Source organism: Streptomyces sp. NBC_01275 (genome assembly GCF_026340655.1).
Taxonomy (GTDB): Bacteria; Actinomycetota; Actinomycetes; order Streptomycetales; family Streptomycetaceae; genus Streptomyces.
Genome location: NZ_JAPEOZ010000001.1, coordinates 3,896,094 through 4,011,436, shown reverse-complemented (window position 1 = coordinate 4,011,436; position 115,343 = coordinate 3,896,094). Strand labels below are relative to the sequence as shown.

95 protein-coding genes, 2 tRNA genes, 2 pseudogenes and 1 riboswitch (2 of these 100 cut by a window edge) are annotated in these 115,343 nt (G+C 71.3%); of the genes and pseudogenes, 55 read left to right on the top strand and 44 right to left on the bottom strand.

What is annotated here, in order from left to right; all coding sequences use genetic code 11:
* Nucleotides 1-1,832, top strand: the 3' portion of a protein-coding gene (locus OG562_RS17510) for an MMPL family transporter (protein ID WP_266398658.1). It extends 448 nt beyond the left edge of the window; 1,832 of the gene's 2,280 nt are visible here — the last part of the coding sequence; its start codon lies beyond the left edge, outside the window; its stop codon occupies nt 1,830-1,832.
* A 329-nt stretch (nt 1,833-2,161) separates the two neighbouring features.
* The gene (locus OG562_RS17505) at nt 2,162-2,695 is read left to right on the top strand and encodes a lamin tail domain-containing protein (protein WP_266398655.1); all 534 of its coding nucleotides are present in this window, start codon (nt 2,162-2,164) and stop codon (nt 2,693-2,695) included.
* Nucleotides 2,696-2,810: 115 nt separating this feature from the next.
* On the opposite strand, the gene OG562_RS17500 is transcribed toward OG562_RS17505, so the two are convergent.
* On the bottom strand, nt 2,811-4,778 hold the full coding sequence (locus OG562_RS17500) for a YncE family protein (protein WP_266398653.1): 1,968 nt from the start codon (nt 4,776-4,778) through the stop codon (nt 2,811-2,813).
* A 222-nt stretch (nt 4,779-5,000) separates the two neighbouring features.
* On the opposite strand from OG562_RS17500, the gene OG562_RS17495 reads away from it, so the two are divergent.
* Entirely contained in the window at nt 5,001-5,858 is an 858-nt protein-coding gene (locus OG562_RS17495; RefSeq protein WP_266409346.1) for an EamA family transporter, read from the top strand.
* Between the two features lie 27 nt (nt 5,859-5,885).
* Here the strand turns inward: OG562_RS17495 and OG562_RS17490 are convergent, their stop codons facing one another.
* Entirely contained in the window at nt 5,886-6,272 is a 387-nt protein-coding gene (locus tag OG562_RS17490; RefSeq protein ID WP_266398650.1) for a VOC family protein, read from the bottom strand.
* A 292-nt stretch (nt 6,273-6,564) separates the two neighbouring features.
* Here OG562_RS17490 and OG562_RS17485 point away from each other — a divergent pair, with 292 nt between their 5' ends.
* Together OG562_RS17485 and OG562_RS17480 are read left to right on the top strand one after the other, a co-directional pair.
* Nucleotides 6,565-7,551, top strand: a complete 987-nt coding sequence (locus tag OG562_RS17485; protein ID WP_266398648.1) for an arylamine N-acetyltransferase — start codon at nt 6,565-6,567, stop codon at nt 7,549-7,551.
* Nucleotides 7,552-7,589: 38 nt separating this feature from the next.
* A complete protein-coding gene (locus OG562_RS17480; RefSeq protein ID WP_266398647.1) occupies nt 7,590-7,880 on the top strand; it encodes a DUF1876 domain-containing protein in 291 nt (96 codons plus the stop codon).
* A 24-nt stretch (nt 7,881-7,904) separates the two neighbouring features.
* Here the strand turns inward: OG562_RS17480 and OG562_RS17475 are convergent, their stop codons facing one another.
* The 6 genes from OG562_RS17475 to OG562_RS17450 form a co-directional block, all read right to left on the bottom strand.
* The gene (locus tag OG562_RS17475; RefSeq protein ID WP_266398646.1) at nt 7,905-9,077 is read right to left on the bottom strand and encodes a serine hydrolase domain-containing protein; all 1,173 of its coding nucleotides are present in this window, start codon (nt 9,075-9,077) and stop codon (nt 7,905-7,907) included.
* 36 nt (nt 9,078-9,113) lie between these two features.
* A complete protein-coding gene (locus OG562_RS17470; protein WP_266409343.1) occupies nt 9,114-9,518 on the bottom strand; it encodes an organic hydroperoxide resistance protein in 405 nt (134 codons plus the stop codon).
* Between the two features lie 202 nt (nt 9,519-9,720).
* Nucleotides 9,721-10,191 carry a MarR family winged helix-turn-helix transcriptional regulator gene (locus tag OG562_RS17465; RefSeq protein WP_266409340.1) on the bottom strand — a complete coding sequence of 157 codons (471 nt, stop codon included), beginning with the start codon at nt 10,189-10,191 and terminating at the stop codon, nt 9,721-9,723.
* An 11-nt stretch (nt 10,192-10,202) separates the two neighbouring features.
* Nucleotides 10,203-11,003 carry an energy-coupling factor ABC transporter ATP-binding protein gene (locus OG562_RS17460; RefSeq protein WP_266398643.1) on the bottom strand — a complete coding sequence of 267 codons (801 nt, stop codon included), beginning with the start codon at nt 11,001-11,003 and terminating at the stop codon, nt 10,203-10,205.
* Nucleotides 10,991-11,752, bottom strand: a complete 762-nt coding sequence (gene cbiQ / locus OG562_RS17455) for a cobalt ECF transporter T component CbiQ (RefSeq protein WP_266398641.1) — start codon at nt 11,750-11,752, stop codon at nt 10,991-10,993. Before cbiQ ends, OG562_RS17460 begins: the two co-directional genes overlap by 13 nt.
* A 4-nt stretch (nt 11,753-11,756) precedes the next feature.
* Nucleotides 11,757-12,815 (bottom strand): energy-coupling factor ABC transporter permease, encoded by a 1,059-nt coding sequence (locus OG562_RS17450; protein ID WP_266398626.1) that lies wholly within the window; start codon nt 12,813-12,815, stop codon nt 11,757-11,759.
* A gap of 226 nt (nt 12,816-13,041) precedes the next feature.
* Between OG562_RS17450 and OG562_RS17445 the strand changes: the two genes are divergently transcribed.
* Nucleotides 13,042-13,398 carry an SsgA family sporulation/cell division regulator gene (locus OG562_RS17445; RefSeq protein ID WP_266398622.1) on the top strand — a complete coding sequence of 119 codons (357 nt, stop codon included), beginning with the start codon at nt 13,042-13,044 and terminating at the stop codon, nt 13,396-13,398.
* 81 nt (nt 13,399-13,479) lie between these two features.
* Here OG562_RS17445 and OG562_RS17440 read toward each other — a convergent pair whose 3' ends face one another.
* The 3 genes from OG562_RS17440 to OG562_RS17430 all read right to left on the bottom strand — a co-directional run bounded on the left by OG562_RS17440 (nt 13,480) and on the right by OG562_RS17430 (nt 18,898).
* Nucleotides 13,480-15,159, bottom strand: a complete 1,680-nt coding sequence (locus OG562_RS17440) for a penicillin-binding transpeptidase domain-containing protein (protein ID WP_266398621.1) — start codon at nt 15,157-15,159, stop codon at nt 13,480-13,482.
* Between the two features lie 179 nt (nt 15,160-15,338).
* Nucleotides 15,339-16,976 carry a penicillin-binding transpeptidase domain-containing protein gene (locus OG562_RS17435; RefSeq protein WP_266398618.1) on the bottom strand — a complete coding sequence of 546 codons (1,638 nt, stop codon included), beginning with the start codon at nt 16,974-16,976 and terminating at the stop codon, nt 15,339-15,341.
* 134 nt (nt 16,977-17,110) lie between these two features.
* The gene (locus OG562_RS17430; protein ID WP_266398617.1) at nt 17,111-18,898 is read right to left on the bottom strand and encodes a dolichyl-phosphate-mannose--protein mannosyltransferase; all 1,788 of its coding nucleotides are present in this window, start codon (nt 18,896-18,898) and stop codon (nt 17,111-17,113) included.
* Between the two features lie 62 nt (nt 18,899-18,960).
* On the opposite strand from OG562_RS17430, the gene rsmI reads away from it, so the two are divergent.
* The 13 genes and pseudogenes from rsmI (at nt 18,961) to OG562_RS17365 (ending at nt 36,808) form a co-directional block, all read left to right on the top strand.
* Nucleotides 18,961-19,821 (top strand): 16S rRNA (cytidine(1402)-2'-O)-methyltransferase, encoded by an 861-nt coding sequence (rsmI, locus tag OG562_RS17425; protein WP_266398615.1) that lies wholly within the window; start codon nt 18,961-18,963, stop codon nt 19,819-19,821.
* A gap of 281 nt (nt 19,822-20,102) precedes the next feature.
* Nucleotides 20,103-20,531 carry a hypothetical protein gene (locus OG562_RS17420; protein ID WP_266398612.1) on the top strand — a complete coding sequence of 143 codons (429 nt, stop codon included), beginning with the start codon at nt 20,103-20,105 and terminating at the stop codon, nt 20,529-20,531.
* A gap of 78 nt (nt 20,532-20,609) precedes the next feature.
* Complete coding sequence (locus OG562_RS17415) at nt 20,610-21,554, top strand: TatD family hydrolase (RefSeq protein WP_266398610.1); 945 nt, start codon at nt 20,610-20,612, stop codon at nt 21,552-21,554.
* Nucleotides 21,555-21,861: 307 nt separating this feature from the next.
* Nucleotides 21,862-23,136 (top strand): ubiquitin-like domain-containing protein, encoded by a 1,275-nt coding sequence (locus tag OG562_RS17410; protein ID WP_323187656.1) that lies wholly within the window; start codon nt 21,862-21,864, stop codon nt 23,134-23,136.
* A 107-nt stretch (nt 23,137-23,243) separates the two neighbouring features.
* Nucleotides 23,244-24,101, top strand: a pseudogene (gene rsmA / locus OG562_RS17405) (16S rRNA (adenine(1518)-N(6)/adenine(1519)-N(6))-dimethyltransferase RsmA); the annotation flags it as partial.
* 146 nt (nt 24,102-24,247) lie between these two features.
* Nucleotides 24,248-25,165 carry a 4-(cytidine 5'-diphospho)-2-C-methyl-D-erythritol kinase gene (locus OG562_RS17400; RefSeq protein WP_266398605.1) on the top strand — a complete coding sequence of 306 codons (918 nt, stop codon included), beginning with the start codon at nt 24,248-24,250 and terminating at the stop codon, nt 25,163-25,165.
* Between the two features lie 245 nt (nt 25,166-25,410).
* Nucleotides 25,411-26,190: an MHYT domain-containing protein gene (locus OG562_RS17395; protein ID WP_266398602.1), complete on the top strand. Its 780-nt coding sequence runs from the start codon at nt 25,411-25,413 to the stop codon at nt 26,188-26,190.
* Nucleotides 26,191-26,453: 263 nt separating this feature from the next.
* The gene (locus tag OG562_RS17390; protein WP_266398599.1) at nt 26,454-28,436 is read left to right on the top strand and encodes a nitrate- and nitrite sensing domain-containing protein; all 1,983 of its coding nucleotides are present in this window, start codon (nt 26,454-26,456) and stop codon (nt 28,434-28,436) included.
* 128 nt (nt 28,437-28,564) lie between these two features.
* Nucleotides 28,565-29,692, top strand: a complete 1,128-nt coding sequence (locus OG562_RS17385) for a peptidoglycan recognition family protein (RefSeq protein WP_266398596.1) — start codon at nt 28,565-28,567, stop codon at nt 29,690-29,692.
* A gap of 73 nt (nt 29,693-29,765) precedes the next feature.
* A complete protein-coding gene (locus OG562_RS17380) occupies nt 29,766-31,580 on the top strand; it encodes an ABC-F family ATP-binding cassette domain-containing protein (RefSeq protein ID WP_266398594.1) in 1,815 nt (604 codons plus the stop codon).
* Between the two features lie 291 nt (nt 31,581-31,871).
* Nucleotides 31,872-33,656, top strand: a complete 1,785-nt coding sequence (locus OG562_RS17375) for a PQQ-binding-like beta-propeller repeat protein (protein WP_266398591.1) — start codon at nt 31,872-31,874, stop codon at nt 33,654-33,656.
* 161 nt (nt 33,657-33,817) lie between these two features.
* The gene (locus OG562_RS17370; RefSeq protein ID WP_266398589.1) at nt 33,818-35,881 is read left to right on the top strand and encodes a PQQ-binding-like beta-propeller repeat protein; all 2,064 of its coding nucleotides are present in this window, start codon (nt 33,818-33,820) and stop codon (nt 35,879-35,881) included.
* Nucleotides 35,882-36,115: 234 nt separating this feature from the next.
* A complete protein-coding gene (locus OG562_RS17365) occupies nt 36,116-36,808 on the top strand; it encodes a response regulator transcription factor (RefSeq protein WP_266398588.1) in 693 nt (230 codons plus the stop codon).
* A gap of 246 nt (nt 36,809-37,054) precedes the next feature.
* On the opposite strand, the gene OG562_RS17360 is transcribed toward OG562_RS17365, so the two are convergent.
* From OG562_RS17360 to OG562_RS17350, 3 genes are all read right to left on the bottom strand, one after another.
* Complete coding sequence (locus OG562_RS17360) at nt 37,055-38,041, bottom strand: helix-turn-helix domain-containing protein (RefSeq protein ID WP_266398585.1); 987 nt, start codon at nt 38,039-38,041, stop codon at nt 37,055-37,057.
* Between the two features lie 118 nt (nt 38,042-38,159).
* Nucleotides 38,160-38,534 (bottom strand): hypothetical protein, encoded by a 375-nt coding sequence (locus OG562_RS17355; RefSeq protein ID WP_266398583.1) that lies wholly within the window; start codon nt 38,532-38,534, stop codon nt 38,160-38,162.
* 73 nt (nt 38,535-38,607) lie between these two features.
* Nucleotides 38,608-40,332 (bottom strand): sodium:solute symporter family protein, encoded by a 1,725-nt coding sequence (locus OG562_RS17350; protein WP_266398581.1) that lies wholly within the window; start codon nt 40,330-40,332, stop codon nt 38,608-38,610.
* A 133-nt stretch (nt 40,333-40,465) separates the two neighbouring features.
* Between OG562_RS17350 and galT the strand changes: the two genes are divergently transcribed.
* From galT to galK, 3 genes are read left to right on the top strand one after another with little or no spacing between them, the layout of a single operon-like run.
* On the top strand, nt 40,466-41,536 hold the full coding sequence (gene galT, locus OG562_RS17345) for a galactose-1-phosphate uridylyltransferase (RefSeq protein ID WP_266398579.1): 1,071 nt from the start codon (nt 40,466-40,468) through the stop codon (nt 41,534-41,536).
* Nucleotides 41,533-42,513 carry a UDP-glucose 4-epimerase GalE gene (galE, locus tag OG562_RS17340; protein ID WP_266398577.1) on the top strand — a complete coding sequence of 327 codons (981 nt, stop codon included), beginning with the start codon at nt 41,533-41,535 and terminating at the stop codon, nt 42,511-42,513. Before galT ends, galE begins: the two co-directional genes overlap by 4 nt.
* Nucleotides 42,513-43,667, top strand: a complete 1,155-nt coding sequence (galK, locus tag OG562_RS17335; protein WP_266398575.1) for a galactokinase — start codon at nt 42,513-42,515, stop codon at nt 43,665-43,667. Before galE ends, galK begins: the two co-directional genes overlap by 1 nt.
* Nucleotides 43,668-43,763: 96 nt before the next feature.
* Here the strand turns inward: galK and OG562_RS17330 are convergent, their stop codons facing one another.
* Nucleotides 43,764-44,219 carry an N-acetyltransferase gene (locus OG562_RS17330; RefSeq protein WP_266409335.1) on the bottom strand — a complete coding sequence of 152 codons (456 nt, stop codon included), beginning with the start codon at nt 44,217-44,219 and terminating at the stop codon, nt 43,764-43,766.
* A 263-nt stretch (nt 44,220-44,482) separates the two neighbouring features.
* On the opposite strand from OG562_RS17330, the gene OG562_RS17325 reads away from it, so the two are divergent.
* Nucleotides 44,483-45,256, top strand: coding sequence for a response regulator transcription factor (locus tag OG562_RS17325; RefSeq protein ID WP_266398573.1), 774 nt, complete (start codon nt 44,483-44,485; stop codon nt 45,254-45,256).
* 58 nt (nt 45,257-45,314) lie between these two features.
* Here the strand turns inward: OG562_RS17325 and OG562_RS17320 are convergent, their stop codons facing one another.
* Nucleotides 45,315-45,812, bottom strand: coding sequence for a MarR family winged helix-turn-helix transcriptional regulator (locus tag OG562_RS17320; protein WP_266398571.1), 498 nt, complete (start codon nt 45,810-45,812; stop codon nt 45,315-45,317).
* A gap of 89 nt (nt 45,813-45,901) precedes the next feature.
* Between OG562_RS17320 and OG562_RS17315 the strand changes: the two genes are divergently transcribed.
* Together OG562_RS17315 and OG562_RS17310 are read left to right on the top strand one after the other, a co-directional pair.
* Nucleotides 45,902-46,702: a trans-aconitate 2-methyltransferase gene (locus tag OG562_RS17315; RefSeq protein ID WP_266398569.1), complete on the top strand. Its 801-nt coding sequence runs from the start codon at nt 45,902-45,904 to the stop codon at nt 46,700-46,702.
* A 79-nt stretch (nt 46,703-46,781) separates the two neighbouring features.
* Complete coding sequence (locus OG562_RS17310; protein WP_266398567.1) at nt 46,782-46,955, top strand: CsbD family protein; 174 nt, start codon at nt 46,782-46,784, stop codon at nt 46,953-46,955.
* A gap of 71 nt (nt 46,956-47,026) precedes the next feature.
* Here the strand turns inward: OG562_RS17310 and OG562_RS17305 are convergent, their stop codons facing one another.
* Entirely contained in the window at nt 47,027-47,707 is a 681-nt protein-coding gene (locus tag OG562_RS17305; protein ID WP_266398565.1) for a TetR/AcrR family transcriptional regulator, read from the bottom strand.
* Nucleotides 47,704-48,717 (bottom strand): acyl-CoA desaturase, encoded by a 1,014-nt coding sequence (locus tag OG562_RS17300; protein WP_266398563.1) that lies wholly within the window; start codon nt 48,715-48,717, stop codon nt 47,704-47,706. Before OG562_RS17300 ends, OG562_RS17305 begins: the two co-directional genes overlap by 4 nt.
* A 292-nt stretch (nt 48,718-49,009) precedes the next feature.
* Between OG562_RS17300 and ppc the strand changes: the two genes are divergently transcribed.
* Complete coding sequence (gene ppc, locus OG562_RS17295; RefSeq protein ID WP_266398561.1) at nt 49,010-51,751, top strand: phosphoenolpyruvate carboxylase; 2,742 nt, start codon at nt 49,010-49,012, stop codon at nt 51,749-51,751.
* Between the two features lie 136 nt (nt 51,752-51,887).
* Here the strand turns inward: ppc and OG562_RS17290 are convergent, their stop codons facing one another.
* The 6 genes from OG562_RS17290 to OG562_RS17265 form a co-directional block, all read right to left on the bottom strand.
* Entirely contained in the window at nt 51,888-52,412 is a 525-nt protein-coding gene (locus OG562_RS17290; protein ID WP_266398560.1) for a hypothetical protein, read from the bottom strand.
* Between the two features lie 64 nt (nt 52,413-52,476).
* Complete coding sequence (pth, locus tag OG562_RS17285; protein WP_266398559.1) at nt 52,477-53,073, bottom strand: aminoacyl-tRNA hydrolase; 597 nt, start codon at nt 53,071-53,073, stop codon at nt 52,477-52,479.
* Between the two features lie 134 nt (nt 53,074-53,207).
* Complete coding sequence (locus OG562_RS17280; RefSeq protein WP_266398558.1) at nt 53,208-53,792, bottom strand: 50S ribosomal protein L25/general stress protein Ctc; 585 nt, start codon at nt 53,790-53,792, stop codon at nt 53,208-53,210.
* A gap of 183 nt (nt 53,793-53,975) precedes the next feature.
* The gene (locus OG562_RS17275) at nt 53,976-54,950 is read right to left on the bottom strand and encodes a ribose-phosphate diphosphokinase (RefSeq protein WP_266398555.1); all 975 of its coding nucleotides are present in this window, start codon (nt 54,948-54,950) and stop codon (nt 53,976-53,978) included.
* Nucleotides 54,951-55,093: 143 nt separating this feature from the next.
* Nucleotides 55,094-56,542, bottom strand: a complete 1,449-nt coding sequence (glmU, locus tag OG562_RS17270; protein ID WP_266398554.1) for a bifunctional UDP-N-acetylglucosamine diphosphorylase/glucosamine-1-phosphate N-acetyltransferase GlmU — start codon at nt 56,540-56,542, stop codon at nt 55,094-55,096.
* A 111-nt stretch (nt 56,543-56,653) separates the two neighbouring features.
* Nucleotides 56,654-56,728 (bottom strand) — tRNA-Gln (locus OG562_RS17265).
* Between the two features lie 263 nt (nt 56,729-56,991).
* Here OG562_RS17265 and OG562_RS17260 point away from each other — a divergent pair.
* Entirely contained in the window at nt 56,992-58,284 is a 1,293-nt protein-coding gene (locus tag OG562_RS17260; RefSeq protein WP_266398553.1) for a sensor histidine kinase, read from the top strand.
* 66 nt (nt 58,285-58,350) lie between these two features.
* Here the strand turns inward: OG562_RS17260 and OG562_RS17255 are convergent, their stop codons facing one another.
* Both OG562_RS17255 and OG562_RS17250 read right to left on the bottom strand, forming a co-directional pair.
* Nucleotides 58,351-58,845: an SUKH-3 domain-containing protein gene (locus OG562_RS17255; protein WP_266398551.1), complete on the bottom strand. Its 495-nt coding sequence runs from the start codon at nt 58,843-58,845 to the stop codon at nt 58,351-58,353.
* Between the two features lie 154 nt (nt 58,846-58,999).
* Nucleotides 59,000-59,599, bottom strand: a complete 600-nt coding sequence (locus OG562_RS17250; protein WP_266398549.1) for a YwqJ-related putative deaminase — start codon at nt 59,597-59,599, stop codon at nt 59,000-59,002.
* Between the two features lie 308 nt (nt 59,600-59,907).
* Between OG562_RS17250 and OG562_RS17245 the strand changes: the two genes are divergently transcribed.
* From OG562_RS17245 to OG562_RS17235, 3 genes are all read left to right on the top strand, one after another.
* Complete coding sequence (locus OG562_RS17245; protein WP_266398547.1) at nt 59,908-60,900, top strand: SMI1/KNR4 family protein; 993 nt, start codon at nt 59,908-59,910, stop codon at nt 60,898-60,900.
* 8 nt (nt 60,901-60,908) lie between these two features.
* Nucleotides 60,909-63,773 carry an SUKH-4 family immunity protein gene (locus OG562_RS17240; protein ID WP_266398545.1) on the top strand — a complete coding sequence of 955 codons (2,865 nt, stop codon included), beginning with the start codon at nt 60,909-60,911 and terminating at the stop codon, nt 63,771-63,773.
* A gap of 186 nt (nt 63,774-63,959) precedes the next feature.
* On the top strand, nt 63,960-64,844 hold the full coding sequence (locus OG562_RS17235; protein ID WP_266398543.1) for a cellulose-binding protein: 885 nt from the start codon (nt 63,960-63,962) through the stop codon (nt 64,842-64,844).
* A gap of 112 nt (nt 64,845-64,956) precedes the next feature.
* Here the strand turns inward: OG562_RS17235 and OG562_RS17230 are convergent, their stop codons facing one another.
* Entirely contained in the window at nt 64,957-66,525 is a 1,569-nt protein-coding gene (locus tag OG562_RS17230; protein ID WP_266398541.1) for an MFS transporter, read from the bottom strand.
* Nucleotides 66,526-67,017: 492 nt separating this feature from the next.
* Between OG562_RS17230 and OG562_RS17225 the strand changes: the two genes are divergently transcribed.
* The 3 genes from OG562_RS17225 (at nt 67,018) to mfd (ending at nt 74,189) form a co-directional block, all read left to right on the top strand.
* Entirely contained in the window at nt 67,018-67,806 is a 789-nt protein-coding gene (locus tag OG562_RS17225) for an ABC transporter ATP-binding protein (RefSeq protein WP_266398538.1), read from the top strand.
* On the top strand, nt 67,803-70,382 hold the full coding sequence (locus OG562_RS17220) for an ABC transporter permease (RefSeq protein WP_266398535.1): 2,580 nt from the start codon (nt 67,803-67,805) through the stop codon (nt 70,380-70,382). The genes OG562_RS17225 and OG562_RS17220 overlap by 4 nt, the downstream gene beginning before the upstream one ends.
* Nucleotides 70,383-70,631: 249 nt before the next feature.
* Entirely contained in the window at nt 70,632-74,189 is a 3,558-nt protein-coding gene (gene mfd / locus OG562_RS17215; protein WP_266398532.1) for a transcription-repair coupling factor, read from the top strand.
* A gap of 92 nt (nt 74,190-74,281) precedes the next feature.
* On the opposite strand, the gene OG562_RS17210 is transcribed toward mfd, so the two are convergent.
* The 3 genes from OG562_RS17210 to OG562_RS17200 form a co-directional block, all read right to left on the bottom strand.
* Nucleotides 74,282-74,653 (bottom strand): MerR family transcriptional regulator, encoded by a 372-nt coding sequence (locus OG562_RS17210; protein WP_266409333.1) that lies wholly within the window; start codon nt 74,651-74,653, stop codon nt 74,282-74,284.
* A 116-nt stretch (nt 74,654-74,769) separates the two neighbouring features.
* Nucleotides 74,770-75,549 (bottom strand): SDR family NAD(P)-dependent oxidoreductase, encoded by a 780-nt coding sequence (locus OG562_RS17205; protein WP_266398530.1) that lies wholly within the window; start codon nt 75,547-75,549, stop codon nt 74,770-74,772.
* Between the two features lie 104 nt (nt 75,550-75,653).
* Nucleotides 75,654-76,250, bottom strand: coding sequence for a TetR/AcrR family transcriptional regulator (locus OG562_RS17200; protein ID WP_266398527.1), 597 nt, complete (start codon nt 76,248-76,250; stop codon nt 75,654-75,656).
* Nucleotides 76,251-76,357: 107 nt separating this feature from the next.
* Here OG562_RS17200 and OG562_RS17195 point away from each other — a divergent pair, with 107 nt between their 5' ends.
* A complete protein-coding gene (locus OG562_RS17195) occupies nt 76,358-77,245 on the top strand; it encodes a hypothetical protein (protein WP_266398524.1) in 888 nt (295 codons plus the stop codon).
* Nucleotides 77,246-77,403: 158 nt separating this feature from the next.
* Here OG562_RS17195 and OG562_RS17190 read toward each other — a convergent pair whose 3' ends face one another.
* Nucleotides 77,404-77,583 (bottom strand): antitoxin, encoded by a 180-nt coding sequence (locus OG562_RS17190; RefSeq protein ID WP_266398521.1) that lies wholly within the window; start codon nt 77,581-77,583, stop codon nt 77,404-77,406.
* A 191-nt stretch (nt 77,584-77,774) separates the two neighbouring features.
* On the opposite strand from OG562_RS17190, the gene OG562_RS17185 reads away from it, so the two are divergent.
* Nucleotides 77,775-78,515: an HNH endonuclease family protein gene (locus OG562_RS17185; RefSeq protein ID WP_266398518.1), complete on the top strand. Its 741-nt coding sequence runs from the start codon at nt 77,775-77,777 to the stop codon at nt 78,513-78,515.
* 103 nt (nt 78,516-78,618) lie between these two features.
* On the opposite strand, the gene OG562_RS17180 is transcribed toward OG562_RS17185, so the two are convergent.
* Nucleotides 78,619-79,023, bottom strand: a complete 405-nt coding sequence (locus OG562_RS17180; protein ID WP_266398516.1) for a hypothetical protein — start codon at nt 79,021-79,023, stop codon at nt 78,619-78,621.
* Nucleotides 79,024-79,343: 320 nt separating this feature from the next.
* Between OG562_RS17180 and OG562_RS17175 the strand changes: the two genes are divergently transcribed.
* The 13 genes and pseudogenes from OG562_RS17175 to OG562_RS17115 all read left to right on the top strand — a co-directional run bounded on the left by OG562_RS17175 (nt 79,344) and on the right by OG562_RS17115 (nt 95,568).
* The gene (locus OG562_RS17175; protein WP_266398513.1) at nt 79,344-80,174 is read left to right on the top strand and encodes a glycoside hydrolase domain-containing protein; all 831 of its coding nucleotides are present in this window, start codon (nt 79,344-79,346) and stop codon (nt 80,172-80,174) included.
* Between the two features lie 157 nt (nt 80,175-80,331).
* Nucleotides 80,332-80,979 carry a SurA N-terminal domain-containing protein gene (locus tag OG562_RS17170; protein ID WP_266398510.1) on the top strand — a complete coding sequence of 216 codons (648 nt, stop codon included), beginning with the start codon at nt 80,332-80,334 and terminating at the stop codon, nt 80,977-80,979.
* An 88-nt stretch (nt 80,980-81,067) separates the two neighbouring features.
* Entirely contained in the window at nt 81,068-82,087 is a 1,020-nt protein-coding gene (locus OG562_RS17165; protein ID WP_266398507.1) for a nucleoside triphosphate pyrophosphohydrolase, read from the top strand.
* 42 nt (nt 82,088-82,129) lie between these two features.
* The gene (locus tag OG562_RS17160; protein WP_266398504.1) at nt 82,130-84,409 is read left to right on the top strand and encodes a tetratricopeptide repeat protein; all 2,280 of its coding nucleotides are present in this window, start codon (nt 82,130-82,132) and stop codon (nt 84,407-84,409) included.
* Nucleotides 84,406-85,710, top strand: coding sequence for a cytochrome P450 (locus tag OG562_RS17155; RefSeq protein ID WP_266398502.1), 1,305 nt, complete (start codon nt 84,406-84,408; stop codon nt 85,708-85,710). Before OG562_RS17160 ends, OG562_RS17155 begins: the two co-directional genes overlap by 4 nt.
* Nucleotides 85,711-85,962: 252 nt before the next feature.
* On the top strand, nt 85,963-87,051 hold the full coding sequence (locus OG562_RS17150; protein WP_266398500.1) for a transglycosylase family protein: 1,089 nt from the start codon (nt 85,963-85,965) through the stop codon (nt 87,049-87,051).
* Nucleotides 87,052-87,256: 205 nt separating this feature from the next.
* Nucleotides 87,257-87,476, top strand: a riboswitch (cyclic di-AMP (ydaO/yuaA leader).
* A 3-nt stretch (nt 87,477-87,479) separates the two neighbouring features.
* Nucleotides 87,480-88,196, top strand: a complete 717-nt coding sequence (locus OG562_RS17145) for a transglycosylase family protein (RefSeq protein WP_266398498.1) — start codon at nt 87,480-87,482, stop codon at nt 88,194-88,196.
* Nucleotides 88,197-88,562: 366 nt separating this feature from the next.
* Entirely contained in the window at nt 88,563-89,849 is a 1,287-nt protein-coding gene (gene eno, locus OG562_RS17140; RefSeq protein ID WP_266398495.1) for a phosphopyruvate hydratase, read from the top strand.
* Between the two features lie 134 nt (nt 89,850-89,983).
* Nucleotides 89,984-90,460 (top strand): septum formation initiator family protein, encoded by a 477-nt coding sequence (locus OG562_RS17135; RefSeq protein WP_266398493.1) that lies wholly within the window; start codon nt 89,984-89,986, stop codon nt 90,458-90,460.
* Between the two features lie 118 nt (nt 90,461-90,578).
* Nucleotides 90,579-91,031: pseudogene (locus tag OG562_RS17130) on the top strand (DUF501 domain-containing protein); the annotation flags it as partial.
* A gap of 153 nt (nt 91,032-91,184) precedes the next feature.
* On the top strand, nt 91,185-92,141 hold the full coding sequence (locus OG562_RS17125) for a Ppx/GppA phosphatase family protein (protein WP_266409330.1): 957 nt from the start codon (nt 91,185-91,187) through the stop codon (nt 92,139-92,141).
* 442 nt (nt 92,142-92,583) lie between these two features.
* Nucleotides 92,584-93,975, top strand: coding sequence for an NAD(P)/FAD-dependent oxidoreductase (locus tag OG562_RS17120; protein ID WP_266398490.1), 1,392 nt, complete (start codon nt 92,584-92,586; stop codon nt 93,973-93,975).
* A gap of 243 nt (nt 93,976-94,218) precedes the next feature.
* The gene (locus OG562_RS17115; RefSeq protein WP_266409328.1) at nt 94,219-95,568 is read left to right on the top strand and encodes a class I SAM-dependent methyltransferase; all 1,350 of its coding nucleotides are present in this window, start codon (nt 94,219-94,221) and stop codon (nt 95,566-95,568) included.
* Between the two features lie 61 nt (nt 95,569-95,629).
* On the opposite strand, the gene OG562_RS17110 is transcribed toward OG562_RS17115, so the two are convergent.
* Nucleotides 95,630-98,158 (bottom strand): ABC transporter permease, encoded by a 2,529-nt coding sequence (locus tag OG562_RS17110; RefSeq protein ID WP_266398487.1) that lies wholly within the window; start codon nt 98,156-98,158, stop codon nt 95,630-95,632.
* Nucleotides 98,159-98,194: 36 nt separating this feature from the next.
* On the bottom strand, nt 98,195-98,995 hold the full coding sequence (locus OG562_RS17105; RefSeq protein ID WP_266398485.1) for an ABC transporter ATP-binding protein: 801 nt from the start codon (nt 98,993-98,995) through the stop codon (nt 98,195-98,197).
* Nucleotides 98,996-99,453: 458 nt separating this feature from the next.
* On the opposite strand from OG562_RS17105, the gene OG562_RS17100 reads away from it, so the two are divergent.
* From OG562_RS17100 to OG562_RS17090, 3 genes are all read left to right on the top strand, one after another.
* Nucleotides 99,454-99,536: transfer RNA gene (locus OG562_RS17100), tRNA-Leu, on the top strand.
* Between the two features lie 187 nt (nt 99,537-99,723).
* Nucleotides 99,724-100,908 (top strand): 4-hydroxybenzoate 3-monooxygenase, encoded by a 1,185-nt coding sequence (locus tag OG562_RS17095; RefSeq protein WP_266398482.1) that lies wholly within the window; start codon nt 99,724-99,726, stop codon nt 100,906-100,908.
* A gap of 201 nt (nt 100,909-101,109) precedes the next feature.
* Complete coding sequence (locus OG562_RS17090) at nt 101,110-102,000, top strand: Bax inhibitor-1/YccA family protein (RefSeq protein ID WP_266398481.1); 891 nt, start codon at nt 101,110-101,112, stop codon at nt 101,998-102,000.
* A gap of 138 nt (nt 102,001-102,138) precedes the next feature.
* On the opposite strand, the gene OG562_RS17085 is transcribed toward OG562_RS17090, so the two are convergent.
* Complete coding sequence (locus OG562_RS17085) at nt 102,139-102,366, bottom strand: DUF4287 domain-containing protein (RefSeq protein WP_266398479.1); 228 nt, start codon at nt 102,364-102,366, stop codon at nt 102,139-102,141.
* 134 nt (nt 102,367-102,500) lie between these two features.
* Here OG562_RS17085 and OG562_RS17080 point away from each other — a divergent pair, with 134 nt between their 5' ends.
* The gene (locus OG562_RS17080) at nt 102,501-102,782 is read left to right on the top strand and encodes a hypothetical protein (protein ID WP_266409326.1); all 282 of its coding nucleotides are present in this window, start codon (nt 102,501-102,503) and stop codon (nt 102,780-102,782) included.
* Nucleotides 102,783-102,855: 73 nt separating this feature from the next.
* Here the strand turns inward: OG562_RS17080 and OG562_RS17075 are convergent, their stop codons facing one another.
* From OG562_RS17075 to OG562_RS17065, 3 genes are all read right to left on the bottom strand, one after another.
* A complete protein-coding gene (locus tag OG562_RS17075; RefSeq protein ID WP_266409324.1) occupies nt 102,856-103,665 on the bottom strand; it encodes a hypothetical protein in 810 nt (269 codons plus the stop codon).
* 323 nt (nt 103,666-103,988) lie between these two features.
* Nucleotides 103,989-105,209, bottom strand: a complete 1,221-nt coding sequence (locus OG562_RS17070) for an acetyl-CoA C-acetyltransferase (protein ID WP_266398478.1) — start codon at nt 105,207-105,209, stop codon at nt 103,989-103,991.
* Nucleotides 105,210-105,382: 173 nt separating this feature from the next.
* Nucleotides 105,383-106,432, bottom strand: a complete 1,050-nt coding sequence (locus OG562_RS17065; RefSeq protein WP_266398476.1) for an SGNH/GDSL hydrolase family protein — start codon at nt 106,430-106,432, stop codon at nt 105,383-105,385.
* Nucleotides 106,433-106,582: 150 nt separating this feature from the next.
* On the opposite strand from OG562_RS17065, the gene OG562_RS17060 reads away from it, so the two are divergent.
* A complete protein-coding gene (locus OG562_RS17060) occupies nt 106,583-107,974 on the top strand; it encodes a cystathionine beta-synthase (protein WP_266398474.1) in 1,392 nt (463 codons plus the stop codon).
* 453 nt (nt 107,975-108,427) lie between these two features.
* On the opposite strand, the gene OG562_RS17055 is transcribed toward OG562_RS17060, so the two are convergent.
* The 6 genes from OG562_RS17055 to OG562_RS17030 all read right to left on the bottom strand — a co-directional run bounded on the left by OG562_RS17055 (nt 108,428) and on the right by OG562_RS17030 (nt 113,293).
* Nucleotides 108,428-108,859, bottom strand: a complete 432-nt coding sequence (locus tag OG562_RS17055) for a hypothetical protein (protein ID WP_266409322.1) — start codon at nt 108,857-108,859, stop codon at nt 108,428-108,430.
* Nucleotides 108,860-109,056: 197 nt separating this feature from the next.
* Entirely contained in the window at nt 109,057-109,815 is a 759-nt protein-coding gene (locus OG562_RS17050; protein WP_266398471.1) for a carbonic anhydrase, read from the bottom strand.
* 154 nt (nt 109,816-109,969) lie between these two features.
* Nucleotides 109,970-110,902 (bottom strand): ABC transporter substrate-binding protein, encoded by a 933-nt coding sequence (locus tag OG562_RS17045; RefSeq protein WP_266398469.1) that lies wholly within the window; start codon nt 110,900-110,902, stop codon nt 109,970-109,972.
* A 32-nt stretch (nt 110,903-110,934) separates the two neighbouring features.
* Nucleotides 110,935-111,603: an ABC transporter permease gene (locus OG562_RS17040; protein WP_266398467.1), complete on the bottom strand. Its 669-nt coding sequence runs from the start codon at nt 111,601-111,603 to the stop codon at nt 110,935-110,937.
* The gene (locus OG562_RS17035) at nt 111,603-112,244 is read right to left on the bottom strand and encodes an ABC transporter permease (protein ID WP_266398466.1); all 642 of its coding nucleotides are present in this window, start codon (nt 112,242-112,244) and stop codon (nt 111,603-111,605) included. The genes OG562_RS17040 and OG562_RS17035 overlap by 1 nt, the downstream gene beginning before the upstream one ends.
* Nucleotides 112,241-113,293, bottom strand: a complete 1,053-nt coding sequence (locus tag OG562_RS17030; RefSeq protein WP_266398464.1) for an ABC transporter ATP-binding protein — start codon at nt 113,291-113,293, stop codon at nt 112,241-112,243. Before OG562_RS17030 ends, OG562_RS17035 begins: the two co-directional genes overlap by 4 nt.
* A 142-nt stretch (nt 113,294-113,435) precedes the next feature.
* On the opposite strand from OG562_RS17030, the gene OG562_RS17025 reads away from it, so the two are divergent.
* Both OG562_RS17025 and OG562_RS17020 read left to right on the top strand, forming a co-directional pair.
* Complete coding sequence (locus OG562_RS17025; RefSeq protein WP_266398461.1) at nt 113,436-115,079, top strand: aromatic amino acid ammonia-lyase; 1,644 nt, start codon at nt 113,436-113,438, stop codon at nt 115,077-115,079.
* Nucleotides 115,080-115,183: 104 nt separating this feature from the next.
* Nucleotides 115,184-115,343, top strand: partial view of a MurR/RpiR family transcriptional regulator gene (locus OG562_RS17020; protein ID WP_323187655.1) — the 5' end (the start) only. 689 nt of this gene lie beyond the right edge of the window; only the first 160 of its 849 coding nucleotides appear in the window; the start codon lies at nt 115,184-115,186; the stop codon falls past the right edge of the window.

Genomic DNA, 115,343 nt, shown 5'->3' with positions numbered 1-115,343 from the left:
CCGCGGACGACGCCCGGGCCGACGGCCTGACCGTCGACGTCGGCGGCGACGCGCTGCAGGCCGCCGCCGAACCAGGCGCGGTCGGCGAGGCCGTCGGCCTCGCCATCGCCGCGGTCGTCCTCGTCATCACCCTGGGCTCGCTGGTGGCGGCCGGACTGCCGCTGCTGACCGCGATCATCGGCGTCGGCATCGGCGTCTCCACCATCACCGCCCTCGCCAGCGCGCTCGACCTCGGCGACACCACCTCCACGCTGGCGCTGATGATCGGCCTCGCGGTCGGCATCGACTACGCGTTGTTCATCGTCTCCCGCTACCGCGGCGAGCTGGCCGAGGGCCGCGACCGCGAGGAGGCGGTCGGCCGCGCCACCGGCACCGCCGGCTCGGCGGTGGTCTTCGCGGGCCTCACGGTCGTGATCGCCCTGGCGGGCCTCGCGGTCGTCAACGTGCCCATGCTGACCAAGATGGGCCTCGCGGCGGCGGGCACGGTCGTCGTCGCCGTCCTCATCGCGCTGACCATGATCCCGGCGCTGCTCGGATACGCGGGCAAGAAGGTCAAGCCGGCCGGCGAGAAGAGCACGAAGGCCAAGGCCAGGGCCGAGAACAAGGCCGACGGCAAGGGCAAGGGCAAGGCCAAGGACAAGGCGACCGACGGAACGGGCGAGCCGGTCAAGCCCGGCCTGGGCGTCCGCTGGGCGAGCTTCGTCATCCGCCGGCCGGCCGCCGTGCTGCTGCTCGGCGTGATCGGCCTGGGCACGATCGCGCTCCCGGCCAGCCAGTTGGAACTGGGCCTGCCCGACGACGGCTCGCAGCCGACGTCCACCACCCAGCGCCGGGCGTACGACCTGCTGTCGGAGGGCTTCGGCCCCGGCTTCAACGGCCCCCTGATGATCGTGGTCGACGCCAAGAACAGCGACGACCCCCAGGCGGCGGCCACCGCGGTGACCGACGACGTCAAGGGACTCGAGGACGTCGTCACGGTGACCCCGCCGACGTTCAACAAGGCCGGCGACACCGCGATGATCACCGTGATCCCGAACTCCAAGCCCTCCTCGACGCAGACCGAGGACCTGGTGCACTCCATCCGGGGCGCGGGGGCCGACGTCACGGCCGACACGGACGCGAAGGTGCTGGTCACCGGCACCACCGCGATGAACATCGACTTCTCGCAGAAGCTCAACGACGCGCTGATCCCGTATCTGGGCCTGGTGGTCGGCCTGGCCTTCCTCCTCCTCATCGTGGTCTTCCGCTCGATCCTGGTCCCGCTGAAGGCGGCCCTCGGCTTCCTGCTCAGCGTGCTCGCCGCGCTCGGCGCCGTGGTCGCGGTCTTCCAGTGGGGCTGGCTCGGCGGCCTGATCGGCGTCGAGGAGACCGGCCCGATCATGTCGATGATGCCGATCTTCATGGTGGGCGTGGTCTTCGGACTCGCGATGGACTACGAGGTGTTCCTCGTGACCCGGATGCGGGAGGCGTACGTCCACGGCGAGTCCCCGAGCCAGGCCGTGGTGACCGGCTTCCGGCACAGCGCCCGGGTCGTGGCCGCCGCCGCGATCATCATGATGGCCGTCTTCGGCGGCTTCATCAGCTCCAGCGAGTCGATGATCAAGATGATCGGCTTCGGCCTCGCGATCGCCGTCTTCTTCGACGCGTTCATCGTGCGCATGGCGATCGTGCCGGCGGTGCTGGCGCTGCTCGGCAAGCGGGCCTGGTGGCTGCCGAAGTGGCTGGACCGCGTGCTGCCCAACGTGGACGTCGAGGGCGAGGGCCTGAAGCCCCCGGCCGACACCGCGTCCTCCCGCGACGGCGACGAGGACCGGGAGCTGGCACGGGTGTGACGCACCGGGCCGGCTGAACACCGACCGGCCGAACACCTGAAGGACAGTCGAAGACCGCCGGTGAGGGTTCCGTGGGGACGGGGCGCCCTCACCGGCTTTTTCCTTGTGACCCACTTTCGGGTGAGGCCCGCTGCGGTGAGGGCCGTGCGGGGTCGACGGGACAACGGGTCCGACGCGTTCAGTACATAGATGGATATTGAAGGCTACCGTCACCGGTATATGCACGATTCGTAACGTGATGCCCTATCAGGGCACTTAGGGCGGATTCGGTAGGCAAGTCTTGGGTCTGCGGCCCCCAGGCCGCGACCCGCACCAAGCAAGGAGACCTTGTGTCCGTTTCCTCTGTGTCCGCCCGCCGTCTCGCCGCAGCCGTGCTCGCCGCCGGCGCCGTCGTCGGAGCGGTGGCGCTGCCGGCGTCCGCCGCCGACCACGCGCGTCCGGACCGGCCGAAGGTGGAGATCAGCGACGTCCAGTACGACGCGCCGGGCTGGCGCGACAACTCCCGCCGCTCCCTGAACAAGGAGTGGGTGGAGCTCACCAACACCACCCGCCACACGATCAACCTGGACGAGTGGACCCTCTCGGACGAGCAGGGCGAGACCTACACCTTCAGCGACTACCGTCTGGCGCCCCGCGCCACGGTCCGCGTCCACACCGGCAGGGGCCACGACACCGACACCGACCTGTACCAGGACCGCCGTCGCGAGGTGTGGGACAACCGCTCCGACACCGCCACGCTGCGCAACGACCACGGCCGCCGCGTCGACGAGGTCTCCTGGGGCCACCACCACGGCCACGACCACGGCGGCGACCGCGGCCACGGCGGCGGCCACGACCACGGCCACGGCGGCGACCGCCACTGACGTTCGCCCGGCGACCGACCCGCACTGACGGCGACGCGCCCGACCCTTCCAGGTCGGGCGCGTCGCCGTCGTTACGTGGGTACGTCGGTACCTCAGTCGTCGGTACCTCAGTCGGTCAGTTGGTGAAGTTCAGGTACTTCCAGGCCCCGTGGGTCGTCGAGTTGACGCTGTCGCCGGAGGTGCCGTTGATGTACGACGAGCGGACCCGGGCGCGGATGCCGGACTCGCCCGGGGCGCCCAGGCTCACGGCCGACCTGCCGTCGGTGGCCAGGGCGAAGTACTCGGACCCCGAGTCGTACCAGGAACCCTGGTAGTACACCTGGAGCTGGAGGCGCTGCTTGCGGCCCTGGTAGTAGTTCATGGTCGTGGTCAGCACCGGGGCGGTGTTCTTGTGGAAGTAGTAGTACGTCGTCGAGCCGATCTTCCCCGTCTTGTAGTGCTTGGAGACGGTGGTGGAGACCTTCGCGTGGGCGTACGCGGTCGACTTCGCGGTCTTCTCGGCGGACCGCGCGTCGCCCGCGAAGACGGCGGTGACGGTCGTGTCGCGGGTCATGTCGACGACCGCCGACAGGTTGCCCTTCGAGTTGACCTTGGCGGTCTTGACCAGCTTCTTCGGTTTGTCGGAACCGAACGGGTCCGAGTAGATCGCGACCGTGCGGTTCTTGTACGTCGAGCCGAGGTGCGCGGTGAAGGCGACGTCCTTGCCGTACGCGTACAGCTTGCCGTTGTTGGTGAGGGTGAGCGCGGTCGCCTTGCGGGAGACCGTCACCGCGTCGGAGCCGGAGACGGCCGCGTGGGCGGCGTCGCCCGCGTAGGTCACCTTGTAGACGACCTTGCCGCCGGCGGGCGGGGTGTCCGTGAAGGAGAAGCTGCCGTCGGCCTTCGTGGTGACGGCCGCCAGCGCCTTGCCGCTCGGCGACTCGAGGTCCGTACGGGTCACCTTGAGGCCGGTGCCCGCCGGGAGCGCCGTCTTCGAGGCCAGCTTGCCGGTGACGGTGAGCTTCTTGGCGCGGTCCGCCTTCGCGGGGGCCGTCACCTTGAGCGTCGGCAGCTCCTTCGTCGGGTCGGTCAGCGTCCGCAGGGTGTACGCGCCGCCGTCGTTCACGGAGACCGCGAACACCCGGCTGCTGTCCGGCGCCCAGGCCAGCGCGCCGTCCACCAGGGTGTCGGCGCCGCTGCTGTCGCCGGTGTTGGGGAAGTCGTACTCCCGCACCGGCGTCGGGTCGCCGGGCCGGTGGATGTGGACGTCGGGCTCGTACCAGGAGAAGCTGCCGCCCGCGACGCTGCCGTCGGGCGCGACCTGCACCGCGTTCGGGTACGCGTCGATCGGGTAGCCCGTCTGCTCGGTGAGGTCGGCGGTGGAGTAGGCGCCGATGCCGTAGCCGAAGTCCGGGTCGCCCCACGAGGTGAGGACCTGCTTGCCGTCGGGCGTCAGGTCGATCTGCTTCACGGAGGTGTCCATGTCGCCCTTGGTCCGCAGCACCGCGCCGTCGGCCGAGACGTCGTACACGGCGAGCCCGCCGCCGGTGCCGGCCACCAGGACGCCCGGGGCGGCCGGGTCGGAGCCCAGCAGCGTCGTGCCGCCGAAGAAGTCGACGTCCCCGCGCTGGGCGAGATGCACGACGGGCTCGGCGCCGGAGACGTCGAGCGAACCGAAGTTCGTGCCGTAGCCGAACCAGATCCGGCCGTCCACGACCTCCAGGTCGGTCGGCGCCGCCCCCACCGGGTAGCTCGCGGTCTGGGTGTACGTCCCCGTCTCCACCGAGACGATCCGGTTGCCGCTCTTGACGGCCGCGTACAGCTGCCCGGAGTCGGCGGACAGCGCCAGGCCGCTCACGCCGGACAGCCCGGTCAGGGTCGCCTTGACGGCGCCCGCGTAGTCGGTGACGACGATCTTGCCGCCGGTCGGGTCGGAGACGTAGACCCGCTGGTGGACGCCGTCCACGACGAGGTCGCCGACCGACTTCACCGCAAGGACCTTGGCGGAGTCGGCCACGGCCACTCCCGCCGAACCCGCGGCGATCACCGCGGAGCTGAAGACGACCGCGAGCGTCGTCGCGGCCGAGATGCTGCGCCTGCGCACAGTACTGAACCCCCAGGAAACAAGCCCGGTGTCCGCCGGGCGAGACAAGTGGCCTGCGTCCCCCCTCGCGCCCGCTGCGGGCGCGTGAACGCGGCTGAGCAGCAGCGTATGGCATGCCAGTGACAACCGAGAACGGGATATCGCTAGCGTGCGGTCCATGACGACGACCGGCACGCATCCCCGTTCCCCCGAGGCCCTCGTGGACATGTGCGAGCGCGCCGCGTGACCCCGCTGGTCACCGCGGCCGTCCTGCTCGCCGCGGTCACCCACGCCGGCTGGAACGCCATCGCCCACCAGATCACCGACAAGCTCGTCGGCTTCGCGCTCATCGCCGGCGGCGGCGCCCTCATCGGTCTCGCGCTCGTGGTCCTCGCGCCGATCCCGGCGGCGGCCGCCTGGCCCTATCTGATCGCCTCCGCCTTCATCCACACCGCGTACTTCGTGCTGCTGATGCGGTCGTTCCGGCTCGGCGACTTCGGGCAGGCCTACCCCCTCGCGCGCGGTTCCGCGCCACTCGTCGTCACCGTCCTCGCGGCCGTCTTCGCGCACGAGGTGCCGGACGGCTGGGCGGCCGCCGGCATCGTGCTGTCCTGCACGGGGCTGACCGGCGTCGCCCTGTGGGGGCTGCGCGGACGGCGGCCGAACTGGGCGGCGATCGGGGCCGCGCTGGCGACCGGGCTCACCATCGCCTCGTACACCGTCGTCGACGGACTCGGCGTGCGCGCCTCCGGGGCCACGCTCGGGTCCGCCCTCGGGTACATCGGCTGGCTGCTGGCCGCGGAGGGGGTCGCGATCCCGGTGTTCGCCCTCTACCGCTGGCGCGGCCGGACCCTCGCCGTCGTACGCCCCTTCGTCGGCGTGGGCTTCCTCGGCGCCGTCCTGTCCGTCCTCGCCTACTCCCTCGTCCTGTGGGCCCAGACCCGCGCCGAACTGGCCCCCGTCGCCGCCCTGCGCGAGTCGTCGATCATCGTCGGAGCGGCGATAGGGGCCCTGCTCTTCAAGGAACGCTTCGGCGCGCCCCGCATCGCCGCGGCCGGACTCCTCGTCATCGGCATCGGGCTGATGCTGTACGCCGGTTGAGGACGTACGCGGCCGCGTACCCGGCCGCTACGGTCGAACGTACGGCCGCGTCAGGATCTCCATGTTGTGGCCGTCCGGGTCGGCGAAGTACGCGCCCCGGCCGCCGAACAGGCCGTTGATCCGGCCGGGTTCGGTGTGCCGGGGATCGGCGTAGTAGGTGACCCCGACCGCCTCCAGCCGGGCGATCATGTCGTCGAACTGCTCCTCCGGCACGAGGAACGCGTAGTGCTGGGACTGGATCGGCTCGTCGCGCTTCTCGTAGTAGTCGAGCGTCACGCCGTTGCCGAGGTCGAGGGGGAGGAACGGCCCGAAGGGGGCGCCGACCTCCAGGCCGAGGATCACCGCCAGGAACTCGGCCGAGAGGGACCGGTCGCTCGCGTAGACGGCGTGGTGGTCGAGCAGGGGCATGGCCATATGAGGTGGTTTCTCCGTGTCTGGGGTTTCCGGGGGTGGGGAACTCTGGAAAACGCGGAGAAGTACGGCGGGCCTCTCGCCCGCCCCGGGCTCATGCCGAGGCCGGGAGTCCCACTCGTGAATGGCCCATGGCCGACCCGGCAGTCACGTCACCGACCGTAGCGCCCGGCGTCCCGCCGTCGCAACGAAGATCTCGGCCATCACCGGCCCCGCATCCGCGTCGGGGTTCCTCCCGAAGCCCTACGACCAGCGCCCGACGCGTCCCCGCGGATCAGGCGGTTACGGTGAAGTCATGCCCGAGACCACACAGTTCGGCCCCGACGGCGGCCCCGACGACCTCGCCGCGTACTTCCGGCGGATCGGCTGGGAGGGGGAGCGGCGGGCCGACGCGGCGACGCTGCGGGGCGTGCATCTCGCCCACATCCGCGCCATCCCCTTCGAGAACCTGGACCCCGTACGCGGCACCGCCCCCTCCCTCGCCCCCGCCGACCTGATCGCCAAGCTGGTCCGCAGCCGGCGCGGCGGCTACTGCTACGAGCACAACACGCTGTTCGCGGCCGCCTTGGAGGCGCTCGGGTTCCGGGTGACCCGGCTGACGGCGCGGGTCGTCGTCGGCGCGGAACGGTTCGAGGACCGCCCGCGCACCCACATGACCCTCCTCGTCGAGGCCCCCGACGACCCGCGTCCGCACCAGCAGTACCTCGCCGACGTCGGCTTCGGCGCTCCCGGAGCCCTGCTCGAACCGGTCCCGCTGACGACGGACGGCGAGTTCTGGGGCGCGGGCCGCGCCCACCGCCTGGTCCACGCCCCGCACCGGGGGCCGCTGGAGCTGTGGGTGCTGGAGGCACAGCGGGAGACAGGCCGGGAGACCGGCGGGGAGACAGACACGGAGACCGGCGGGGAGGCAGGCCGGGAGACCGGTGGGGAGACCGGCGGGGAGACCGGCGGGGAGACCGGCGGGGAGGCAGGCCGGGAGACCGGCGGGGAGAGCGCCTGGCAGGCGCAGTACGCCTTCACCCTCGAACCCTTCGAGAAGCCCGACTTCGAGGTGATCAACTGGCACATCGCCACCAACCCCCGCTCCCCGTTCAGCCGCCGCCCCTACGTCCAGCGCGTCACGCCGGACGGCCACCTCCTCCTCGACGGCGACCTCCTCACCGAGACCCACGCCGACGGCACGGTGCGCGAACGCCGGCTCACGGGAGAGGCGGAGGTGCGCAAGGCGCTCGACGAGGAGTTCGACATCGCCGTCCCGGAGGGGTGCGGGCCCACAGTGTGAGGAGCACCCTGGAAGCAGTACTTCCGGAGGTGATCGTCATGATGCACACCACTGCGATGCGTACCACCGTGGGATGGCATGTCGAGCTGGAGTTCGAGGAGGACGAGCGGCACACGCGCGCGGTCGCGCTGGTACGGCTGCCCGACGGGACCGAGATCAAGGCCCACGGACACGCCAGCCGGCACAACGTCGACGCCAATCAGCCACGGGTCGGCGAGGAGATCGCCGGCGCCCGTGCCCTCAACGAGATCGCCATGCAGTTGCTGACCAAGGCCCACCTGGAGATCGACGGCGCGTCCGGGCGGACCTCGCACTCGATCAACGTATGAGCTCGGTCGACGTAGGAGGCTCGATCACCGTACGGCGGCGGCGGCCACCGCCCGCACCAGCGCCTGCGCCCGTGGGTCCGCCGTCACGCTCGTGCGGAAGCCGTTGGTGACATAGCCGAGGGCGATGCCCGACTCGGGGTCGGCGAGGCCGAGGGCGCCGCCGCGGCCCGGGTGGCCGAAGGAGGAGGGCGACAGGAGCGGGGACGCGCCGCCGTGCAGCATGTAGCCGAGGCCGAACCGGGTGTTCACCACGAGCACCCGGTCCGCCCCCGCCGACTGCTCGCCGCGCGCCAGCGCCACCGTCTCCGGCGTGAACAGCCGCACCCCGCCCTCCACCTCGCCGATCAGCGACGCGTAGAAGCGGGCCAGACCGTCCGCCGTCGCGATGCCGTTGGAGGCGGGCAGGGCGGCCGCGCGGTAGTCGGGGTCGTTCTCGTCGGGCAGCGGGGTGATCGCGGCGAAAGCGCGGCGGGTGAGGGAGGAGGGATCGGCGTAGGCGTCGGCGACGGACCGTTTGGGCCGCGTCCGCAGACCCCCGGCCGGGAAGGGCGCGTCGACCTGCCCCACACGCCCCACGCGCGCGCTCTGCGCCTGCGGCAGCCCTAGCCACAGATCGGCGCCGACCGGCCCGGCGATCTCGTGCGCGATCCACTCCCCGATCGGCCGCCCGGTGACCCGCCGCACCAGCTCGCCCGTCAGCCAGCTGTACGTCTGCGCGTGGTAGCCGTGGTCCGTGCCCGGCTCCCACACCGGCGCCTGCGCCGCGACCGCCGCCGCGCCCCGCTCGGGGTCGGCGGCCTCGGCGGGCGTCAGCGGCCGGTCCAGCACGGGCACGCCCGCGCGATGCGCGAGCAGCTGCCGCACGAGCGTCCGCTCCTTGCCCGCCGCCTTGTACTCCGGCCAGTACGCCCCCACCGGCGCGTCCAGATCCAGCGCCCCGCGCTGATGCAGCAGCAGGAGTACGGCGGCGGCGACGCCCTTGGTCGCGGACCGCACGATCTGCGCGGTGCCGCGCTCCCAGGGAGCCCCGCCGACCCCGCCGTCCACGTCTCGCGTGCCGCCCCACAGGTCGACGACCTTGCGCCCGTCCCGGTAGACGGCCACGGCCGCGCCCCGGTCCCCGAGCGCCTCGAAGTTCCCTGCGAACGCTTCCCGGACCGGCTCGAAGCCTTCGGCGACCGTGCCGTTCACTTCCACGTCCCTGCTCCTCGTCTCGCTGCCGGGGTCTCCCTTTCAGCCAAGCAGGATCGTGACGTCGATGTTCCCGCGGGTCGCGTTCGAGTACGGGCACACCTGGTGCGCCGCGTCCACCAGCTTCGCGGCGAGGTCGGCGTCGAGGACGGGGAGCGAGACGCTGAGGGCGACGGCCAGGCCGTAGCCCTTGCTCCTGTTCGGGCCGATGCCGACCTTCGCGGCCACCGTCGACCCGGTCAGGTCGAACCCGGCGCGGTTGCCGACGAGAATCAGCGCGTTGTGGAAGCAGGAGCTGTAGCCGGCCGCGAAGAGCTGCTCCGGGTTGGTGCCGTTGCCGTCGCCGCCCAACTCCGGCGGCATCGCCACCTTCAGCTCGATCTGCCCGTCCTGGCTGGTCACGTACCCGTCGCGGCCGCCGTGCGCGGTCGCCTCGGCGACGTACATGATCTTCGTCGGACGGCTGTCGGCGCTGTCGGCGCTGTCGGCGATGTCAGCGGTGTCGGCGGCGTCGACGGTGGTGCCTTCAGTCACGGCGGGACCTCCCCCAGATCTTCACGCGGAGCGCTCGGTTCCCTCACGCTCCATTGCATCGTGCACAAGGTACCCACCGGTAGGTATCCGCTTGTCCACGGGGGGGTGGGAAACGTCAGTGGGCGCGGTCCGTCGCGCCGTGCGCCGCCCGCTCCGCGAGATCCCACAGCTCCTCGCGCAGCCGCGTGACCTCCGCCATCTCCAGGCCCGTCGTCGTGAGCAGCGCGCCGGGGACGCGCGCCGCGCGCCCCTTCAGCTCCTCGCCGCGCCCGGTGCACGCGACCAGCACCGAGCGCTCGTCGCGCGCCGAGCGCTCCCGGCGCACCAGACCCGCCGCCTCCAGCCGTTTCAGCAGCGGCGACATGGTGCCGTAGTCCAGCCGCAGGGCCGACGCCAGCTCCTTGACCGTGGTCTCGCCGCGCTCCCACAGGACCAGCAGGACCAGGTACTGCGGGTAGGTGAGGCCCAGCTCGTCCAGGAGCGGCCGGTACGCGGCCGTCACCGCGCGCTGGGCCGCGTACAGGGCGAAGCACAGCTGCTCCTCCAGCAGGAGCGAGCGATCGCCCGCACGGGTCTCGTTCGTCACGCGCGCATTCGTCACGCGCCCATTGTCACGGAACGCGGGTCGAACCCGAAGGGCAGCTCCAGGCGATGGGCCCGCATGAGGGTGTCGTCGGCGAGCAGATCGGCGGTCCGCCCGTCCGCGGCGATCACGCCCTCGCTCAGGATCAGGGCGCGCGGGCACAGTTCGAGGGCGTACGGCAGGTCGTGCGTGACCATCAGGACGGTGACGTCCAACGACCGCAGGATGTCGGCGAGTTCGCGGCGCGAGGCGGGGTCGAGATTGGACGACGGCTCGTCCAGGACCAGGATCTCCGGCTCCATCGCGAGGACCGTCGCGACGGCGACCCGCCGCCGCTGGCCGAAGGAGAGGTGGTGCGGCGGGCGGTTCTTGAACTCGGCCATGCCGACCTGCGCGAGCGCGTGGTCGACGCGCTCCTCCAGCTGCGCGCCCTTCAGTCCGGCGGCCGCCGGCCCGAACGCCACGTCCTCCCGGACCGTCGGCATGAACAGCTGGTCGTCCGGGTCCTGGAAGACGATGCCGACCTTGCGCCGGATCTCGGCCATGTGCCGCTTGCCGACGGGCAGTCCGGCCACCGTCACCGCGCCCGCGCCGCCGCTCAGGATGCCGTTGAGATGCAGCACGAGGGTGGTCTTGCCGGCGCCGTTCGGCCCGAGCAGCGCAACCCGCTCCCCGCGCCCGATGGAGAAGTCCACGCCGAACAGGGCCTGATGGCCGTCGGGGTAGGCGAAGGCGAGGCCCGAGACCTCCAGGGAGGCGGTCACGTCAGCGGTCGCGGAGGCAGCATTCACAGGGGCAGCGGTCACAGGGCCCATCCCAACACGCAGACGACGAGGGCGGCGAACGGCAGGGTCAGCGCGTACGTCCACTGGGCCCGGGACGCGGTCGCCTCGTCGATCACCGGCATCGAACCTGCGTACCCCCGGCTGACCATGGCCAGGTGCACGCGCTCCCCGCGTTCGTAGGAGCGGATGAACAGGGCGCCCGCGGACTTCGCGAGCACCCCCCAGTGCCGTACGCCCCGCGCCTCGAAGCCGCGCGACTCCCGGGCGATCCGCATGCGCCGCATCTCGTCCGTGATGACGTCGCCGTAGCGGATCATGAAGGAGGCGATCTGCACGAGCAGCGGGGGCAGCTTCAGGCGTTGCAGGCCCAGGAGCAGTTCGCGCAGTTCGGTGGTGGAGGCGAGGAGCACGGAGGCGGCCACGCCGAGGGTGCCCTTGGCCAGTACGTTCCACGCGCCCCACAGGCCGTTGACGCTGAGCGACAGGCCCAGGACGTCCACCCGCTCGCCCTCCGCCACGAACGGCATGAGCACGGCGAACGCGACGAACGGCACCTCGATCAGCAGCCGCTTCAGCAGGAAGCCGGCCGGCACGCGCGCGCGGTACGCGACGAAGGCGAGCAGCACGGCGTACAGGCCGAACGCCCACATCGCCTCCCGCGGCGTCGACACCACGACCACCACGAAGGCGAAGACGGCGGCGAGCTTGGTGTGCGGCGGCAGACCGTGCACGGGCGAGTGCCCGTGCCGGTACAGCCGATGCGCGTGCCCCGCGCCCACGCCGTCAGGCGCTCTCTACGGCGGACGGCGACCCGTCGGTCGTACGGCGTCGGCGCACCGCCCAGAACACGGCGCTGCCCGCGACGACGGTCGTGCCGACGCCGATGACGCCCGCGAGGCCGCCGGAGAGGCGGGCGTTCTCCACGTCCTCGACGCCGTAGTCGGCGAGCGGGGAGTCGGCGTTCGCGTGCTTCTCGGCCTTCGCGTCGATGCCCTGGTCCGCGGCGACCTTCTCCAGGCCGTCGGGGTTCGCGGAGGCGTAGAAGCTGACGAAGCCCGCGAGGACCAGGGAGGCGACCAGACCGGTCACCCACAGCGTGCGGCGCGAGGTGCGCGCCGCCACGGGCGTCGTGCGCGCCCCCTCGGCCGCGGGCGCGTCCACGAGCACGCCGTTCACCCGCAACTGGAGCTTCTGCTCCAGCCCGCGCGCGCCGTGGACGAGGTCCGGGCGTACGGCGATCACGGCGCCGACCGTCAGTGCGGTGATCGCGGCCTCGCCGACGCCGATCAGCACATGCACGCCGATCATCGCGGTGGCGACCTTGCCGATCGCCACGTCGGTGGTGCCGCCGATCCAGTACAGGAGCGTGAACGTCACGGCCGCGGCCGGGACGGACAGCACGGCGGCGACGAAGGAGGCGGCCGTGATCGAGCGGCGGCCGCGCGGCAGCACCTTCACCAGACCGCGGAAGACCGCGTACGCCACGACCGTCGTCACGATGGCCATGTCGGTGACGTTCACGCCGAGGGCGGTCAGCCCGCCGTCGGCGAAGAGGATGCCCTGCATCAGCAGGACCACGGACACGCACAGGATCCCTGTGCAGGGACCCACGAGTATCGCGGCGAGCGCGCCGCCGAGCAGGTGTCCGCTGGTCCCCGCGGCGACGGGGAAGTTCAGCATCTGCACGGCGAAGATGAACGCCGCCACCAGACCGGCCAGCGGCGCCGTCTTCTCGTCGAGCTCGCGGCGCGCGCCGCGCAGGCTCACGGCGATGGCGCCGGCGGCGACCGCTCCGGTCACGGCGGAGGTCGGGGCGTTGATGAATCCGTCGGGTACGTGCACCCGTCGATGATAGTGGCTTAATGCGAATGGTTCGCAAGAGCGAGTGGCTTGTCTTCGGCGCTCGCCCTCGACGCCGGTCCTCGATCCTGGTCCTCGCGCGCGGCGCGTGTATCGCACATGTGAGATACGCCTGCACAGGGGAGCGCATTCCGGAAAATATGCGACATTGGGAGGGGAGCGGATGCACAGCTTCCGCACAGGTCACGCTGCGTGAGAGGGCCGGTCGATGTCTGTAGTCGAGCAGTACGCGCGAGCCCACATCGTCACGGACGAGGACCTGGTCGAGGAGGAACGCGCGGCCGTCCCCGTCGTCCTGCGCTACGACCCCGAGGACGATCCCCGCTCGGTCATGGTCGGGCTGCCCGGCCGGCACGAGTGGACGTTCGACCGCACCCTGCTGGAACAGGGCCTGCGCGCCCCCACCGGCACCGGGGAGGTGCGCGTGTGGCCCTGCGGGCGCGTGCAGGCCGTGGTCGAGTTCCACTCCACGCACGGCGTCTCGGTCGTGCAGTTCGAGTCCAAGACGCTGCTGCGCTTCCTACGCCGCACGTACACGGCGACGGGGCAGCCGGTCGGCCGATAGCCGGTCGGCCGGTGGCGGTCCGTCCCAGGGCTGCGTTGGGGCCGTGCTGGGGCCGTGCTGGGGCTCCCGGGCCGCTTCGGGTCAGCCGCCGCCCAGGCGCAGCAGCGACGCCACGATCGGGCCCGCCGTGTCGCCGCCGTGGCCGCCCGCCTGGACGACGCCGGCCGCCGCGAGATCGCCGCGGTAGGCGGTGAACCAGCCGTTGGGCTTGTCCTGGTTGTCGACCTCCGCGGAGCCCGTCTTGGCGCCGTAGTCGGGGCCGAGGCCCGCCATCGCCTCGGCGGCGGTGCCGGCCGCGGCGGTGTAGTTCATCAGCTCCCGCAGCTGCGACAGCGTGCCCGAGGACATCGTGCGCGAGGCGGTGGCCACCGTGCGGTCGTCGACGGACGGGGCGACCAGGTACGGCTGGTGGAAGGAGCCCGCCTTCACCGTCGAGGCGACCGACGCCATGTTCAGCGGGTTCATCCGCACCCCGCCCTGGCCGATCAGCGAGGCCGCCATCTGGGCGGCGGACTGCACCGGCACCTGCCCGTCGAAGGACGGGACGCCGATGGCCCAGTTGTTCATCGACAGGCCGAAGACCTGCTGCGCCTGCTTGGTCAGGCTGTCGTCGTCCAGGTCGGGGGCCTGGCTGATGAAGGCGGTGTTGCAGGAGCGCGCGAAGCTCGCCTTGAAGGTGCCGCCGGTGATCTGGAAGTCGTCGTCGTTGTGGAACTTCCAGCCGCCGTAGGTGAACGTCTTCGGGCACGGATGCACCTTGTCAGCCGACGCCAGCCCCTTCTCGATGAGCAGCGACGACGTGATGACCTTCATCGTGGAGCCGGGCGCGAGCGAGCCGTTGAAGGCGGTGTTGAAGCCGTGGCCGGTGTTGGCCACCGCGAGGATCTCGCCGGTCGAGGGGCGCATGACGACGACCGACGCGCGCGCGGTCTTCGCCACCTGCTGTTCGGCGGCCGCCTGGAGGGTCGGGCTCAGCGTGGTCTTCACGGTGCCCGGGGTGCCCTTGCTGAGCGCCAGCAGGGTCTTGTCGGAGGCCTTCTTCGCCTTCGCCGCCTTGCCGCGGACCACCTGGAGCTCGACGCCGGCCTTGCCGCCCGCCTTCTTGCCGTACTTCTCCCGCAGCCCGTCCAGGACCGGCTCCAGGGAGGGGTACTTCGCGGCCGTCAGCTCGCCGCCGTCCCGGTCGACGGCCTTCACCGGCGGGGTGCCGGCCTCGCCGGTGACGAGCGTGTCGCCGTCCTGGAGGTCGGGGTGGACGACGGCGGCGTGCCAGTCGATCTGCGCCTTGCCGTTCTTGCTGTTGCGTACGACGGTGAGCGCGCTGGAGTAAGTGAGCGGCTTGCTCACGCCCTTGTACTTCACCGTGCCCTGCACGGAGAACGGGACCTTGGCGCCGCCGGCCTTGCCCGCGGTGAGGGTGACGTCCGTGATGTGGGCGTCCTTGGTGTAGCCGGTCAGGAGGGCGGTGGCGGCGGCGGAGTCGCTGGTGGAGGCGGCCGCCTGGGCCACCTTTCCCTGCTGCCAGGCCGTCAGGAACCGTGTAGCCATGGTCTTCGTCTCGGCCGCCGACGGTGGATCGGCCCGGACCCGCGGGGCCTTCTGGCCGGCGGCCGCCGAGGTCGAGCCGTCGTCGGCCGCAGCCCCGCCGCCGTAGAGCGCGTAGACGCCGAACCCGGCGCCGCCGACGACGACGGCGATCATGCCGCCGACGACGGCGGGCCGCTTCTTGCGTCGCTCTTCGACGCGCCTTCTCTTGCCCACTGTCGCGATCCCTCCGGATCCCCAGGGGCTCCCCAAGCCCCGCTGCCCTCGTTGCCCTCACTCACCCCAACGACGGCTACCACCCTAGAGTCCCGTCCTGTGGGGGGGACGTCATATGTGACGTCAACCACCCCCACGAGTCCGTCCGTTCCCGGCGAGTCCGTCCGTGCCCGGTGGGGTCAGCCTCCCGCCCGCAGGACGGCCGCGACGATCGGGCCGGCCGCGTCCACGCCGTGGCCGCCGTCCTGGGTCATCGCGGCGGCGGCGACGTCGTTGCGGTAGCCGGCGAACCAGCTGTTGGACTTGGCCTGGCCGTCGACCTCGGCGGAGCCGGTCTTCGCGCCGATGCTGCCGCTCAGCCCGGACATCACACCGGCCGCGGTGCCGCTGGTCGCGGTGCGGTTCATCATGGCGCGCAGCTGCTGCACGGTGCTCGACGGCAGTCCACGCGCGCGTGCCGGCTCCCGGTCGTCGAGGCCGAGCGGCACGATCACCGGCTGCCGGAAGGCGCCCGTCATCGCGGTCGCCGTCACCGACGCCATGTTCAGCGGGTTCAGCTGGACCTGGCCCTGTCCGATCAGGTTGGCCGCGGTGTCCGGGCCGCCGGACGCCGGGACGGAGCCGTCGAAGGACGGGATGCCGGTCTTCCAGTCGTCGCGGCCGAGCCCGAAGCGGTCCTGGGCCTCCTTGGTCAGCGAGTCGACCTTCACCTCGTCCGCGAACTTCACGAACGCCGTGTTGCAGGAGCGGGCGAAGCTCTCGGAGAGGGTCGCGTTCTCGTTCGGCTTCATGCCCTTGAGGTTCTGGAAGGTCTGGCTCTCCGAGACGGCCGAGGGCGGACAGGGCGCGGGGCCGTTCGCGGTGGTGAGTCCGTTGTCGATGAGGGTGGCCGCGCTGACGATCTTCATGGTGGAGCCGGGCGCGACCTGGCCCAGGAACGCCGCGTTGAAGGCGTCGGCGCGGTGGTTGGCGACCGCCAGCACCTGCCCGGTGCTGGGCTGCACAGCCACCACCGACGACTCCGCGTACTTCTGCGCGGCCTTCTCGGCGGCCGCCTGCACGCCCGCGCTGAGCGTGGTGGTCAGCCGGCCCGCCTTGCCCTTGGCGAGGGTCAGCAGCGGGGTGTCGGCGGTGCCGGGGGCCGCGTGACGGACCGCCAGCTCGACGCCGGCCGTGCCGCCCGCCTTGTCGCCGTACTTGGCGCGCAGCTCGTCCAGGATCGGGCCGAGCGAGGGGTACTTCTCCTTCGTCAGCACCTTGCCGTCGCGGTCCACGGCCTCGATCGCCGGCGCCGACGACTCGCCGGTGACCAGGGTGTCGTCCATGTCCTTCAGGTCCGGATGGACGACTGACGGCTCCCAGTCCACCAGCGCTTTCCCCGTCGTCACCCCGCGCACGACCGTCAGCTCGCTCTTGTAGACGAGCGGCTTGGACTTCCCTTCGTAGGACACCGTCGCCTTCACCGAGAACGGCACGCTGTCCCCGACGGCCGCGCCGGGTGTGATCTTCACACCGGTGATGTGCGCGGACCCGCTGTACGAGGTCAGCAGCGGCTCCGCCTTCTGGGCGTTGTTGGTGAGCGCGGCCGCCGCAGCGGCCTGGCCCTTCGCCCAGGCCGCGAAGAACGCGGCGCTGGTGTCCTTCACCTCGGAACCGCTCGGCGGCCCCGTCTTCTTCACGGCGGCCGCCCCGCCCGACCCCGTGCCCTCGCCGCTCTCGTTCAACGCGTTGATCACGTTGAACGCGCCGTAGCCGGCCCCGCCCACCATCACGGCGAACACCGAGCCGACTATGGCCGCCTTGGCCCCCTTGCGCATCGACGCACCCTCCCCGTTGGTCCTGCCTACCCCGTTGACGCCCTCGCGGGCATTTCTGAACGCGTTCAGAAAGCTCTGCTCAGGCTCACAGTAAGCGGAAAGGGAGGCCCAAGGGGCGGCAGTTTCCGGAATCGTTAGACCCAGGTATCCAGCCACATACGTGAACGCCAGCTGTCGATGGGGATCGCCGTCCCCGTGTACAGGGGCCAGAAATAGATGAAGTTCCACGCGATCAGCAGCACCAGCACGCCCGCGCCCGTCGCCCCCGCCACGCGTCGGGTGTCGCTCGACCCCGGTGGGCCGACGATCGCGCCGATCATCATGGCCACCGCCAGGCACAGGAACGGCAGGAAGACGACCGCGTAGAAGAGGAAGATCGTGCGCTCCTGGTACAGGAACCAGGGCAGGTAGCCGGCGGCGATGCCGCAGGCGATCGCGCCCGCGCGCCAGTCGCGGCGGAAGAGCCAGCGCCACAGGACGTAGGCGACGGCGAAGCAGGCCGCCCACCACAGCAGCGGGGTGCCGATCGCCAGGACCTCGCGCGCGCACTTCTCGCCCGCGTCCGTCGGGCAGCCGTCGGCGCCGGGTGCGGGGGACTCGTAGAAGAACGACACCGGGCGGCCCAGGACCAGCCAGCTCCACGGGTTCGACTGGTAGGTGTGCGGCGACGTCAGGTGCGTGTGGAAGACGTACACCTCGTGCTCGTAGTGCCACAGGCTGAGCCACCAGTCCGGGAACAGCCACGACCAGCTGCTGGTCCGGCCGCTCGCAGTCGCCCAGTCGCGGTAGTAGCCGCCCGAGCCGTCGGTGGCGGAGAGGATCCAGCCCGTCCACGACACCACGTACGTGACCAGTGCGACCGGGACCGTGGCCAGGAACGCCAGGCCCGTGTCGCGCCTCAGCACCGCCCGGTAGGGGTGGCGGGCGCCGGCCACCTTGCGCGAACCGGCGTCCCACAGGACCGCCATCAGACAGAACGCGACCAGGATGTAGAGGCCGTTCCACTTCGTGCCGATGGCCAGGCCCAGCATCAGGCCCGCCCCCCAGCGCCAGGGACGCCACCCCAGGCGCGTGGTCTCGGCGATGTGCGCGTCCGGGCGGTAGCGGCCGTCCACGTCCGGCTCGAGCGCGGCGGCGAGTTTCTCGCGCGCCTTGTCGCGGTCGACGACCAGACAGCCGAACGCGGCCAGCACGAAGAACATCAGCACCCCGTCGAGCAGCGAGGTGCGGCTCATCACGAAGGCCAGCCCGTCCACGGCCATCAGCGCGCCCGCCAGACAGCCCAGGAAGGTCGAGCGGAAGATCCGGCGGCCGATCCGGCACAGGAGGAGCACCGACAGCGTGCCCAGCACGGCCGTCATGAAGCGCCAGCCGAACGGGTCGAACCCGAAGAGCAGTTCGCCCAGCCCGATCACGTACTTGCCGACCGGCGGATGCACGACGTACGCCGCGTCCGACGGGATCGTGACATGACCGCCCGAGGAGAGGATGAGGTCGTTGGCGCTCTTGTCCCAGTTGACCTCGAAACCGCGGTGGACCAGCGCCCACGCGTCCTTGGCGTAGTACGTCTCGTCGAATATCACCGCCTTGGGGCTGCCCAGGTTCCAGAACCGCAGCACGCCCGCCAGCAGCGTGACCAGCAGCGGACCGCCCCAGCCCGACCAGCGCGCGATCCGCTCCGCCCACCGGTGCGGAACGCCGAGCGCCTGCCACAGCCGAGGGCCGGGCTGCGCGTACGGCGGCGACAGCCGCTTCCGGACGTCGCCGGCGGGCTCCGCCTCCGCCCGGTAGCCGAATCGGCGCAGCCGCTGCTGCCACGACGACGGCCGCTGGTCGTGCGGTGCGTGCGGAGCGTGCGGCGTCTGGCCGGGCCGGTGGTCAGTGGAGCCCGTGGAGTCCGTGGAGGACGCGGTACTGGTCACCGCGCCATCGTAGGGAACAGGTCTGTGTGAGTCCCGTGGACGGGTCCTGCGAGGATGGAAACGTGACAGCTACGCCCGGAATCCTCGTCCTCGCCGGCACGCCCATCGGCGACCTCTCCGACGCCCCGCCCCGGCTCGCCGAGGAGCTGGCCGGCGCCGACGTCATCGCCGCCGAGGACACCCGCAGGCTGCGTCGGCTGACCCAGGCGCTGGGCGTGACGCCCAAGGGGCGCGTCGTGTCGTACTTCGAGGGCAACGAGACGGCCCGTACGCCCGAGCTGGTCGAGGCGCTGCTCGGCGGCGCGCGCGTGCTGCTGGTGACGGACGCGGGCATGCCGTCCGTGTCCGACCCCGGGTACCGGCTGGTCGCCGCGGCCGTCGAGCGGGACCTGAAGGTCACCGCCGTCCCCGGCCCGTCCGCGGTGCTCACCGCGCTCGCCCTGTCCGGGCTGCCCGTCGACCGCTTCTGCTTCGAGGGATTCCTGCCGAGGAAGGCGGGGGAGCGGCTGTCCCGGCTGCGGGAGGTCGCGCAGGAACGGCGCACCCTCGTCTACTTCGAGGCCCCGCACCGGCTCGACGACACCCTCGCCGCGATGGCCGAGGTCCTCGGCTCCGACCGGCGGGCGGCCGTCTGCCGTGAGCTGACCAAGACGTACGAGGAGATCAAGCGCGGTCCGCTCGGCGAGCTGGCCGAGTGGGCCGCGCTGGGCGTGCGCGGCGAGATCACGGTCGTCGTCTCCGGCGCCCCCGAGCGCGGGCCCGAGGAGCTCGACGCGGCGGAGCTGGTCCGGCGGGTGCGGGTGCGCGAGGAGGCCGGCGAGCGCCGCAAGGAGGCGATCGCGGCGGTGGCGGCGGAGGCCGGTCTGCCCAAGCGCACGGTGTTCGACGCGGTGGTCGCGGTCAAGAAAGCCGGGGGTCTGTGACGCCGGGAGGGCTGTGGAACGAGGGGGCCGTGAAGGGGCTCGCACCGGGCTGGAACCCCCTCTGAGCAGGGCGCATGTCGGATGAGCGTGCGCCCCATGGGCGGGCAAAGGGCGAGGGGGAAAGGCAAAGCGAAACCCCCGCTGTCGAGGCCGGTATGGCAAGGAAAGTCCAAATCGGATCCAACAGTCGACAGGGCTGATGCATTAGCTCCGCCGGAAGCGTCCACTGGGTGACGGGACACGCACACGCGTCCCTCGTCCAGCGGACAAGAGGAGCTGGCATGAGTGAGATCACAGGGCAGAGCGCCCCGCGCGCCACGGCGACGACGCCGATCGTGCACGAGTCGTACGCCTTCGCCTGCATGCGCTGCGGCCACGGCTGGGAGCAGTCGTACGCGATAGAGCACCACGTCGACGCCGACGGCCACGAGTTCGTCCAGTACGTCGCGGACGGCCGTGTCGTGCCGTCCCCGCTGAGCCGCCCCGCGTGCCAGAACTGCGACGGACACGTGCTGCGCATCATGCGCGCCGGACAGGTCTCGTCGGTGCTGAGCGCGGCCCGGCAGCAGCGCCCGGCGCGACCGGCGTCGCGGACCGCGTCGGCGGACGGGCCGACGGACGGGCCCGAGGCGCAGGCGCAGGCCGGGGAGCCGCACCACCACTGGCATCTGTCCGATCTCCTGCACCCCTTCCAGCGCAAGGCGAGTTGAGCGGGCCGCTCCAGCGCAAGGCGAGGTTGAGCGGACCGCGGGCGACGGCGGGGCGTGCCCCTTTCGTAGGATCGGGGCATGCCTTCCTCCAGCCGCTCCGCCAGCCGTTCCGCCGGCTCTCCCGCCGGTGAGAAGAACGCGGCGCCGCCGCTCCCGGAGCCCCTCCGGGTGCCCGTCGCCGACTCCCACACCCACCTCGACATGCAGTCGGGCACGGTGGCGGAGGGTCTCGCGAAGGCCGCGTCGGTCGGGGTGACCACGGTCGTCCAGGTCGGCTGCGACCTCAAGGGCTCGCGGTGGGCCGCCGAGACGGCCGCCGCGTACGAGAACGTCCACGCGACGGTCGCCCTGCACCCCAACGAAGCGCCGCGCATCGTCCACGGAGACCCTGGGGTCACCTCCCAGCCCCCTGGGGCTGGGGGAGGCTGGTCCCGGCAGGGGGCCCGCGTGCCGGGGGGCGCGGAGGCGCTCGACGAGGCGCTCGCCGAGATCGACCGCCTGGCCGCGCTCGCGCACGTCAAAGGCGTCGGCGAGACGGGCCTGGACTACTTCCGCACCGGCCCCGAGGGCAAGGAGGCGCAGGAGCGCTCCTTCCGCGCCCACATCGAGATCGCCAAGCGGCACGGCAAGGCCCTGGTCATCCACGACCGCGACGCCCACGCCGACGTGCTGCGCGTGCTGAAGGAGGAGGGCGCTCCCGAGCGCACCGTCTTCCACTGCTACTCCGGCGACGCCGAGATGGCGGAGATCTGCGCCCGCGCCGGATACTTCATGTCCTTCGCCGGCAACGTCACCTTCAAGAACGCACAGAACCTGCGCGACGCCGTGGCGGTGGCCCCTCTGGAGCTCCTTCTGGTGGAGACGGACGCCCCGTTCCTGACCCCGGCCCCGTACCGCGGACGGCCCAACGCCCCCTATCTCATTCCGGTCACGGTGCGCGCCCTGGCCGCCGTGCGGGACCTCGACGAGGACACCCTGGCGACCGCCCTCGCGGCGAACACGGCCCGCGCGTTCGCCTACTGACGCCCGCCCGCCGCCCCGCTCGAACGTGACTCCGGGTAGCCGTGCCGCTTTGGAGAGTGACGGTCGCTCCGCTAGGTTCTGGGGGCCCGATCCAGACCCCTTCGGACTCTCAGGACCCCTGGAGCGTGTCGGCGTGAGCAACTCCCCCTATCCACAGAACACGCAGTACGCACAGAACCCCGAGTACACCGAGTACGAGAACGGCGGGCACGGCGAATACGGCGGGCACGGCGGGCACGGCGGGCACGGCGGGCACGGCGGGCACGGCGGCTCTTCCGAGTACGGCGATGTGCACAGCGCGCCGACGCTGGCGTACGGGGTGTACGCGGCCCCCGAGGCGTACGGCACGTACCCGGCGCACGAGGCGTACGAGGACCCGTACCGGCCCGCCTACGAGGCGCCGGAAGCGGTGCTTCCGCGTCAGGCGGCCGGGGTCGAGGCCGGGCGGCGGGCCGCGCGTCGGCGCAGGGCGCGCTACGCCGAGCGCCCGGACTCCGCGATGCGCCGCCTGCTGCCGCAGGCGCTCGTCGTCGCCTTCCTCGCCGGCGGCACCACCGCCTTCGTCGCCGAGGACAAGGCCGTCGAGCTGACCGTCGACGGCAAGCCGCGCACCCTGCACACCTTCGCCGACGACGTGACCGAGCTGCTGGCGGAGGAGGGCGTGCGGGTCGGGGCGCACGACGTGGTCGCGCCCGCCCCCGGCACGGCCCTCGCCAGCGGCGACGAGGTGGCCGTCCACTACGGGCGTCCCGTACGGCTCACGCTGGACGGACAGCCGCACGAGGTGTGGACGACGGCGCAGACGGTGCAAGGGGCGCTCGAACAGCTCGGGGTGCGCGCCGAGGGCGCGTATCTGTCCGTCGCGCGCACCCAGCGCATCGGGCGCGCCGGGCTCGCGCTGGACGTGCGCACCGAGCGCTCCCTCACGGTCATGGCCGACGGCCGGGCCCGCACCATCCGCACCAACGCGGCGACCGTGCGCGAGGCGGTCGAGGAGGCCGGGATCACCCTGCGCGGCCAGGACACCACCTCCGTCGCGCCCGCCAGCTTCCCGCGCGACGGCCAGACGGTCACCGTGCTGCGGATCACCGGCAGCAAAGAGGTGCGGGAGGAGCCGATCCCGTTCGGGGTGCGGCGCACCGACGACCCCTCGCTGTTCAAGGGCACGGAGGTCGTGGAGCAGGCCGGGCAGCAGGGGCTGCGCCGGGTCACGTACACCCTGCGGACCGTCAACGGCGTACGGCAGAGGCCGAAGCTGGTCAGGTCCGAGGTGGTGCGCGCGCCGCGCGCCCAGGTCGTGAAGGTCGGGACGAAGCCGCTGCCGACGTCCGTGCACGGCGCCGAGGGCCTGGACTGGCAGAGTCTCGCGGTCTGCGAGTCCGGCGGGCGGCCGAACGCGGTGGACCCGTCGGGGACGTACGGCGGGCTGTACCAGTTCGACACGCGCACGTGGCAGGCGCTGGGCGGCAGCGGGCGACCGCAGGACGCGCCGGCCGCGGAGCAGACGCTCCGGGCGAAGAAGCTGTACGTACGGCGCGGCGCGAGCCCCTGGCCGCACTGCGGGGCGCGCCTGCACGGGTGACGGCCGCGCGGTGGCGCGGTGGCGGTGGCGCGATGACGGTGACGGTGGCGCCGGTGGCCTGCCTGACGGGGGCAGTGGGTGTCGGTGGACCCCCGTACCCTTGTCCCGTGAGTACCAGCCCCGCCTCCGACGCCCTCCTGGGCCCCGCCGACATCCGTGAGCTGGCGGCGGTCCTCGGCGTGCGGCCCACCAAGCAGCGCGGTCAGAACTTCGTGATCGACGCCAACACGGTCCGCCGTATCGTCCGTACCGCGGGCGTCCGGCCCGACGACGTGGTCGTGGAGGTCGGCCCGGGGCTCGGCTCCCTCACCCTCGCGCTGCTGGAGGTCGCCGACCGGGTCACGGCCGTCGAGATCGACGACGTCCTGGCCTCCGCCCTCCCCGCGACGATCACGGCGCGCATGCCGCGGCGCGCGGAGCGCTTCGCGCTGGTGCACTCCGACGCGATGCAGGTGACCGAGCTGCCGGGCCCCGCCCCGACCGCGCTGGTCGCGAACCTGCCGTACAACGTGGCGGTGCCCGTGCTGCTGCACATGCTGGAGACCTTCCCCAGCATCGAGCGCACGCTGGTGATGGTCCAGTCGGAGGTCGCCGACCGGCTCGCCGCCGGGCCCGGCTCCAAGGTGTACGGCGTGCCGTCCGTCAAGGCCAACTGGTACGCCGAGGTCAAGCGCGCCGGCGCCATCGGGCGCAACGTGTTCTGGCCCGCGCCGAACGTCGACAGCGGGCTGGTGTCGTTGGTGCGGCGGGCCGAGCCGATCAGGACCACGGCGTCACGGCGCGAGGTCTTCGCCGTCGTCGACGCGGCGTTCGCCCAGCGCCGCAAGACCCTGCGGGCCGCGCTCGCCGGCTGGGCGGGCTCCCCGGCCCGGGCCGAGGCGGCCCTCGTGGCGGCCGGCGTCTCCCCGCAGGCGCGCGGAGAGGCCATCACGGTCGAGGAGTTCGCGCGTATCGCCGAGCACAAGCAGACCTCCGACAAGGAGACCTCCGACAAGCAGACCTCCGACAAGGAGACCTCCGACAAGCAGACCTCCGACAAGGAGACCTCCGACAAGCAGACCTCCGACAAGGAGACCTCCGGCGAGGAGTCTGCCGACAAGGAGTCCGGCGAGTGAGCGTCACCGTGCGTGTGCCCGCCAAGGTCAACGTGCAGCTCGCGGTGGGCGCCGCCCGCCCGGACGGCTTCCACGACCTGGCGAACGTCTTCCTGGCGGTCGGCCTGTACGACGAGGTCACCGTGACCCCGGCCGACGAGCTCCGCGTCACCTGCGAGGGCCCGGACGCCGACCAGGTCCCCCTCGACCGCACCAACCTCGCCGCGCGGGCCGCGATCGCGCTCGCCGAGCGGTACGGCCGTACGGCCGACGTCCATGTCCACATCGCCAAGGACATTCCCGTCGCCGGCGGCATGGCGGGCGGCAGCGCGGACGGCGCGGGCGCGCTGCTGGCCTGCGACGCGTTGTGGGGCACGCGCGCGTCCCGTGGGGAACTCCTCGACATCTGCGCCGAGTTGGGCAGCGATGTGCCCTTCAGCCTGGTCGGCGGGGTTGCGCTCGGCACCGGGCGGGGCGAGAAGCTGACCGCGCTGGAGGTCGGCGGCTCCTTCCACTGGGTGTTCGCGAGGGCCGGGCGCGGGCTGTCGACGCCGGCCGTGTTCCGGGAGTTCGACCGGCTCGGCGAGGGCCTCGACATCCCCGAGCCCGTCGCCTCCGAGGCACTCCTCGCCGCCCTCGCCAAGGGCGATGCGGAGGCGCTCGCGGCGACCGTCTCCAACGACCTCCAGCCCGCCGCCCTCTCCCTCTTCCCCGAGCTGGCCGACACCCTCGCCGCGGGCCGTGCGGCCGGGGCGCTCGCCGCCCTCGTCTCGGGCTCGGGCCCCACCACCGCGTTCCTCGCCCGCGACCCCGCCTCCGCCACGAAGATCGCGGACGCCCTGCGCGCCTCGGGTCTCTGTCGCGACGCCCGCACGGCGTCGGGACCGGCGCCGGGGGCGACAGTGGTCTCAGATGGCCGGATCCGCTCGGTGTGAAGGAACGGCGATCGTGGTGTGCGGATCTTCGCGCATCGGTGAAGACCCTGTCTGACCTGCATAGATATACGGATCAGCTGTTACTCACGTCACGATGACTTAATGTTCAACAATGGGATTCGTGGTCCCTTTCGCGCCGTCTGCGTCTCAGATCGGGGTGGCATGATCAGCCAACCCCGGTCGTCTGTTACCGGCGGTACCACGTGTGCGCGCCCTGCTCGCGCCACGGTCGAGAGGAAGTCCCCATGGGTCACATGGATCACTTCAGCGCCGGATGGGTCACCCCCGTCCTGTCCTTTGCGATGGCCTGCGTCGGATCGGCGCTAGGACTGCGCTGCACCGTCCGGGCGCTCGAGGCGGACGGCGCGTCCAAACGCAACTGGCTGCTGCTGGCCTCCCTGGCCATCGGCTCCGGCATCTGGACCATGCACTTCGTCGCCATGCTGGGCTTCAGCGTCGAGGGCACCCCGATCCGCTACGACATCCCGCTGACCGTCCTCAGCCTGCTGATGGCCGTCGGCGTGGTCGCGGCGGGCGTCTTCACCGCCGGGTACGGGCGCTCGCGGGTGACCTCGGTCGTCCTCGGCGGTCTCGGCGCCGGCCTCGGCGTCGCCGCCATGCACTACACCGGCATGGCCGCCCTCAACCTGCACGGCGACATCACCTACGACCCGACCCTCGTCCTCGCCTCCATCGCGATCGCCGTCGTCGCCGCGACCGCCGCGCTCACCCTCACCCTGGTGGTGCGCGGACCGGTGCTGGCCGCCGTCGCCGCGCTCGTCATGGGGCTCGCGGTCAGCAGCATGCACTACACCGCGATGTGGGCCGTGGGCATCTCCCTCACCCCCAGCAGCGCCTCCCTGCCCGGCGCCACCGCCACGGAGTTCATCTTCCCGCTGGCCGTTCTGCTCGGCTCCTTCCTCTTCCTGACCTCCGCGTACGTCGCCCTGTCCCCGACCGGCAAGCGCCACGAGGCGGCTGCCGCCGCGGAGTTGCTGCGCGAGGTCGAACTCACCACGGCCTGAGGCCGGCCGGGGGCGATCACGCGCCTGACGGCCGTAGGTGACCGACGGCCGTAGGTGACCGACGGCCGTATGCCCCGTGGATGCGAAGTCTCATGAGACCGGCGTGCGGGGGCGGTCACGCGCCGGGGCGGCGTGAAGGACCCGCTCACGCGCTGTATCCGGCCCGCGCACGCCTCCGCAGAGCGTCCCTCCGCACCCCTCGCACGCCCCCTCGCCGTCGCACGCCCCCCGTCGCACGCCCTTCCCTCCCCAACGAGGCCTCCATGCGCATACTTCGCACCCCCGCCCGCCTGCGCCCCAGATCGGTGCGGGCGAAGATCGTCGCCCTGCTCATGCTGCCCATCGTGTCGCTCATGGCCCTGTGGGGCTTCGCGGCCGTGACGACCGCGTCCAGCATCGGGGACACCGAGCGGGCCAAGAACGTCAACGCCGAACTGCTCACGCCGGTCGGCGAGTTCGTCACCGCGCTGCAGACCGAGCGCAGCGCCGCCGTGCGGTACGCGGACGAGCCCGACGCCTTCGCCAAGGCCGGCGCGGTCACGGACGAGGCCGCCGCCGCGCTGCTGGAGGGCATCAACTCCTCCAGCTCGGACGCCGCGCTCCTGGACACCGGACTCCCCGAGCGCCTGGCCGCCCTGAAGGCCGACGCCGAAGGACTCACGGAGCTGCGCGCGGCGGCGACCGCGAAGGACGCCAAGCCCTCCGTGGCGTACACCCGGTACTCGGCGGTCGTGCAGCACGGCTTCTCGGCGACCGGGGCGCTCACCGGCGACGAGAGCACCGACGCGGCGTCCGAGGCGCGCGTGGTGCTCGAACTGGGCCGGGCGCGCGAGGCCGTGGCGCGGGAGCAGGCGCTGCTGGCCGCGGCGAAGGAGCGCGGAACGCTCACGCGGGAGCAGTACGCGCAGTTCGTCGGCGCCGTCGCCACGCAGCGCGAGCTGCTCGCGCCGGGCGTCGCCGACCTCAAGGCCGCGCACCGGACGGCGTACCGGAAGGTGCTGGACGGGGACGCGTACGCGCGCGTGCAGAGCGTCGAGGACCGGGTGCGCGGCGAAGGCCCCGGCGCGCAGGCCGTGTCGGCGGCCGCGCTGGCGGGCTGGGACACGGCCGTCTCCGGCGTCATCGAGGGGCTCACGGCGGCCGAGACCGGCGCGGGCACGGGGGCGACGGCGAAGGCCGACCCGTTCGGCTGGGGCACGCTGGGCGCGTCCGGGGTCGCCGTGGCGCTGGGCCTCGTCGGCGTGCTGTTGTCGCTGCTGGTCTCCGTGCTCGTCGGCCGCGGACTGATCCTCGAACTCCTCGACCTGCGCAACTCCGCGCTGGAGGTGGCCGGCCGCCGGCTGCCCCAGGCCATGCGCAGACTGCACGCAGGACAGGGCGTCGACATCGACGCCGAGGCCCCCATGCGCCGCCTCGCCGGCGACGAGCTCGCCCAGGTGGGCACCGCCCTCACCGCCGTCCAGCGGGCCGCGCTGAAGGCCGCGTCCGAGCGCGCCGAGCTGCTCAGCGGCATCTCCGGGGTGTACGTCAGCCTGGCCCGCCGCAGCCAGGTGCTGCTCCACCGCCAACTGGACCTGCTGGACACCATGGAGCGCCGCCAGCACGACCCGGCCGAGCTGAACGACCTCTACCGCGTCGACTACCTCGCCACCCGGATGCGCCGCCACTCCGAGAGCCTGCTGATCCTCTCCGGCATCGCGCCCGGCCGCGGCTGGCGCGACCCGATCCCGCTGGCGGACGTGGCGCGGGCCGCGGTGGCCGAGATCGAGAGCGCCGCGCGCGTGCAGATCTGGGCGACGCCCCGGGTGTCGCTGGCGGGCGGCTCGGTGGCCGACGTGATTCATCTGCTCGCCGAACTCGTCGAGAACGCGGTGTCGTTCTCGCCGCCCAGCACCAAGGTCCAGCTGCGGGCCGCCCGGCTGCGCGAGGGCGTGCTCGTCGAGGTCGAGGACAGCGGCTTCGGCATGAACGAGGAGGCCCTCGCCGAGGCCAACGCCAAGATCCGGTCCGACCGCGTCGATCTGCTCGACGCCAAGCAGATCGGCCTGTTCGTGGTGAACCGGCTGCGTGAACGGCAGGGCCTGCGCGTGGAGTTGCGGCAGTCCCCCGGCGGCGGCGTCACCGCGGCCGTCCTCATCCCCGAGGCCCTGATGCGCGACGACATGCCCATGGGGGAGCAGACCGGCCACGACCGGGGCCTGGCCCCCGCCTCGGCCCTGATCCCGCGTCAGCCGGACGGTTACTGACCGGTCGGCCTCTGCACGGGATCTCCTCATCGAATTACTACGATCGCAGTACGGGTGGGGCGGCTGGGGTCGCTAGTGTCGCTTGAGGTTTCAAGCGATATGTGCGCACACATGGAAGGGGCACTCACGTGTCCGAACCCCCCACCTCCAGTCCCGCCCCCAGTCCCGCCCCCGCCCATCGCAGAAAGCGGTCCCTGTCGCGCCGTGGCGTCATCGGGACCGCGGGCGCCGTCGCCGCGGGAGCCGCCCTGACGCCGGTGGTCTTCGCGGCGACCGACTCCGCGGAAGGCGCCGCCGACACCGCTGCCGGCGCCTCCGGTACGACGCCGGAGACCTTCCCGGCCACCCGTACCGCCGCCGCCACCGGCGCAGGCTCGGCCACGACCGCGTTCGCCGCCTCCTACGTCGGCGTCCGCTGGAGCGGGGCGCAGGACGGTGCGAGGATCCGGCTCGCCGACGGCGCCTGGCAGCAGCTGAGCGGCGGCTGCGCGACCGTCGACGACGGCGGCACGGCCCTGGTGGCGGCCGACGCGGCGACGTCGTACGAGGTCCAGGCGCCTCAGGGGGCGACGGGCGTGCGCTCGCTCGCGATCGACACCACTGGCGGCCCCGACCGCACCTTCCACGTCCCGAAGGAGCCGACACGCGTGCGTGGCGTGCGGTATCTCTCCCGTCCGGCGTGGGGCGCGGACGAGTCCAAGCGGTACAAGGACGGCAAGGTCAACTCGCCCGAGGTGTACTACCCGTTGCAGGCCGTCACGGTGCACCACACCGACACCCCCAACGACGACCCGGACCCGGCCGCGACCGTACGGGGCATCTACGAGTACCACGCGGTCACCCTGGACTGGGGCGACATCGGCTACCACTTCCTCATCGACGAGGCCGGCGTCGTCTACGAGGGCCGCTACTCCGGCGAGGACCCCGTCCCCGCCTTCGACGCCGACGGCAAGGTGGTCACCGCCTTCCACACCGGCGGCTTCAACTCCGGCAACCTCGGCATCGCCCTCCTCGGCACCCTCACCGACCAGGGCCCCACGCCCGCGGCCAAGGCGTCCCTGACCCGCCTGATCAAGGTGATCACCCGCTTCAAGGGCCTGGACCCCCAGGCGAAGATCACCTACGTCAACCCGGTGAACGGCGTCACCAAGGACGTGACGACGGTCGGCGGCCACCGCGACTGGCTCCAGACCGAGTGCCCCGGACAGACGATGTACGACCTCCTGACCGAGGTCCGTGCGGCGGCAGCGCGCTGACCTGCGAGGATCGGTCGGCCTCCCGGCGCACATTAGGCTGGGACGCTGACCGATCCCCCCGGGCAGGAGAAAAATGGCCGTCAATCTGGTCAATGTCGAGAACGTCAGCAAGGTGTACGGCACCCGTACCCTCCTCGACGGCATCTCGCTCGGCGTGTCCGAAGGGGACCGGATCGGTGTCGTCGGCCGCAACGGCGACGGGAAGACCACGCTGATCCGCATGCTCGCCAAGCTGGAGGAGGCCGACTCCGGCCGGGTCACGCACTCCGGCGGGGTGCGCCTGGGCGTGCTCACGCAGCACGACTCCCTCGACCCCGCCGCGACCGTCCGGCACGAGGTCATCCGGGACATGGCCGACCACGAGTGGGCCGGCAACGCGAAGATCAGGGACGTGCTGACCGGGCTGTTCGGCGGCCTGGACCTGCCGGGCTTCCCGCAGGGCCTGGACACCGTCATCGGCCCGCTCTCCGGCGGCGAGCGCCGCCGCATCGCGCTCGCCAAGCTGCTCATCGACGACCAGGACCTGGTCGTCCTCGACGAGCCGACCAACCACCTCGACGTCGAGGGCATCTCCTGGCTCGCCCGGCATCTGCGCGAGCGCCGCTCCGCGCTCGTCTGCGTCACCCACGACCGCTGGTTCCTCGACCAGGTCTGCACGCGCATGTGGGACGTGCAGCGCGGCGACGTGCACGAGTACGAGGGCGGCTACTCCGACTACGTCTTCGCGCGCGCCGAGCGCGAACGCATCGCCGCGACCGAGGAGGTCAAGCGGCAGAACCTGGTCCGCAAGGAGCTGGCCTGGCTGCGCCGCGGCGCTCCCGCGCGCACGTCCAAGCCGCGTTTCCGGATCGAGGCCGCCAACGAGCTGATCGCGGACGTGCCGCCGCCGCGCGACAGCAGCGAGCTGATGAAGTTCGCCTCCTCACGGCTCGGCAGGACCGTCTTCGACCTCGAGGACGTCACCGTGCAGGCAGGCCCCAAGGTGCTGCTCAAGCACATCACCTGGCACCTCGGCCCCGGCGACCGCATCGGCCTCGTCGGCGTCAACGGCGCGGGGAAGACGTCCCTTCTGCGGGCGATGGCCGAGGCCTTGCGCAGCGAGGGCGAGACGCAGCCGGTGGGCGGGCGGGTCGTCGTAGGCAAGACCGTCAAGCTCGCCTACCTCTCCCAGGAGGTCGGCGAACTCGACCCCTCCCTTCGGGTCCTGGAGGCCGTCCAGCAGGTGCGCGAGCGCGTCGACCTCGGCAAGGGGCGCGAGCTGACCGCCGGGCAGCTGTGCGAGACGTTCGGCTTCAACAAGGACAAGCAGTGGACGCCGGTCGGCGACCTCTCCGGCGGTGAGCGCCGCCGTCTGCAGATCCTGCGCCTGCTCATGGACGAGCCCAACGTCCTCTTCCTCGACGAGCCCACCAACGACCTCGACATCGAGACCCTCACCCAGCTGGAGGACCTCCTCGACGGCTGGCCCGGCTCGATGATCGTCATCTCCCACGACCGCTTCTTCGTCGAGCGCACCACCGACCGGGTGTACGCCCTCCTCGGCGACGCCAGTCTGCGGATGCTCCCGCGCGGCATCGACGAGTACCTGGAGCGCAGGCAGCGCATGGAGGAGGCGGCGGCCGCCTCCGCACCGGCGGCCGTGCAGAGGGCCGCGACCGACAAGCCCGAGAAGAGCGCCGCCGACCAGCGCGCCGCCAAGAAGGAACTCCAGAAGATCGAACGGCAGTTGGACAAGCTCTCCGCGAAGGAGTCCAAGCTGCACGCCCAGATCGCCGACCACGCCACCGACTTCGCGAAGGTCGCCACACTCGACGCCGAGCTGCGGGAGTTGACCGGGGAGCGGGAGGAACTGGAGATGCAGTGGCTGGAGTTGGCGGAGGACGCGTAGCCGGGGCGTAGGCCGCGCGTCTGCGACGCGTAGGCGAAAACCGTCCGGTCCCCCCGGCGCGCGACGGCGGCGCGCGACGACGGCGCGTGCGTCGCGTGAAGGGGGCGTGAAGGCGCATAACGACGACGTCACGGGCCGGTCCTCCCTTGGGTACAGGGGCGGATCCGGCCCCCTGTGCTGTCGGTGGCGAGTGATAGAAAGGGCCGCCTGAGAACTTTTTCAAGAACGCTCCCGGGTCCGTCACGAACCTCGGAGCGTGGCTAAAAATCAGTGACTAGGGGGAACACGCTGATGGCTCAGCCGCCTGATCAGCCGCCGCAGCAGGGCGGTTTCGGACCACCGCAGGACCCGCCGCCGCAAGGCGCCTTCGGCGCACCCCGGATGCCGCCCCAGGCACCCCAGACGCCGCCTCAGGCACCGCCCCAGCCCGGCTACGGCTATCCGCAGCAGCCGGGCCCCTACGGTCAACCGGGCCCGTACGCCCAGCAGCCGAGCGCCCCTTACGGGCAGCCGAACGCGCCCTACGGCCAGCCCGGTCCGGCCGGCCCCTACGGACAGCAGCCCGGCTACGGCTATCCGCAGCCGCCCCAGTTCCCCGGCGCGCCCGGCGTCCCCGGCGCCCCGCCGCCCGGCTCCGGTTCGCGCAACCCCTTCAAGGGGCGGCCCGCGCTGGTCGTGGGAGCGGCCGTGGCGGCCCTGTTGGTGATCGGCGGGACGGTGTTCGCGGTCACGAACGGCGGCGACGCCAAGGACGACAAGAAGCCGGTCGCCGGGCCGAGCGACGACGACAAGCCGACGGCGAGCGAGGACCCGGTCAACCCCGGGGACGGCAGCGGCGACGGCGCCGAGGACACGACGGACTTCAACGAGGGCCGCAAGTCGGGCGAGGCGAAGGTGCTCTGGTACAAGGAGGCGCCCGACGCCCCCGCCTCCGGCGCCGACGCCCCCGGCATGTGGATCACGTCCAAGACGGCGGTGAAGGCCGCGTACAAGCAGATCGTCGGTTACGACATCGGTGACGGCAAGCCGGCCTGGGACACCGTCACGCTCCCGCAGAAGGTCTGCGCGGTCACTCCGCAGAAGACGGCGGACGACAAGGTCGTCGTGGCGTACATGAGCGGCACCAGCGACCGCGCCAAGTGCAACCAGCTTCAGCAGATCGACCTGAACACCGGCGCCAAGGGCTGGACCGGGGTGGTCGCGGACGGCGCGCTGTTCGACAGCGCGATCACGATCGACCTCTCGCTCACGGGCGACACGCTGATGGTGGGCCGCTCGATGTCCGGGACGGCGTACGACGTCCGCACCGGGAAGAAGCTGTACGACAAGCAGAAGTACGGCGACGCGTGCTTCCCGTCGGCGTTCGCGGGCGGGACCCGGCTGATCGCGGTGTCGTCCTGCGACGCGAGCGGGGCCGACGAGCACGACGAGATCCAGGAGCTGGACCCGGCGACCGGCAAGGTCAAGTGGACCCAGAAGTTCGACAAGGGGTGGACGGTCGCGCGGACGTACTCCGTCGACCCGCTGGTCGTCTACGGCACCAACGAGGACAAGAACTCCTGGAACATCTCGACGTTCAAGGCGGACGGCTCGTTCCGTTCGCAGGTCGCCGTGGACGAGAAGTTCGCGCCGGAGTGCGACTGGGCCGTCCTGCAGCGCGCGCTCACGGGCTGCCTGGGCACGGCCGCCGACGCCGACACCCTCTATCTGCCGACCGACGCGACCAGCGGTTCCAACGAGATCGTCGCGATCGACCTGGCCACCGGCAAGGAGAAGTGGCGCGTGAAGTCCCCGGCGGACCAGGCGATGCTGCCGGTGAAGGTCGAGGGCGGCAAGCTCGTCGCGTACGCCGAGCCGTCGAGCGACGCGGCCGGCCAGGTGCTGTCGATCCCGACGACCGGCTCCGCCCCCAAGGCGACGAAGCTGCTACAGCTGCCCGCGAGCACGATCGACCTCGAGTACGGCTTCTCCTCCCGTGACTTCGACTGGGTCGACGGCCGCTTCTACCTCTCCTCCACCCAGCTGTCCGGCCAGGGCGACGCGAAGGAGAAGTTGATGCTCGCCTACGGCAGTTGAGGCAGCACACCGCTCCCCCCGCCGCGCCGCGCGCCAGGCCCCGCCGTCGTGCCGGCTCCGTCTCCGGCTGTCTCCGGCTTCGTCTCCGACTCCGGCCCCGGCTCGGTCTCCCCGAGCATTTCCCCGAGCACTTCCCCGAGCTTTCCCGAGGTACCCACACCATGACCCAGCCGCCGCCCCCGCCGCCGAACCAGCCCCCGCAGCCCCCGCAGCAGGGCGGCTTCGGCCCGCCCCAGCCCCCGCAGGACGCGACGCCCCAGGACGCCGTACCCCAGGACACCCCGCCCCAGGGCGCTTTCGGCGCACCGAACCTCGCCAAGCCCCCGCAGCCGGGCTACGGCTATCCCCAGGCGCCCCAGGCGCCGCAATCGCCTCAGGGCGGCCAGGCGCCGCAGCCTTCCCAGACGCCCCCGCCTCCGGCCGCGGCTCCGTCCGGTCCGCCGCAGCCCCCGCCGGGCTACGGCTACCCGCAGGCGGCCCAGCCGGGACAGCCGACCCCGCCTCCGCCGCCCCCTACGGGAACCCCCGGCTACGGCTACCCCGGCCAGGCACCCCAGGCACCCCAGGCACCTCAGCCGGCCGCCTCTCCGTACGGTCAGCAGCCTCCGGCGGGCCCCTACGGCCAGCAGCCCCCGTACGGTCAGCCGCAGCCGGGCTACGGCTACCCGGGTCAGCCTCAGCCGCCCGCCGCGTACGGCCAGCAGCCGGGCTACGGCTATCCCGGCCAGCCGCCCACCATGCCGATGCACCCCCAGCCCGGCGCGCCCGGCGGGTCCGGTCCGGGCCGGAAGATCAACGCGCAGGTGGCGATCATCGTCGCCGCCGTCGTGGCGATCGCGCTGATCATCGGCGGCGGCGTCTGGTACTCGAAGTCCGGCGACAGCGGCAAGAAGGACGAGGCGAGCTCCGGCGGCACGACCGGCGGGGGCGACAAGGACAAGGGCGGCACCGGAGGCACGGCCTCCGGCGGCACCGAGAAGGCGCCCGCCGACCCGGCCTCCAAGCTCCTCTTCCAGCTCCCGATGCCGAAGATCAAGAAGGACGACAGCGTCGCCGTACGGGGCTCCTGGCTGACCGACAAGGCGTATGTGAAGACCGGGGTCAACGAGATCGTCGGCTACGACCCCGACAAGGGCACGAAGCTGTGGACGGTCACGCTGCCGGGACCGGTCTGCGAGGCCAGCAAGTTCGCGACCGAGGACTACCGCACGGCGGTCCTGTTCCAGGCGAGCGCCGCCGACACGGCCGCCTGCGACCAGATCGCGGCGATCGACCTCTCCGCGGGCAAGCAGCTGTGGACGAAGACGGTCTCGTCGGGCGACTACCCGATCGGCTTCGACAACATCACCGTCAGCGCGAACACCGTCGCCCTGGGCAGCTCGGACGGCGGCGCGGCCTTCGACATCGCCTCCGGCAAGGTGCTGTGGTCGCCGAAGGCCTCCGACACCTGCTACGACGCGGGCTACGGCGGCGGCCCGAAGCTGGTGGCGGTACGCAAGTGCGGCGACTACGACAACCCGACGCTGCACATCCAGACCATCGACCCGGTCTCCGGGAAGGTGCTCTCCGAGTACAAGATGACCACGGGCATCGAGTACGCGTCCGTCGTGTCGACCGACCCGCTGGTCGTGGCCGCGGACGTCGGCGACAGCGCCGGCGACGGCAGCGGCATCTCGGACTTCTTCTCCGTCGACAACAAGACGGGGAAGCTGCGCACCAGGATCTCCGTGCCGGGCGACGACTACATGGCCGACTGCGAAGGCATCACCAAGATCGAGGCCTGCACGGGCCTGGCCGTCGGCAACGACCGGATCTACGTGCCCACCGAGGAGCACGACGGCACCGGCGACTCCTACAGCCAGACCAACGAGATCGTCGCCTTCGACCTGGGCACCGGCAAGCAGACCGGCCAGCGCGCCGACGCGGGCGACGACTACACGATCTACCCGTTGCGCATGGACGGCTCCAATCTGATCGCGTACAAGCGTCCGCCGTACGACAAGGGCGGTCAGATCGTCAGCATCGACGGCGGTTCGTTCAAGGTGACCAAGCTGATGGAGAACCCGGCCACGGAGTCGGTGCGGGACGCGGAGAGCGGGATGTCCCCGGAGTACTCCGAGGTCATCTACGCCAAGGGTCGCCTGTATCTGTCCGAGGTGTACGCCGACGAGTCGACGGCGAGCGACCCGGAGTACCTGGCGTTGGCCTTCGGCACCAGCGGCTGATCATTTCTTCATACCGGCCCTGTGAATCGCCCCGCCCCTGCTCAGGGGCGGGGCGATTCACTTACCGCTCATCACCCTCGAATGTGAGGAATTTCGGCGATCCGGGGCACTTCTCACGAGTAGGGGGAGCGCGACGTCGAACAAGCGTGTAGCTTCCGGGGGCATGAAGAGCGGGGTGCCGGGGGGCACCCTTTGTTTGTCTTGTCGGCCGGTGGGGGACTGGGGGGTTGCTCGATGGGAGTGCGGCTGATGGTGGTCGACGACCACCGACTGCTCGCGGAGGCGCTGGCGTCGGCGCTCAAACTGCGGGGGCACCGGGTGCTCGCCGCGGCGGCGCCGGCCGCGGGCGCGGCGGAACTGGTCATCACCAGGGCGCCCGAGGTGTGCCTGCTGGGCACGGCGACCCCGGCCGAGCCGGGCATCTTCGACCCGGTGGTCCGCATCAAGCGGGAACGCCCGCAGGTCGCCGTCCTGGTCCTCGGCCCGGTCCCGAGCCCGCGCGGCATCGCCGCCGCGTTCGCCGCCGGCGCGTCCGGGTACGTCCGCCACGACGAGCGCATAGAGGGCGTCGAGCGCGCCATCATGAAGGCGAGGGCGGGCGAGGCGGCGGTGGCCCCGCAGCTGCTCCAGGGGGCCTTCAGCGAGTTGCTCAACCCCGCGGCCCAGCCCGACGACGAGGGCCAGCGCCTCCTCCAGCTCCTCACCCCACGCGAGGTCGAGGTCCTGGTCCGCGTGGCCGACGGCGAGGACACCCGCCTCATCGCCGCCGGCATGAACATCGCCCCCTCCACCGCCCGCACCCACGTCCAACGCGTCCTGATGAAACTGGGCGTGGGCTCCCGCCTGGAGGCGGCGGCGCTGGCCGCGCGGACGGGACTGCTGGACCGGGCGGGGGCGTTGCCCCACTTCCGAGCACCGGAGATCTAGCGGTCCCCACTCCGACGTATGCCTGCCAGGAGACGGGCGAGCGCGGAGGGGGTGGTCGTGAGGACCGTCGCCGGAGGTCAACCTGGAATTCTCACCAGAGGGTGTTTCGCGCGCACTGTCCATGGCGGCTCGGATGCGTCACTCGGAGTCAATGCGCGGATGAGGGTGAATGGCGTCGACGCGTGGTGGTCGTCCTGACGGCTGCCTGTCGCCGGCCCTGATATCTAGACCGGGCAGGACCGAGGGCTACGCCCTCTCGGACGGTTTCTGGAATCTGTATTCCTTGGGGGAGAGCCCGTAGGCGGCGCGGAAGGCCCGGGTGAATTCGGGGGCGCGGGGAAAGCCCCAGCGGGCGGCGATGAAATGGATCGGCGTGGTGTGCAGCGAGGGGTTCGCCAGGTCGCAGCGGGCGCCCTCCAGCCGTCGGTTGCGTATCCAGGCCGCGACCGATTCGCCCTGTGACTGTTGCGAGAAGATCCGGTACAGGTAGCTGAGGGATATGTGGTGCGCGGCGGCGATCGCGGACGGCGTCAGCTCCGGGTCGTGCAGGTTCTGCCGGATGAACGCATGGACGCGTCGCGCCATGGCCCGCTGGCGGGTCTCCGGCGGCAGGGCGGCCTCGACGTCCAGCGCCTGGGCCAGATAGGCCGATACCAGGTCGAGTACGACTGTGCCCAGGCGCGGCGCGTCGGACGGCTGGAGGGCGTCGGCCTGCCGGTCCAACCCGATGAGGAACTCCGTCAGCAGCGCGCCGACGCCCTCCTGCCTCGGCAGCCCTCGGCCCAGCAACTCCTTGACCCGGTGCGCCGGCAGGGGCAGCAGCGCCTTGGGGAAGTCCACGCCCACTCCCTTGACGACACGGCGTTCACGGTCGTCCGTCGGCCGGAAGTCGTAGGGGCGGGAGCTGTCGGCCAGGTGCAGGTCATGTGGGCCGAACGCGCTGGTCCGCCCGGCGTGGTCGAGACCCATCTCTCCGTCGAGCAGCAGGGTCAGGTGATACAGCTCCGCGTCGGACTGGCGCACCATCTTCGGACTCCGGCGGAAACGCGTCGGCAGGAACGACGCCTGCATCACGGTCACCGGCTCCAGCTCCAGCAGCCGCAGCTCTCCCCAGAATTCGGCGGAATGGGCGCTGATGAAATCGTTCGAGCGCGTTCGGCTGATCAGTTCCCGCCAGTAGTCGAATCTGTCCGCCGCCGGCACGTCGTCGCTCCGGAACACGGTCCCGATCATCTGCTTCCCATCCCCCATGTTCCGGATATGCCCCCTCATATCCCCTGCCGGTGCTCCCACCAGCATCATTACACGAGGGAAACTGGTGGCGGCCGGTGGATACGGCTGCTGAAGGCTCCTACTCGGGCGCCCCCTCTTCCGCCTCCTCCGGCAGTCGCGGCGCAGGCGGAGGCACCGGCCGCAGCCACAGCCAGACCAGGAAGAACACCCCCAGTGCCAGCATCCCCAACCCCGTCCACAGGTTGATGTTGATGCCCTGGGCCTTGTCGATCTCGGCGTCGCCGTCGGTCAGGCCGGTGATCGTGATGATGACGCCGTAGAGGACGAACAGGCCGCCGATGATGCGGCGCAGGTCGAAGATGCGGGCCGCCGTCGCGGACTTTCCCTCCAGATCGGTTACCTCGCGCTGGACGTCCTTCTCCGAATAGTCGGAGTGGCCGGAGTGGCCGGACCGGCCGGAGCCGCCGGAGTCGCTGCTGAAGTGCTCGGACATGGTTTCTCGATCCTCCCTCTTCCCTCGGGTTCCCTCTGTCCTCTGTGTTCTGTCCTCTGTGCTCTGTCCTCGCTCAGAACGAGAACGGGATGTAGCAGAGCGCCGCCAGGATCACCGCGCTCCAGCCGAGCAGGGCCGGGCGTCGGTACCACGCGTCGTCGCCCGCGGCCGGGGGTTCCGCCATGCCGGGGGAGACCGTGCCGTAGACCAGGCCCTGGAGTTCCTCGGCCGGCTTGGGGGCGGTGAACAGGGACACCGCGGCCATCACCACCGCGCCCGCCACGAAGCCGGCGATCGCCGAGACGAAGTTCGCGCCCTGGTCGGTGGGGATGCCGACGACGTCCTGCTTGTAGAGGACGAAGTAGTTGACCATCGCCGCCGTCGTGCCTGCCAGCAGGCCCCAGAAGCCCGATTTCTTCGACGCCCGCTTCCAGAACATGCCGACGATGAAGACGACGAACATCGGCACGTTGAAGAAGGAGAACAGCGTCTGCAAGTAGCTCATGATGTTCGAGAAGGAGGACGCCAGGAACGCCGTTCCCACCGATGCGGCCACGCCGATCGCCGTGATGAGGCGGCCGAAGCGGACGTAGTACGCGTCCTCCTGTCCCCGCACCACGTACTTCGCCCAGATGTCCGTCGTGAACACCGTGTTGAAGGACGAGATGTTCGCCGCCATGCCCGCCATGAAGGCCGCCAGCAGGCCGGTGACGGCGATGCCGAGGACGCCGTTCGGCAGCAGCTCGGACATCAGGTACGGGATCGCGTCGTTGTACTGGAGGTCCGAGCCGCTGGTGCCGATCTTCGGGACCAGGACGGCCGCCACCAGCCCGGGGATCATCACCAGGAACACGATGAAGATCTTCGGGAACGCGGCGATCAGGGGCGTGCGCTGGGCTGCCGAGAGGTTCTTCGCCGAGAGGGCGCGCTGCACCTCCGCGAAGTTCGTCGTCCAGTAGCCGAAGGAGAGGACGAAGCCCAGGCCCAGCACGATCGTCAGCCAGTTCGCGCCGAGCGGGTTCGGGCTGCCGATGCCCGTGCCGCCCCAGGCCGTCACGAAGTCGTCGCCGTGGGTCGCCGTCAGCTTGTCCGTGAGGCCGTCCCAGCCGCCGACCTTCTTCAGGCCCAGGACGGAGAGGGGGATGAGGGCGGCGAGGATCACGAAGAACTGCAGCACCTCGTTGTAGATCGCCGAGGAGAGGCCGCCCAGAGTGATGTACGCCAGGACGAAGAAGCCCGCCACCACGATCGCGACCCATTGGGGCCAGCCCAGCAGCGCCTCGACGACGATCGCCAGCGCGTACAGGTTCACGCCCGCGATCAGGATCGCCGCGAAGGCGAAGAGGATCGAGCTCAGCAGGTGCGCGCCCTTGTCGAAGCGCAGGAGCAGGAACTCCGGCACCGAGCGGACCTTGCTGCCGTAATAGAACGGCATCATCACCAGGCCCAGGAACACCATCGCCGGGATGGCCCCGATCCAGTACCAGTGCACGGTGTACGCACCGTACTGCGCGCTGTTCGCGGCCATGCCCAGGATCTCGGTGGCGGCCAGGTTGGCCGACACGAACGCGAGGCCCGTGATCCAGGCGGGCAGGGAGCGGCCGGAGAGGAAGAAGTCGAGGGTGGTCTTCACCGAGCGGCGGGCGGCGAAACCGATGCCCAGGACGACGACGAAGTAGATGGCGAGGATCGTGTAGTCGAGCGCGTTCGTGGGGAGTCGCAGCTCGGCCGCCAGCTGTTCGGACGCCAGATATGCGGAGTGTGCGGAGCTTGTGGGGGAATGCGTGGGGGTTTGCATCCAGAGCTCACCTTGTCTGGTGGTCTTTGTTCGGTTGTGACGGTGACTGTCGTGGGGGTTTGTGGTTTGATGTGTTCGGTTCTGTTTGAAGCGTTGCTTGGTACTGCTGCTTGTGCAGAGATGGAGAGTCGCGGTGAAGAAGACCTCGACCCGGCTGGCCGACGGTCGTGAGCTGATCTACTACGACCAGCGGGACGACTCGGTGCGCGACGCGGTGGATCGGCGTCCACTGGAACGCACGGTCACCACTTCGGAGGTACGCCGGGACCCGTTGCTCGGCGACTCGATCGCCGTCGCCTCGCACCGGCAGGGGCGCACCTACCATCCGCCGGCCGACGAGTGCCCGCTGTGCCCGTCCCAGGGCGACCGGCTGAGCGAGATCCCGGACTCGTCGTACGACGTCGTCGTGTTCGAGAATCGTTTCCCCTCGCTGGCCGGCGACTCCGGGCGCTGTGAGGTGGTCTGCTTCACCTCCGACCACGACACGTCCTTCGCCGGGCTCACCGAGGAGCAGGCGCGACTGGTCCTCGACGCGTGGACGGACCGGACGTCCGAGCTGTCGCATCTGCCCTCCGTGGAACAGGTGTTCTGCTTCGAGAACCGCGGCGCCGAGATCGGGGTGACCCTGGGTCACCCGCACGGGCAGATCTACGCCTACCCGTTCACCACCCCCCGCACCGCCCTGATGCTGCGTTCGGTCGCCGCGCACAAGGAGGCCACCGGCGGGGAGAACCTCTTCGACGCCGTCCTGGAGCGTGAACTCGCCGACGAGCGGGTCGTCCTGGAGGGTGAACACTGGGTCGCCTTCGTGCCGTACGCCGCCCACTGGCCCTACGAGGTGCACCTGTACCCGAAGCGGCGCGTGCCCGATCTGCTCGGGCTCGACGAGGACGCGCGCACAGAGTTCCCCAAGGTCTACCTGGAACTCTTGAGGCGCTTCGACCGTATTTTCGGTGAGGGTGAACCGCCGACGCCGTACATCGCCGCCTGGCACCAGGCGCCGTTCGGCCTGATGGAGGAATTCGATGAGCCCACAGCCGTCAACCGGGACGACTTCGCGCTCCACCTCGAGCTTTTCACCATCCGCCGCACTTCCGGCAAGCTGAAGTTCCTCGCGGGCTCCGAGTCCGGCATGAACGTGTTCATCAACGACGTGCCACCGGAGCGCGCGGCCGAGCGACTGCGAGAGGTAGCGAGTTCATGAGCAGCGGCAAGAGTGGGAAGTACCTGGTCACCGGTGGTGCCGGGTACGTCGGCAGCGTGGTCGCCCAGCATCTGCTGGAGGCGGGACACGAGGTCGTCGTCCTCGACAACCTCGCCACCGGTTTCCGCGAGGGCGTCCCGGCGGGCGCCGCGTTCATCGAGGGCGACATCCGCGACGCCGCCAAGCACCTCGACCCCTCCTTCGACGGCGTGCTGCACTTCGCCGCGTTCTCGCAGGTCGGCGAGTCGGTCGTCAAGCCGGAGAAGTACTGGGACAACAACGTCGGCGGCACCATGGCGCTGCTCGGCGCGATGCGCGAGGCCGGCGTGCGCAGGCTCGTCTTCTCCTCCACCGCCGCGACCTACGGCGAGCCGGAGGAGGTCCCGATCGTGGAGACCGCCCCGACGAAGCCGACCAACCCCTACGGCGCCTCCAAGCTCGCCGTCGACCACATGATCACCGGCGAGGCGGCGGCCCACGGCCTCGGCGCCGTCTCCCTGCGCTACTTCAACGTGGCCGGCGCGTACGGCGCGCAGGGCGAGCGCCACGACCCCGAGTCGCACCTCATCCCGCTCGTCCTCCAGGTCGCGCAGGGCCGCCGGGACGCCGTCTCCGTCTTCGGCGACGACTACCCGACGCCCGACGGCACCTGCATCCGCGACTACATCCACGTCGCCGACCTCGCCGAGGCCCACCTGCTGGCCGTCGCCGCGGCCAAGCCCGGCGAGCACCTCATCTGCAACCTCGGCAACGGCAACGGGTTCTCCGTCCGCGAGGTCATCGAGACCGTCCGCGAGGTCACCGGCCACCCGATTCCCGAGGTCATGGCCCCCCGTCGGGCCGGCGACCCGGCCGCCCTGGTCGCCTCGGCGGCCACCGCCCGCGAACAGCTGGGCTGGAACCCGTCCCGCGCGGACCTCGCGGGCATCGTCGCGGACGCGTGGGAGTTCGCACAGCAGATCGCAAGGGAGCAGTAGTGGCGGCACAGCAGGTGCGGGACGGTTTCGTCGAGCTGTACGCGGCCGAGCCCGACGGCGTCTGGGCGGCGCCCGGCCGCGTCAACCTCATCGGCGAGCACACCGACTACAACGACGGCTTCGTGATGCCCTTCGCGCTGCCGCACACCGCGCTCGCCGCGGTCTCCCGGCGCACGGACGGCGTACTGCGCCTGCACTCGGCGGACGTCGAGGGCGGCGCCGTCGAGCTGCGGCTGGACGAGCTGACCCCCGCATCCGACGACGCCTGGACGGCGTACCCGGCGGGCGTCGTCTGGGCGCTGCGCGAGGCCGGTCACCCGGTCACCGGCGCCGACGTCCATCTGACCTCGACGGTCCCCTCCGGCGCGGGCCTGTCCTCGTCGGCGGCGCTCGAAGTCGTCGTGGCCCTCGCGCTCAACGACCTCTTCGACCTGGGCCTGGCCCGCTGGCAGCTGGCCCGCCTGTGCCAGCGCGCGGAGAACGTCTACGTCGGCGCCCCCACCGGGATCATGGACCAGACGGCGTCGGCGTGCTGCGAGGCCGGCCACGCGCTGTTCCTCGACACCCGCGACCTCTCCCAGAAGCAGATCCCCTTCGACCTGGCCGCCGAGGGCATGCGGCTGCTCGTGGTGGACACCCAGGTCAAGCACGCCCACAGCGGCGGCGAGTACGGCAAGCGGCGGGCCGGCTGCGAGAAGGGCGCGGCCCTGCTGGGCGTCGACGCCCTGCGGGACGTCCCGTACGCCGACCTCGACGCGGCGCTCGCCCGCCTCGGCGACGACGAGGAGGTCCGCCGGCTGGTCCGGCACGTGGTGACCGAGGACGCGCGCGTCGAACGCGTCGTCTCCCTCCTGGAGTCGGGCGACACCCGCGCCATCGGCCCGGTCCTCACCGAGGGCCACGCCTCGCTGCGCGACGACTTCCGTGTGTCCTGCCCCGAGCTGGACCTCGTCGTCGAGACGGCCGTCGCGGCCGGCGCCCTCGGCGCCCGGATGACCGGCGGCGGCTTCGGCGGCTCCGCGATCGTCCTGGCGAACGCCACCGACGTCGACACCCTCACCAAGGCGATCGAGGAGGCCTTCGCCGCCGCCGACTTCACCGCGCCCCGCGTGTTCGAGGCGGTGCCCTCGGCGGGGGCGCGACGCCTGAGCTGAGCCCTGCTCCGACGAACCGGGCCCCGTACGTGTTCGATCACGTACGGGGCCCGGTTCGTCGTTCGGGGCGCGCCGACCCCGCTCGTCACCTCCCGCTCACCCCAATCGCTTGGTCAGCGTGAACTCCGTGATCCCCGGCGGGTAGTCCTCGATCACGCACACCACCTCGTATCCGCGCCCCTGGTAGAACTCCGGGGCCTGGAAGTCCCAGGTCTCCAGGCGGGCGCGACGGCAGCCGCGTTCCGTGGAGGCGATGCGTTCCGCCTCGGCGAGCAGGAGGGTGCCCAGACCGGTGCCGCGGTGGCGGGCGTCCACCCAGAGATAGGTGATGTGCAGCCAGGTCGTCCAGGTGTGGCCGACCAGGCCGCCGACCAGGTCACCGGCGCCGTCCGACGCCCAGACGTGCAGCGGGGCCTCGCGTTCGGCGGGGGTGCCGCGCAGGGCGCGCAGGGTCGGGGAGGCCGCGGTGTTGGTGTCGTAGAGCCGGGAGCGGAGCAGATCGCGCCGAGTCCTGTCGACTTCTGTCTCAAGACGAAACATGCGGCACACCATAAACGCGCTGGCCAATCAGTTCTGCAATTTGCCTTCCGCTGTCCGCCCACGGCCCTACGCTGTGAAACAGCACCGGTGGGGGCCGGTGCTGATCAGGGGGCGAGACAGTCGGGTACGGCGCCCGCAGTGGGGGTAGCAGTCTCTGCACGGCGGCGGCCGTGCGGTAGCGGCATTCCCTTCGGGCGTCGTACCCGCGCCGGTCGTCACTTTTCCGGACCTGGGGTATCCCCTGCTCTGTCAAGGAGCTTGGGGAAGGGGGTTTCGTGGTTCGCATCCGAGTTCTGGTCGTCGACGACCACCGTATCTTCGCCGAGTCGCTCGCCGCGGCTCTGGCCGCCGAGCCCGATGTCGACGTGTCCGCGGCCGGCAGCGGCCCGGCGGCGCTGCGCAGCATAGAGCGCGCCGCCTCCGAAGGCCGTCGGTACGACGTGCTGCTCGTCGACGCCGACCTGGGCGCCGCGCTGCCGGGCATACGGCCCGCCGTGCCCGTGCCGGAGGTGGGGGAGGACGGGCTGGTCGACGGGATCTCGCTGGTCGTGGGCGTGCGTTCCGCGCAGCCGCACGTCCGTGTCGTCGTCCTCGCCGAGAAGGACGATCCGCGTCGCGCGGCCCTCGCCCTGCAGGCCGGGGCGTCCGGCTGGGTGGCGAAGGACTGCTCGCTGTCGCGGCTGCTGACCGTCATCCGGGGGGTGCTGCGCGAGGAGACCCATCTCCCGCCCGCCCTGCTCACCGGCGTCCTGCGGGAGTTGACGGCCGCGCGCAAACACCGCACCGAGAGCGAACGGCTGGTCGAGTCCCTCACGCCGAGGGAGCGGGAGGTGCTGCGCTGCATGGTCGCGGGCCTGGGGCGCAAGGCCGTCGCCGAGCGCCTGTTCCTCTCCCCGCACACCGTCCGCACCCATATGCAGAACGTCCTCGGCAAACTGGGCGTCCACTCCACCCTCGCGGCCGTCGCACTGGCGCGCCGCGCAGGGGTGGGGCCGGTCGACCTAGGGCCTGCCGGGCAGATCAGGCTGGAGCAGACCAACAGCGCCTGATCGGCTGGGGTGCGCGTGCCACGCCCCGCGTCTCCGGCCTGATCTGCCCGGCAGGCCCTCAGCCCGGGATGTTGTCGAACGGGGCGGTCAGCTGACGTAGGAGTCCGGCAAGGTCGGCGCGTTGGGCGTGGGAGAGTTCGGACAGGATCGCCCTCTCCTGTGCGAGCAGTCCGGCCAGGGCCTGGTCGGCGCGGTCCTTGCCGTCGTCCGTGAGGCGCACCAGCACACCGCGCCGGTCGCTCGGATCCGGCAGCCGCTCCACCAGGCCCTTCTTGGTCAGCCGGTCGATGCGGTTCGTCATCGTGCCCGACGTCACCAGGGTCTGCGTCAGCAGCTGCCCCGGCGAGAGCTGATACGGGGCGCCCGCGCGCCGCAGCGCCGTCAGGACGTCGAACTCCCAGGGCTCCAGCTGGTGTTCGGAGAACGCCAGTCGGCGTGCCCGGTCCAGGTGCCGGGCCAGTCTGCTCACCCGGCTGAGTACTTCCAGCGGCTCCACGTCGAGGTCCGGGCGCTCCCGGCGCCACGCTGCGACCAGCCGATCGACCTCGTCCTCCATGACGATCAGTGTAGTGGTTGTGTCGACATGAAGTCTCTTGATATCGAGTCTCTTGACATCAAGATAAGTCGGGGGGGACAGTACGAGGCATGACGACGACCAACCCCACCTGGGACCCCGCCCAGTACCTGCGTCACGCCGGCCACCGGGCCCGCCCCTTCGCCGACCTCCTCGCCCGCGTCCCCGACCTGCCCGGCGACCCGCCCCGCATCGCCGACCTCGGCTGCGGCCCCGGCAACGTCACCGCCGTCCTCGCCGACCGCTGGCCCGCCGCCCGCATCACCGGCTACGACAACTCGCCCCAGATGCTCGCCGACGCGGCAGCGCACGCCGGCGCGCGGCTCGACTTCGCCCACGCCGACCTCGCCACCTGGACGCCGACGGAGACGTACGACCTGATCGTGTCGAACGCGGCCCTGCACTGGGTCCCCGGGCACCTCGACTCCTTCGCCGGCTGGCTGGACGGCCTCGCGCCCGGCGGGACCTTCGCCTTCCAGGTCCCGCACAACATCGACGCGCCCCTGCACGCCCTCATGCGCGAGCTCGGGAACACGCCCCGCTGGAAAGCCCGGCTCGGCGAGGTGCTGCGCCCCGTGGACTCCGTCCACGCGCCCGGCGTCTACCTCGACCGGCTCGCCCGCCTCGGCTGCGCGACCGACGTCTGGACGACCACGTACCACCACGTCCTGCAGGGCGAGGACCCCGTCCTCGACTGGGTCAGGGGCACCGGCCTGCGCCCCGTCCTCACCACCCTCGCCGACGACCCCGAGGCTCGCGACGCCTTCGTCACCGACTACCGCGCCCTGCTCCGCGAGGCCTACCCGACGACGTCCTACGGCACCGTCCTGCCGTTCCGGCGGCTGTTCGCGGTGGCCACGAAGGGGGAGTGAGGCGCAGCGGGCGTTTGAGCGGCGGGCTGAGGGATACCTGGGGTGACACCCGAGTCGAACCCGCTGGGAGTGATCCAAGGTGGCACGAGAACAGAAGGCCAGGGCGAAGAAGGAACAGGCCAAGGGCAAGGCCAAGGAGACCGTCGGCCGCGCCGTGGGCAACGAGCGGATGGAGGCCGAGGGCCGCGCCGGGCAGGCGAAGGGCGACGCGCGCCAGGCGAAGGAGAAGATGAAGGACGTCTTCAAGCACTGAGCGGGAGCGATGCGAAGAGCCGGCGACCAGGACGGGCCCCGTCCTGGTCGCCGGCTCTTCGCATCGCCCTGCTAAGCCTTCCGTCGCCCTATCAGGTGAGGCTTCTGCTCCAAGCCGTCCAGCCCGTGCCACGACAGGTTCACCAGATGGGCCGCGACCTCCGCCTTCTTCGGGCGGCGCACGTCCAGCCACCACTGGCCGGTCAGGGCGACCATGCCGACCAGGGCCTGGGCGTAGAGGGGGGCCAGTTTGGGGTCGAAGCCTCGGCTCTTGAACTCGCGGCCCAGGATGTCCTCCACCTGGGTGGCGATGTCGGAGATGAGCGAGGCGAAGGAGCCCGTGGACTGGGGGATGGGGGAGTCGCGGACCAGGATGCGGAACCCGTCCGTGTACTCCTCGATGTAGTCGAGGAGGGCGAAGGCCGCCTGTTCCAGGAGCTCGCGGGGGTGACCGGCGGTGAGCGAGCTCGTCACCCCGTCCAGCAGGCGTCGCATCTCACGGTCCACGACGACCGCGTACAAGCCCTCCTTGCCGCCGAAGTGCTCGTACACCACCGGCTTGGAGACCCCGGCCTTCGCCGCGATCTCCTCCACCGACGTGCCCTCGAAGCCCTTCGCCGCGAACAGGGTGCGACCGATCTCCAGCAACTGCTGCCGGCGCTCCGCCCCCGTCATACGGGTGCGACGGGCGCGCCTCGGCTTCGCTTCGTTGCTGGGGGTACCGCTGGGATCGATCGCCACGCCGTCCATCATGCCGCGTCGGCGGTCGCCTTCCCGCGTCGGAAGCGGTCCTCGTCCGTGTTACGGCGCGAATCGATACGTGAGCGTGACGGCCAGCGCACGTCGTAGGCCCAGCCGAGCATCTCGAACCAGCGGATGAACCGCGCCGAGGAGTCCAGCTGACCCCGCTCCACCCCGTGCCGCGCCGACGTCGGGTCGGCGTGGTGCAGGTTGTGCCAGGACTCGCCGCAGGACAGCACCGCCAGCCACCACACGTTGCCCGAGCGGTCCCGCGACTTGAAGGGGCGCTTGCCCACCGCGTGGCAGATGGAGTTGATCGACCAGGTGACGTGGTGCAGGAGCGCCACGCGTACCAGCGAGCCCCAGAAGAACGCCGTGAACGCGCCCCACCAGGACATCGTCACCAGCCCGCCGACCAGCGGCGGCAGCGCCAGCGACAGCATCGTCCAGAAGATGAACTGACGCGAGATCGCCCGGATCGCCGGGTCCTTGATCAGGTCGGGCGCGTACTTCTCCTGCGGGGTCTGCTCCTCGTCGAACATCCATGCGATGTGCGCCCACCACAGGCCCTTCACCAGCGCCGGGACCGTCTCCCCGAACCGCCACGGCGAATGCGGGTCGCCCTCCGCGTCGGAGAACTTGTGGTGCTTGCGATGGTCCGCCACCCAGCGCACCAGCGGCCCCTCCACCGCCATCGACCCCATGATCGCCAGCGCGATCCGGAGCGGCCGCTTCGCCTTGAAGGAGCCGTGGGTGAAGTAGCGGTGGAAGCCGATGGTGATGCCATGGCAGCCGAGGTAGTACATGAAGACCAGCAGACCGAGGTCCAGCCAGCTCACCCCCCAGCCCCACGCCAGCGGCACGGCCGCCAGCAGCGCGAGGAACGGGACGGTGATGAAGAGCAGCAGCGTGATCTGCTCGATCGAACGCTTCTGCTCGCCACCCAGCGTGGCGGAGGGGGCGGGGGTGTCGTCGGGCGCCTTCGAAGGGTCTTCGATCACGTTGGAGGAGCCTGTGGTCATGCGTGTCCCCTGGGGGGTCTTGGAATGAGGGAGGTGCCGCACCGGCCGGAGAACCGCCTACCACTTCCTACGGTTCCGTAACCTACGGCATCGTAAGTATGGCAGTGCGCCGCCCGACGGCAAGAGCCCGCCGACCTGCGCGTCCCCGCGGACACCTATCCTTGGAGACGGTCGGACAGCGCGGTCCGCTCTGTTTCTTCCCGGATGTCCGCCCCGTATGCGGCCCCCGCCGCCAGGACGGTCACCGGGTCCCCTCCCGGACGAGCTTCAAACACTGCAAGGAGCCGCACCTGTGAGCAGTGCCGACGACCTTGGCCAGGCCACCACGACGACCAGCACGGAGCTGCGCGCCGACATCCGCCGACTGGGTGACCTCCTCGGGGAGACCCTCGTCCGGCAGGAGGGCCCCGAGCTCCTCGACCTGGTCGAGAAGGTCCGCCGCCTCACCCGCGAGGACGGCGAAGCCGCAGCCGACCTGCTGCGCGGCATCGAACTGGAGACCGCGGCCAAGCTGGTCCGCGCCTTCTCCACGTACTTCCACCTCGCCAACGTCACCGAGCAGGTGCACCGCGGCCGCGAACTGCGCGAGCGCCGCGCCGCCGAAGGCGGCCTGCTGGCCCGCACCGCCGACCGGCTCAAGGACGCCGACCCCGACCACGTCCGCGAGACCGTCCGCAACCTCAATGTTCGCCCCGTGTTCACGGCGCACCCCACCGAGGCCGCGCGCCGGTCGGTGCTCAACAAGCTCCGGCGCATCGCCGCGCTCCTGGAGACCCCCGTCATCGAGGCCGACCGCCGCCGCTACGACACCCGGCTGGCCGAGAACATCGACCTCGTCTGGCAGACGGACGAGCTGCGCGTCGTACGCCCCGAACCCGCCGACGAGGCCCGCAACGCCATCTACTACCTCGACGAGCTCCACGCGGGAGCGGTGGGCGACGTCCTGGAAGACCTCACGGCCGAGCTGGAGCGGGTCGGCGTCAAGCTCCCCGAGGACACCCGCCCCCTCACCTTCGGCACCTGGATCGGCGGCGACCGCGACGGCAACCCCAACGTCACCCCCCAGGTCACCTGGGACGTCCTGATCCTCCAGCACGAGCACGGCATCAACGACGCCCTGGAGATGATCGACGAACTGCGCGGGTTCCTCTCCAACTCCATCCGCTACACCGGCGCCACCGAGGAACTCCTGGAATCCCTCCAGGGCGACCTGGAGCGGCTCCCCGAGATCAGCCCCCGCTACAAGCGCCTCAACGCCGAGGAGCCCTACCGGCTCAAGGCCACCTGCATCCGGCAGAAGCTGGAGAACACCAAGCAGCGCCTCGCCAAGGGCACCCCCCACGATCCGGGCCACGACTACCTCGGCACCGACGAACTCCTCGCCGACCTCACCCTCATCCAGACCTCGCTGCGCGAACACCGCGGCGGCCTCTTCGCCGACGGCCGGATGAACCGCACCATCCGCACGCTGGCCGCCTTCGGCCTCCAGCTCGCCACCATGGACGTCCGCGAGCACGCCGACGCCCACCACCACGCCCTCGGCCAGCTCTTCGACCGCCTCGGCGAGGAGTCCTGGCGCTACACCGACATGCCCCGCGACTACCGTACGAAGCTCCTCGCCAAGGAGCTGCGCTCGCGCCGCCCGCTCGCCCCCACCCCGGCGCCCGTCGACGCGGCCGGCGAGAAGACCCTCGGCGTCTTCCTCACCGTCAAGCGCGCCCTGGAGGTCTTCGGACCCAAGGTCGTCGAGTCGTACATCATCTCCATGTGCCAGGGCGCCGACGACGTCTTCGCCGCCGCCGTCCTCGCCCGCGAGGCCGGCCTCGTCGACCTGCACGCCGGCTGGGCCAAGATCGGCATCGTGCCCCTGCTGGAGACCACCGACGAGCTCAAGGCCGCCGACACCATCCTCGAGGACATGCTCTCCGACCCCTCCTACCGGCGCCTCGTCGCGCTGCGCGGAGACGTCCAGGAGGTCATGCTCGGCTACTCCGACTCCTCCAAGTTCGGCGGCATCACCACCAGCCAGTGGGAGATCCACCGCGCCCAGCGCCGTCTGCGCGACGTCGCCCACCGCTACGGCGTCCGCCTGCGCCTCTTCCACGGCCGCGGCGGCACCGTCGGCCGCGGCGGCGGCCCCTCCCACGACGCCATCCTCGCCCAGCCCTGGGGCACCCTGGAGGGCGAGATCAAGGTCACCGAACAGGGCGAGGTCATCTCCGACAAGTACCTCATCCCGTCGCTGGCCCGCGAGAACCTGGAACTGACGGTCGCCGCGACCCTCCAGGCCTCCGCCCTGCACACCTCGCCCCGCCAGTCCGACGAGGCCCTCGCCCGCTGGGACGCCGCCATGGACGTCGTCTCCGACGCCGCGCACTCCGCGTACCGCACCCTCGTCGAGGACCCCGACCTCCCCGCCTACTTCTTCGCCTCCACCCCCGTCGACCAGCTCGCCGACCTGCACCTCGGCTCCCGGCCCTCCCGCCGCCCCGACTCCGGCGCCGGCCTCGACGGCCTGCGCGCCATCCCGTGGGTCTTCGGCTGGACCCAGTCCCGCCAGATCGTCCCCGGCTGGTACGGGGTGGGGTCGGGGCTGAAGGCCCTGCGCGAGGCGGGCCTCGACACCGTCCTGGACGAGATGCACGGACAGTGGCACTTCTTCCAGAACTTCGTCTCCAACGTCGAGATGACCCTCGCCAAGACCGACCTGCGCATCGCCCAGCACTACGTCGACACCCTCGTCCCCGACCACCTCAAGCCCGTCTTCGACCGCATCAAGGCCGAACACGCGCTCACCGTCGCCGAGGTCCTGAAGATCACCGGCGAGCGGGAACTGCTGGCCGCCACCCCCGTCCTCAAGCAGACCTTCACCATCCGCGACGCCTACCTCGACCCCATCTCCTACCTCCAGGTCACCCTCCTCAAGCGCCAGCGCGACGCGGCCGCCGCCGGCGCCGAACCCGACCCCCTCCTCGCCCGTGCCCTCCTCCTCACCGTCAACGGCGTGGCGGCGGGCCTGCGCAACACCGGCTGACCCGACGCACACAGAAGAAGGGGCGCCCTCGCCTTCGTACGCATGCACATGTCGTACGAACGTGAGGGCGCCCCCTTTTTTGCAGGCCGCCCGGTGTTCCTCCAGCGCGCCCGGTGTCGGGCCGCCCGGTGTCGGGTCACACGGCCAGGAAAGCCGCCGTCAGCAGCGCCACGCCCGTCCCCGCCAACGCCCAGCCCACCCGTGCCCGGCCCAGACCGCCGGCCACCACCACCGACGCGAGCAGCAGCGCTCCGCCCATCGGCACCCACGCGAACAGGACCCCGGCCGGACCCGAGCGCACCACCTCGTCGGTGTCCGGCTTCACGACGACCGTGTACGTCCGCCCCTTCTGCACCGCCACCGACTTCTCGATCACCACGCGCGCGCGTGCCGTCGACCCCGCCGACGACGGCGTGTACGGACCCGTGCAGGTCTCCGTACCGCACCGGGTCACCTCGACCGTGCCCCGCTCCCGGCCCTTGGTCAGCATCACGTGCTGCGCGGTTCCCCAGGAACCCCACACCCCCGCGATCAGGATCAGCACGGCCACCGCGCCCATCGCCGCCAGCCGCCCGAACCGCAGCGCGGTCGCCGACCCTTTACGGGAAGATCGCTTACGGCGGTGGGACGAGGCTGCGGTGGCAGGCATGGCGGGGATCATTGGCCATACCCCCGCGAACGGTCAACTCACCGGGGCGAAAGGGAGGGGGCGAACAGGGGACAAGTCAGGAGTTGTACGTGCTTTGCGCCCGCTCCAGACCCTCCAGCACCAGCGCCTCCGCCGCGTCCGCCGCCCGGTCGACGAAGTAGTCCAGCTCCTTGCGCTCCGCGGAGGCGAAGTCCTTCAGCACGAAGTCCGCCACCTGCATCCGCCCCGGCGGCCGCCCGATCCCGAACCGCACCCGGTGGTACTCCGCGCCCATCGCCTTCGTCATCGACTTCAGACCGTTGTGCCCGTTGTCCCCGCCGCCCAGCTTCAGCCGCAGCACGCCGTAGTCGATGTCCAGCTCGTCGTGCACGGCGATGACGTTCGTCAACGGCACCTTGTAGAAGTCCCGCAGCGCGTTCACCGGACCGCCCGACAGGTTCATGAACGACATCGGCTTCGCCAGGATCACCCGACGGCCGGCCGGCCCCGGCGGCCCGGTCCGCCCCTCGACGACCTGAGCCTGCGCCTTGCCCGCCCGCTTGAACCTCCCCCCGATCCGCTCGGCCAGCAGATCGGCCACCATGAAACCCACGTTGTGCCGGTTCATGGCGTACTCGGGTCCGGGATTGCCGAGGCCCACGATCAGCCAGGGGGCGTTGGCGGGGGTGGTCACGTCCGTTTCTCCTTACGCGCCAGCCGCCGTTCCCCGAGGAGAACGGCGGCTGATGTCTCGTACTGCGGTGGGTGCAGCCTGCAGCGTCGGGTGCCCGGCGGACGGGCGTGACGACGACTGCCGCTGAACGCCGGTCAGGCCTCGGTGGTCTCGGCCTCGGCGTCCGCCGGGGCCTCCTCCGCCTGGGCGGCCAGGACCTGGAGGACGACCGCGTCCTCGTCGGTCGCCAGCGTGGTGCCCTCGGGCAGCGGGATGTCCTTGGCGAGGATGGCCGCGCCGGCCTCGAGGCCCGCGATGGAGACGGTGACCGACTCGGGGATGTGCGTGGCCTCGGCCTCGACGTTCAGCGTGCTCAGCACGTGCTCGAGCAGGTAGGCGCCCGGGGCCAGCTCGCCCTCGGTGTGCACGTAGACCTCGACGTTGACCTTCTCGCCGCGCTTCACGAGGAGCAGGTCGACGTGGTCCAGGAAGCCCTTGATCGCGTCGCGCTGCACGGCCTTCGGGATGGCCAGCTGGGTCTTGCCCTCGATGTCCAGGCTGAGCAGGACGTTCGGGGTGCGCAGGGCGAGCTGCAGCTCGTGGCCCGGCAGCGTGATGTGGACCGGGTCGGCGCCGTGGCCGTACACCACGGCGGGAACCTTGCTGGCGCGGCGGATACGGCGGGCGGCGCCCTTGCCGAACTCGGTGCGGGTCTCGGCGGCGAGCTTGACCTCGGCCATGTTCACTCCTCGTAGAACTCTGGGGAAAGGTGGTCACCCGGCCAAACCATCGGCCTGCTACGAAGAGCGCGTCGATAACGGACCGCCGCACCCATGGGTACGGCCTCCCTCGCCGAGCAACTGGTGCAGTCTACTCGGCCAGGGAGGCCGCAGGAAAATCGATCATGCGCCTCGGTCAGCGGCTCACTGCTCGTCGAACAGGCTCGTCACCGAACCGTCCTCGAACACCTCGCGCACCGCACTCGCGATCGTCGGCGCGATGGAGAGCACCGTGATCTTGTCCAGCTCCAGCTCGCCCGGGGTGGGCAGGGTGTTGGTGAACACGAACTCGCTCACCTTGGAGTTCTTCAGACGGTCCGCCGCCGGACCCGACAGCACGCCGTGCGTCGCCGTCACGATGACGTCCTCCGCACCGTGCGCGAACAGCGCGTCCGCGGCCGCGCAGATCGTGCCGCCCGTGTCGATCATGTCGTCGACCAGCACGCACACCCGGCCCTCGACCTCGCCGACGACCTCGTGGACGGTCACCTGGTTGGCCACGTCCTTGTCGCGCCGCTTGTGCACGATCGCCAGCGGCGCACCGAGCCGGTCGCACCAGCGGTCGGCGACCCGCACCCGGCCGGCGTCCGGCGAGACCACGGTCAGCTTGGCGCGGTCCACCTTCTGGCCGACGTAGTCCGCGAGCAGCGGCAGCGCGAAGAGATGATCCACGGGACCGTCGAAGAAGCCCTGGATCTGATCCGTGTGCAGATCCACGGTCAGGATGCGGTCGGCGCCCGCCGTCTTCATCATGTCCGCGACGAGACGGGCCGAGATCGGCTCGCGGCCGCGGTGCTTCTTGTCCTGGCGCGCATAACCGTAGAACGGCACGATCACCGTGATGGAGCGCGCCGAGGCACGCTTCAGCGCGTCGATCATGATCAACTGCTCCATGATCCACTTGTTGATCGGAGCCGTGTGGCTCTGGATCAGAAAGCAGTCCGCACCACGCGCCGACTCCTGATACCGGACGTAGATCTCGCCGTTGGCGAAATCGAAGGCCTTCGTCGGGACGACCCCGACTTCCAGCTGACGGGCGATCTCCTCGGCAAGCTCGGGGTGGGCGCGGCCGGAGAAGAACATCATCTTCTTCTCGCCGGTCGTCTTGATCCCGGTCACAGCACTGTCTCCTCAGAGGTTCTCAGCTGGCATGTCGAGCGACCTCTCAACCGCTCTGGGCTGGGCACGAGAGGCCGTTTCAGCTGGTGGGGTGCGGGTGTGCACTTATCACGGTACGCCGTGTTCGACGCGCCTGTTTCCGGTCAGCTTTCGCTTTCCTCCTGGCGAGAGGCCGTCTCCGCGGCCTTCGCCGCCGCGCTGCCCGGGCGCTTGCGAGCCACCCAGCCCTCGATATTCCGCTGCTGACCACGGGCCACGGCCAGCGAACCGGGCGGCACATCCTTCGTGATCACGGACCCGGCGGCGGTGTACGCGCCGTCCCCGACCGTGACAGGAGCCACAAACATGTTGTCCGAACCCGTACGACAGTGCGAGCCGACCGTCGTGTGGTGTTTGTCCTGTCCGTCGTAGTTCACGAACACGCTCGCCGCGCCGATGTTCGTGTACTCGCCGATCGTCGCGTCGCCGACGTAGGAGAGATGCGGGATCTTCGACCCCTCCCCGATCGACGCGTTCTTCGTCTCGACGTACGTGCCGATCTTGCCCTTCGCCCCGAGCCGGGTGCCGGGACGGAGGTAGGCGAAGGGACCGACGATCGCGTGCGCGCCGATGCGGGAGCTGTCGGACACCGTGTTGTCCACCCGGGCCCCCGCGCCGACGACCGTGTCCTTCAGCCGGCTGTTGGGGCCCACCTCCGCGCCCTCGCCCAGATGGGTCGCCCCGTGCAGCTGCGTGCCCGGGTGGACGACGGCGTCCTGCTCGAAGGTCACCGTCACATCGACCCAGGTGGTCGCCGGGTCGACGACGGTCACCCCGGAGAGCATCGCGGCGGTCAGCAGCCGGTCGTTGAGGATCCGCCGGGCCTCGCTCAGCTGGACGCGGTTGTTGATCCCGGCGATCTCGTGGTGATCGGCCGCGACCGACGCGCCGACGCGGTGACCGGCCTCGCGCAGGATCCCCAGGACGTCCGTCAGATACTCCTCGCCCTGGCTGTTGTCCGTACGGACCTTCTTCAGCGCGTCCACCAGCAGCGCCCCGTCGAACGCGAACACCCCGGAGTTGATCTCACGGATCGCCCGCTCGGCGTCGGTGGCGTCCTTGTGCTCGACGATCCCGGTGACCGCGCCGGTGGCCTCGTCCCGCACGATCCGGCCGTAACCGGTCGCGTCCGGGACCTCGGCGGTCAGCACGGTCACGGCGTTGCCGTCGGCGTGATGGGTGGCGGTGAGCCGGGCGAGCGTCGCGCCGGTGAGGAGGGGGGTGTCGCCGCAGACGACCACGACCGTCCCGTCGACGCTGCCGCCGAGCTCCTCCAGCCCGATGCGCACGGCGTGCCCGGTGCCGTTCTGCTCCGCCTGCACGGCGGTCCGTACGTGCGGGTCGACGTCGCCCAGATGCGCGATGACCTTCTCCCGTGCGTGCCCGACCACTACGACCAGGTTCTCGGGGTCCAACGCACGGGCGGCGGCCAGCACATGGCCCACCAGGGAGCGGCCGCAGATCTCGTGCAGGACCTTCGGTGTGGCCGACTTCATACGGGTGCCCTCACCCGCTGCGAGTACGACGACGGCTGCCGGGCGAATGGCGCTCACGGAGTTGCCCTTCGGCTGTGGATGAGGTGGGGACATCCGAAGGATACCGGGGCGTTTCTTGGGGGACATGAGAGTGGGCCCCGACAGTGCTGTCAGGGCCCGAACCGAGCATGGCTCCCCCGCCAGGACTCGAACCCGGACATATGGCACCAAAAGCCACAGTGCTGCCAATTACACCACAGGGGAACAATTCGGCTAAACCGGACTTTCGGTCAGGTCGCCGAGTGGCGGTTCCTACTATGCCGTACCACCGGCCTTCGATGCGACGGTGTAGATCGACGGTCGGGCGGCGGTCGGGCGGCGGTCGGTCGACGGCCGGGCTCCGGGGCCTGGTTCGGCAGTTCGAGGGATATCGGTGGGTTTCGATGGTGTTCGGTTACGGAGTGTGGTGTAGGCCAGTCGGTGAAACTCGCCGGAAAAGGCGGGGTCCGCGCCCGTAGGCTGGAGGCATGACCACGACGGGGGAAGAGCACGCCGGGGCCCTGGGAGGGCCTTGGTGGTGGACCAGGTGGCGTAGCGCGGCGTTCGATGCGGGGCTGGCGTTCGTGTCCGCGCTGGAGTGCGCGGCGGAGGGGATCCGGTTCGCGCGGGATGCGGGGATCCCGACGGCGGCGGGGATCGTGTTCGGGCTGGTGGCCGGCTCCGCGTTGCTGGTGCGGCGGAAGTGGCCGATCGCCGTGGTGCTGGTGTCGATCGCCATCACGCCGGCCCAGATGGGCTATCTGATGGGCATCGTCGGCCTGTACACGCTGGCCGCCTCGGAGTTGCCGCGCCGGATCATCGCGTCACTGGCGGGGATGTCGCTGGTGGGGATGCTGATCGTGATGTTCGTGCGGGTGCGGCAGGACATGGCGCAGGGGGATCTGGACCTGGGGGACTGGTTCGTTCCGTTCGCCTCGATCACCACCGCCGTGGGGATGACCGCCCCGCCGTTGCTGCTCGGGCTGTATGTGGGGGCTCGGCGGCGGCTGATGGAGAGCCTGCGGGAGCGGGCGGACAGCCTGGAGCGGGAGTTGATGCTGCTCGCGGAGCGGGCGGAGGAGCGGGCCGAGTGGGCGCGCAACGAGGAGCGGACGCGGATCGCGCGGGAGATGCACGACGTGGTCGCGCATCGGGTGAGCCTGATGGTGGTGCACGCGGCCGCGTTGCAGGCGGTGGCGCGGAAGGACCCCGAGAAGGCGGTGCGGAACGCGGCGCTGGTGGGAGACATGGGGCGGCAGGCGTTGACCGAGTTGCGGGAGATGCTCGGGGTGTTGCGCAGCGGCGGGGCGGAGCGGACGTCGGCGCCGCTGGCGGCGGTGGGGGTGGCCGCGGCGATGGTCGTCTCGCGGGTGGTGGAGGAGGGGGAGGGGCCGTGCCTGGAGGAGCTGGACGAGCTGGTGGGGCAGTCGGCGGCCGCGGGGATGGTGGTCGATCTGTCGGTGGAGGGGGACACGCGGTCGTATGCGCCGGAGATCGAGCAGACGGCGTATCGGGTGGTGCAGGAGGCGCTGACGAACGTGCACAAGCATGCGGCGGGCGCGAAGACGCATGTGCGGCTGGCGCATCGGGCGGCGGAGATCGCGATGCAGGTGGAGAACGAGCCCCCGCCGGAGTTGGGGTCGTCGTCGGCGGGGTTGCCGTCGGGGGGCAATGGGCTGGTGGGGATGAAGGAGCGGGTGGTGGCGCTGGGCGGGGTGTTCGTGTCCGGGCCGACGGAGGCGGGGGGTTTCCGGGTGTCGGCGGTGATTCCGGCGGCGTAGGCCCGGCGGGGCGGGGCGGGGCAGGCCCGGCGGTCCGGGGGCTGGGCGGTGCGATGCGGTGCGGGGTCAGTCCGCGGTGAGGCGTACGGGTTCTATGCCGGAGACGAGGGTGCCGAGGGCCTGGTCGATGTCGGGGCCGAGGTACCAGTCGCCGGTGTGGTCGAGGGCGTAGACACGGCCTTCGGCGTCGATGGCGAGCAGGGCGTGGGTGTCGGTCTCGGTGCCGAGGGGGCTGACGTCGGTGTCGAGGGCGCGGCCGAGGTCGGCGAGGGTGCGGGCCATGTGGAGGCCGTGCAGGGGGTCGAGATGGAGGGCGCAGGGGGCGACCTGGCGGCCTGGGCCGGTGGGTTTGACGGCGAGGCCGCCGAATTCGGCCCAGGCTTCGACGGCGGCGGGGAAGACGGCGTGGCGGTGGCCGGCGGGCGAGGTGTGTTCGCGCAGGGCGTCGGCCCAGGTCTCGGCTTGTTTGATGTCCCAGCGTCCGGGTTGCCAGCCGGCGGCGCGCAGGGCGGCGTCGACGGGTACGGGGAAGCGCGTGGTGGAGGTGCGGTCGGGGTGCATCTGCCCTTCGTTCGTCGAGATCGTGGTGCGTGGCCCGGGCGGGGCCGTCTTGCCGGTGTCCGGTGTCTGGTGTCCGGTGTCTTGCGTCCCGGTGTCCGGTGTCTGGTGTCTGGTGTGGTGACTGTTGCTGGTGGTGCCTGCGGTGGGGCCGGGGTCAGTCGTCGCTGGTTGCGGGGTCGACGATGCGGACGCCGAAGTGGGCGCTGAGGGCGGCGCAGGCGCGGCAGGGGGCGGCGAAGGCGCCGTGGAGGGGGTCGCCGTCCTCGCGGATGCGGCGGGCGGTGAGTTTGGCCTGTTTGAGTGCCCTGCGGGCCTCGCCGTTGGTCATCGGTCTGCGCGCGGCGCGTCTGCTGCGGGCGGTGTCGGCGGCGGCGATCTGGCGGGAGATGAGGAGCGCTTCGGCGCAGCGGCCGGTGAAGCGGTCGCGTTGGGCGCTGGTGAGGGTGTCCAGGAAGTCCTGGACGAGGGGGTGCAGGGGCGGGGGCTGGTCGCCGCGGGCGGCGGTGCCGGTGAGGGTGGCGCCGCGGACGGAGAGGGCGGCGGCGACGGTGGGGAGTATGCCGTCGCGGCGGTGGAGGAGGACGGGGGCGTGCGGGCTCTCGGTGGCGGACCAGCCGATGCGGGGATCGCCGGACGCGGCCCCCCTCGGGCCGTCATGCGGTCCTGTGCGAGACCCTGTCTGCAGCCCTGTCCGTGCCCCCGCGTGGGGGCCCGCTTGTGGCCCCGTCTGCGGCCCTGTCTGCGTCGTGCTCATGATCGTCTTCCCCTCCTGAGCATCCCCCCGGACGTCACAGGGTGCCAAATGGCGTGGCGGGTGCGGTAGCTGGGGCGTTGCGACACGCCCGGTTTGGGCGGGCTGTCACGAGGCTGTGACGGCTGGTCACCGAAGTGGAGGCCCGGTGACCGGTGTCGTCGTACCGCATAGGCTGTCGGCACCGTGATGCGCGCGGTCGGCGCGCGTTGGAGACCGTTGGAGACAGTCGATACGGGGCGTGGCGGGTCGGGTCCGGAAGCGGAACCGGCCGCTGCGGGCCGTACAGAATGCCGCAGGGGGCAACCGCCATGACGACAGGTCGGCTCGGGCACGCCGCGCCGCCGAACGCGGCCTATGCCGGGCAGGTCGTGCACTTCCCGGACCCGGTCCGGGCCGCACGCCACCCGCGTGGGGTCCGGATGGACGAGCGGGGCTACCCGGTGTTCTCGCCCTATGCCCGGGCGATCGCGGAGATCGCGGAGCCGCCGGAGGGTTTCGGCGTCGACGAGTTGCGGCTGACGGACTACGTGTCGGCGAACGCGGCGCTGGCGGCGTCGGGACACGCGTTGTGGGACACGGTCGCGAACGTGGCGACTCCGCACGGTTGGACGTGGCATCACGTGGTGGGCTCGCGGCGGCTGGAGTTGGTTCCGGTCGAGGTGAAGGCGCTGCTGCGGCACCACGGCGGGGTGGCGACGGCGCTGGTGGACCACGGCAAGCGCGGGACGCGGCCGTTGCAGGAGACGCGTCCGGCGCACTTCGGGCTGCCGAAGTCGGGCGGTGCGGTGACGGAGCAGCAGGTGCAGGGGGTCGAGGAGGACCTCGGGTATCGGCTGCCGGGCGCGTACCGGTCGTTCCTGAAGGCGGCCGGCGGCTGTGCTCCGGTCGGGGCGGCGCTGGACGCGGAGTTGGGGCTGCTGGTGGACCAGCCGTTCTTCACGGTGCGGGACGAGGCGGCCGTCAACGACCTGGTCTATGTGAACAAGTGTCTGCGCGATCACCTGACGAAGGACTTCCTGGGCGTCGCCTTCGTGCAGGGCGGGCTGCTGGCCGTGAAGGTGAAGGGCGAGCGGACCGGCTCGGTGTGGTTCTGCGCCTACGACGATGCGCGGGACGTGGATCCGGCGTGGTCGCCCGCGGAGCGCATGGGGCGGCTGCTGCTGCCGTGCGGTGAGGACTTCGACGTGTTCCTGTCGCGGCTGGCCGGCAATCCGCCGGAGTTGGAGACGGTGGCGAATCTGATGGTGGACGGCGGGTTCGCGCGTGCGGTGCCGGTGGCGTCCGTCGGCGCGGGGGAGTGAGCGGGACGATGGTGACGTTCGCGCAGGCGCAGGAGCGTGCGGAAGAGTGGATCAACGGGGACGTTCCGGCGTACCAGCATCGTGAGGTGCGGGTACGGGAGTTCGAACTCGGGTTCGTGGTGTGGGCCGAGGACCGGGCGGAGGGTCCGCGCTCGGACGGGGGCGCGCAGCGCCTGGTGATCGCCCGCGACAGCGGCGAGGCCACGCTGTGGCCCGCGCTGCCGGTGGGCGAGGTCGTCCGCCGCTACGAGGAGGAGTACGGCCGTCCCGACGCCCCCGCGGACGCGCCCCCGGCGCCTGCGGCCCGGGTCGACCTGAACCAGACGTCGTTCCTGCTGTCGCCGCCGGAGTGGTTGCAGGAGGCGGCGGACAAGCTGGGGATCCCGGATCGGCGGGGGAACGGGGGTGCCGACTCCGGTGCTGCCGCCTCCGGCGTGGGTGCGGGTTCTGGTGCGGGTGCGGGTGCTGGTGTCCGGGGTGGGTTCGCCGTCGATCCCTCGCTTCCGCAGACGCAGGCCGGGGTGCCGACGGGGCCCGCTCCGAGCGCGCCCGCCGTTCCCGTCGGGGCGACGCCCTGGACGGGGACGGACACCAACGCCGACGTCGGCGACGACCGTTCCGTGCCGCTGCCCGCGACCGTGTTCGCCCCGCCGCTGAGCGGTGCCGACGACTTCGACGTCCCGGCGGCCTCCGCGGGCGACAAGACGGAGCTGATCTCGGGCGGCAGCCAGCTCCCGCCGACGGCGATCGCACCGGCGTTCGGCGGCACGCCGGGAACGCCTCGGGCGCCTGGGACGCCTGGTGGTCCGGGCGGACCAGGGGGGCAGGGCGGTCCGGGTGGTCCGGGCGGTCCGGGTGCGCCGGGGAGCACGCCTCCGCCGGGCGGTCCGGCTCCTTCGTCGTACGGCTATCCGCAGGGGCAGCAGGGGCAGCAGGGGCAGCAGGGGCAGCAGGGGCACCGACAGGGTCCGGGCGGTCCCGGCACGCCTCCGCCCCCGCCCCCCGTTCCGTCCCCGTCGCAGGGCACGCCTCCGCCGGGCGCTTCCTACGGCTATCCGCAGGGTGCGGGCGCGCCGCAGCCTCCGTCCGGTTCGTCCGGGCCGGGGCGGCCGCTCGCGCCGAACGCCGGTGACATCGCCGACGCCGCGACCAGCAAGGCGGCGCCGCCTCCGCGTCGGGCGGCGCGTGGTGGTGGATCGACGCCGCCGCCTCCGCCGGGCGCTCCGGGTACGCCGGGCGCGCGGCCGGGCGGTACGCCGCCGCCTCCGCCGCCCGCGCCTTCGGCTCCGGGCGCGCCCGGCGCTTCGGCGGGCGGGTACGTGCCCACACGGATGGTGTCGGCCCTCGACTCCGACGGTCCGGCGGGTCCGGGCGGGCCCGGTGCTCCGGGTGCTCCGGGTGCTCCGGGTGCACCGAGTGCTCCGGGTGCGCCCAACGCGCCCGGCGCGCAGGGTGGTCCGGGCGCTCCCGCCGGCCCGAATCCGCCCGACGGTACGCCGCCCGGCGGGGTGCACCACGCCGCCACGATGCTCGCCGGCCCCGGTCGGATGGGGCCGGGCGGACCTGGCGGTCCGGGTGGGCCTGGCGCAGGAGGCGCGCCGCAGCCTCCGAACGCCCCGGGCATGCCCCCAAGCGCCCCCGGCGTCCCGGGCGCACCGCAGGCTCCCGGCTCCGCAGGAGGCGCGCAGGGTGCGGTGCACCACGCGCAGACCATGCTGGCCGGACCCGCGGCGGGCGGTCCCGGCGCGCCTCCGCCGCCGTACGTCCCCGGCGCCCCCGGTGCTCCCGGCGCCCCCGGGTTTCCGGGCGCTCCCGGTATGCCGCCGGGTGCGATGCCGCCGCCGGGCGGCCCGGTGCCGGGGCAGCCTCCGGCGTACGGGTATCCGCAGCAGCCGGGGCTGCCGACGGTGGGCCCGGGCTATCAGGCCGTGTTGCGCTATCGCGCGCAGGACGGTTCGGAGCAGCAGCTGATCCGGCGCTCCGCGCCGGGGACCCCGCACCCGGAGTGGCAGATCTTCCACGAGCTGCGGGCGATGAACGTGCCCCCGGACCAGGTGCTGGAGCTGCACACCGAGCTGGAGTCGTGCGAGCTGCCGGGCGCGTACTGCGCGCGGATGATCCGGGAGCAGTGGCCGCAGGCGCGCATCACGAGCATCGCGCCGTACGGCACGGATCACGCGAGCCGGCAGCAGGGCATGCAGCAGCTGCTGGTGCACCAGGGCGAGTTGCATCAGGTGGCCGACGGTCCCGCGCGGCCGGGGCCGGTGCGGGCGCCGTTGCCGCCGGTGCAGCCGGCGCCGCCGATTCCGCCGGAGGGGATCGGGCAGGAGCTGGCGGCCGCGTTCGGGCCGGGGGTGTTCCGGTTCGAGCAGGCCGCGGTGTCCCGGCAGGGCGTCCCGCCGGTCGTGGCGCACACGCTGGTGGTGGCGGGTCTGCCGGCGGACATGGGTCCGTTCTTCTGGGCGCAGGCCCAGCCGGGGCGGCCGGTGCCGACGCTGGCGGAGCTGGCGGCGGAGCGCGGTGTGCAGCCGGCCTCGGACGCGGGGTCGTACCTCGTCATGGGCAGCGACTTCGGCAAGGCGATCTGCGTGCAGTACGGGACGGCGAACATCGTCGCCGTGCCCGTGGAGGCGGGGCCGGGCGGTGCGCCCGTACCGCCGCAGTTCGTGAACACCGGGCTGCCGGAGTTCGCGCGCTGTCTGGCGTTGCTCGGGCGGATGTGGCGGCTGCGGTTCGGGCTGAACCAGGAGCAGGCGGGCCGCTGGACCGTCGACTTCCAGGCGCAGTTGGCCTCGCTGGACCCGGCGGCGCTCGGTTCGCCGGAGAGCTGGTGGTCGGTGCTGCTGGAGCAGATGTGGGACGGGCTGCTGTGACGCGTTTGTCCCGCTGACGCGTGTGTGGAGGGCCGGGCCTGGTCGTGTGACCGGGCCCGGCCCTTTTGTGTACGGAATTGCTTGTGACCTATGCGCGGAGTGTCGCGTTATGAACGCTTACGCCCGACACATCAAGATATGCGGGAAATCATTATTTCGCGTCGTCTGGTGGAGAGGGGCTACAGAATGAGCAGCACAAGGGTGTCACCGCCGGGGTTCGTGACCGTTCGTGGGCGCGGCTACTGGCCCAAACAGGTCGAGGCGTACACCGCTGCGCTCTCCGCCGAACGCAACGCCGCCTGGGAGCGGGTCGCCCGGCTCACCGTGTTCGCCAAGGAGATGGTGGTGGAGGCCGAGCGGTTGCGTGAGGCCGTGGCGCGGATCGGGCCGCAGGCGTACGACAGCCTCGGGGAGCGCGCACGGCGCGTTTTCGAGCTCGTCCAGGAAGAGGCGGCGGACGTACGCGAACGTGCCCGGCGCGAAGCGGAGGAGCAGGTCGCGCAGGCCGAGGCGCGCGCTGCCAGCGTGCGCCGGGCGGCGCAGGAAGAGGCGGACGCGATCCGCGCGGAGGCCAGGGAGCACACCCGTCGGCGGATGCAAGCCATGCGCGCCGAGGCGCACGGGATCCGAGTCAGTGCCCGGCACAAGGTGAAGGAGTTCCGCAGCGAGGCGCTCGCGGCCCTGCGCGAGGTACGGCAGGGCACCGCCGGCCTGCTCGTCGAGCCGAAGAAGGAGCAGGCCGAGCGGTGGGCGGCGGCGGAGCGCGAGGCCGTCGAACGGGCCGCAGCCCTCGACGCGCACCATGCCCGGGCGGTGGCCCGTGCCGAGGAGACCCTGGCCGAGGCGCAGCGGGAGTTCGCCGCGGCCGAGGAGTCCTCACGTCAGCGCCAGGAGGAGGCACGCGCGCTGGCCGCCCAGATCCTCGCCGAGGCCCGCCTCAAGGAGGACCGCATCGCCCGGGAGACGGAACGGGTGCTGCGCAAACACAGCGAACGCTGGGATGACGTACAGGCGCACATGGACCAGGTGCAGGACAGCCTGAGAGCGCTCACGGGGGGCACGGTGAAGTGACCGTCGGCTCCGGAAGGTGAACGCGGCGGCGCAGAAGGCGCTCTGTGCGCCTTGTGTGCTCTGTGCGCCCTGCGCGACCTTGTGCGCCGGGCGTGCGGGCGTGCGGGCTGTGTCAGTCGCCGGTTTCCGTGTTCTGCAGCACCGGGAACCGGCGCGGCGCCACGCACAGCAGCACCAGGAAGGCGCACGCGGCGGCGCACGCGGCTCCGAGGTAGACGGCGTGCACGGCGCTCGCGATGGCGTGCCGGGTGGCCTCGGGGGCGGTGCCGGCGTCGAGGGCGCGGGTGACGGAGTCCAGGTCGCTCGCGCCGCCGAGGCGTGCGGCCAGCACGCCGTTGGCGATCGCTCCGAAGACGGCCGCGCCGATCGTCTGCCCGGTCTGCCGGCAGAAGAGGACGGACGCGGTCGTCGTACCGCGTTCCGCCCATCCCACCGTCGACTGCACGCCCACGATGAGCGGCAGCTGGAACAGCCCCAGCGCGCCGCCCAGCAGCAGCATCAGCAGCGTCGGCTGCCAGGCCTGTCCCGGATACGGCAGGAACGGGAACGCCAGCAGGATCAGCGCCGCCGCCCCGATCCCGATCAGCGCCGTGTTGCGGAAACCGATCCGCCGGTACACGTGCTGGCTCAGCGCCGCCGACACCGGCCAGCTCAACGTCCAGACGGACAGCACGAATCCGGCGGCCACGGGAGCCAGCCCCAGCACCGACTGGGCGTACGTCGGCAGGAACACCGTGGGGGCCACCATCAGCAGGCCCAGCGCGCCCAGCGCGAGGTTGACCGCGGCGATCGTACGGCGACGCCAGACCCAGCCGGGGATGATCGGCTCCGCGGCCCGGCGCTCGATGACGACGACGAGACCGGCCAGCGCCAGCCCCGTGCCGAACAGGGCGAGCGAGGGCCCCGACAGCCACGGCCAGGCCACCCCGCCCTGCACCAGCGCCGCCAGCAGCACCCCGCCGCACGCGAACACGGCGAGCGCGCCCGCCCAGTCGACACGCGCGCGTGGCGTCGAATCCCGGGCCGTCGAATCCCGGGCCGTCGAATCCCGGGCCGTCGAGTCGCCTGCCGTCGAGTCGCGGGCGGGCTCGTGCAGATGACGGACGATCAGCCACAGCGCTGCGGCCCCTATGGGCAGGTTGACCAGGAAGATCCACCGCCAGTCCGCGTACGCCGCCAGGACCCCGCCGAGCCCCGGGCCCGCGACCGCCGACACCGCCCACACCGTGGACAACTTCGCCTGGATCTTGGGGCGTTCCTCCAGTGGATACAGGTCGGCGGCGAGCGTCTGCACCGTGCCCTGCAGCGCCCCGCCGCCCAGCCCCTGCACGACGCGGAACGCGATCAGCGCCGCCATGTTCCAGGCGAGCGCGCACAGCAGCGAGCCGAGCAGGAAGACGGCCGCGCCGGTGACCAGCACCGGCTTGCGGCCGAAGGTGTCGGAGAGCTTGCCGTAGACGGGCAGGGTGACCGTCACGGCGAGCAGATAGCCGGAGAACAGCCAGGAGAAGACGGAGAACCCGCCGAGGTCGCCGACGATCTGCGGGACGGCCGTGGAGACGATCGTGGAGTCCAGCGCCGCGAGCGCCATCGCGAGCATGAGGGCCGCGACGACCGCGCCCCGCCCGCGGGTCGCGGTGCGCCGTGCGGCGCCCCGTGCCGCCGATTTCGTACCGCCCACCGGAAGTCCTCCCCCGCGCCCCGTTGCCCCTTGCACCTATCTGCCGGACGACAGCTTCCCACTTGACCTTCACGCCACGGGAGGGCGCAGCCTCGGCAGACCGGAGAACGGACTGGGGAGAGGGCCGGAGAGCGGGCCGGAGGAGGCCGGGGCGTGGGCCGGAGGGTGGAGGCGCCCCCGAGAGACGCTCCACCCGTCGGTGGACAGCCCCTAAGGGTCCCTCCGCACTACGGATCGGGGGGACCTGGTACCCCCGGAGGAGGAGAAGGGGCCGCTCCCGTCCTTAACCTGGCTTTATGCCGACGGGGGCGGCTTCCCCGCCGGAGGGGGGTGGGGTTAACCCCCTGCGAAGAGGGGCCCGAGCACCAGCGCGCCGGACCCCCTCCCGCCGACAGACTCATCGACGTAGCGCAACTCGCTGACTCACCGCACCGAACCACACCGAAACGCAGCTCATTGCTGCTCCTTCATTTCCGACATAGGAGACTTACCGTGACATCGGCTGTGACCATTCCCAGGCACGGGGGCACTGGAGGGCGTACGGCCGTTGCCGCGCGGGCGCGGCAGGTCGTCAAGGCGTACGGGTCCGGGGAGACCCGGGTCGTCGCGCTCGACCACGTCGACGTGGACATCGCCCGCGGTCAGTTCACCGCGATCATGGGCCCCTCGGGGTCCGGCAAGTCCACGCTGATGCACTGCCTCGCCGGTCTCGACACCGTCACGTCGGGGGAGATCTACCTGGACGAGACCGAGATCACCGGGCTGAAGGACAAGAAGCTCACCAAGCTGCGCCGGGACCGGATCGGGTTCATCTTCCAGGCGTTCAACCTGCTGCCGACGCTGAACGCGATAGAGAACATCACGCTGCCCATGGACATCGCCGGCCGCAAGCCGGACAAGGCGTGGCTGAGCCAGGTCGTGGAGACCGTCGGGCTCGCCGACCGCCTCAGGCACCGTCCCACCCAGCTCTCCGGCGGTCAGCAGCAGCGCGTGGCCGTGGCCCGCGCCCTCGCCGCCCGCCCCGAGATCATCTTCGGCGACGAGCCGACCGGAAACCTCGACTCGCGCGCGGGCGCCGAGGTCCTGGGCTTCCTGCGCCGCTCCGTCGACGAGCTGGGCCAGACCATCGTGATGGTCACGCACGACCCGGTGGCGGCCTCCTACGCGGACCGGGTGCTGTACCTCGCCGACGGCCGGATCGTCGACGAGATGTTCAAGCCGACCGCCGACACCGTCCTCGACCGCATGAAGGACTTCGACGCGCGGGGGCGTACGTCATGACCGTCATGAAGACCTCGATGCGCAACTTCTTCGCGCACAAGGGACGCATGGCCCTGTCGGCCGTGGCGGTCCTGCTGTCGGTCGCGTTCGTCTGCGGGACGCTCGTCTTCACCGACACGATGAACACCACCTTCGACAAGCTGTTCGCCGCCACCTCCTCCGATGTGACGGTGAGCGCGAAGAGCGCCTCGGACACCGGCGAGACCATCTCCGGCAACGGAAAGCCGCCGGTCATGCCGGCCTCCGTGCTCGGCGAGGTCCGCAAGGCGCCAGGGGTGAAGTCGGCGGAGGGGACCGTCTTCTCGAGTTCCGTGACCGTCGTCGACGCCGACAAGGACAACCTGTCGCCGTCCAGCGGCGCGCCGACCATCGTCGGCAGCTGGAACGCCAACGAAGCCCGCACTATGAAGATCACCTCCGGCGCGGCCCCCCGGGGCTCCGGCGAGATCATGATCGACGCGGACACCGCCGACAAGCACCGCCTGAAGCTCGGCGACGAGATCGGCGTGATCAGCGCGGTCGGCACGCACACCGCGAAGATCACCGGCATCGCCGCCTTCACCGTCACCAACCCCGGCGCGGCGATCTTCTACCTGGACACGAAGACCGCCCAGCAGACGCTCGTAGGCGAGTCGGACGTGTACACGAACGTCAACGTCACGGCCGCGGCCGGAGTGAGCGACGCGCAGCTGAAGAAGAACGTGGCGGCCGAGATCGGCGCCGCCTACAAGGTGCAGACCGCCAAGGAGACCGCCGACGCCAACCGCGCGGACGTGGGCGACTTCCTGAACGTGATGAAGTACGCGATGCTCGGCTTCGCCGGGATCGCCTTCCTGGTCGGCATCTTCCTGATCATCAACACCTTCTCGATGCTGGTCGCCCAGCGCACCCGGGAGATCGGCCTGATGCGCGCCATCGGGTCGTCGCGCAAGCAGGTCAACCGCTCGGTCCTGGCCGAGGCGCTGCTCCTGGGCGTGGTCGGCTCGGTCCTCGGCGTCGGCGCGGGCGTCGGCATCGCGGTCGGCCTGATGAGGCTCATGAGCCTGACCGGCATGAACCTGTCCACCGACGATCTGACCGTGGCCTGGACGACCCCGGTGATCGGCATGGTCCTCGGCATAGTCGTCACGGTGCTGGCCGCGTACCTCCCGGCCCGCCGCGCCGGCAAGGTCTCCCCGATGGCCGCCCTGCGCGACGCAGGCGCCCCGGCCGACGCCAAGGCCGGCGCCGTACGGGCCGTGCTCGGCCTGCTCCTCACCGGCGGCGGAGGCCTCGGCCTCTACCTCGCCTCCACCGCCGACAAGGCGACCGAGGGCTCGCTCTGGCTGGGCCTGGGCGTGGTGCTGAGCCTGATCGGCTTCGTGGTGATCGGCCCGCTGCTGGCGAGCGGCGTGGTCCGCGTCCTCGGCGCGGTCCTGCTGCGGGCCTTCGGCCCGGTAGGGCGCATGGCCGAGCGCAACGCACTGCGCAACCCGCGCCGTACGGGCGCCACGGGCGCTGCCCTGATGATCGGCCTGGCCCTGGTCGCCTGCCTGTCGGTGGTCGGCTCCTCGATGGTCGCCTCGGCCACCGATGAGCTGGACAAGACCGTGGGCACCGACTTCATCATCCAGAACGACGGCGGGCAGCTGATCACCCCGCAGGCCGTGCAGGCGGTGAAGAAGACGCCTGGTCTGGAGCGGGTCACCGAGTACAAGGCCCTCGAGGCCGACTACACCACCCCCGACGGCAAGACGCTCAAGGACACCGACATCACGGCGGCCGACCCGACGTACGCGACGGACCTGCACAAGAAGACCGTCGCGGGCGACCTCAAGGACGCCTACCTGCCGGACTCCATGTCCGTCCACGAGAAGTTCGCGAAGGACCACGGCATCAGGCTGGGCTCGAAGATCACGGTCGACTTCGAGGACGGCGGTACGGCCCACCTGACGGTCCGCGCGATCACCACCAGCGACGACGTCGTCGACTCGGGCGCCAAGTACATCTCCATCGCGACGCTCGCGAAGTACGTGCCCGCCGACAAGATGCCTCTGGACGCGATGGTCTTCGCCACGGCGAAGGACGGTCAGCAGGACGCCGCCTACACGTCCCTCAAGTCCGCCCTGCACGACTATCCGCAGTACACCGTCCGCGACCAGACCGACTACAAGCAGGCCCTGAAGGACCAGATCGGCCAGCTCCTGAACCTGATCTACGGCCTCCTGGCCCTCGCGATCGTGGTAGCGGTCCTCGGCGTCGTCAACACCCTCGCCCTGTCGGTGGTGGAGCGCACCCGGGAGATCGGCCTGATGCGCGCGATCGGCCTCTCCCGCCGCCAACTGCGCCGCATGATCCGCATGGAGTCGGTCGTCATCGCCCTCTTCGGCGCACTGCTCGGCCTCGGCCTGGGCATGGGCTGGGGCGCCACCGCCCAGCAACTCCTCGCCCTGGAGGGCCTGAACGTCCTCGAGATCCCCTGGCCGACCATCATCGGCGTCTTCGTCGCCTCCGCGTTCGTGGGCCTGTTCGCCGCCCTGATCCCGGCGTTCCGGGCGGGCCGGATGAACGTCCTGAACGCGATCGCCACGGAGTAGCCACAAACCACGGGGGAACGCGGCCGGGGTCGAGAAGTCACGGGGGACTTCTCGACCCCGGCCGCTGTCGTCGTCTTCGGCCTCTGGCGGCGGGGGCGAAAACCCCTCCGCTCGTTCCTCCGCTCACCCCACCGCCCCCGAGGTTGTCCACAGCCCCCGGCGAACAACCCCGCCCCGTCGTACTCTGGACACCCCCGGCCCGTGACACGCGTCGGGCCCTTCGCGTTGCCCACCCAGGAAGCCCCCTCCATGAGCCTGCACGGTCTGCTCGACGCCGTCGTCAAGGACACCGCCCTCGCGGAAGCGATCCCCGCGGCCGCAGACGGCAACCGCATGCACGTCGACCTGGTCGGCCCCCCGGCGGCCCGCCCCTTCGCGATCGCCGCCCTCGCCCGGGACACCGCCCGCACAGTCCTCGCGGTCACCGCGACCGGCCGTGAGGCCGAGGACCTGGCCGCCGCCCTGCGCTCGCTGCTCCCCCCGGACACGGTCGTGGAGTACCCCTCCTGGGAGACGCTCCCGCACGAGCGCCTCAGCCCGCGCAGCGACACCGTGGGCCGCCGTCTCGCCGTCCTGCGCCGGCTGTCCCACCCCCGTCTCGACGACCCGGAGACCGGCCCGGTCTCGGTCGTCGTGGCACCGGTCCGCTCGGTGCTCCAACCGCAGGTCAAGGGCCTGGGCGACCTGGAGCCCGTGGCCCTGCGCACCGGTCAGAGCGCCGACCTGAACGAGATCGTCGAGGCCCTCGCCGCCGCCGCGTACGCGCGCGTGGAGCTCGTCGAGAAGCGCGGCGAGTTCGCCGTACGAGGCGGCATCCTGGACGTGTTCCCGCCCACTGAGGAACACCCCCTGCGCGTGGAGTTCTGGGGCGACGACGTCGAGGAGATCCGCTACTTCAAGGTCGCCGACCAGCGCTCCCTCGAAGTCGCCGACCATGGCCTGTGGGCTCCGCCCTGCCGCGAATTGCTCCTGACGGACGAGGTGCGCACGCGTGCGGGCGCCCTCGCCGAAGAGCACCCCGAGCTGGGCGAGCTGCTCGGCAGGATCGCCGAGGGGATCGCCGTAGAGGGCATGGAGTCGCTGGCCCCGGTGCTGGTCGACGACATGGAGCTGCTGATCGACGTCCTGCCCAAGGGCGCGATGGCCGTCGTCTGCGACCCCGAGCGGGTACGCACGCGTGCCGCCGATCTCGTGGCGACCTCCCAGGAGTTCCTCCAGGCGTCCTGGGCGGCCACGGCCGGCGGCGGAGAGGCGCCCATCGACGTCGACGCGGCCTCCCTGTGGTCCATCGCGGACGTCCGCGACCGCGCGCGCGAGCTGGACATGATGTGGTGGTCGGTGTCGCCGTTCGCGGCGGACGGCGAGCTCACGGAGACGGTCGCCGCCGATGCGGCGGGCGACACGCTGAAGCTCGGCATGCACGCCCCCGAGACCTACCGCGGCGACACCGCGAAGGCGCTCGCCGACACCAAGGGCTGGCTCGCCGACGGCTGGCGCGTCGTCTTCGTCACCGAGGCCCACGGCCCGGCGGCCCGCACGGTCGAGGTCCTCGGCGGCGAGGGCGTCGCGGCCCGCCTGGAGGCCGAACTCGGGAAGATCGCCCCGTCCGTCGTCCACGTCTCCTGCGGCTCGATCGACTACGGCTTCGTCGACCCCGTACTGAAGCTCGCCGTGCTGACGGAGACCGACCTGACCGGCCAGAAGGCGGCCGGCAAAGACGGCGCCCGGATGCCCGCGCGCCGCAGGAAGACCATCGACCCGCTCACCCTGGAGACGGGCGACTACATCGTCCACGAGCAGCACGGCGTGGGCCGCTACATCGAGATGGTGCAGCGCACGGTCCAGGGCGCCACGCGCGAGTACCTGGTCGTGGAGTACGCCCCCGCCAAGCGCGGCCAGCCCGGCGACCGCCTCTACATCCCCACCGACCAGCTGGAACAGATCACCAAGTACGTCGGCGGCGAGGCCCCCACCCTGCACCGGCTGGGCGGCGCGGACTGGACCAAGACCAAGGCGCGCGCCAAGAAGGCCGTCAAGGAGATCGCGGCCGACCTCATCAAGCTCTACAGCGCGCGCATGGCGGCCCCCGGCCACGCCTTCGGCGCGGACACCCCCTGGCAGCGCGAGCTGGAGGACGCCTTCCCCTACGCGGAGACGCCCGACCAGCTGACCACCATCGCCGAGGTCAAGGACGACATGGAGAAGACGGTCCCGATGGACCGTCTGATCTGCGGCGACGTCGGCTACGGCAAGACGGAGATCGCGGTCCGCGCGGCCTTCAAGGCCGTCCAGGACGGCAAGCAGGTGGCGGTCCTGGTGCCGACGACACTGCTCGTACAGCAGCACTTCGGGACGTTCAGCGAGCGGTACGCGCAGTTCCCGGTGAAGGTCCGCGCCCTGTCCCGCTTCCAGACCGACACCGAGGCGAAGGCGACCCTGGAGGGCCTGCGCGAGGGCTCCGTGGACATCGTCATCGGCACCCACCGCCTGTTCTCCTCCGAGACGAAGTTCAAGGACCTCGGCCTGGTCATCGTCGACGAGGAGCAGCGCTTCGGCGTCGAGCACAAGGAGCAGCTGAAGAAGCTCCGCGCGAACGTCGACGTCCTGACGATGTCCGCGACCCCCATCCCGCGCACCCTGGAGATGGCGGTCACCGGCATCCGCGAGATGTCCACGATCACCACGCCCCCCGAGGAGCGCCACCCGGTCCTCACCTTCGTCGGCCCGTACGAGGAGAAGCAGATCGGCGCCGCCATCCGCCGCGAACTGCTGCGCGAGGGCCAGGTCTTCTACATCCACAACCGGGTCGAGTCGATCGACCGAGCCGCCGCCCGGCTGCGCGAGATCGTCCCCGAGGCGCGCATCGCGACCGCCCACGGCCAGATGTCGGAGCAGGCGCTGGAACAGGTCGTCGTCGACTTCTGGGAGAAGAAGTTCGACGTGCTCGTCTCGACCACGATCGTCGAGTCCGGCATCGACATCTCCAACGCCAACACCCTGATCGTCGAACGAGGCGACACCTTCGGCCTGTCGCAACTGCACCAGCTGCGCGGCCGCGTGGGCCGAGGCCGCGAGCGCGGCTACTCCTACTTCCTCTACCCCCCGGAGAAGCCCCTCACGGAGACCGCCCACGAGCGCCTCGCCACCATCGCCCAGCACACGGAGATGGGCGCGGGCATGTACGTGGCGATGAAGGACCTGGAGATCCGCGGCGCGGGCAACCTGCTCGGCGGCGAGCAGTCCGGCCACATCGCGGGCGTCGGCTTCGACCTGTACGTCCGGATGGTCGGCGAGGCCGTCGCGGACTACCGGCGGCAGTTGGAGACCGGCGGGATCGAGGAGGAGCCGCCGCTCGAGGTCAAGATCGAGCTGCCCGTCGACGCCCACGTCCCGCACGACTACGCGCCCGGCGAGCGGCTGCGCCTGCAGGCCTACCGGTCCATCGCCTCCGCCAACTCGGAGGCGGACGTCAAGGCCGTCCGCGAGGAACTCGTCGACCGCTACGGCAAGTTGCCCGAGCCGGTGGAGAACCTGCTGCTGGTGGCGGGCCTGCGGATGCTGGCCCGCGCGTGCGGCGTCGGCGAGATCGTCCTGCAGGGCGTCAACATCCGATTCGCGCCGGTGGAGTTGCGCGAGTCGCAGGAGCTGCGCCTCAAGCGGCTGTACCCCGGGTCCGTCATCAAACCGGCTGCGCACCAGATCCTCGTACCCCGCCCGAAGACCGCGAGGGTCGGCGGCAAGCCGCTCGTCGGACGCGAACTGCTGGCCTGGGTGGGGGAGTTCCTGGCGTCGATTCTGGGGTCGTAGCAGCTGGATTCGTAGCCGCTCGGGTTGTAGTTGCCGGGGGCGTAGCCGCTGGGGTCGTGAACTCGCCTTCGGGGGAGGGCGGTTCGCGGTTCTCAGGCCACCGGTCGGATCCGTCCGCCGGTGGCCGCGTCCAGCGCCGCCGCGAGCCGGTCGCGGACCGCGACCTGGGCCGCGATCCGCTCGTCCATGACCGTCAGCCGCCGCAGCGCCACCTCCAGCGTCCGCCCGGTCGGCGGCCCCGCGGTCACGTCCCGGTCCAGACACGGCAGGAAGACGTGTACGTCGTCCAGGGTGAGCCCCGCGGCCACGAGCCGGCGGATGTTGTCGACCCGGACGACGACGCCGGGGTCGTAGAGCCGGTAGCCGTTGGCGGCGCGCTCGGAGCCGATCAGGCCCGCCTGCTCGTAGTGGCGCAGGGCGCGTGGGGAGGCGCCGGTGGCCGCGGCGAGCTCGCCGATGCGCAGCCGGGGTCGTTCCGTGCACGTCGGCTCGGCGCCCGCCGGTTCCCCGCCCGTCCGCCTCATGCCCGTCTGCCTCATGCCTGTCGGTGTAGTGCTCGTCAGCGTCGTGCCCGCCAGTCTCATGCGACGACCGCTCCACCGTCCACCGGGAGGATCACGCCGGTGACGAACGAGGCCTGGGGCGAAGCGAGTTGGACGATCGCCCAGGCGACTTCCTCCGGGCGGCCCAGCCGGTCGAGCGGGGTGTGGGCCAGCTGCCACGCACGGATCGCGGCGCGCTGCTCGGGGGTGTAGCCGGAGTGGTCGGCGATCGGCGTCTCGATCGCGCCGGGCGCCACCGCGACGACCCGGATCCCGAACGGCGCCAGCTCGACGGCCCAGCCGCGCGTGAGCACTTCCAGGGCCGCCTTCCCGGCCGCGTACAGGGAGTTGCCGGGCCAGGCGCGCTGTCCGACGGACGTCGTCACGTTCACGACGACGCCCCGGCTCTCCTCCAGCGCCGGCAGCGCGGCCTGGGTCAGCAGGACCGGCGCGAGGAGGTTCGTCGCGAGCTGGGGCTGCACGGACGCGCGCGTGTAGGTGCGCAGGGACTCGGTGTTGACGACCGCCGCGTTGTTGACCAGCACGTCGATCCGCCCGCCGCACCGCTTCAGCGCCGTACGGACGACGGTGGCGGGGCCGTCCTCGCCCGTGATGTCCACGGCGAGCGGGACGATGCGGTCCTGGTCGTACGCGGCGGTCTCGGCGAGGGGCGCCGAGCGCCGGCCCACGGCTATCACGCGCGCTCCCTGCGCGGCGAAGGCATGGGCCGTGGCCCGGCCGATGCCCGTACCTGCGCCGGTGACGACGACGGTGCGGGGGCTGGTCGTTTCGCTGGTGTCTTCGGTGAGGCGGCTCATGAGGGAATCGTCGGACCCTGACGCCGGTGTCAAGGTCAAGCGCCTGTTCCACGGGGTCATGAGGAGCGCGGAGTCATGAGGGGCACGGGGTCGTGACCACGGGGTCATGAGGACCGGAACAGCATGCCCGCCAGGGTCCGGAACACCTCCTCGGGGTCGCGGTCGCCCACCGCGCCGTCGAGGTTGTGGCTGAGGAGCAGGGTGGCGAACCCGTGGGCCAGGGACCAGGCGGCGACACCGGCGAGGCGGGCGTCGGCGTCGCCGTTGTCGTTGTCGGGGCGGACAGGGGAGACGGCTGAGACCGCTGAGGCGGCGGAGACGGCTGTGCGCAGGGCGTCGGTGGCCAGGGCGCGGGCCGTGGTGAGTTCGAGGTCGTCGGCGCGCAGGAGCTCCGGCGCGAACATCACCTGGAAGTGGGCGGGATGCTCGCGGGCGAAGCGTACGTAGCGCACGCCCGCGTCCTTCAGGTCGGCGGCCTCCTTGGTCGCGGCCGCGAGCAGGCCGAACCCCTCCGCCGCGATCGCCGTCAGCAGGCCCGTGCGGTCGCGGAAGTGGTGGGCCGGGGCCGCGTGCGAGACGCCGGCGCGGCGGGCGAGGTCGCGCAGGCTCAGCCCGGAGGGGCCCTCGGCGGCGATGACGTCGAGGGCGGCGCCGAGGATGGCGCGGCGCAGGTCGCCGTGGTGGTAGGGGCGGTGGTTCATGGACAGCAGCGTACGCCGCATCTAGGCATTGACAAGTTCGCGGGCTTCGGGCAATCTAGTCAGTGTCAAGTTATGGCGCATGCCGAACAGGACGAGGGGGAGACGTCATGTCCGAGAATCAGGTGGACCGCCAGGTGGAACCGGCCCAGGCGCGCAGGCTCTGGCACCTGCTGGAGCCGCTGCACGCGGTGCTGTACTACGCGCCGGAGGTCTTCGAGGAGGCCGGCGCGCTCGGGTACTCGGCCGAGGACCGCTGGGCGAGCTACTTCCCGTTCCGTGCGGCGCCGTTGGGCCCGGTGGGCAGCCAGGCGGTGGCCTCCGCCTTCTACGGCTTCCGGCCCGCGATGGTCGCGCGGTACTTCGACGACGCCTGGAAGGCCACCGGTCCCGAGGTCGCGCTGGCGGCGAGACTGCGGGGCATCGACCGCGCGTACCGCACGCTGTTCGGCGACCTGATCGACCGCCCCGAGCTGGCGGAGGCCGCCGCCCTCGCCCGGAGCGCGGCCGAGGCCGCGGACACCGCGGGCCGCCCGCTCGCCGCGGCCAACGCCGCGCTGGAGTGGCCGGCCGAACCCCACCTCCAGCTCTGGCAGGCGGCGACGATCCTGCGCGAGCATCGCGGCGACGGCCATCTGGCCGCCCTGCTGCTCGCCGGCCTCGACCCCGTCGAGTCGCTGGTGTCCTTCGCCGCGATAGGCGCCGCGTCCGTGGAGCGCTTCGAGAGCCGTGGCTGGACGCCCGAGGAATGGGCGGCGGCCCGGGACCGGCTGGCCGCCCGAGGACTGATCGAAGCGGACGGCACGGCGACGGAGGCGGGCCGAGACCTGCGCCGCCGCATCGAACAGGACACCGACCGGCTCGCCCTGGGCCCCTGGCGGGCCCTGGGCTCCGAGGGCGCCGAGCGCCTCGCCGCGCTCCTCGGCGACTACTGGGTCGCGGTGATCGGCTCCGGCCTGCTCCCGTCGGAGTCGACGCTGGGCATCGGCAAGGTCTGACCCCGGACTCGCCGGCCTCCCCCGTGGGAAAGCCGCCCGCGGCCGCTGGGGCTCCGCGGGCGGCTTCCCGTCTCGCAGGGGTTACGGAAGGGTGCTGAGGGGTGCTGAGGGCACGGGGGCCCGGCGGCCGGGCCCGATGTTCTCGGTGGGTCTTCGGGCTACGGCTGTTCGCGCCGGTCCTCGTTGATGCCGAGCCGCTCGTTCATCTGCTGTTGCGCGGTGTCGACCTGGGACTCGTACTTGTTGCCCGTCTTCTCGTTGGCTTTCTTCTCCGCGACGTCGGACGTGTCCCTGGCCTTGTGTCGCGCCTGGCTCTTGAACCTGTCGAAGATGCCCATCCAGAGCTCCTTTGGGAGGTGACTCATCACCGACGATATTCCCGACATGCGCGATATGCCCACTCGGGGCGGGTGTGGTCTGGACCTCCCGGCTGCCTCCAAGCGCCCCCTCGTTACGGTGTGTGCCAGCGTCCGCCAGGGGAAACCGCCCTGTGCGGGGTGGGAGCGGGACAGCAAGGGGAGGGGCGCACGTGACGCGTCTGAGGGGTGGGGCGGCGACCGCCGTCGTACTGATATGCACCGCGGCCGTGGCGGGCTGCGACCCGACCACGGAATCGGGGTCCGCGGGACCGGAGCGGACGGCGAGCGCGGGAGCGGGCGGCGGCGGAGCCGCCCTCAAGGCGGCCGAGTCGCTGACGGTGAAGGGGCGCGCGCCCAAGACCGGGTACGAGCGAGGCAAGTTCGGCACGGCCTGGGCGGACACGGACTCCAACGGCTGCGACACCCGGGACGACATACTCAAACGCGACCTGGAGGAGGTGAAGTTCACCGGCGGGACCTGCAAGGTGTCCTACGGCGTGCTGGAGTCGGATCCGTACTCCGGCAAGGACGTGACCTACCGGCGCGGCCGCAGCCTGGTGGACATCGACCATGTCGTCGCCCTCTCGGACGCCTGGCAGAAGGGCGCCAAGTACTGGGACGCGAGCAAGCGGATAGCCCTCGCCAACGACCCCCTCAACCTCCTGGCCGTCGACGCGAGCACCAACCGTTCCAAGGGGGACGGCGACACGGCGACCTGGGTGCCGCCCAACAAGGCCTACCGGTGCACGTACGTGGCGGCGCAGGTGGCCGTGAAGAAGAAGTACGGGCTGTGGGTCACCGCGGCGGAGAAGTCCGCGATGGAGAAGGTCCTCTCGACCTGCCCCGCCCAGAAACTCCCCACGGGCGGCAACCCGACGAAGGCCCCGGAACGCTTCCACGCGGCGGCCTGAGCGGAGGGCTTGAGCGTCCGTGGATCCCTGCGGCGGCAGGGCCGTTGAGCGGACGGAGACGCAGATGCAGGGCGGGGCGGGGCGGGGCGGGGGCGGGGGCGGCCTATCGCCCGTACGGGGAGCCCTGCTGATACGTCGGCTGGCCGTACGGATTCGGGGCGCCCGCTCCGTACGCCGGCGCGGGCGCCGGGCGGGTCCGCGCGTCGAACAGGGCGAACAGCAGCAGTCCCGTCGCCATCAGCATGGTCACGACCACCACGACCCCCAGGATGGCGTCGCCGTCGCCTTCCTCCGTGACGAGCGACCACGGCAGGATCACGCACTCGTACAGCGTGAACGAGGCGAAGGCGCCCCAGTCCGAGGGGCGTCCGCGGCGGATCGCCACATAGAGGAAGGGCACCCACACCAGGAAGCCCAAGGAGACCCACACCAGGGCCGCCCAGGCCAGCCGCTGGAACCAGCCGGCCTCCAGCCGTCTTTCCGCACCGGTCGCCGTCGATATCGTCATCACGCCCCCCAAGTCACCAGGGGGCAAGGGTAGGGCACGGATCGGCCCCGGCAGAGGGACTCGCTTTTTTACTGTGACATGAGGGAATCTTGTGGCTAAGAGGAACCTGTGTTTTCCGATCACAGGCGCGCCGCAGGTTACGGTGCGATGCGCTTCGGATGCCGGGCGACAGGGGGACAGAGGGCCAGGGGGGCCGTACAGCCGTACCGCCGTCCCGCTGTACCGCCGCACCGAAGCCGGACGACTTCAGGGGACGCCCGCGTGCACACTCGTGCACGCGCGGGCGTGCGCGCACACGAACGAACGACGTTAGGGCGGGGATGGCCGAGCACAAGCAGTCCAGGAAGCGCAGATACATCACGTGGGGCGTGGCCGGCGCAGCCGTCGTCGCGGGCGCCGGGATCGCCGCGCAGACCTCGATGGCGGCCACCACCTGGCCCGCGCAGAAGACCTACACCGGCCGTGCCTTCGACGCCTGCACCGCGCCCTCCCTGGCCGCGATGAAGGCCTGGAAGGCCGACGCCTTCTACGGCGGCGCCGCCGTCTACGTGGGCGGCAAGAACCGCGGCTGCGCCCAGCCCAACCTCACCGCGTCCTGGGTGAAGTCGGTCAACTCGATCGGCTGGAAGCTCATACCGCTCTACGTCGGCGCGCAGCCGTCCTGCCAGACCGGCTCCAGCCCCGAGAAGCTCACCGCCGCCACGGCCGCCTCCCTCGGCACGACCGACGGCGCGGACGCCGTCGCCAAGGCCGCCGCGCTCGGCATGAAGGCCGGCAGCCCGATCTACCTCGACATGGAGCCGTACGACATCACGAACAAGGCGTGCAACGACGCCGTGCTGACGTATGTGCGCTCCTTCACCAAGGCGCTGCGCGCCAAGACGTACCGGGCCGGCTACTACGGCTTCAGCAGCTCCAGCGCCAAGGCCATCGCCACCGCGACGGACAAGACCGACCTGCCGGGCAACCTCTGGTACGCGCTGTGGGACAAGAAGAACACCACCACCACGGACTGGCCGTGGGGCGCCACGCAGTACACCGACCACAGCCGCGGCCACCAGTACATGGTCAACAGCAAGGAGACCCGCGGCGGATACACGATCACCGTGGACCGCGACGCGTGGGACGCCCCGGTCGCCCTCGTCGGCTGAGCCACGGGCGCAGCGCAGGAGGAGTGGAGCGGGCGCGGCGGTGCCCGAAGTCCTGGTGAATCGTTGGTCCAATGGGTTGGCCCCAGCCGGACCACTGCCTACCATCGATCACCGCAAGACTTTGTGCACCGCCGCACAATCTCCTCGGGAGGCTTCCTTGCACCGCCGACGTCGTCGCACCGCGCTCTTGCTGTCCGCCGCGATCGTGGCGGCCCCTCTCCTCACCGCCTGCGGGAGCGACGCGCATCCCGGCGCGGCTGCCGTCGTCGGCGGCCAGCGGATCACCGTCGCCCAGCTGGAGAGCCGGGTGAAGGAGGTACGCGCGGCCCAGCGCGCGGCGGTCGCCGACGACGCGCAGTACGCGCAGGCCATCGCCCAGACCGGCACCCTCGCCCGCGACACCCTGCACGGCATGGTCCTCGACCGGGTGCTGCACCGCGCCGCCCAGGACGCGGACATCACCGTCAGCCGCCGGGAGGTCCAGGAGATGCGGACCGGCCTGGAGCAGCAGGCGGGCGGCGCGAAGGGCCTGGAGACGGCGTGGCTCCAGCAGTACGGCATCCCGCCGGAGCGCCTCGACGAGAACCTCCACCTCCAGCTGGAGGCCCAGAAACTCGCCTCCCAGCTCGGCACCGACACCAGCCAGCCCGCCTTCTGGAACGCCCTGTCCAAGGCGTCCAAGGAACTCGACGTCGACCTCAACCCCCGCTACGGCAGCTGGGACGCGCAGAAGGTCAGCCGCGTCGACGCGAAGACGCCGTGGGTACGGGAGATCACCACGGCGGAGACCCAGCAGACGACGTGACGGGCCTGACGACCGGCCGGTATGAATGATCCACCCGGCCTGTGGATAACTCGCGAGGCTGTCGGCGGGCGTGGGTTACGTTCGAGGTGTGAACGCATCCAGCTCCGCCGCGGCGGCCCCCGACAGCGCGCCCGAAGACGCTGCCCCCGGCCGCGTCGTCCTGCTCACCACCAGCCACCGCGTCGCCCCCGGCCTGCTGTCCTGGCCCGCCTGGCAGGCGCTGCGCACGGCCGACCGCGTGCTGTGCGCCGACGGCACGCACCCGCAGCTGCCCTATCTGCGGGAGGCGGGCATAACCGTCGACGAGTCCTCCCCGACCGCCGAGGACCTGCTCACCGCCTGCGCCGGCGGCCGCACGGTGGTGGTCGTGGCGACCGGCGAGGGCGAACCGGCCCTCACCGACGGCCTCTCCCGCCTCGCCGGCTCCGGCCGCGTCGCCATGCCGGAGCTGGAGCTCCTCCCCGCCTCCTACGACCTCCCCGGAGCCCGCCTCCTCGACCTCGTCCAGGTCATGGACCGCATCCGGCTCGAGTGTCCGTGGTCGTCCCAGCAGACCCACAAGGGCCTGGCCAAGTACGGCATCGAGGAGGCGTACGAGCTCGTCGAGGCGATCGAGGACGGCGACCGCGACGAGCTCCGCGAGGAACTGGGCGACGTCCTGCTCCAGGTCGTCTTCCACGCCCGTATCGCGGAGGAAGGCCGTCCTGAGGACGGAGCTGAGCCGTTCTCCATCGACGACGTCGCCGGCGGCATCGTCACCAAGCTCATCCACCGCCACCCGCACGTCTTCGGCGACGAGACGGCCACCACCCCGGAGGAGGTCAAGGCGCACTGGCTGCGCACCAAGGCCGTGGAGAAGCGCCGGGAGTCGGTCACGGACGGCGTCCCCCTCGGCCAGCCCGGCCTCGCCCTGGCGACGAAGCTGGCCTCCCGGGTGCGCACGGCCGGCCTGGAGGTGCCGCTCCCGGCCGCCGAGGGCATCGGCTACGAGCTGCTGGCGATGGCGGCGCGGGCGGAGGCGGAGGGCGTGGATCCGGAGGCCGCGCTGCGGGCGGCGGCCCGGGCCTATCGGGACGCGATTAGGGGTGTCGAGGGGGTGGGGGATTAGTACGGTGGGCTCCTGAGCTGGTTGCGGGGTGCGGGGGCCTGTATGGAGCGGCGGGAGCTGGAGGAGCTGGCGGCCTGGAGCGAGGAGGTGTTTCGGGTCGGGCTGCGGTCGCAGAAGCGGGATGAGATCCACGAGGCGTTCAGCGGGTGGTTCGAACGGCACGTGAACAGTCGGCCGGGTGAACCGATCGTCGAGTTCCGCGAGGTCGGAAGCAGCTTCCCGGCCAGCTACTTCGTGGCCGTGTTGGAGATCTCGAATCGCACGGCGGTCGAGGAGTTCCGGCAGCTGATCGCCCTCTTCTCGTCGTACGTGCTTCCCGCCCCGGCCCCTGGTCCCACTCCGGGCGACCACGTCGACTTCCGTCACGGTGTCTACAACGGACCCGTCGTGGGCCACCAGACCAACAACACCTACGCTTCCCTCCCCGCCGGCGTCCTCCTGACCGACCCCGACCGTTGGCCCACGGTCGGGGAGGCCGACCTCGTCAACCTCGGCGTCCGGCCCACTCGGCGACGTTCCACCGACCTCGGGCTGCCGCCGTACGTCCCGCGTGACGTCGACGAGAGTCTGCGGGGCTGGGTCGGGCGGGACGGGCTGCGGGTGATCACCGGTGGACCGTTCACCGGAAAGTCGAGGACGGCCTGGGCCGCCGTGCTCCGGGACGTCGACCCCCAGGCCCGCGTGTACGCGCCGACCCCCGGCGCGGACCTCCGCGGACTTCCGGCGCTGCTGCGCGACCGGGACGAGGCGTATGTGCTGTGGCTGGACGACTTGGAGGACCACCTCGGTGAGCACGGGCTGACCCGGGGCCTGCTGGCCGAGCTGACCGGGCTGGGCGTCCCGGTGGTGGGCACGATGAGCGACAAGGCGTACGACGCGCACCGCTTCGGGGGCGGGCCCGCGTCCCGTCTGCTGACCCTGGCACGGTCGGAGCGGGTGAGTTCCCGGTGGAGCGAGCAGGAGCTGGGCAGGCTGGCCGACCTGCACGATCCCCTGCTCGACGAGGCGCGGGAGTGGTGCGGCGACACCGGCGTCACGCAGTACCTGGGTATCGGCGCGGAGCTCTGGGAGCGGTGGTTCCGCGCCGGTCTCTCCAACAGCCGTCACCCGCACGGACATCTGGTGGTCCGGGCCGCGACGGACCTCGCTCGCTGTGGGGTCACCGGGGACGTCCCCCGGCAGCTGCTGGAGGAGGTGTGCCGGTGTTACGAGTCTCCGGGGCCGGCGCGGCAGCCGGAGCGGGAGTCGTTCCAGGAGGCGCTCGACTGGGCCGCCGAACGGCGGCACGGGGTGACCGGGATGCTGGTGCCCGGGGCGGTGCGTCGGGTGGGGGAGAGCGAGGAGACCTGGCGGCCGTACGGCTCGCTGGTCGTCGACGCGGGGCGGGAGCGTCCGAAGGCGGTCCCGTTCTCCGTCTGGCGCTGTGCGTTGGAGGGGACGCGGTACGACACCGGGGTCCGCCTCAATGTCCGGGCGACCGCCCACACCGTCTTCTCGGCCAGGGCGGAGGACGGCGACGCCGAGGCGATGCACATGCTGAGCCTGCTCTCCGAGAACGAGGGCACGGCGCTGGACTGGCTGCGCAAGGCCGTCGACGCCGGGAAGGCGGAGCTGGCCGAACAGGTGGGCGAGCAGCTCCTGGGGCGGGGCGCGGCGGAGGAGGCGCTGCCGTATCTGCGGGCGGCGGCGGCGCGGAGACCGGACGGTCCCGCGACGAGGCTGGTCGGCGAGGCGCATCAGGCGCTGGCCGAGCAGTGGCTGCGCTGGGCCGCGAGCGGCGGTGACCCGGCGGCGGCACACCAGCTGGGCGACCTGCTGCTCGGGCGGGGCGATCTGAGCGAGGCGTCGCGTTATTACATGGGCGCGGAGATGCAGGGGCACGCCCCGATCGCCCGGAGTGCCGCCGTGTACTTCCTGCTGCGCAACGAGGAGGAGATCGCCGAGGTCCTGCTGATCCGGGCCGCCGCCGCGGGCGACAAGCGGGCCGCTCGCCTGCTGGCCGACAGCCGGGCGCCGCGTCAGACCCTGGACGACGCGGCCGACTACTACCAGAGCGACGACGGCCCGCTGGACGCCACGCACCTCGCCGTCGTATTGGAGAAGACGGGGCTCCTGGAGGAGGCCCGCAAGGAGTATGAGAAGGGCCACGCCCAAGGAGACTCCTACGCCCCCTACCGCCTTGCCCTCCTCCTCGACAAGCAGAACAACCCCGCCGAAGCCGCCCTCTGGTATCGCAAAGCCGCCGACATGGGGCACCCCGCCGCCAAGAAGGCCCTGGCCGAGAAGGGCCTCGGGGAGAACCCGGCTACCGTCGACGAGTGACCAACCAGCCTCACCCCCCGACCGACACCCCGCCCGCCCCCACCCTCTTCACCTGGGACTTCGCCACCGACCCCTACCCCGCCTACGCCTGGCTCCGTGAGCACGCGCCCGTGCACCGCACCACGCTGCCCAGCGGGGTGGAGGCCTGGCTGGTCACGCGGTACGCGGACGCCAAGCAGGCGCTCGCCGACCAGCGGCTCAGCAAGAACCCCGCGCATCACGACGAGCCCGCCCACGCCAAGGGCAAGACCGGCATCCCGGGTGAGCGCAAGGCCGAGTTGACGACGCATCTGCTGAACATCGACCCGCCGGACCACACCCGCCTGCGACGGCTCGTCAGCAAGGCGTTCACGCCTCGCCGCGTGGCCGAGTTCGCGCCCCGGGTACAGGAGCTCACCGACCACCTCATCGACCAGTTCGCGGCGAAGGGCGAGGCCGACCTCATCCACGACTTCGCCTTCCCTCTTCCCATCTACGCGATCTGCGACCTCCTCGGCGTCCCGCGCGAGGACCAGGACGACTTCCGCGACTGGGCGGGGATGATGATCCGGCACGGCGGCGGCCCGCGCGGCGGTGTCGCGCGGTCGGTGAAGAAGATGCGCGGCTATCTCCTGGAGCTCATCCACCGCAAGCGCGCGGAGCTGCCCGCCGACCCCGCCCCCGGCGAGGACCTCATCTCCGGTCTGATCCGCGCCTCCGACCACGGCGAGCACCTCACCGAGAACGAGGCCGCCGCCATGGCCTTCATCCTGCTGTTCGCCGGCTTCGAGACGACCGTGAACCTGATCGGCAACGGCACCTACGCCCTCCTCGCCCACCCCGAGCAGCGCGACCGCCTCCAGCGCTCCCTCATCGAGGACGCCGGCGACCGCACCCTCCTGGAGACCGGCGTCGAGGAGCTGCTGCGCTACGACGGTCCCGTCGAGCTGGCCACCTGGCGGTTCGCCACCGAGCCGCTCAGCGTCGGCGGTCAGGACATCGCGCCCGGCGACCCCGTCCTCGTCGTCCTCGCCGCCGCCGACCGGGACCCCGCCCGTTTCGCCGACCCGGACACCCTCGACCTCTCCCGCCGGGACAACCAGCACCTCGGCTACGGCCACGGCATCCACTACTGCCTGGGCGCGCCCCTGGCCCGGCTGGAGGGCCAGACCGCCCTGGCCACCCTGCTCACCCGCCTGCCGGATCTCCGACTCGCCGTGGACCCGGCCGACTTGAGATGGCGCGGCGGGCTCATCATGCGGGGACTGCGCACCCTGCCCGTGGAGTTCACTCCGGTCCGTGACCGACCGCTGCCCGACTGAGCGACCGACCTGCCCGGCCAGGCGACCGACCGTTGTCCGATCGGGCGTCGGCCGGAGTATGACCGTGTGTCAGCCGGAGTGTGACCGTTCGGCGGAGTAAAGGTGACCGACCCTCAAGTCTGTGATCTTCACGTGATCTGCGCGGCATTAACTTGTGACAAGTGATCGTCTGCCGATACGTTCACTCGTCAAGCGCGGACCCTCAGCCTCACCCCCCGCGCCGGTCACTGCTGTCCAGAGAAAGGCCCTCGCATGCTCTCCGGGAACGGTCGTCACCGTCGCCCCCGTCAGGCCCCGGCCCTCCTCGTGGCGGCCGGAGTGACCGGCACCGCCATCGCCATCCCGCTGCTCGCCGCCTCCGGCGCGAGCGCCGCCGACGGCACGGTGTGGGACAAGGTGGCCCAGTGCGAGACCGGGGGTTCCTGGAGCGCAGACAAGGGCGACGGCTACTTCGGCGGCCTGCATCTCTCCCAGGACGACTGGGAGACGTACGGCGGACTCGACTACGCGTCGAGCCCCGACCTCGCCAGCCGTAACCAGCAGATCGCCGTGGCGCAGAAGCTGCTCGCGGACGAGGGCGTCGGCGCGTGGCCCACCTGTGGGCTGACGACCGGGCTCACCAAGGAGTCCGGCGCGCTGAACGTGGACACCGGGGTGGCGGGCGACTCGTCCGACTCCTCTTCGTCTTCTGGATTGTCCGACCTGTCCAGGGGGTTGTCCGGCTCGTCCGGTTCTTCCGGTTCATCGAGTTCCTCGGGCTCCTCCGACGCCGACAGCGGTTCGACGGGTTCGACGGATTCATCCGACTCATCCGACTCGTCCGGTGATTCATCGAGTTCGTCCTCTTCGTCCTCTTCGTCCCCTTCCTCCTCCGCTTCGGACGACTCCACCGGCTCCGACGCTTCCGGCGGGCAGGGCGACTCGCAGGACTCCGGCAGTTCGTCCACAAAGACCCCCGAGGCGGGCGACTCGGACGACTCGGACAAGTCGGCGCAGGATGCGGGCTCTTGGAGTCTCGTCGACACCGGCACGCTCGACGTCGGCACTCTCGGCGCCGACACTCTCGACACCGGCTCCGGTCGCCATCGCGGCGACACCGCCGACGAGAGCGCGGCCGGAGACGCGACGGCGGGCGTCTCCGACGGTCCCGCGACCGCCTCCACCGGTCGGCACGCCGCCGCGACCTATGTCGTCCAGGAGGGCGACTCCCTCGCCTCCATCGCCGACTCCCTTGACCTCGACGGCGGGTGGCGTGCGCTGTACGCCGAGAACCGGGATCGCATCGGCGCCGACCCGAGCGACATCGTCGCCGGTCAGACCCTTGACACAGGGGTTGAATAGGGTAGAAATCCCTAGAAAAACAGCGGGAGTTCACGTCACGCTTCGCGCCGAATGTCCGGTTTGGTGAAAGTGTGGGATGAGTCTCAGAAGCCCTGATCGTCTTTGATATTCCGTCGATCGCGTGTCTACGGTCAGGACCGCTCGGCAACCCGAGCCCCGGCCGTCGCAACGCCGAATCCTGCCAGCGGCCATCCGGGAACAGTCGTCGCGTCAAGCGCCGTAGGCAGGAGCGGGGGACCCAAGGTAAGCGCCGGGTCCGGCGGTTGAGGCCCTTCGGGGAACCGACTGCCGGAGTCGGCTAGGGGTGGAGCCACGCCTCCCATGGACTGCAGGACTGCCACGCAGGACTGCCATGGAGGAGTGGCCGGGCAACTCACACGGCCCGAACCCGACAGCTCACCTCGCAGGCGTCGGTGAGGGGATCCACCATGCTGTTTTCCGCCAAGGGCAAGCACCGCCGTCCCTCCAGGGCCACCCGTGTCGCCGCGCTCGCCGGCGTCACCGGCGTCGCCATCGCCGCCCCGCTGATGGCGGCCGGCAGCGCCTCCGCCGCCACCGCCTCCGAGTGGGACGCCGTCGCCCAGTGCGAGTCCGGCGGCAACTGGTCCATCAACACCGGCAACGGCTACTACGGCGGCCTGCAGTTCTCCGCCTCCACCTGGGCCGCGTACGGCGGCACCCAGTACGCCGCCCAGGCCAACCAGGCCAGCAAGTCCCAGCAGATAGCCATCGGCGAGAAGGTCCTCGCGGGCCAGGGCAAGGGCGCCTGGCCGGTCTGCGGCACCGGCCTGTCCGGCGCCGCCTACAACGGCAGCAGCTCCTCGGGCTCGTCGAGCAGCGGCACCGGCTCCAGCTCCTCCGGCTCCAGCTCCTCGGGCAGCTCCACCACCACCCGCTCCACCGAGCAGCCGAGCACCTCCCGCTCGACCGACCGCCCGGCCGCGTCCAAGACGGTCAGCACGCCGACCGGCAAGAAGGTCAAGAAGGGCGACGGCGAGTACAAGGTCGTCAAGGGCGACACCCTCAGCTCCATCGCCGAGAAGCACAAGGTCAAGGGCGGCTGGCAGAAGCTGTTCCAGCTGAACAAGGACATCGTCGAGGACGCCGACCTCATCTACCCGGGCCAGCAGCTGCACCTGAAGTGACCTCTGGCCGGTGACCTCTGGCCGGCGACCTGGCCCCAGGTGACACCTGGCTCCCAGTGAGACCACAGCACCCTCACAGCCGAGGTCGACACACTGAAGACCTCGTGAGGGTCACCCCCCCGTCCCCACGGGCTCCCCGCTCCGGTGCGCATTCCCCCGTACGCACCGGAGCGGGGTTTTCTTTGCCTGTTCGTCGCTCCCCCTTTGTTCCGGCCGGAAACAATAGGTACGGTCTGACGTAGTCCACGGGGCGGTCGGTCGGTGGTCGATGCCCCCGAGGCGGTTAGGCTCTAGTCGCAAGGCATCAGCAAGGGCTCATCACGGCCTGCGCGCCCCGCACTCTCAGCGTCACATCCCAAGAAGGAGATGCTCGTGCCGTCCATCGACGTCGTCGTAGCCCGGGAAATCCTGGACTCCCGAGGCAACCCCACGGTCGAGGTCGAGGTCGGCCTCGACGACGGCAGCACGGGTCGTGCCGCCGTTCCGTCCGGCGCCTCCACGGGCGCCTTCGAGGCCATCGAGCTGCGCGACGGTGACCCCAACCGTTACGGCGGCAAGGGTGTCGAGAAGGCCGTCCTCGCCGTCATCGAGCAGATCGGCCCGGAGCTCGTCGGCTACGACGCCACCGAGCAGCGTCTGATTGACCAGGCCATGTTCGACCTGGACGCCACCGACAACAAGGGCTCCCTCGGCGCCAACGCCATCCTCGGCGTCTCGCTCGCCGTGGCCCACGCCGCCTCCGAGGCCAGCGACCTGCCCCTCTTCCGCTACCTCGGCGGTCCGAACGCGCACCTGCTGCCCGTTCCGATGATGAACATCCTGAACGGCGGCTCGCACGCCGACTCCAACGTGGACATCCAGGAGTTCATGATCGCCCCGATCGGCGCGGAGTCCTTCTCCGAGGCCCTGCGCTGGGGCGCCGAGGTCTACCACACCCTCAAGAAGGTGCTGAAGACCAAGGGCCTGTCCACCGGCCTGGGCGACGAGGGCGGCTTCGCCCCGAACCTGGAGTCCAACCGCGCCGCCCTCGACCTCATCGTCGAGGCCATCAAGCAGGCCGGCTACATCCCCGGCGAGCAGATCGCGCTCGCGCTCGACGTCGCCGCGTCCGAGTTCTACAAGGACGGCAAGTACGAGTTCGAGGGCAAGTCCCGCTCGGCCGCCGAGATGACGGAGTACTACGAGGAGCTCGTCTCCGCGTACCCGCTCGTCTCCATCGAGGACCCGCTGTACGAGGACGACTGGGCCGGCTGGAAGGTCATCACCGACCGCATCGGCGACAAGGTCCAGATCGTCGGCGACGACCTCTTCGTCACCAACCCCGAGCGCCTGGCCCGCGGCATCGAGGAGGGCTCCGCGAACGCCCTGCTCGTCAAGGTCAACCAGATCGGCTCGCTGACCGAGACCCTGGACGCCGTCGAGATGGCCCAGCGCAACGGCTTCAAGTGCATGATGTCCCACCGCTCCGGCGAGACCGAGGACGTCACCATCGCCGACCTCGCCGTCGCGGTGAACTGCGGTCAGATCAAGACCGGCGCCCCGGCCCGCTCGGACCGCGTCGCCAAGTACAACCAGCTGCTGCGCATCGAGGAGATCCTCGACGACGCCGCGGTGTACGCCGGCCGCAGCGCGTTCCCCCGCTTCAAGGCCTGAGCCAAGGCCTGAGCCAAGGCCTGAGCCTGCGCCTCACCGCCGTATAGCCCGCGTAGGCAGCGTCGTACGTACGTCCTCGTACTCGGTCCCGTACCGTGTGCGGGGACGTACGCGCGTGAACGGGAGGCGGGGACATGGCCGTGAAGGACCGGGACCGGTTCTCCACCGCGACGAGGATCAAGCTGCTCGGGGAGCAGACCGCGGCCCGCGTCTACCGCTCCCAGACCAAGCGTCAGGCCCGCCGCTCCCGGCTCACCGGCCGCGCGGCGCTGCTGGCCCTCGTCGTGTGCACGCTCATCGTGGCGCTGGCCTACCCCATGCGCCAGTACGTCTCCCAGCGCGCCGAGATCGCTGCTCTGGAGCGCGAGAAGCAGCAGGCCAGCGATCGCGTCGAGCAGCTGCGCGACCTCAAGGCGCGCTGGCAGGACGACGCGTACGCCGAGCAGCAGATCCGCCAGCGGCTGCACTATGTGATGCCGGGGGAGACGGGCTACGTCGTGATCGACCCGGACGCGGCCAAGCAGGCCCGCGCCGATCTCGGAGCGGCCGACCGCCCCTGGTACGCGAACGTCTGGGACGGAGTCGACAAGTCCGACGCCTCCGGCCGCTGATCCGCCCAGCGGCCCGATCGGCGCCCGGCCCAGCGCCCCGGCCCAGCGCCTTCTCCAGTGCCCCAACTTGTGCCCCGATCAGTGAACTGACCGACAGAAAGACAGTCTGAACACAGCCATGGAAACGCCTCCGCCGCCCACTCCGCGCACCGAGCCCACCGACGCCGACGTCGAGGCCTTCAAGCAGCAGCTCGGACGTCCGCCGCGCGGGCTGCGCGCGATCGCCCACCGCTGCCCGTGCGGTCAGCCGGACGTCGTGGAGACCGCGCCGAGGCTGCCCGACGGCACGCCCTTCCCGACGACGTACTACCTGACGTGCCCGCGCGCCGCCTCGGCGATCGGCACCCTCGAGGCGAACGGCGTCATGAAGGAGATGACGGAGCGGCTGCAGACCGACCCGGAGCTGGCCGCGGCCTACCGCGCCGCGCACGAGGACTACCTCGCGCGCCGTGACGCGATCGAGGTGCTCGAGGGCTTCCCGAGCGCGGGCGGCATGCCGGACCGGGTGAAGTGCCTGCACGTGCTGGTGGGCCACTCGCTGGCCGCGGGACCGGGCGTCAACCCGCTGGGCGACGAGGCGCTCGCGATGCTGCCGGAGTGGTGGCGCAAGGGTCCGTGCGTGCAGCGGCTGGAGGCGCCCGACCCGGCGGACGGGCTGCCCGTCGAGGAGGACACGGTCTCCGATCCCACCGCGATCCGCAGCACCTTCGTCTCGTACGTCCCTCTGCTCGAGCCCGGCTTCAGCCGCGTCGCCGCCGTCGACTGCGGTACGAACTCCATCCGGCTGCTCGTCGCCGACGTGAACCCGGCCACGGGCGAGCTGCGCGAACTCGACCGGCGTATGACGATCGTGCGGCTCGGCCAGGACGTGGACCGGACCGGCCGGCTGGCCCCCGAGGCGCTGGAGCGGACGTTCGCCGCGTGCCGGGAGTACGCGGAGGCGATCCGGGAACTGCGCGTCGAGAAGGTGCGGTTCGTGGCCACGTCGGCCTCCCGGGACGCCGAGAACCGGGACGAGTTCGTGCGCGGGGTGCTGGACATCCTGGGCGTGGAGCCCGAGGTCATCACCGGCGAGGAGGAGGCCGCGTTCTCCTTCACGGGCGCGACCAAGGAGCTCAAGGGCCGCGAGGACCTGGTGAAGCCCTACCTGGTGGTCGACATCGGCGGCGGCTCGACGGAGTTCGTCGTCGGCGACGAGCAGGTGCGGGCCGCCCGCTCGGTCGACGTCGGCTGTGTGCGGATGACCGAACGGCACCTGGTCGTGGACGGGAAGGTCGCCGACCCGCCCGCCGCGGAGCAGATCGCGGCGATGCGCGCCGACATCGAGGCGGCCCTCCACCTGGCGGAGCAGACGGTCCCGCTGGGCGAGGCGCGCACGCTGGTCGGGCTGGCCGGTTCCGTCACCACGGTGTCGGCCATCGCGCAGGAGCTTCCCGAGTACGACACGGAGGCCATCCATCACTCCCGCGTCTCCCTCGAACAGGTTCGCGAGATCACCGAACGGCTGCTGCGCTCCACCCACGCCGAGCGCGCGGCGATCCCGTCGATGCACCCGGGCCGGGTGGACGTGATCGCGGCGGGCGCGCTGGTCCTTCTCTCGATCATGGAACGGATCGGCGCGGACGAGGTCGTCGTGAGCGAGCACGACATCCTCGACGGCATCGCGTGGTCGGTGGCCTAGGCCCCGGAACCGGCGCGTCCGCACTCTGCTGAGCAGGCCGGATGCGCGTTTGAGCACACTGGAGGGGCCTTCGCGGGCCCCTCCGCGACACTCCGTCGGGAAACTTCGTGAAGTTCTTCACAAGGATTTCGGCCCTGTCGGATGACACAGACCCTCCCGTTGGCCCTTCCGGGGGTCCAACACCCCTGTGAACGTGTTCAAAAGAGACGCGGGCGGACGTTGCGCGGGGGTGGTGCGAGGAGGTGTTTCCAGGGGCTCACGGAGGCGCTTTCAGCCCGGAGAGGCAGCTCACGCGGCATTGACAACGCCCCGCCCGACACCCTGGTTCCCGCTCTGGATCATGATGTGGATCACGCGAGCCGCGGAGAATAGCACACCCCCTCAAGAAGCTTGTGAAGGGGCGCACGAGCGACCCCCCTGAGGCGGGTGGATACTCGATCCCATGAGCACCACGGAGCGTCCCAGGATCCTCGTAGTAGGCGGTGGGTACGTAGGCCTGTACGCAGCTCGGCGCATTCTCAAGAAGATGCGCTACGGCGAGGCGACCGTCACGGTCGTCGACCCCCGGTCGTACATGACCTACCAGCCCTTCCTCCCCGAAACCGCCGCCGGCAACATCTCCCCGCGCCATGTCGTCGTCCCGCTGCGACGCGTGCTGCCCAAGGCGGAGGTCCTCACCGGCCGGGTCACCACCATCGATCAGGACCGCAAGGTCGCCACGATCGCCCCGCTGGTCGGCGAGGCGTACGAGCTGCCCTTCGACTACCTGGTCATCGCGCTCGGCGCGGTCTCCCGCACCTTCCCGATCCCCGGCCTCGCCGAGCAGGGCATCGGCATGAAGGGCGTCGAGGAGGCCATCGGCCTGCGCAACCACGTTCTCGAGCAGCTCGACAAGGCCGACTCCACCACCGACGAGGAGATCCGCCGCAAGGCGCTCACCTTCGTCTTCGTCGGCGGCGGCTTCGCCGGCGCGGAGACCATCGGCGAGGTCGAGGACATGGCCCGCGACGCGGCCAAGTACTACAAGACGGTGTCCCGCGAGGACATGCGCTTCATCCTGGTCGACGCCGCTGACAAGATCCTTCCCGAGGTCGGCCCCAAGCTCGGCCAGTACGGCAAGGAGCACCTGGAGAGCCGCGGCGTGGAGATCTACCTCTCCACCTCGATGGACTCCTGCGTCGACGGCCACGTGGTGCTGAAGAACGGACTCGAGGTCGACTCCAGCACGATCGTCTGGACGGCCGGCGTCAAGCCGAACCCGGTCCTGGCCCGCTACGGCCTCCCGCTCGGCCCCCGCGGCCACGTGGACGCCCAGCCGACCCTCCAGGTCACCGGCACCGACTACATCTGGGCCGCCGGCGACAACGCCCAGGTCCCCGACGTCGCCGCCCGCAAGGCCGGCGTCGAGAACGCCTGGTGCCCGCCGAACGCCCAGCACGCGCTGCGTCAGGCCAAGGTCCTCGGCGACAACGTGATCTCCGGTATGCGCGGTTTCCCGCAGCAGCCGTACTCGCACGCCAACAAGGGTGCGGTGGCGGGCCTCGGCCTGCACAAGGGCGTCGCGATGATCGTCATGGGCAAGATGAAGATCAAGGTCAAGGGCCGCCTGGCGTGGTACATGCACCGCGGCTACCACGGCATGGCGATGCCGACCTGGAACCGCAAGATCCGCGTCGTCGCCGACTGGACCCTCGGCATGTTCCTCAAGCGCGAGGTCGTCGCCCTCGGCGCGCTGGAGTCCCCGCGCGAGGAGTTCTACGAGGCCGCGAAGCCGGCCCCGGCTCCGGCCGCGACCGCGGTCAAGCCGGAGGGCGAGAAGGCCAAGGCCTCCTGAACCCCGGTCACCCGACCTCCGGTCGCCCGACCCTCGGTCACCCGACCTCCGGTCACTGAAACACCCCCGAAGGGGCCGTCCGCCATCCGTGGTGCGGGCGGCCTCTTCGGTCGTGTGACCTCGGCGGGGACCGCCGAGCGGGGTTTGCCCAGATGTAACGTGTGTGGGGGACTGTGGTGCGGCCCGTCAGGTGTTTACGTGGTGTCAGGACATTCCGGGATCACCGTCACGGAGGTGTGCACCATGGTCGACGCCGCGCCGCGGCTCCATGCCCTTGCCGAACAGTTGCTGGGATCCTCCCTCCCCGTGCGCGTCCGCGCCTGGGACGGTTCGCAGGCAGGCCCGCCCGACGCGCCCATCCTGGTCGTACGCAACCGCAGAGGCCTGCGCCGTCTGCTGTTCAAGCCCGGGGAGCTGGGCCTGGCCCGTGCCTGGGTGGCCGGCGACCTGGAGATCGAGGGCGACCTCTACACCGCGCTCGACCTGCTCTCCGGCCTCGTCTGGGAGCGCGGGGAGGACGCCCGTACCCTCGCCCAGGCCCTGCGCGACCCCCAGTTCCGCGAGGCCGCCCGCGGGCTGCTGAGGCTCGCCGGACCCCCGCTGCCGCCCGCCCCGCCCCGCGAGGAGACCCGCCGCACCGGCCACCTCCACACCCGCCGCAGCGACCGCCGCGCCATCAGCCACCACTACGACGTGGGGAACGACTTCTACGAGATCGTCCTCGGCCCGTCCATGGTCTACTCCTGCGCCTACTGGCCGGACCTCGACGCCGCCTCGGACACCACCTCCGACGCCGCCTCCGACATGACTGCCGGCGCCGCCTCCGACGCCGCCCTCGAGACCGCCCAGCGCGACAAGCTCGAACTCGTCTGCCGCAAACTCGCCCTGACGCCCGGTCAGCGGCTGCTGGACGTCGGCTGCGGCTGGGGCTCCCTGGCGATCCACGCGGCCCGCGAGCACGGCGTGAGCGTCCTGGGGATCACCCTCTCCCACGAACAGGCGGCCTACGCCCGTAAGCGCGTCGCCGACGCCGGACTCACCGACCGGATCGAGATCCGCGTCCAGGACTACCGCGACGTCACCGACGGCCCGTTCGACGCGATCTCCTCCATCGGCATGGCGGAACACGTCGGCGCCGAGAGATACCTGGAGTACGCCGCCGCCCTGTTCGCGCTCCTCGAGCCGGGCGGCCGGCTGCTCAACCACCAGATCGCCCGCCGCCCCGAACGCGACGAAACCGCCTACCACGTCGACGAGTTCATCGACGCCTACGTCTTCCCGGACGGCGAGCTCGCCCCCCTCGGCAGCACGGTCACCCAGCTCGAACGGGCCGGCTTCGAGGTCCGCGACGTCGAGTCGATCCGCGAGCACTACGCCCTCACCCTGCGCCGCTGGGTCGCCCGCCTGGAGGCCGGCTGGGCGCACGCGGTACGGCTCACCAGCCCCGGCCGCGCCCGCGTCTGGCGCCTCTACATGGCCGCCTCCGCCCTCGCCTTCGAACGCAACAGCATCGGCGTCAACCAGGTCCTCGCGGTCCGCACCCCCGACTCCGGCGCCTCCGGAATGCCCCTGCGCGCCCGCACCTGGAACTGACGGGGGACAGACGGAAAGGGGCCCCGCCGCACCGCGCGACGGGGCCCCGACCGCACTGCCGCTACTCCGACTTGATCGCCGCCAGCATGTTCAGCCGGGCCGCCCGCCGGGCCGGCCACAGCGCCGCCAGCACGCCCACTCCGGCCGCCAGCAGCAGGAAGAGCGCCATCCGGGCCCACGGCAGGACGAGTTCGTACGTCGGCATGCTCGCGCCGATCAGTTGGCCGGCCGCCCAGCCGAAGAACACGCCCAGACCGAGGCCGAGCACGGCGCCGAACAGGGAGATCACCAGCGACTCCAGCCGGACCATCCGCTTCACCGAACGCCGGTCCAGGCCGATGGCGCGCAGCATGCCGATCTCCTGGGAGCGTTCGAAGACGGACATCGCCAGGGTGTTGACGACCCCGAGCACCGCGACGATCACGGCCATCGCGAGCAGCCCGTAGAGCATGTTCAGCATCAGCGTGAACATCTGCGCGATGTCGTCGGAGAGGTCCTGCTTGCTCTGCACCTTGATGGCCGGGTTGGAGCCGAGGGCCTTCTCCAGCCGGTCCTTCGTCGCGTCCGTCGCGCCGCCGGACGTCTTGACCATGACCTGCATGTCGGTCGGGTCGTCCTGGTGCGGGGCGAGGGCGGAGTTGTCGAGCATGATGCCCTGGATCAGCTGGTTGCCCTCGTACATCCCGGCGACGGTCAGCTTCTGCTTCGCGCCGTCCTCGTAGGCGACCGTGAAGCTCGAACCGGCCTTCCAGCCATGGGACTTTGCGGTGTCGTCGTCCACGACGACCTGGGCGCCGCCCACCTCGAAGCGTCCGTCGTCGACCTTGAGGTCGGTCAGCTTCGCGATCGCGGAGCCGGTGACGCCGGTGAGGTACTCGGTCGTGTCGTCGATGCGCGCGGGGGCGTTGCGCAGCGGGCTGGTGACGGTCACCCCGTCGGTGGCCTTCAGCTTGGCGTCGACGTCGGGGGAGAGGGAGTTGCCGTTCGCCATCGACACCACGTAGTCGGCGCTGATCGCGGACGAGGCCATCTTGTCGATCGCCTTCTGCAGGCTGCCCGCCATCACCGTCATGCCGGTGATCAGGGTGAGGCCGATCATCAGCGCGGAGGCGGTGGCCGCCGTACGGCGCGGGTTGCGCACCGAGTTCTGCCGGGCCAGCTTGCCGGACACCCCGAAGACCCGCAGAAGGGGCGCCGCGGCCGCGATGAGCGGGCGGGACAGCAGCGGGGTCAGGATGAACACGCCGATGATGAGAAGCACCGCGCCGAGGCCCATCGGGGCCTGACCGTCGCTGCCGTCCATCGACGTCGCGGCCAGGATCACGGCGACGCCCGCCGCCGAGAACAGCGCGCCCAGCGTGTTGCGCAGGACCAGCGACCTGGTGGTCGCGGCGGCGTGCACGCTGCTCATCGCGGCGACCGGCGGGATCTTCGCGGCCCGGCGGCCGGGCAGCCACGCGGCCAGCATGGTGATGACGACGCCGACGCCGAGGGCGGCCGCGATCGTGCTGGGCGAGATGATCAGCGGCCCGTCCGGGACGGTCGCCCCGAGCGCGCCCATCAGCGTGCGCAGCCCGGCGCCGATGCCGATGCCGGCCAGCAGACCCGTCGCGCCGGCCACCGTGCCGACCACGAACGCCTCGAGCAGCACCGACCGGGTGACCTGCCGGCGCGAGGCGCCCACGGCCCGCAGCAGCGCGAGCTCCTTGGTGCGCTGGGCGACCAGCATGGTGAAGGTGTTGGCGATGATGAACGTGCCGACGAACAGCGCGATCCCGGCGAAGACCAGCAGTCCCTGCTTCAGCCCGCTCATCGACGAGGCGATCGACTTCGCCTGGTCGTCGGCGAGTTGCTTGCCGGTGGTGGTCTCGACGGTCTCCTTCGGCAGGGCCGCGTCCAGCGCCGCCTTCAGCGCGCTCTGCGAGGTGCCGGCCGCGGCCTTGACGTCGATCTCGTCGTACGTTCCCGGCTTGCCGAAGAGCTGCTGCGCGGTCGCCGTGTCGAACAGGGCGAGGCTGCCGCCGGCGGCGACGTTGCCGTCGTCGGTGGTGAAGATCCCGGTGATCTTCGGGGTGAGCACGGGCCCGTCGACCGAGAGCCGTACGGTGTCGCCGACCTGGTAGCCGGCCCGTTCGGCGGTCTTCGCGTCGATCAGGACCTCGCCCTTGCCGCTCGGCGCGTGCCCGCTGACCAGCGGATACCGGGCGTCCTCGGTCCCCCAGTAGTTGCCGCCCCGGGACTGGAAGCCGCCGCCGACTAGCTTGCCGTCCTGGTCGGCGATGGCGGTGAAGCCGCTCACGACGCCGAGCGCGGAGGCGGCGCCCGGGACCTTCGCGCTCTTCTCCAACAGCGCCTGGGTCAGCTCGGGCGTCCTGCCTATCGAATCGCCGGTGTCCTCCTGGAGCTCGGCGCTCACGGCGACGTCGACCTGGTCGAAGCCCCGGGCGGAGCTCTTCTGGTAGGCCTCGGAGATGGTGTTGGTGAAGACCAGGGTCCCCGACACGAAGGCCACGCCGAGCATCACGGCGAGCACGGTCATCAGGAGCCGGGCCTTGTGCGCGAGCACATTGCGCAAGGCGGTACGGAACATGGTGTCTTTCTCAGTCCTGAGTGGTGTCGGAGGCGGTCAGCTGGTCCGGCCCTTGGCGTCGAACTCGGGGGTCTGGGGGTTCCCCCCAGAAATACGCCGCATCCGGTCGAGCACCGAGTCGGCCGTCGGCCCGTACACCTCGTCGACGATCCGCCCGTCTGCGAGGAACACCACCCGGTCCGCGTACGCCGCGGCCACCGGGTCGTGGGTCACCATCACCACCGTCTGCCCCATCTCCCGTACGGAGTTGCGCAGGAAGCCCAGCACCTCGGCGCCCGAGCGCGAGTCGAGGTTTCCGGTCGGCTCGTCGCCGAAGACGATGTCCGGCCGGGAGGCCAGGGCGCGGGCGACGGCGACGCGCTGCTGCTGGCCGCCGGAGAGCTGCGAGGGGCGGTGGCCGAGCCGGTCGGCGAGGCCGACCATCCGGATGACGTTGTCCAGCCACTCCTTGTCGGGCTTACGGCCCGCGATGTCCATCGGGAGGGTGATGTTCTCCAGGGCCGTCAGCGTCGGCAGCAGGTTGAACGCCTGGAAGATGAACCCGATCTTGTCCCGGCGCAGCTTGGTGAGTTGACGGTCCTTCAGGGAGCCCAGCTCGGTGTCGCCGATGCGCACGGAGCCGGAGGAGAAGGAGTCGAGGCCCGCCACGCAGTGCATCAGCGTGGACTTGCCGGACCCGGAGGGGCCCATGATCGCGGTGAACTCGGCCTGCCGGAAGTCGACCGAGACCCGGTCCAGGGCGACGACCTGGGTCTCACCCTGTCCGTAGATCTTCGACAGTTCCGCGGCACGTGCGGCCACGGCGGTGGTCCGGTCGGCGAGGGGGCTGGTGGTCACGGAGGGGGCTCCTGTCGGGACGGCGGCATGACTGACGGCAAGGACTGGACGGGCTGGGCATCGTCGAACCATCGTCTCGTCCGCATACGGCCGTGTAGTCAGCCGCTGTTCCGGTTCCGAAGGCAGACTCCGGTCGGACCACGGGCCGCCGTGTCATACCTGGGGATGACACCCGTCCCTGGCCCGCCCCTGCCCCCGCGCAGGCCCCCGACCCACCTCGTTCCGACGGACCGTCAGTCAAGAACCGGTGGAGCACCCTCGTTCGGGCGGTGAAATTCCGTCATTCCGCATACACGGGCGCCGCTCGCCCGAGAGGCTACTGGCAAGTGCGGATGGCCAGTTCCAGGTGCTGATGCACCCTCAGGCGTCAATAAAATAAGACAACATCGGTCCACTGTGCCGCTGTTCGAGGGGCGCGCCCCGATAGGCTCGGAACCTCGATGCGGAGCCCATGGCCTGCCCGGATGGTGGAATGCAGACACGGCGAGCTTAAACCTCGCTGCCCCTCGCGGGCGTACCGGTTCAAGTCCGGTTCCGGGCACCTCCCGCCCTTCGGCGATCCCTGCATCCTTCATCGAGGCGTTGACCGCCCGACCCCATGACCGTTGACACGGGATGAACGCGGGCGCAGACTCGCGTCAAGTGATGGTGAAAAAAACTTCACCACGCGAACAACGTGCGAACGCCCTGCGAACGCCCCGCGAACATCCATGTGAAGGGAACGCCCGATGCGCACCACCGTCGGCATCATCGGCGCCGGCCCCGCCGGTCTGCTGCTCGCTCGTCTGCTGCACAACGCCGGGATCGACTCGGTCGTCCTGGAGAGCCGCGACCGGGACTACGTCGAGCAGCGGCAGCGGGCCGGGATTCTGGAGCAGGGGACGGCGGACGTGCTGCGGGCGGCCGGGGCCGGGGAGCGGATGGAGCGGGAGGGGCTGCGGCACGACGGCATCGAGCTGCGGTTCGCGAAGAAGCGCCACCGCGTCGACTTCCCCGCCCTCACCGGCGGGCGGTCGGTGACGGTCTACGCCCAGACCGAGGTGTGCAAGGACCTCATCGCCCTCCAGCTGAAGGAGGGCGGGCCGCTGCTCTTCGAGGCGGAGGCGCTCGCGGTCGAGGGAGCGGAAGGGGAGGCGGGGGACGGTCCGCGGGTGCGCTTCCGGCACGGAGGCGTCGAGGACGTTCTCGAGTGCGAGTACGTCGTCGGGTGCGACGGGTTCTGGGGAGTCGCGCGGCAGGCGATCCCCGAGGAGGTGACCCGGGTCTTCGAGCGGACGTACCCCTTCGGCTGGCTCGGGGTCCTCGCCGATGTGCCGCCCTCGCACGACGAGCTCGTCTACGCCCGCCACGACCGTGGCTTCGCCCTGCTCTCCATGCGCTCCCCGGCCGTCTCCCGTCTCTACCTCCAGGTGCCCGAGGGCACGGACGCCGGGGAGTGGAGCGACGACGAGATCTGGGACGAGCTGGAGCGGCGCTTCGAGACCGGCGACGAGTGGACGCTGGAGCGCGGGCCGATCACCCAGAAGTCCGTCACCCCGATGCGCTCCTACGTCCACGAGCCCATGCGGCACGGCCGGCTCTTCCTCGCCGGGGACGCCGCCCACATCGTGCCGCCGACCGGAGCCAAGGGCCTGAACCTGGCCGTCGGCGACGTCGTCACCTTCGCGAGGGCGCTGACGTACGAGAAGGAGACCGGGTCGGCGGAGCTGCTCGACGCCTACTCGGCCACCTGTCTGCGCCGCGTCTGGCAGGCGGAGCGGTTCTCCTACGACATGACGACCCTGCTGCACCGCGCCCCCGACGCCACTCCCTTCGAGGACCGGATGCAGCTGGCCCGGCTGGAGCGGATCGCCTCCTCGCGGGCCGCGGAGACCGATCTGGCCGAGGGGTACACCGGCTTCCCGTTCGGGTGATCGACCGGCCGGTCTCCGCGCGGTTCCGGACATGTCGCAGGTTGGTCATGAACGAGGCCCTCCTGTACCGGGAATCACGACGCCGCGTAGCGTGTTGCGCAGCACGACGAGGGAAAGATCCTCCCCAAGCACTAGGGTCAATCCTTTGCCTACCTATTACCCTGATGCCAAGGCCGCGCAGTGTGGCCATGGAGGAGTGCAATGAGGAGCAGAAACCCGGTCTTCTCGCGACGGGGGTTCAGCCGCGACAACGGCTACGCGGGCTTCAACGCCGCGCCGCAGGCCGGGGGTCCCGCTGTCGGCACGCAGGGCAACCCCTACGCCCAGCCGGCCGGCAATCCCTACGCGCAGAACCCCTACGCCCAGCAAGGCCTTCAGCAGGGCGCACCGCCCCAGGCCCCGGCCACCACCGGTCGTATGACCATGGACGACGTCGTCGCGCGCACCGCGACCACGCTCGGCACCGTGGTCGTCACCGCGGTGCTGTCGTGGCTGCTGCTGCCCGTCGACGAGGCCAACCTCAACAAGTCGTACGGCATCGGCGTCGCCGCCGGTCTGGTCGCGATGGTGCTGGCGTTCGTCCAGTCCTTCAAGCGGCGCCCGGCCCCCGCGCTGATCCTGTCGTACGCCGCGTTCGAGGGCGTCTTCCTCGGCGTGATCTCGTCGGCGGTGTCCACGTACATCGCGGACGGCGTGGTCGCCCAGGCCGTGATGGGCACGATGGCGGTCTTCGCCGGCGTGCTCGTGGCGTACAAGGCGGGCTGGATCCGCGTCAACCGTCGCTTCTACGGCTTCGTGATGGCCGCGGCGCTCGGCTTCGTCCTGCTGATGGCCGTGAACCTGCTGTTCACCGTCTTCGGCGGCGGCGACGGCCTCGGCTTCCGCAGCGGTCCGCTCGGCATCGTGTTCGGCGTCATCGGCATCCTGCTCGGCGCGTGCTTCCTGGCGCTGGACTTCAAGCAGGTCGAGGACGGCATCACGTACGGCGCCCCGCGCGAGGAGGCCTGGTTCGCCGCCTTCGGCCTCACGCTGACGCTGGTGTGGATCTACATGGAGTTCCTGCGACTCCTGTCCATCCTCAACAGCGACTGACGGTCGTGAGCGACGGCGGCTGATCCGGATCGGCCGCCTGTGACGGAAGGGCCCCGGGACTTCGGTCCCGGGGCCCTTCGTCATGTCTGGTCTCGTCTGGTCTCGTCTGGTCCGGTGCGGTGTCGTCCGGCGGGCGCGCTAGAGCAGTTTGCGCGCGGCCCTCCTCAGGTCGTACTCGTGGATGATCGCCTTGGCGTGCCCGTACGCGAGGTCGTACTCGTGCCGGAGCCAACTCACCCTCTCCTCGAAGCGGAGAGCGGGGCCTTCCTCGACGGTCCGCAGCCAGTCGGCTACTTCACGACCGGTGCAATGGGGGATGCGGGCGAGAATGTTGCGGTGGGTCTCCTCGGAGAGGACATGGGACATCGGCGCCTCCGAACGCAAAGGGGATGTAAGCCGGTCCTTCAGGTCACCGTGCCTGAGTGTTCGCCCGTTGGCAACAGTCCTGCCGGGGCGCGTACTCTCGCGGGGTGGTTGATACGACGCGACTGACCCGGGCCGTGGATCACTTCGCCGACCGCTTGCGGGCGGCGCCGCAGTCCCGCCTGCAGCGGGGGGCCGCCGCCGAGGCGCTGGGGCTGGCACGGGAGTTGGCCCGGTGGGCGCAGTCCGTCGAGGACCCTTCGGGCGAGCCCCGCGAGATGCCCGACGCGGGGATGTTCGCCGCCGCGGATCAGATCACGGTCGCCGTGCATGATGTGGCGCTCGTGCTGACGAGTGAGGACGAGGTGGCGCGGGCGCTGGCCCTGGTGGAGGAGGCGCAGAAGAGGGCGGGGGTCTGACCACCCCTGCGGCCCTCGGAGGCGTGGGAGCCCTCGGCTTGCTCCTCGGACGCGTGGGCGCCCTCGGCTTGCGCTACAGACTCGCTATGACCCGGTCCGCCAGGATGTACACGTTGTCCTCGCCGCACGCGAACGTCAGGGTGTACGCGCCCGAGATGCCCGAGCCGCCCAGCAGGAACGGGGTCTCGCCCGCGGCCAGTGCGGCGGACAGGCGTTCCGCCGTCTCCCGGTGGCCCGGGGTCATGCACAGGGTGGTGCCGTCGGCGAAGACGTAGACGTCGAGGGTGCCCAGCGGGCCCGGGCGGACGTCGGTCAGCTCGATCTGGGACGCGGCCAGTTCCTCGAGGGCGGTCACCGTGCGCTCGTGGTCGTTGACGACGGGCGACTGGACCGGGACGAAGTCCGGGTGCGAGGGGTGGCGGCGGCGGGCCGCGGCCAGTTCCGGGGACTCGCCCGCGAAGGGACCGCCCGCCGTGAACTCGTCGATGTCCGCGGGGTGCTCGGTCACCGGCTCCAGCGGCTCCAGGCCCACGAAGTCGGCCTGGCGGGGCAGGAACAGCTCGCTGTCCGGCAGGCCCAGCAGCGAGGGGGCGTCAGAGGCGTCACGGGCCTCCTGGGCGGCCCAGAACGCGCGCGCCTCGGCAAGCTCCCGCTCCCGCTCCTCGGCGAGCGCCTCGGCCACGGCAGCGCGTATCTCAGCGGTGTCGGCGGTCGTGCGGGCGGCCGGAACGAAGCCGCGCATCTCGGCGGCCGCGCTCGCGGCGGTCTCGGCGAGCTGGACGTGCAGGGCGGCGACCTGCTTGCGCAGCTGCAAGAGGGTGCGCAGGACGGCGACGCCCACGGCGCCCGTGGCGGCCGTGGTGACCAGCAACGCGATCGGCATGGCGCTCACTGACGTACTCCCGGTTCAAAGTCGACCCCCGACTTCCTACATCAGCTTGAAGGGCGGACTATCCAGCTGTCAGTGCGTAACGTCACGAAACGGGCAGGACTTTGGGCCCGGGGGTGGGTGCCGAATAGCGCTGAGCTGCGTAAATCCCTCCTCCGAGGGAGATAGGTCACATCCTGGGGGAGATTGGATCACAAAACGGCCCGGAGTCCAGGGGCTTCCCGAACTTCGGGCCGATCGGTCACGGCAGGTGCCGAAACGGTTACGCAGGGGTCCGCAAGGTGTCCGTCAGGGGTCTGTTCGGGGCTTCGAAGCGCTCAGCTGAGGCGCTCGATGACCATCGCCATGCCCTGCCCGCCGCCCACGCACATCGTCTCCAGGCCGAACTGCTTGTCGTGGAACTGGAGGGAGTTGATGAGCGTGCCGGTGATGCGGGCGCCCGTCATGCCGAAGGGGTGGCCCACGGCGATCGCGCCGCCGTTGACGTTCAGCTTCTCCAGCGGGATGTTCAGGTCGCGGTAGGAGGGGATCACCTGCGCGGCGAACGCCTCGTTGATCTCGACCAGGTCGATGTCGTCGATCGTCAGGCCGGCCCGGCGCAGGGCCTGGTTGGTCGCGTCGACCGGGCCGAGGCCCATGATCTCGGGGGAGAGGCCGGAGACGCCGGTGGAGACGATCCGGGCGAGCGGGGTGAGGCCCAGCTCGCGGGCCTTGGTGTCGCTCATGACGACGACCGCGGCCGCGCCGTCGTTCAGCGGGCAGCAGTTGCCGGCGGTGACCATGCCGTCGGGGCGGAAGACCGGCTTCAGGCCCTGGACGCCTTCCAGGGTGACGCCGGCGCGCGGGCCGTCGTCCCGGGAGACGACCGTGCCGTCCGGGAGCGTCACCGGGGTGATCTCGCGCTCCCAGAAGCCGTTCTTGATGGCTTCCTCGGCGAGGTTCTGGGAGCGGACGCCGAACTCGTCCATGTCCTGACGGGTCACGCCCTTGAGGCGGGCCAGGTTCTCGGCGGTCTGGCCCATCGCGATGTAGGCGTCCGGGACGAGACCGTCCTCGCGCGGGTCGTGCCAGGTCGTGCCCTCCTGCTCCGCGACGGCCGCGGTGCGGGCCTCCGCCTCCGCGAAGAGGGGGTTGTGCGTGTCGGGGAGGCTGTCGGAGTTGCCCTTCGTGAAGCGGGACACCAACTCGACGCCGGCCGAGATGAAGACGTCGCCCTCGCCGGCCTTGATGGCGTGCAGGGCCATGCGGCTGGTCTGCAGGGACGAGGAACAGTAACGGGTGATCGTGCAGCCGGGGAGGTGGTCCATGCCCATCTGTACGGCCACGATCCGGCCCAGGTTGTGGCCCTGTTCGCCGCCGGGGAGGCCGCAGCCGAGCATCAGGTCGTCGATGTCCCTCGGGTCCAGCTCGGGGATCTTGGCGAGGGCGGCCTGGATGATCGTGGCGGTGAGGTCGTCCGGACGCAGGTCCTTCAGGGAGCCCTTGAAAGCGCGGCCGATGGGGGAGCGGGCGGTCGAGACGATGACGGCTTCGGGCATCACGGCTCCAGTGGCGGGATGAGGGTGCGTACGGGTACGGCTGGCTCTTTGGGAAGTTACCCGTACGTATGGTCTGGGTCACGGTTGTTGTGGTGTGACCCTGACCGCACTTTCTAAGCGCTTGCTTGGGCCTCCGGCGGTGAGTCGAAGTCGTGCGGGTGGGCAGGGGGGCCTCAAACGCCGGACGGGCTGGTCGGCGACGCCGACGTCCGTTCCGCCTCCGGGACCCGCCGCCTGCGCCTTCGCTTCAGCAGGGCCCATGGGCCCCGAGGTCCCGTCGGCATGGCTGCCGTGACCTCCGTGCCGGCCTCCGACGCGGCCTCCGCCGCTGCTCGGGCGACCGGGAGGAAGCCCTCGCGGCGGGCGGCGTCCGGGTGCTCCTCCTCGGCCGGCCACAGGCCCAGGGTCGCGCAGACGGTGGGCAGGACGGCCATCGCGGCCGTCGCGTAGCCCTCCGCGGAGGGGTGGTAGTGGTCGGGGCCGAACAGCTCGCGCGGGTTCGCCTCGAACTCGGGGCCGAGCAGGTCGCCCAGGGACACCGTGCGGCCGCCCTGTTCGACGGTGCCGATGGTCTGGGCGGCCGCCAGCTGGCGGGAGGCCCGGCGGGCCAGCCAGCGCAGGGGCTGCGGGACCGGCTCGATCGTGCCCAGGTCGGGGCAGGTGGCGACGACGACCTCGGCGCCGGCCGTGCGCAGCCGTCGTACCGCCGCGGACAGGTGGCGGACCGAGCGGGTGGGGGGCATGCGGTGGGTGACGTCGTTCGCGCCGATCATGATCACGCAGACGTCGGGGGCCCGGTCGGGGGCGCCCACGAGCAGCGCGACCTGGCGGTCCAGGTCGTCGGACTGGGCGCCGGGGAGTGCCACGTTGCGGAGTTCCACAGGGCGTTCCGCCACCGCCGCCAGGCCGGAGGCGAGCAGTGCGCCCGGGGTCTGTCCTGAGCGCTGGACGCCCTGGCCGGCGGCCGTGGAGTCGCCCAGGAGGGCCAGGTACAGGGGTTCCGGGGCGGGGGCGCCCGGCGCGACGTACGTGCGGCCGTAGTGGCCGTCGGCCTGGGGGACGTGCGGATGCGCGCCGGTGCCGTTCACATGGCGGCGGGCCAGTTGCGCCTCCGCCAGCAGCAGTCCCACGACGGCCGCACCGGCCAGACCGATGCCTCCGCCGCCGTAGGCCGCGCCGGCCGCGATGCGCCGGGCCACTCTCGCCCTCGACATGCTCGTCATGCCTCGACGCCACCTCCCTCGTGTCCGTACAACCACTCCTTGCCCCGTACGGACCGTCGCCCAATCTCGACGAGGAGTGAACGTGTCGACGTGCCTTTAGGCTGGCGGGACCACTAAGACCACCGATTTTGCAAGCAACCGGAGACAACGGTGCAATTCCACGACTCGATGATCAGCCTCGTCGGCAACACCCCGCTGGTGAAGCTCAACAGCGTGACCAAGGGCATCCAGGCGACCGTCCTGGCCAAGGTGGAGTACTTCAACCCGGGCGGTTCCGTGAAGGACCGCATCGCCCTGCGCATGATCGAGGCCGCCGAGAAGAGCGGGGAGCTGCAGCCCGGCGGCACGATCGTCGAGCCGACCAGCGGGAACACCGGGGTCGGGCTCGCCATCGTGGCGCAGCAGAAGGGGTACAAGTGCATCTTCGTGTGCCCCGACAAGGTCAGCACCGACAAGATCAACGTGCTGCGCGCGTACGGCGCCGAGGTCGTCGTGTGCCCCACCGCCGTCGACCCCGAGCACCCGGACTCCTACTACAACGTGTCGGACCGGCTGGTGCGGGAGACCCCGGGCGCCTGGAAGCCCGACCAGTACTCCAACCCCCACAACCCCCTCTCCCACTACCACTCCACCGGCCCCGAGCTGTGGCAGCAGACGGAGGGGCGGATCACCCACTTCGTGGCGGGCGTGGGCACCGGCGGCACCATCTCCGGTACCGGGCGCTACCTGAAGGACGCCAGTGAGGGCCGCGTGCAGGTCGTCGGCGCCGACCCCGAGGGGTCCGTGTACTCCGGCGGGTCCGGGCGGCCGTATCTCGTCGAGGGCGTAGGCGAGGACTTCTGGCCGACCGCCTACGACCGGGACGTCGCCGACGAGATCGTCCCGGTGTCCGACAAGGACTCCTTCCAGATGACCCGCCGGCTGGCCAAGGAGGAGGGCCTCCTGGTGGGCGGCTCCTGCGGGATGGCCGTCGTGGCGGCGCTGCGGGTCGCGGAGCGGCTCGGCCCGGACGACGTCGTCGTCGTCCTCCTCCCCGACAGCGGGCGCGGCTACCTCAGCAAGATCTTCAACGACGAGTGGATGGCCGACTACGGCTTCCTGGAGGACGAGGGCCCCAGCGCCCGCGTCGCCGACGTCCTGAACGACAAGGAGCACGGCGCCATCCCGTCCCTCGTCCACATGCACCCGGACGAGACCGTCGGCGAGGCCATCGAGGTGCTGCGCGAGTACGGCGTCTCGCAGATGCCGATCGTGAAGCCGGGCGCCGGTCACCCGGACGTCATGGCCGCCGAGGTCGTCGGGTCGGTCGTGGAGCGGGAGCTGCTCGACGCGCTGTTCACCCAGCGGGCCTCGCTCTCCGACCCGCTGGAGAAGCACATGTCCTCCCCGCTGCCGCAGGTCGGCTCCGGTGAGCCGGTCGCCGACCTGATGTCCGTGCTCGGCACCGCCGACGCGGCGATCGTCCTCGTCGAGGGCAAGCCCACCGGGGTCGTCAGCCGCCAGGACCTGCTGGCCTTCCTGGCGAAGAGCGCGACGAAGTAGACGAAGGAGACGAGGGACGGGCGACGGGCCGGGGCCGGGGGCCGGCCCGGAGGCCACTTTCCGGGGCCCGGGGGCGGAACCTCCGGGAAACCTCCGGTGAACGGCCCGTCCTGGCGGCGAAGTTCCGTTTGTCTACCGAAACAGTGGACTTCGCGGAAGTGGTACGAGCGCGTCACGTCCACGCAGCACACGCTTAACACGCGTCCGGCATATTTGTGGGTGTCGGAAGGGCGGGAGCGGCTCCCCGCCCCACCGGCAACCGAACGGCGTCACGGACCTCCGGAGCGGCTCCCGGACCTCCACAGACGCCATGGACGCGCAAGCCCGGCCTGACCCGGCCCGCGTCCTTCGCGGGGACCGCCGTCGTCCCGCCCCCCGGTAACGGGGGTGCGGCGGTCCCCGCGCATAGTCTTCTCCCCGTCCGGCTTCTCTCTGCCGGCGTCTTCCCTGCGCTCAGTCCTCCCAGTCGCTGCTCTGGGCGGACTTCTCGCGTCGTCGGCCGCCGAACAGGCCCGGGTTGCTGCGGGCGGCCTGGACCGCGTTGACGCCGACGATGCCCGCCCAGGTGACGATCAGTCCGGGCAGATGCGCGGTGCCCGCGCCGATCCCGGACAGCGGGATCGCCAGCACCAGCGAGACGATGCCGAAGCCGAAACGTTCGGCCCAGGAGTCCGTGGCCCGCGGTGAGCGGGCGTCCCGGGCCGACGCCATCTGCTGTTCCGCGAACTGCCGGCGCACCCGGCGCTCGACCGCGCCGTCGATGCGCTGATCGACCTTCTCCAGGAACGAGTCCACCAGTGCGGACTCGTACTCCTCGCCCAGTTCCCTGCGCGTCTGCAGGGTGGCGTCGAGCTCCTTCTTCAGGTCGGCGTCCCGCGCGTCCATGGTGGTCTCCCATCCCGTCATGGACGTCCACGTTAGGGAGCGCGGACGCCGGCCGCACTGGGGATAGCCCCCCGGTCGGGGGTCGGGTTCGCCGCGAGGAGGACGCCCTGCGACTCCAGGATCGGGCGGTGGGCGCGGTCCACCCCGCTGATCCGGACCTCGATGCCCCGGCCGCGCTCGTGAGGGGGAGGCGCGGTTCAGGGGAGGAGGGTGACCAGGCCGGTGTCGAGGTCGAAGCGGGCCGCCGTCACCTGGGCCGACGTGAAGGCCGGGTCGGTGCTGATGGCGTCCCGGACCCAGGCGGTATGGGCCCGCATGGTGTGCTCGGCCCAGTCGCCGGGGACCGCGCGGGTGCGGCGGGCGGCCGGGGCGATCTCGTCCACGAGGAGTTCGAGGTGACCGGGGACGGGGGCGCCGGTGCGCAGATGGTCGAGGGTCGCGGCGACCGCCCCGCAGCGCTCGTGGCCCAGCACCAGCACCAGGGGGATGTGCAGTTCCTCGACGCCGTACTGGATGGATCCGAGCACCGCCTCGTCCAGCACCTGGCCGGCCGTCCTTATGCACAGCAGGTCGCCGAGGCCCTGGTCGAAGACCAGCTCGGGCGGGACGCGGGAGTCGACGCAGCCGACGACCACGGCGTAGGGGTGCTGCGTCTCGGCCAGCAGACGGCGGCGCCCGCCCCCCTCGTGGGGATGGCGGGCGTGGCCGACGGCGTAGCGGCGGTTGCCGGCGAGCAGCTCGTCGAGCGCGGCGCGGGCGGTGACCGGCGGACGGGGTCGGGCGTCGACGTCTGCTTCTGCTTCTGCTTCTGCGTCTGCGTCTGCGTCTGCGTCTGCGTCTGTTTCGGTTTCGGTTTCTGTTTCGGCTTCGGCTTCGGCGGTGGCGAGCGCGGGGGCGGTGGCCAGCGCGCCGACGGTGGCGACGGCGGTCAGAAAGGCCCTGCGGTGGGAGGCCATGACGCTTCCTCAGGAGGTGGGCTGGTAAAGCCCGTTCACCGTAAGCACCCGAAGAGTCACGCTGTGTGGCTGTTTAGCGACACTTGGTTGATTCGTTGTCAGATCATCGCCCTTGAGATACCGCCCCTTGATCCGTCTGCTTCGCCCGGTCCGTTCACTTCGTCAGCCCGTGCTGCTCGGCGTACGCGTTCGCCACGTCCTCCGGGTCCTTCTTGTCCTTGTCCACCTGGCGGTTGAGCTCGGTGAGCTGCTCGGTGGTCAGGACGTTGCCGAGCTTCGCGAGGGCCTTGCGGACGGTGGAGTCGGCCTTGCGGTCGGCGATGAGCGGCACGATGTGCTGGCCCGGGATCAGGTTCTCGGGGTCGGTGAGGACCACCCAGCCGTTGTCCAGGATGTCGGTGTCGGTGGTGAAGAGGTTCGCCACGTCCACGTCGCCCTTCTTCAGCGCGGCCTTGACCAGCGGACCGGAGGAGTCGAGCGACTTGAACTCCTTGAACTCCACGCCGTACACGTCCTTGAGGCCGACCACGCCGACGCGGCGCGTCTTGACCTCGGGGGCGGCGCCGATGACCAGCTTGCCGTTCAGCTTCTTGAGGTCGGCGAGGGAGGTCAGGCCGTACTTCTTCGCCGTCTCCTGGGTGACCGCGAAGGCGTCCGCGTCCTCGGCCCCGCCGTACGGCAGGACCTGGAGGCCGGCGGGCAGGGCGATGGTGAGGTCGTTCTGCATCTCGCCCTCCTCCGTCGCCGAGGCCTTGGGGTTGAGGTAGGTGAGGAGCGCGCCCTGGTACTCCGGCAGGAGGTCGATGTCGCCGCTCTTGAGGGCGGGGAACACGATCTCGCGGGTGCCGAGGTTGGGGCGGACCTTGACCTTCACGCCGGCCGCTTCGAGGGCGGCGGCGTAGAGGTAGCCCAGCACCTGGTTCTCGGTGAAGTTGGCGGTGCCTATGGTGACGCCGTCCTTGCTGGAGCCGCCGCCGGAGGCGGTCGTGCCCTCGCTGTCGAGGGAGGTGATGCCGCCGGCGCAGGCGGTCAGGGCGGGGACGGCGGCGGCCGCGAACAGGCCGCCGAGGACCGTGCGTCGGTTCATGCGTCGGTTCATGTCGGAGTTCCCTACGCGGTTCAGGCGGTGGTGGCGCGGTGGCGGAAGAGGAGGCGCTGGAGGCCGGCGAGCGCCGTGTCCAGGACGATGGCGACCGCGGCGACCAGGACCGCGCCGCCGAGCACCTGTACCAGGTCGCGCTGGGCCAGGCCGTCGAAGACATAGCGGCCCAGGCCGCCGAAGGAGACGTACGCGGCGATCGTGGCGGTGGCGACGACCTGGATCAGGGCGAGCCGCAGGCCCGTCATGATCAGGGGGAGGGCGAGAGGCAGCTCGACCTGGAAGAGGACCTGGTGGCCGCGCATGCCCTGGCCGCGCGCCGCGTCCTTCACGTCCGGGTCGACGGCCGTCATGCCCGCGTAGGTGTTGGTCACGATCGACGGGACGGCGAGGGCGACCAGCGCGACGTAGACCGGCCACATGGACAGGCCGCTGGCCAGGAAGACGAGCACCACCAGGCCGACCGTCGGCAGGGCCCGGCCGAAGGACGCCAGGTTGATGGCGAGGAACGCGCCCTTGCCGGTGTGGCCGATCAGCAGGCCGACGGGGAGGCCGATGACGGCCGCGATGAGGGTGGCCAGCAGCGAGTACTGGAGGTGCTCGGCGAGACGGTGCGCGATGCCGTCCGCGCCGGACCACTGGGAACCGCTGGTCAGCCAGGAGCCGAGGTTCTTGAAGAGTTCGTACATCAGGCGCGCCGCCTCTTCCACGGGGTGAGGACGTACTGGACACCGACCAGGGCCGCGTCCGCGACGACGGCGAGGAGGATCGTGAGGACCACTCCCGCGATCACAGGGGTGGGGAAGTCGCGCTGGAAGCCGTCGGTGAAGAGCTGGCCGAGGCCGCCGTCGCCGATGTAGGTGGCGACCGAGACGAGCGAGATCGACATGACCGTCGCGATGCGGACGCCCGCCATGATCACGGGGAGCGCGAGCGGGAACTCGACGGTGAGGAGCGTGCGCAGGGGGCGCGTGCCCATCGCCTTGGCCGCCTCCTTGGTCTTCGCGGGGACCGAGTCGAGGCCCTCGACCGTGTTCCGCAGCAGCACGACCAGGGTGTAGACGGTCAGGCCGATGACGGTCGTGGTGCGGGTCAGACCGCTGATCGGCAGGAGCAGCACGAAGATCGCGATCGACGGGATCGTGAACAGGACGTTCGACAGACCGAGCAGGAAGCCGCGCAGGGGGCGGACCCGGTGCGCGAGCACGGCCAGCGGCAGCGAGATCAGCAGGCCGAAGAAGACGGCGCTCAGGGCGGCCTGGAGATGGGAGATCGTCAGGCTGGTGAGGTCGTCGGTGTGGCTCGATATCCAGGACCAGTCGATGGTCATGCGGCCGCACCTGCCTTCGTGTGGGCCCTGGCCTGCGCGTGAGCGTTCCCCGCGTGGGTGTGGACGTCGTCGCGGGACGTGACGCCGGTGAGCACGCCGTCGGCGTCGACGCGGGCGATCAGACCGGTGGGGGAGGCGACGGACTCGTCGAGCGCGGCCAGCAGGGAGTCGCCGTCCTTCAGCGGCCGTACGGGGAGTTCGCCGTCCGCGGACTTCCAGTGCAGCGGCTTGCGGGCCGCGTCGAGGACGAGGGTCCAGGCGCCGCCCTCGGGGGTGGGGCCCTGCGGGACGTCCGCGAGGGTCGACAGCGACAGCAGCTTCAGACCGCGCTCGGCGCCGAGGAAGTCGGCGACGAAGTCGTCGGCCGGGCGGGCGAGCAGTTCGGCGGGGGCGGCGCACTGCACGAGGTGGCCGCCGGTGCGGAAGATCGCGATGCGGTCGCCGAGCCGGACGGCCTCGTCGACGTCGTGTGTGACGAAGACGATGGTCTTGTTCAACTCCTTCTGCAGCCGCAGGAGTTCGTCCTGGAGCTGGGTGCGCACGACGGGGTCGACCGCGCCGAAGGGCTCGTCCATGAGGAGCACCGGCGGGTCGGCGGCGAGCGCGCGGGCCACGCCGACGCGCTGCTGTTGGCCGCCGGAGAGCTGGTGCGGGTAGCGGCGGCCGGCGTCGGCGGAGAGCCCGACGGTCTCCAGCAGCTCGGCCGCGCGGGCCCGTGCCCTGCGGCGGCCGTGCCCCAGCAGCAACGGCACGGTGGCGACGTTGTCCAGCACCGTGCGGTGCGGGAAGAGGCCGGCCTGCTGGATGACGTAGCCGATGGAGCGGCGCAGTTCGGCCGCGTCCTGGCGGGTGACGTCCTTGCCGCCGACCCGGATGGTGCCGGAGGTCGGCTCGACCATCCGGTTGATCATCCGCAGGGTGGTCGTCTTGCCGCAACCGGAGGAACCGACCAGGACGGTCACGCCGCCTTCCGGCATGTCGAGGGTGAGGTCGTGGACTGCTGTCGTGCCGTTGGGGAAGCGCTTGTGCACCGCGTCGAACTGGATCATGAGATGTCCCTTGCCCGGCTGTATAACGTCATGCAGAGTTCTTGGTATCTGAATAGCTTGTCAACGGTTCGGTGTTAATCCGAGGTAACGGATGGCCGACAGGCGAGATCGAGTGTCTGGATTGAGGGGAGTTTGGGGCCTTATGTCGTCTCAGATCGTGGACGCGCCTTATGCCTCGGACGCCGTGCACAGCGGCCTGGTCGTCCTCGACGGAGTCGCCCTCGGCGTCGCGGACGTCGTACGCCTCGCCGACGGGACCGCGCGGCCGGTCCCCGGCAGCGACGCGATGCGCCGCATGACGGACGCCTGGGACGCCGCCCGGCAGATCGCCGTCACCGGGCGCGTCTACGGCCGCTCCACCGGCGTCGGCGCCAACCGGAACGAGGACGTGCCCACCGAGGCGGCCGCCGAGCACGGCCTGCGCCTGCTGCGCAGCCACGCCGGCGCGATCGGCGAGGAACTGCCCGCCCGGCAGGTCCGCGCCATGCTCGCCGTCCGCGCCAACCAACTCCTCGCCGCCGGCGCCGGCCTGCGCCCGACCGTCGTCACGGCCCTGTGCGAGGCCCTGGAGAGCGGCGCCCACCCGGTCGTCAACGAGTTCGGCTCGGTAGGCACCGGCGACCTCGCGGCACTGGCCCAACTGGGACTGGCGCTGGTGGGGGAGCATCCCTGGCGGGCGGCGGACGGATCCGGTGGGGCGGCCTCCGGCGGGGCGGGGGTCTCCGGTGGTGCGGGGGTCGGGGTCTCCGGCGGGGCGGGGGTCTCCGGTGGTGCGGGGGTCGGGGTCTCCGGCGGGGCGGGCGTCGGCGGGGCGCCCGCGCCTCAGCAGCTCGACAACAACGACGCCCTCGCGCTCATCAGCAGCAACGCCCTCACCCTCGGGCAGTCCGCGCTCGCCCTGCACGAACTGCGGGGGCTGCTGGAGGCCACCCAGGTCGTCGCCGCACTGTCCCTGCTCGCCGTGGACGGCTCGCACGAGGCGTACGCCGCTCCCGTGCACACCGCCCGCCCGCACCGCGGCTCCACCGAGGTGGCCCGCCGGATGCGGGAGCTGATCGGCGCCGCCGACCGGCCGACACCACCGCTGGGCCGCGTCCAGGACCCCTACGGCTTCCGTTGCCTGCCCCAGATCCACGGCCCGGCGCACGACGCCGCCGACGCCCTGGAGGAGGTGGTCGCCATCGAGATCAACGCCGCCGCCGAGAACCCCCTCATCTCCCCGCAGGACATGGCCGCCTACCACCACGGCGGCTTCTACCAGGCCCAACTCGCCCTCGCCCTGGACCACTTCAGGCTGTCCCTCACCCAGGTCGCCCGCCTCTCGACGTCCCGGCTCTCCACCCTCAACGAGCCCGCCTACACCCGGCTGCGCCCCTTCCTCGCCGACGCCGAGCCCGCCTCCTCCGGCGTGATGATCCTGGAGTACGCCGCCGGCGCCGCCCTCGGTGATCTGCGGGCCTTCTCCGCGCCCGCGTCCCTCGGCCACGCTGTACTCTCCCGGGGCGTCGAGGAACAGGCCAGTTTCGCCTCGCTCGCCGCCCGGCAGACGCTGCGGGTCTGCGCCGCGTACCGTCTCGTCGTCGGCTGCGAACTCGTCGCCGCCGTACGGGCGCTGCGCCAGCGCGAGCTGCGGCCCGAGCCGGGGCTGCCGGCGGCCCGGGCGCTGGAGCTGGCCGAGGCGGTGCTCGACGCGGAACAGGCCGACCGGCCGCTCACGGACGACGTGACGGCGGCGGCCCGACTGCTGGACCGGTTCACGGACATCTGGAGGGGGAGCGGGGCATGAGCGCGGAGATGGGGACGAGCGCGGAGACGGAGCTGGGCGCGGGTGTGTCCGGTGCGGGCGGGCCCGGCGCGGGCACGACTGGCGGGAGTGGTGCGGATGCCGGTGTGGAGGCCGGCGTGCCGGACAGTCCCGCCGCTCGGCTGCAGGCGTTGTTCGAGGGGCACCGGCTGACGCCGACCCAGCGGCGCATCGCGCACAGCATGGTGCGGCGCGCCGCCGACGTGCCGTTCCTCTCCAGCGTTGAGCTGGCCGAACTCGCCGGGG

What these genes read in the sequence shown, in the direction of transcription:
- OG562_RS17490 (WP_266398650.1), bottom strand. Translation starts at nt 6,272, where the DNA reads ATGGCCATGCCCCTGCTCGACCACCACGCCGTCTACGCGAGCGACCGG.
- OG562_RS17485 (WP_266398648.1), top strand. Translation starts at nt 6,565, where the DNA reads ATGCCCGAGACCACACAGTTCGGCCCCGACGGCGGCCCCGACGACCTC.
- OG562_RS17480 (WP_266398647.1), top strand. Translation starts at nt 7,590, where the DNA reads ATGATGCACACCACTGCGATGCGTACCACCGTGGGATGGCATGTCGAG.
- OG562_RS17470 (WP_266409343.1), bottom strand. Translation starts at nt 9,518, where the DNA reads ATGTACGTCGCCGAGGCGACCGCGCACGGCGGCCGCGACGGGTACGTG.
- OG562_RS17460 (WP_266398643.1), bottom strand. Translation starts at nt 11,003, where the DNA reads ATGGGCCCTGTGACCGCTGCCCCTGTGAATGCTGCCTCCGCGACCGCT.
- OG562_RS17445 (WP_266398622.1), top strand. Translation starts at nt 13,042, where the DNA reads ATGTCTGTAGTCGAGCAGTACGCGCGAGCCCACATCGTCACGGACGAG.
- OG562_RS17435 (WP_266398618.1), bottom strand. Translation starts at nt 16,976, where the DNA reads ATGCGCAAGGGGGCCAAGGCGGCCATAGTCGGCTCGGTGTTCGCCGTG.
- OG562_RS17420 (WP_266398612.1), top strand. Translation starts at nt 20,103, where the DNA reads ATGAGTGAGATCACAGGGCAGAGCGCCCCGCGCGCCACGGCGACGACG.
- OG562_RS17415 (WP_266398610.1), top strand. Translation starts at nt 20,610, where the DNA reads ATGCCTTCCTCCAGCCGCTCCGCCAGCCGTTCCGCCGGCTCTCCCGCC.
- OG562_RS17395 (WP_266398602.1), top strand. Translation starts at nt 25,411, where the DNA reads ATGGGTCACATGGATCACTTCAGCGCCGGATGGGTCACCCCCGTCCTG.
- OG562_RS17390 (WP_266398599.1), top strand. Translation starts at nt 26,454, where the DNA reads ATGCGCATACTTCGCACCCCCGCCCGCCTGCGCCCCAGATCGGTGCGG.
- OG562_RS17380 (WP_266398594.1), top strand. Translation starts at nt 29,766, where the DNA reads ATGGCCGTCAATCTGGTCAATGTCGAGAACGTCAGCAAGGTGTACGGC.
- OG562_RS17375 (WP_266398591.1), top strand. Translation starts at nt 31,872, where the DNA reads ATGGCTCAGCCGCCTGATCAGCCGCCGCAGCAGGGCGGTTTCGGACCA.
- OG562_RS17370 (WP_266398589.1), top strand. Translation starts at nt 33,818, where the DNA reads ATGACCCAGCCGCCGCCCCCGCCGCCGAACCAGCCCCCGCAGCCCCCG.
- OG562_RS17365 (WP_266398588.1), top strand. Translation starts at nt 36,116, where the DNA reads ATGGGAGTGCGGCTGATGGTGGTCGACGACCACCGACTGCTCGCGGAG.
- OG562_RS17360 (WP_266398585.1), bottom strand. Translation starts at nt 38,041, where the DNA reads ATGATCGGGACCGTGTTCCGGAGCGACGACGTGCCGGCGGCGGACAGA.
- OG562_RS17355 (WP_266398583.1), bottom strand. Translation starts at nt 38,534, where the DNA reads ATGTCCGAGCACTTCAGCAGCGACTCCGGCGGCTCCGGCCGGTCCGGC.
- OG562_RS17350 (WP_266398581.1), bottom strand. Translation starts at nt 40,332, where the DNA reads ATGCAAACCCCCACGCATTCCCCCACAAGCTCCGCACACTCCGCATAT.
- galE (WP_266398577.1), top strand. Translation starts at nt 41,533, where the DNA reads ATGAGCAGCGGCAAGAGTGGGAAGTACCTGGTCACCGGTGGTGCCGGG.
- OG562_RS17330 (WP_266409335.1), bottom strand. Translation starts at nt 44,219, where the DNA reads ATGGTGTGCCGCATGTTTCGTCTTGAGACAGAAGTCGACAGGACTCGG.
- OG562_RS17320 (WP_266398571.1), bottom strand. Translation starts at nt 45,812, where the DNA reads ATGGAGGACGAGGTCGATCGGCTGGTCGCAGCGTGGCGCCGGGAGCGC.
- OG562_RS17315 (WP_266398569.1), top strand. Translation starts at nt 45,902, where the DNA reads ATGACGACGACCAACCCCACCTGGGACCCCGCCCAGTACCTGCGTCAC.
- OG562_RS17305 (WP_266398565.1), bottom strand. Translation starts at nt 47,707, where the DNA reads ATGATGGACGGCGTGGCGATCGATCCCAGCGGTACCCCCAGCAACGAA.
- OG562_RS17300 (WP_266398563.1), bottom strand. Translation starts at nt 48,717, where the DNA reads ATGACCACAGGCTCCTCCAACGTGATCGAAGACCCTTCGAAGGCGCCC.
- OG562_RS17290 (WP_266398560.1), bottom strand. Translation starts at nt 52,412, where the DNA reads ATGATCCCCGCCATGCCTGCCACCGCAGCCTCGTCCCACCGCCGTAAG.
- OG562_RS17280 (WP_266398558.1), bottom strand. Translation starts at nt 53,792, where the DNA reads ATGGCCGAGGTCAAGCTCGCCGCCGAGACCCGCACCGAGTTCGGCAAG.
- OG562_RS17260 (WP_266398553.1), top strand. Translation starts at nt 56,992, where the DNA reads ATGACCACGACGGGGGAAGAGCACGCCGGGGCCCTGGGAGGGCCTTGG.
- OG562_RS17255 (WP_266398551.1), bottom strand. Translation starts at nt 58,845, where the DNA reads ATGCACCCCGACCGCACCTCCACCACGCGCTTCCCCGTACCCGTCGAC.
- OG562_RS17250 (WP_266398549.1), bottom strand. Translation starts at nt 59,599, where the DNA reads ATGAGCACGACGCAGACAGGGCCGCAGACGGGGCCACAAGCGGGCCCC.
- OG562_RS17245 (WP_266398547.1), top strand. Translation starts at nt 59,908, where the DNA reads ATGACGACAGGTCGGCTCGGGCACGCCGCGCCGCCGAACGCGGCCTAT.
- OG562_RS17240 (WP_266398545.1), top strand. Translation starts at nt 60,909, where the DNA reads ATGGTGACGTTCGCGCAGGCGCAGGAGCGTGCGGAAGAGTGGATCAAC.
- OG562_RS17235 (WP_266398543.1), top strand. Translation starts at nt 63,960, where the DNA reads ATGAGCAGCACAAGGGTGTCACCGCCGGGGTTCGTGACCGTTCGTGGG.
- OG562_RS17220 (WP_266398535.1), top strand. Translation starts at nt 67,803, where the DNA reads ATGACCGTCATGAAGACCTCGATGCGCAACTTCTTCGCGCACAAGGGA.
- mfd (WP_266398532.1), top strand. Translation starts at nt 70,632, where the DNA reads ATGAGCCTGCACGGTCTGCTCGACGCCGTCGTCAAGGACACCGCCCTC.
- OG562_RS17205 (WP_266398530.1), bottom strand. Translation starts at nt 75,549, where the DNA reads ATGAGCCGCCTCACCGAAGACACCAGCGAAACGACCAGCCCCCGCACC.
- OG562_RS17200 (WP_266398527.1), bottom strand. Translation starts at nt 76,250, where the DNA reads ATGAACCACCGCCCCTACCACCACGGCGACCTGCGCCGCGCCATCCTC.
- OG562_RS17195 (WP_266398524.1), top strand. Translation starts at nt 76,358, where the DNA reads ATGTCCGAGAATCAGGTGGACCGCCAGGTGGAACCGGCCCAGGCGCGC.
- OG562_RS17190 (WP_266398521.1), bottom strand. Translation starts at nt 77,583, where the DNA reads ATGGGCATCTTCGACAGGTTCAAGAGCCAGGCGCGACACAAGGCCAGG.
- OG562_RS17180 (WP_266398516.1), bottom strand. Translation starts at nt 79,023, where the DNA reads ATGACGATATCGACGGCGACCGGTGCGGAAAGACGGCTGGAGGCCGGC.
- OG562_RS17175 (WP_266398513.1), top strand. Translation starts at nt 79,344, where the DNA reads ATGGCCGAGCACAAGCAGTCCAGGAAGCGCAGATACATCACGTGGGGC.
- OG562_RS17160 (WP_266398504.1), top strand. Translation starts at nt 82,130, where the DNA reads ATGGAGCGGCGGGAGCTGGAGGAGCTGGCGGCCTGGAGCGAGGAGGTG.
- OG562_RS17150 (WP_266398500.1), top strand. Translation starts at nt 85,963, where the DNA reads ATGCTCTCCGGGAACGGTCGTCACCGTCGCCCCCGTCAGGCCCCGGCC.
- OG562_RS17145 (WP_266398498.1), top strand. Translation starts at nt 87,480, where the DNA reads ATGCTGTTTTCCGCCAAGGGCAAGCACCGCCGTCCCTCCAGGGCCACC.
- eno (WP_266398495.1), top strand. Translation starts at nt 88,563, where the DNA reads ATGCTCGTGCCGTCCATCGACGTCGTCGTAGCCCGGGAAATCCTGGAC.
- OG562_RS17135 (WP_266398493.1), top strand. Translation starts at nt 89,984, where the DNA reads ATGGCCGTGAAGGACCGGGACCGGTTCTCCACCGCGACGAGGATCAAG.
- OG562_RS17120 (WP_266398490.1), top strand. Translation starts at nt 92,584, where the DNA reads ATGAGCACCACGGAGCGTCCCAGGATCCTCGTAGTAGGCGGTGGGTAC.
- OG562_RS17115 (WP_266409328.1), top strand. Translation starts at nt 94,219, where the DNA reads ATGGTCGACGCCGCGCCGCGGCTCCATGCCCTTGCCGAACAGTTGCTG.
- OG562_RS17110 (WP_266398487.1), bottom strand. Translation starts at nt 98,158, where the DNA reads ATGTTCCGTACCGCCTTGCGCAATGTGCTCGCGCACAAGGCCCGGCTC.
- OG562_RS17095 (WP_266398482.1), top strand. Translation starts at nt 99,724, where the DNA reads ATGCGCACCACCGTCGGCATCATCGGCGCCGGCCCCGCCGGTCTGCTG.
- OG562_RS17090 (WP_266398481.1), top strand. Translation starts at nt 101,110, where the DNA reads ATGAGGAGCAGAAACCCGGTCTTCTCGCGACGGGGGTTCAGCCGCGAC.
- OG562_RS17085 (WP_266398479.1), bottom strand. Translation starts at nt 102,366, where the DNA reads ATGTCCCATGTCCTCTCCGAGGAGACCCACCGCAACATTCTCGCCCGC.
- OG562_RS17075 (WP_266409324.1), bottom strand. Translation starts at nt 103,665, where the DNA reads ATGCCGATCGCGTTGCTGGTCACCACGGCCGCCACGGGCGCCGTGGGC.
- OG562_RS17070 (WP_266398478.1), bottom strand. Translation starts at nt 105,209, where the DNA reads ATGCCCGAAGCCGTCATCGTCTCGACCGCCCGCTCCCCCATCGGCCGC.
- OG562_RS17065 (WP_266398476.1), bottom strand. Translation starts at nt 106,432, where the DNA reads ATGACGAGCATGTCGAGGGCGAGAGTGGCCCGGCGCATCGCGGCCGGC.
- OG562_RS17055 (WP_266409322.1), bottom strand. Translation starts at nt 108,859, where the DNA reads ATGGACGCGCGGGACGCCGACCTGAAGAAGGAGCTCGACGCCACCCTG.
- OG562_RS17050 (WP_266398471.1), bottom strand. Translation starts at nt 109,815, where the DNA reads ATGGCCTCCCACCGCAGGGCCTTTCTGACCGCCGTCGCCACCGTCGGC.
- OG562_RS17045 (WP_266398469.1), bottom strand. Translation starts at nt 110,902, where the DNA reads ATGAACCGACGCACGGTCCTCGGCGGCCTGTTCGCGGCCGCCGCCGTC.
- OG562_RS17040 (WP_266398467.1), bottom strand. Translation starts at nt 111,603, where the DNA reads ATGTACGAACTCTTCAAGAACCTCGGCTCCTGGCTGACCAGCGGTTCC.
- OG562_RS17035 (WP_266398466.1), bottom strand. Translation starts at nt 112,244, where the DNA reads ATGACCATCGACTGGTCCTGGATATCGAGCCACACCGACGACCTCACC.
- OG562_RS17030 (WP_266398464.1), bottom strand. Translation starts at nt 113,293, where the DNA reads ATGATCCAGTTCGACGCGGTGCACAAGCGCTTCCCCAACGGCACGACA.
- OG562_RS17025 (WP_266398461.1), top strand. Translation starts at nt 113,436, where the DNA reads ATGTCGTCTCAGATCGTGGACGCGCCTTATGCCTCGGACGCCGTGCAC.